The sequence below is a fragment of the Acetobacter ghanensis genome (genome assembly GCF_001499675.1).
GTDB classification, from domain to species: Bacteria; Pseudomonadota; Alphaproteobacteria; order Acetobacterales; family Acetobacteraceae; genus Acetobacter; species Acetobacter ghanensis.
Genome location: NZ_LN609302.1, coordinates 967,896 through 1,083,238 on the forward strand (window position 1 = coordinate 967,896; position 115,343 = coordinate 1,083,238).

The 115,343-nt window shown below is 55.2% G+C and carries 96 protein-coding genes, 2 tRNA genes, 2 rRNA genes and 5 pseudogenes (2 of these 105 cut by a window edge); 65 read left to right on the forward strand and 40 right to left on the reverse strand.

The window, feature by feature from the left end; translation table 11 throughout:
* From AGA_RS04740 to AGA_RS13420, 4 genes are all read left to right on the forward strand, one after another.
* Positions 1 to 452, forward strand: a 23S ribosomal RNA gene (locus AGA_RS04740); it begins 2,289 nt to the left of the window's first position.
* Positions 453 to 564: 112 nt separating this feature from the next.
* Positions 565 to 680 (forward strand): 5S ribosomal RNA (rrf, locus tag AGA_RS04745).
* A gap of 53 nt (positions 681 to 733) precedes the next feature.
* Positions 734 to 811 (forward strand) — tRNA-Met (locus AGA_RS04750).
* Between the two features lie 557 nt (positions 812 to 1,368).
* A complete protein-coding gene (locus AGA_RS13420; RefSeq protein WP_157065305.1) occupies positions 1,369 to 1,566 on the forward strand; it encodes a hypothetical protein in 198 nt (65 codons plus the stop codon).
* 42 nt (positions 1,567 to 1,608) lie between these two features.
* On the opposite strand, the gene AGA_RS04760 is transcribed toward AGA_RS13420, so the two are convergent.
* From AGA_RS04760 to AGA_RS04785, 6 genes are all read right to left on the reverse strand, one after another.
* Positions 1,609 to 2,877 (reverse strand): c-type cytochrome, encoded by a 1,269-nt coding sequence (locus AGA_RS04760; RefSeq protein ID WP_194299305.1) that lies wholly within the window; start codon positions 2,875 to 2,877, stop codon positions 1,609 to 1,611.
* 2 nt (positions 2,878 to 2,879) lie between these two features.
* Positions 2,880 to 4,283 carry a GMC family oxidoreductase gene (locus AGA_RS04765; protein WP_231946015.1) on the reverse strand — a complete coding sequence of 468 codons (1,404 nt, stop codon included), beginning with the start codon at positions 4,281 to 4,283 and terminating at the stop codon, positions 2,880 to 2,882.
* Positions 4,284 to 4,732: 449 nt separating this feature from the next.
* Positions 4,733 to 5,458: a gluconate 2-dehydrogenase subunit 3 family protein gene (locus tag AGA_RS04770; RefSeq protein WP_059023250.1), complete on the reverse strand. Its 726-nt coding sequence runs from the start codon at positions 5,456 to 5,458 to the stop codon at positions 4,733 to 4,735.
* Positions 5,459 to 5,532: 74 nt separating this feature from the next.
* Entirely contained in the window at positions 5,533 to 6,732 is a 1,200-nt protein-coding gene (locus tag AGA_RS04775; RefSeq protein WP_059023251.1) for an SMP-30/gluconolactonase/LRE family protein, read from the reverse strand.
* 52 nt (positions 6,733 to 6,784) lie between these two features.
* On the reverse strand, positions 6,785 to 8,158 hold the full coding sequence (locus AGA_RS04780) for an MFS transporter (protein ID WP_083503548.1): 1,374 nt from the start codon (positions 8,156 to 8,158) through the stop codon (positions 6,785 to 6,787).
* Between the two features lie 158 nt (positions 8,159 to 8,316).
* A complete protein-coding gene (locus tag AGA_RS04785; RefSeq protein ID WP_059023253.1) occupies positions 8,317 to 9,234 on the reverse strand; it encodes a LysR family transcriptional regulator in 918 nt (305 codons plus the stop codon).
* Positions 9,235 to 9,360: 126 nt separating this feature from the next.
* Between AGA_RS04785 and araD the strand changes: the two are divergent.
* From araD to AGA_RS04820, 7 genes and pseudogenes are all read left to right on the forward strand, one after another.
* Positions 9,361 to 11,138, forward strand: a pseudogene (araD, locus tag AGA_RS04790) (L-arabinonate dehydratase).
* A 32-nt stretch (positions 11,139 to 11,170) separates the two neighbouring features.
* Entirely contained in the window at positions 11,171 to 12,010 is an 840-nt protein-coding gene (locus AGA_RS04795) for an HpcH/HpaI aldolase family protein (RefSeq protein ID WP_083503549.1), read from the forward strand.
* A gap of 43 nt (positions 12,011 to 12,053) precedes the next feature.
* Positions 12,054 to 13,547: a CoA-acylating methylmalonate-semialdehyde dehydrogenase gene (locus AGA_RS04800; RefSeq protein ID WP_059023254.1), complete on the forward strand. Its 1,494-nt coding sequence runs from the start codon at positions 12,054 to 12,056 to the stop codon at positions 13,545 to 13,547.
* Positions 13,548 to 13,778: 231 nt separating this feature from the next.
* Positions 13,779 to 15,071 (forward strand): carbohydrate porin, encoded by a 1,293-nt coding sequence (locus tag AGA_RS04805; protein WP_231946017.1) that lies wholly within the window; start codon positions 13,779 to 13,781, stop codon positions 15,069 to 15,071.
* A 97-nt stretch (positions 15,072 to 15,168) separates the two neighbouring features.
* Positions 15,169 to 16,026 (forward strand): DoxX family protein, encoded by an 858-nt coding sequence (locus AGA_RS04810; RefSeq protein WP_231946018.1) that lies wholly within the window; start codon positions 15,169 to 15,171, stop codon positions 16,024 to 16,026.
* A 116-nt stretch (positions 16,027 to 16,142) separates the two neighbouring features.
* A complete protein-coding gene (locus tag AGA_RS04815; protein WP_231946019.1) occupies positions 16,143 to 16,790 on the forward strand; it encodes a GlcG/HbpS family heme-binding protein in 648 nt (215 codons plus the stop codon).
* Positions 16,791 to 16,861: 71 nt separating this feature from the next.
* The gene (locus AGA_RS04820) at positions 16,862 to 17,347 is read left to right on the forward strand and encodes a GlcG/HbpS family heme-binding protein (protein ID WP_059023257.1); all 486 of its coding nucleotides are present in this window, start codon (positions 16,862 to 16,864) and stop codon (positions 17,345 to 17,347) included.
* Between the two features lie 160 nt (positions 17,348 to 17,507).
* On the opposite strand, the pseudogene AGA_RS14040 reads toward AGA_RS04820, so the two are convergent.
* Positions 17,508 to 17,678 (reverse strand): annotated as a pseudogene (locus AGA_RS14040) (IS5/IS1182 family transposase); the annotation flags it as partial.
* 518 nt (positions 17,679 to 18,196) lie between these two features.
* On the opposite strand from AGA_RS14040, the gene AGA_RS13925 reads away from it, so the two are divergent.
* The 10 genes from AGA_RS13925 (at position 18,197) to AGA_RS04875 (ending at position 30,661) form a co-directional block, all read left to right on the forward strand.
* The gene (locus AGA_RS13925; RefSeq protein ID WP_059023259.1) at positions 18,197 to 18,433 is read left to right on the forward strand and encodes a hypothetical protein; all 237 of its coding nucleotides are present in this window, start codon (positions 18,197 to 18,199) and stop codon (positions 18,431 to 18,433) included.
* A 407-nt stretch (positions 18,434 to 18,840) separates the two neighbouring features.
* Positions 18,841 to 19,824: an ABC transporter substrate-binding protein gene (locus AGA_RS04835; RefSeq protein ID WP_059023260.1), complete on the forward strand. Its 984-nt coding sequence runs from the start codon at positions 18,841 to 18,843 to the stop codon at positions 19,822 to 19,824.
* A 20-nt stretch (positions 19,825 to 19,844) separates the two neighbouring features.
* Entirely contained in the window at positions 19,845 to 20,807 is a 963-nt protein-coding gene (locus AGA_RS04840) for an ABC transporter permease (protein ID WP_059023261.1), read from the forward strand.
* A complete protein-coding gene (locus tag AGA_RS04845) occupies positions 20,786 to 21,727 on the forward strand; it encodes an ABC transporter ATP-binding protein (protein ID WP_172793719.1) in 942 nt (313 codons plus the stop codon). Before AGA_RS04840 ends, AGA_RS04845 begins: the two co-directional genes overlap by 22 nt.
* A gap of 12 nt (positions 21,728 to 21,739) precedes the next feature.
* Entirely contained in the window at positions 21,740 to 22,210 is a 471-nt protein-coding gene (gene nikR / locus AGA_RS04850; RefSeq protein ID WP_059023262.1) for a nickel-responsive transcriptional regulator NikR, read from the forward strand.
* A 40-nt stretch (positions 22,211 to 22,250) separates the two neighbouring features.
* Positions 22,251 to 23,054, forward strand: coding sequence for an urea amidolyase associated protein UAAP1 (locus AGA_RS04855; protein WP_059023263.1), 804 nt, complete (start codon positions 22,251 to 22,253; stop codon positions 23,052 to 23,054).
* A 16-nt stretch (positions 23,055 to 23,070) separates the two neighbouring features.
* Positions 23,071 to 23,715 carry an urea amidolyase associated protein UAAP2 gene (locus AGA_RS04860; protein ID WP_059023264.1) on the forward strand — a complete coding sequence of 215 codons (645 nt, stop codon included), beginning with the start codon at positions 23,071 to 23,073 and terminating at the stop codon, positions 23,713 to 23,715.
* An 18-nt stretch (positions 23,716 to 23,733) separates the two neighbouring features.
* Positions 23,734 to 27,273, forward strand: coding sequence for a 5-oxoprolinase/urea amidolyase family protein (locus AGA_RS04865; RefSeq protein WP_059023265.1), 3,540 nt, complete (start codon positions 23,734 to 23,736; stop codon positions 27,271 to 27,273).
* Positions 27,274 to 27,320: 47 nt separating this feature from the next.
* The gene (gene atzF, locus AGA_RS04870) at positions 27,321 to 29,123 is read left to right on the forward strand and encodes an allophanate hydrolase (protein WP_456303785.1); all 1,803 of its coding nucleotides are present in this window, start codon (positions 27,321 to 27,323) and stop codon (positions 29,121 to 29,123) included.
* Positions 29,124 to 29,305: 182 nt separating this feature from the next.
* Positions 29,306 to 30,661, forward strand: a complete 1,356-nt coding sequence (locus AGA_RS04875) for an outer membrane beta-barrel protein (RefSeq protein WP_231946098.1) — start codon at positions 29,306 to 29,308, stop codon at positions 30,659 to 30,661.
* A 55-nt stretch (positions 30,662 to 30,716) separates the two neighbouring features.
* Here AGA_RS04875 and AGA_RS04880 read toward each other — a convergent pair whose 3' ends face one another.
* On the reverse strand, positions 30,717 to 31,667 hold the full coding sequence (locus tag AGA_RS04880; RefSeq protein ID WP_059023266.1) for a LysR substrate-binding domain-containing protein: 951 nt from the start codon (positions 31,665 to 31,667) through the stop codon (positions 30,717 to 30,719).
* Between the two features lie 355 nt (positions 31,668 to 32,022).
* On the opposite strand from AGA_RS04880, the gene AGA_RS04885 reads away from it, so the two are divergent.
* Positions 32,023 to 33,225 carry a pyridoxal phosphate-dependent aminotransferase gene (locus AGA_RS04885; protein ID WP_059023267.1) on the forward strand — a complete coding sequence of 401 codons (1,203 nt, stop codon included), beginning with the start codon at positions 32,023 to 32,025 and terminating at the stop codon, positions 33,223 to 33,225.
* 81 nt (positions 33,226 to 33,306) lie between these two features.
* On the opposite strand, the gene AGA_RS04890 is transcribed toward AGA_RS04885, so the two are convergent.
* From AGA_RS04890 to AGA_RS04905, 4 genes are all read right to left on the reverse strand, one after another.
* Positions 33,307 to 33,756 carry an acetyl-CoA carboxylase biotin carboxyl carrier protein gene (locus AGA_RS04890; RefSeq protein WP_059023268.1) on the reverse strand — a complete coding sequence of 150 codons (450 nt, stop codon included), beginning with the start codon at positions 33,754 to 33,756 and terminating at the stop codon, positions 33,307 to 33,309.
* Positions 33,756 to 35,123, reverse strand: a complete 1,368-nt coding sequence (gene accC, locus AGA_RS04895) for an acetyl-CoA carboxylase biotin carboxylase subunit (protein ID WP_059023269.1) — start codon at positions 35,121 to 35,123, stop codon at positions 33,756 to 33,758. Before accC ends, AGA_RS04890 begins: the two co-directional genes overlap by 1 nt.
* On the reverse strand, positions 35,120 to 35,509 hold the full coding sequence (locus AGA_RS04900) for an acetyl-CoA carboxylase biotin carboxyl carrier protein (RefSeq protein WP_231946021.1): 390 nt from the start codon (positions 35,507 to 35,509) through the stop codon (positions 35,120 to 35,122). The genes accC and AGA_RS04900 overlap by 4 nt, the downstream gene beginning before the upstream one ends.
* Positions 35,510 to 35,587: 78 nt before the next feature.
* Positions 35,588 to 36,343 carry an SDR family oxidoreductase gene (locus AGA_RS04905; RefSeq protein WP_059023270.1) on the reverse strand — a complete coding sequence of 252 codons (756 nt, stop codon included), beginning with the start codon at positions 36,341 to 36,343 and terminating at the stop codon, positions 35,588 to 35,590.
* 346 nt (positions 36,344 to 36,689) lie between these two features.
* Here AGA_RS04905 and pxpB point away from each other — a divergent pair, with 346 nt between their 5' ends.
* The 8 genes and pseudogenes from pxpB to AGA_RS04945 all read left to right on the forward strand — a co-directional run bounded on the left by pxpB (position 36,690) and on the right by AGA_RS04945 (position 46,306).
* Positions 36,690 to 37,388 (forward strand): 5-oxoprolinase subunit PxpB, encoded by a 699-nt coding sequence (gene pxpB / locus AGA_RS04910; RefSeq protein ID WP_059024655.1) that lies wholly within the window; start codon positions 36,690 to 36,692, stop codon positions 37,386 to 37,388.
* Positions 37,385 to 38,392, forward strand: a complete 1,008-nt coding sequence (locus AGA_RS04915; RefSeq protein WP_059023271.1) for a 5-oxoprolinase subunit C family protein — start codon at positions 37,385 to 37,387, stop codon at positions 38,390 to 38,392. Before pxpB ends, AGA_RS04915 begins: the two co-directional genes overlap by 4 nt.
* Entirely contained in the window at positions 38,389 to 39,144 is a 756-nt protein-coding gene (locus AGA_RS04920) for a LamB/YcsF family protein (RefSeq protein ID WP_059023272.1), read from the forward strand. Before AGA_RS04915 ends, AGA_RS04920 begins: the two co-directional genes overlap by 4 nt.
* Before the next feature lie 138 nt (positions 39,145 to 39,282).
* Positions 39,283 to 40,179, forward strand: coding sequence for a DMT family transporter (locus AGA_RS04925; protein ID WP_059023273.1), 897 nt, complete (start codon positions 39,283 to 39,285; stop codon positions 40,177 to 40,179).
* Positions 40,180 to 40,300: 121 nt separating this feature from the next.
* Positions 40,301 to 41,543, forward strand: a pseudogene (locus AGA_RS04930) (MFS transporter).
* A gap of 235 nt (positions 41,544 to 41,778) precedes the next feature.
* Positions 41,779 to 44,235 (forward strand): TonB-dependent receptor plug domain-containing protein, encoded by a 2,457-nt coding sequence (locus AGA_RS04935; RefSeq protein WP_059023274.1) that lies wholly within the window; start codon positions 41,779 to 41,781, stop codon positions 44,233 to 44,235.
* A gap of 99 nt (positions 44,236 to 44,334) precedes the next feature.
* Entirely contained in the window at positions 44,335 to 45,780 is a 1,446-nt protein-coding gene (locus AGA_RS04940; protein ID WP_059023275.1) for an aspartate ammonia-lyase, read from the forward strand.
* Positions 45,781 to 45,916: 136 nt separating this feature from the next.
* On the forward strand, positions 45,917 to 46,306 hold the full coding sequence (locus AGA_RS04945; protein ID WP_059023276.1) for a tautomerase family protein: 390 nt from the start codon (positions 45,917 to 45,919) through the stop codon (positions 46,304 to 46,306).
* Positions 46,307 to 46,377: 71 nt separating this feature from the next.
* Here AGA_RS04945 and AGA_RS04950 read toward each other — a convergent pair whose 3' ends face one another.
* On the reverse strand, positions 46,378 to 46,905 hold the full coding sequence (locus tag AGA_RS04950; RefSeq protein WP_157065306.1) for a hypothetical protein: 528 nt from the start codon (positions 46,903 to 46,905) through the stop codon (positions 46,378 to 46,380).
* Positions 46,906 to 47,061: 156 nt separating this feature from the next.
* Positions 47,062 to 48,078, reverse strand: coding sequence for an oxygen-dependent tRNA uridine(34) hydroxylase TrhO (gene trhO / locus AGA_RS04955; RefSeq protein ID WP_083503668.1), 1,017 nt, complete (start codon positions 48,076 to 48,078; stop codon positions 47,062 to 47,064).
* 536 nt (positions 48,079 to 48,614) lie between these two features.
* Here trhO and AGA_RS14050 point away from each other — a divergent pair.
* From AGA_RS14050 to pnuC, 10 genes and pseudogenes are all read left to right on the forward strand, one after another.
* On the forward strand, positions 48,615 to 48,800 hold the full coding sequence (locus AGA_RS14050) for a hypothetical protein (RefSeq protein WP_059023278.1): 186 nt from the start codon (positions 48,615 to 48,617) through the stop codon (positions 48,798 to 48,800).
* Between the two features lie 51 nt (positions 48,801 to 48,851).
* Positions 48,852 to 49,552, forward strand: a pseudogene (locus AGA_RS04965) (energy transducer TonB).
* Positions 49,553 to 49,671: 119 nt separating this feature from the next.
* On the forward strand, positions 49,672 to 50,679 hold the full coding sequence (locus AGA_RS04970) for a MotA/TolQ/ExbB proton channel family protein (protein ID WP_059023279.1): 1,008 nt from the start codon (positions 49,672 to 49,674) through the stop codon (positions 50,677 to 50,679).
* Positions 50,680 to 50,682: 3 nt separating this feature from the next.
* Positions 50,683 to 51,108 (forward strand): ExbD/TolR family protein, encoded by a 426-nt coding sequence (locus AGA_RS04975; RefSeq protein WP_059022868.1) that lies wholly within the window; start codon positions 50,683 to 50,685, stop codon positions 51,106 to 51,108.
* Positions 51,109 to 51,180: 72 nt separating this feature from the next.
* Positions 51,181 to 51,612: an ExbD/TolR family protein gene (locus AGA_RS04980; RefSeq protein ID WP_059022869.1), complete on the forward strand. Its 432-nt coding sequence runs from the start codon at positions 51,181 to 51,183 to the stop codon at positions 51,610 to 51,612.
* A 218-nt stretch (positions 51,613 to 51,830) separates the two neighbouring features.
* The gene (locus AGA_RS04985; RefSeq protein ID WP_059023280.1) at positions 51,831 to 52,241 is read left to right on the forward strand and encodes a hypothetical protein; all 411 of its coding nucleotides are present in this window, start codon (positions 51,831 to 51,833) and stop codon (positions 52,239 to 52,241) included.
* Between the two features lie 178 nt (positions 52,242 to 52,419).
* Positions 52,420 to 52,857: a hypothetical protein gene (locus tag AGA_RS04990; RefSeq protein WP_059023281.1), complete on the forward strand. Its 438-nt coding sequence runs from the start codon at positions 52,420 to 52,422 to the stop codon at positions 52,855 to 52,857.
* A 39-nt stretch (positions 52,858 to 52,896) separates the two neighbouring features.
* Positions 52,897 to 55,269: a TonB-dependent receptor gene (locus AGA_RS04995; protein ID WP_059023282.1), complete on the forward strand. Its 2,373-nt coding sequence runs from the start codon at positions 52,897 to 52,899 to the stop codon at positions 55,267 to 55,269.
* 3 nt (positions 55,270 to 55,272) lie between these two features.
* Complete coding sequence (locus AGA_RS05000; RefSeq protein WP_059023283.1) at positions 55,273 to 56,445, forward strand: phosphotransferase enzyme family protein; 1,173 nt, start codon at positions 55,273 to 55,275, stop codon at positions 56,443 to 56,445.
* Positions 56,432 to 57,004, forward strand: coding sequence for a nicotinamide riboside transporter PnuC (gene pnuC / locus AGA_RS05005; RefSeq protein WP_059023284.1), 573 nt, complete (start codon positions 56,432 to 56,434; stop codon positions 57,002 to 57,004). Before AGA_RS05000 ends, pnuC begins: the two co-directional genes overlap by 14 nt.
* 13 nt (positions 57,005 to 57,017) lie before the next feature.
* Here pnuC and purU read toward each other — a convergent pair whose 3' ends face one another.
* Positions 57,018 to 57,863, reverse strand: coding sequence for a formyltetrahydrofolate deformylase (gene purU, locus AGA_RS05010; RefSeq protein ID WP_059023285.1), 846 nt, complete (start codon positions 57,861 to 57,863; stop codon positions 57,018 to 57,020).
* A 521-nt stretch (positions 57,864 to 58,384) separates the two neighbouring features.
* Between purU and AGA_RS05015 the strand changes: the two genes are divergently transcribed.
* Together AGA_RS05015 and AGA_RS05020 are read left to right on the forward strand one after the other, a co-directional pair.
* Positions 58,385 to 58,843: an RrF2 family transcriptional regulator gene (locus AGA_RS05015; protein WP_059023286.1), complete on the forward strand. Its 459-nt coding sequence runs from the start codon at positions 58,385 to 58,387 to the stop codon at positions 58,841 to 58,843.
* A 25-nt stretch (positions 58,844 to 58,868) separates the two neighbouring features.
* Positions 58,869 to 59,639 carry an SDR family NAD(P)-dependent oxidoreductase gene (locus AGA_RS05020; protein WP_059023287.1) on the forward strand — a complete coding sequence of 257 codons (771 nt, stop codon included), beginning with the start codon at positions 58,869 to 58,871 and terminating at the stop codon, positions 59,637 to 59,639.
* A 68-nt stretch (positions 59,640 to 59,707) separates the two neighbouring features.
* On the opposite strand, the gene AGA_RS05025 is transcribed toward AGA_RS05020, so the two are convergent.
* The 5 genes from AGA_RS05025 to AGA_RS05045 form a co-directional block, all read right to left on the reverse strand.
* Positions 59,708 to 60,091: a VOC family protein gene (locus AGA_RS05025; protein WP_059023288.1), complete on the reverse strand. Its 384-nt coding sequence runs from the start codon at positions 60,089 to 60,091 to the stop codon at positions 59,708 to 59,710.
* Positions 60,092 to 60,161: 70 nt separating this feature from the next.
* Positions 60,162 to 60,986 carry a ferritin-like domain-containing protein gene (locus tag AGA_RS05030; protein WP_059023289.1) on the reverse strand — a complete coding sequence of 275 codons (825 nt, stop codon included), beginning with the start codon at positions 60,984 to 60,986 and terminating at the stop codon, positions 60,162 to 60,164.
* A 284-nt stretch (positions 60,987 to 61,270) separates the two neighbouring features.
* The gene (locus tag AGA_RS05035) at positions 61,271 to 61,702 is read right to left on the reverse strand and encodes an acyl-CoA thioesterase (protein ID WP_059023290.1); all 432 of its coding nucleotides are present in this window, start codon (positions 61,700 to 61,702) and stop codon (positions 61,271 to 61,273) included.
* A 166-nt stretch (positions 61,703 to 61,868) separates the two neighbouring features.
* Positions 61,869 to 63,092 (reverse strand): energy transducer TonB, encoded by a 1,224-nt coding sequence (locus tag AGA_RS05040; RefSeq protein WP_231946029.1) that lies wholly within the window; start codon positions 63,090 to 63,092, stop codon positions 61,869 to 61,871.
* A gap of 112 nt (positions 63,093 to 63,204) precedes the next feature.
* On the reverse strand, positions 63,205 to 65,250 hold the full coding sequence (locus tag AGA_RS05045; protein WP_083503669.1) for a M13 family metallopeptidase: 2,046 nt from the start codon (positions 65,248 to 65,250) through the stop codon (positions 63,205 to 63,207).
* A gap of 333 nt (positions 65,251 to 65,583) precedes the next feature.
* Here AGA_RS05045 and AGA_RS05050 point away from each other — a divergent pair, with 333 nt between their 5' ends.
* Both AGA_RS05050 and AGA_RS05055 read left to right on the forward strand, forming a co-directional pair.
* On the forward strand, positions 65,584 to 68,010 hold the full coding sequence (locus AGA_RS05050; RefSeq protein ID WP_231946031.1) for a TonB-dependent receptor: 2,427 nt from the start codon (positions 65,584 to 65,586) through the stop codon (positions 68,008 to 68,010).
* Positions 68,011 to 68,063: 53 nt separating this feature from the next.
* Entirely contained in the window at positions 68,064 to 68,885 is an 822-nt protein-coding gene (locus AGA_RS05055; RefSeq protein ID WP_059023291.1) for an alpha/beta fold hydrolase, read from the forward strand.
* 55 nt (positions 68,886 to 68,940) lie between these two features.
* Here the strand turns inward: AGA_RS05055 and AGA_RS05060 are convergent, their stop codons facing one another.
* The 6 genes from AGA_RS05060 to AGA_RS05085 all read right to left on the reverse strand — a co-directional run bounded on the left by AGA_RS05060 (position 68,941) and on the right by AGA_RS05085 (position 76,074).
* The gene (locus tag AGA_RS05060) at positions 68,941 to 70,224 is read right to left on the reverse strand and encodes an NAD(P)/FAD-dependent oxidoreductase (RefSeq protein ID WP_059023292.1); all 1,284 of its coding nucleotides are present in this window, start codon (positions 70,222 to 70,224) and stop codon (positions 68,941 to 68,943) included.
* A 136-nt stretch (positions 70,225 to 70,360) separates the two neighbouring features.
* The gene (locus tag AGA_RS05065) at positions 70,361 to 71,422 is read right to left on the reverse strand and encodes a WD40 repeat domain-containing protein (RefSeq protein ID WP_059023293.1); all 1,062 of its coding nucleotides are present in this window, start codon (positions 71,420 to 71,422) and stop codon (positions 70,361 to 70,363) included.
* Positions 71,419 to 72,426, reverse strand: a complete 1,008-nt coding sequence (locus AGA_RS05070; RefSeq protein ID WP_059024659.1) for a CobW family GTP-binding protein — start codon at positions 72,424 to 72,426, stop codon at positions 71,419 to 71,421. Before AGA_RS05070 ends, AGA_RS05065 begins: the two co-directional genes overlap by 4 nt.
* A gap of 115 nt (positions 72,427 to 72,541) precedes the next feature.
* Positions 72,542 to 73,915 (reverse strand): chloride channel protein, encoded by a 1,374-nt coding sequence (locus AGA_RS05075; protein WP_059023294.1) that lies wholly within the window; start codon positions 73,913 to 73,915, stop codon positions 72,542 to 72,544.
* A 96-nt stretch (positions 73,916 to 74,011) separates the two neighbouring features.
* Positions 74,012 to 74,968 carry a cation diffusion facilitator family transporter gene (locus tag AGA_RS05080; RefSeq protein ID WP_059023295.1) on the reverse strand — a complete coding sequence of 319 codons (957 nt, stop codon included), beginning with the start codon at positions 74,966 to 74,968 and terminating at the stop codon, positions 74,012 to 74,014.
* A 20-nt stretch (positions 74,969 to 74,988) separates the two neighbouring features.
* Complete coding sequence (locus AGA_RS05085) at positions 74,989 to 76,074, reverse strand: cation diffusion facilitator family transporter (protein WP_083503670.1); 1,086 nt, start codon at positions 76,072 to 76,074, stop codon at positions 74,989 to 74,991.
* A gap of 199 nt (positions 76,075 to 76,273) precedes the next feature.
* Here AGA_RS05085 and AGA_RS05090 point away from each other — a divergent pair, with 199 nt between their 5' ends.
* A complete protein-coding gene (locus AGA_RS05090) occupies positions 76,274 to 77,926 on the forward strand; it encodes an NAD(P)/FAD-dependent oxidoreductase (RefSeq protein WP_059023296.1) in 1,653 nt (550 codons plus the stop codon).
* A 49-nt stretch (positions 77,927 to 77,975) separates the two neighbouring features.
* On the opposite strand, the gene AGA_RS05095 is transcribed toward AGA_RS05090, so the two are convergent.
* Entirely contained in the window at positions 77,976 to 78,764 is a 789-nt protein-coding gene (locus AGA_RS05095; RefSeq protein ID WP_059023297.1) for an alpha/beta fold hydrolase, read from the reverse strand.
* A 169-nt stretch (positions 78,765 to 78,933) separates the two neighbouring features.
* Here AGA_RS05095 and AGA_RS05100 point away from each other — a divergent pair, with 169 nt between their 5' ends.
* Positions 78,934 to 79,743: a universal stress protein gene (locus tag AGA_RS05100; protein ID WP_059023298.1), complete on the forward strand. Its 810-nt coding sequence runs from the start codon at positions 78,934 to 78,936 to the stop codon at positions 79,741 to 79,743.
* Between the two features lie 22 nt (positions 79,744 to 79,765).
* On the opposite strand, the gene AGA_RS05105 is transcribed toward AGA_RS05100, so the two are convergent.
* The 3 genes from AGA_RS05105 to AGA_RS05115 form a co-directional block, all read right to left on the reverse strand.
* Positions 79,766 to 81,730 carry an OPT family oligopeptide transporter gene (locus AGA_RS05105; RefSeq protein ID WP_059023299.1) on the reverse strand — a complete coding sequence of 655 codons (1,965 nt, stop codon included), beginning with the start codon at positions 81,728 to 81,730 and terminating at the stop codon, positions 79,766 to 79,768.
* A gap of 167 nt (positions 81,731 to 81,897) precedes the next feature.
* On the reverse strand, positions 81,898 to 83,736 hold the full coding sequence (locus tag AGA_RS05110) for an alginate export family protein (protein ID WP_083503552.1): 1,839 nt from the start codon (positions 83,734 to 83,736) through the stop codon (positions 81,898 to 81,900).
* A 215-nt stretch (positions 83,737 to 83,951) separates the two neighbouring features.
* On the reverse strand, positions 83,952 to 84,407 hold the full coding sequence (locus AGA_RS05115; protein ID WP_231946033.1) for a hypothetical protein: 456 nt from the start codon (positions 84,405 to 84,407) through the stop codon (positions 83,952 to 83,954).
* A 306-nt stretch (positions 84,408 to 84,713) separates the two neighbouring features.
* Here AGA_RS05115 and AGA_RS05120 point away from each other — a divergent pair, with 306 nt between their 5' ends.
* The gene (locus AGA_RS05120) at positions 84,714 to 84,941 is read left to right on the forward strand and encodes a DUF3126 family protein (protein ID WP_083503671.1); all 228 of its coding nucleotides are present in this window, start codon (positions 84,714 to 84,716) and stop codon (positions 84,939 to 84,941) included.
* Positions 84,942 to 85,016: 75 nt separating this feature from the next.
* Here AGA_RS05120 and AGA_RS05125 read toward each other — a convergent pair whose 3' ends face one another.
* The gene (locus tag AGA_RS05125) at positions 85,017 to 85,634 is read right to left on the reverse strand and encodes a DUF2939 domain-containing protein (protein WP_059024663.1); all 618 of its coding nucleotides are present in this window, start codon (positions 85,632 to 85,634) and stop codon (positions 85,017 to 85,019) included.
* Between the two features lie 192 nt (positions 85,635 to 85,826).
* Here AGA_RS05125 and AGA_RS05130 point away from each other — a divergent pair, with 192 nt between their 5' ends.
* The 5 genes from AGA_RS05130 to AGA_RS05150 all read left to right on the forward strand — a co-directional run bounded on the left by AGA_RS05130 (position 85,827) and on the right by AGA_RS05150 (position 90,946).
* Positions 85,827 to 86,600: a HesA/MoeB/ThiF family protein gene (locus AGA_RS05130; RefSeq protein ID WP_059023301.1), complete on the forward strand. Its 774-nt coding sequence runs from the start codon at positions 85,827 to 85,829 to the stop codon at positions 86,598 to 86,600.
* The gene (locus AGA_RS05135; RefSeq protein WP_059023302.1) at positions 86,593 to 86,988 is read left to right on the forward strand and encodes a DsrE family protein; all 396 of its coding nucleotides are present in this window, start codon (positions 86,593 to 86,595) and stop codon (positions 86,986 to 86,988) included. Before AGA_RS05130 ends, AGA_RS05135 begins: the two co-directional genes overlap by 8 nt.
* Before the next feature lie 191 nt (positions 86,989 to 87,179).
* Positions 87,180 to 88,121 carry an SH3 domain-containing protein gene (locus tag AGA_RS05140; protein WP_231946035.1) on the forward strand — a complete coding sequence of 314 codons (942 nt, stop codon included), beginning with the start codon at positions 87,180 to 87,182 and terminating at the stop codon, positions 88,119 to 88,121.
* Between the two features lie 34 nt (positions 88,122 to 88,155).
* Complete coding sequence (pyk, locus tag AGA_RS05145; RefSeq protein WP_059023304.1) at positions 88,156 to 89,616, forward strand: pyruvate kinase; 1,461 nt, start codon at positions 88,156 to 88,158, stop codon at positions 89,614 to 89,616.
* Between the two features lie 97 nt (positions 89,617 to 89,713).
* Entirely contained in the window at positions 89,714 to 90,946 is a 1,233-nt protein-coding gene (locus AGA_RS05150) for an SMP-30/gluconolactonase/LRE family protein (protein WP_059023305.1), read from the forward strand.
* Positions 90,947 to 90,988: 42 nt separating this feature from the next.
* Here AGA_RS05150 and AGA_RS05155 read toward each other — a convergent pair whose 3' ends face one another.
* Complete coding sequence (locus AGA_RS05155) at positions 90,989 to 92,146, reverse strand: MFS transporter (RefSeq protein ID WP_059023306.1); 1,158 nt, start codon at positions 92,144 to 92,146, stop codon at positions 90,989 to 90,991.
* 166 nt (positions 92,147 to 92,312) lie between these two features.
* The gene (locus AGA_RS13810) at positions 92,313 to 92,534 is read right to left on the reverse strand and encodes a hypothetical protein (RefSeq protein WP_172793703.1); all 222 of its coding nucleotides are present in this window, start codon (positions 92,532 to 92,534) and stop codon (positions 92,313 to 92,315) included.
* On the opposite strand from AGA_RS13810, the gene typA reads away from it, so the two are divergent.
* Both typA and AGA_RS05165 read left to right on the forward strand, forming a co-directional pair.
* Positions 92,436 to 94,256, forward strand: coding sequence for a translational GTPase TypA (gene typA / locus AGA_RS05160; RefSeq protein ID WP_059023307.1), 1,821 nt, complete (start codon positions 92,436 to 92,438; stop codon positions 94,254 to 94,256). The genes AGA_RS13810 and typA overlap by 99 nt on opposite strands.
* A gap of 363 nt (positions 94,257 to 94,619) precedes the next feature.
* Entirely contained in the window at positions 94,620 to 94,892 is a 273-nt protein-coding gene (locus AGA_RS05165; protein ID WP_059023308.1) for a hypothetical protein, read from the forward strand.
* A 114-nt stretch (positions 94,893 to 95,006) separates the two neighbouring features.
* Here AGA_RS05165 and AGA_RS05170 read toward each other — a convergent pair whose 3' ends face one another.
* The 6 genes from AGA_RS05170 to AGA_RS05195 form a co-directional block, all read right to left on the reverse strand.
* Complete coding sequence (locus AGA_RS05170; RefSeq protein ID WP_059023309.1) at positions 95,007 to 96,263, reverse strand: D-amino acid dehydrogenase; 1,257 nt, start codon at positions 96,261 to 96,263, stop codon at positions 95,007 to 95,009.
* Between the two features lie 141 nt (positions 96,264 to 96,404).
* Complete coding sequence (locus tag AGA_RS05175) at positions 96,405 to 97,424, reverse strand: NAD(P)/FAD-dependent oxidoreductase (RefSeq protein WP_059023310.1); 1,020 nt, start codon at positions 97,422 to 97,424, stop codon at positions 96,405 to 96,407.
* Positions 97,425 to 97,597: 173 nt separating this feature from the next.
* Entirely contained in the window at positions 97,598 to 98,818 is a 1,221-nt protein-coding gene (locus AGA_RS05180) for an NADP-dependent isocitrate dehydrogenase (RefSeq protein ID WP_059023311.1), read from the reverse strand.
* 275 nt (positions 98,819 to 99,093) lie between these two features.
* A complete protein-coding gene (locus AGA_RS05185) occupies positions 99,094 to 99,531 on the reverse strand; it encodes a hypothetical protein (RefSeq protein ID WP_059023312.1) in 438 nt (145 codons plus the stop codon).
* Between the two features lie 181 nt (positions 99,532 to 99,712).
* A tRNA-His gene (locus AGA_RS05190) sits at positions 99,713 to 99,788 on the reverse strand.
* 78 nt (positions 99,789 to 99,866) lie between these two features.
* Positions 99,867 to 101,027, reverse strand: a complete 1,161-nt coding sequence (locus AGA_RS05195) for an aminotransferase (RefSeq protein ID WP_059023313.1) — start codon at positions 101,025 to 101,027, stop codon at positions 99,867 to 99,869.
* 240 nt (positions 101,028 to 101,267) lie between these two features.
* Between AGA_RS05195 and AGA_RS05200 the strand changes: the two genes are divergently transcribed.
* From AGA_RS05200 to AGA_RS05250, 11 genes and pseudogenes are all read left to right on the forward strand, one after another.
* Complete coding sequence (locus tag AGA_RS05200; RefSeq protein ID WP_025826259.1) at positions 101,268 to 101,606, forward strand: P-II family nitrogen regulator; 339 nt, start codon at positions 101,268 to 101,270, stop codon at positions 101,604 to 101,606.
* 102 nt (positions 101,607 to 101,708) lie between these two features.
* Positions 101,709 to 103,154: a type I glutamate--ammonia ligase gene (gene glnA / locus AGA_RS05205; RefSeq protein ID WP_059023314.1), complete on the forward strand. Its 1,446-nt coding sequence runs from the start codon at positions 101,709 to 101,711 to the stop codon at positions 103,152 to 103,154.
* A gap of 213 nt (positions 103,155 to 103,367) precedes the next feature.
* A complete protein-coding gene (locus tag AGA_RS05210; RefSeq protein ID WP_059023315.1) occupies positions 103,368 to 105,782 on the forward strand; it encodes a glucose/quinate/shikimate family membrane-bound PQQ-dependent dehydrogenase in 2,415 nt (804 codons plus the stop codon).
* Positions 105,783 to 105,838: 56 nt separating this feature from the next.
* The gene (locus tag AGA_RS05215) at positions 105,839 to 106,087 is read left to right on the forward strand and encodes a hypothetical protein (protein WP_059023316.1); all 249 of its coding nucleotides are present in this window, start codon (positions 105,839 to 105,841) and stop codon (positions 106,085 to 106,087) included.
* Positions 106,084 to 106,737 carry a helix-turn-helix transcriptional regulator gene (locus AGA_RS05220; RefSeq protein WP_059023317.1) on the forward strand — a complete coding sequence of 218 codons (654 nt, stop codon included), beginning with the start codon at positions 106,084 to 106,086 and terminating at the stop codon, positions 106,735 to 106,737. Before AGA_RS05215 ends, AGA_RS05220 begins: the two co-directional genes overlap by 4 nt.
* A gap of 176 nt (positions 106,738 to 106,913) precedes the next feature.
* Positions 106,914 to 107,921 carry an MHYT domain-containing protein gene (locus AGA_RS14055; protein ID WP_059023318.1) on the forward strand — a complete coding sequence of 336 codons (1,008 nt, stop codon included), beginning with the start codon at positions 106,914 to 106,916 and terminating at the stop codon, positions 107,919 to 107,921.
* Positions 107,884 to 108,954 (forward strand): putative bifunctional diguanylate cyclase/phosphodiesterase, encoded by a 1,071-nt coding sequence (locus AGA_RS14060; protein WP_242008474.1) that lies wholly within the window; start codon positions 107,884 to 107,886, stop codon positions 108,952 to 108,954. The genes AGA_RS14055 and AGA_RS14060 overlap by 38 nt, the downstream gene beginning before the upstream one ends.
* Before the next feature lie 134 nt (positions 108,955 to 109,088).
* On the forward strand, positions 109,089 to 110,894 hold the full coding sequence (gene lepA / locus AGA_RS05235; RefSeq protein WP_059023320.1) for a translation elongation factor 4: 1,806 nt from the start codon (positions 109,089 to 109,091) through the stop codon (positions 110,892 to 110,894).
* 126 nt (positions 110,895 to 111,020) lie between these two features.
* Positions 111,021 to 112,196 (forward strand): homoserine O-acetyltransferase MetX, encoded by a 1,176-nt coding sequence (metX, locus tag AGA_RS05240; protein WP_059023321.1) that lies wholly within the window; start codon positions 111,021 to 111,023, stop codon positions 112,194 to 112,196.
* The gene (gene metW, locus AGA_RS05245) at positions 112,196 to 112,795 is read left to right on the forward strand and encodes a methionine biosynthesis protein MetW (RefSeq protein ID WP_059023322.1); all 600 of its coding nucleotides are present in this window, start codon (positions 112,196 to 112,198) and stop codon (positions 112,793 to 112,795) included. Before metX ends, metW begins: the two co-directional genes overlap by 1 nt.
* Before the next feature lie 493 nt (positions 112,796 to 113,288).
* Positions 113,289 to 114,583, forward strand: a pseudogene (locus AGA_RS05250) (DEAD/DEAH box helicase).
* A gap of 50 nt (positions 114,584 to 114,633) precedes the next feature.
* Here AGA_RS05250 and AGA_RS05255 read toward each other — a convergent pair.
* Positions 114,634 to 115,343, reverse strand: partial view of an endonuclease/exonuclease/phosphatase family protein gene (locus AGA_RS05255; RefSeq protein ID WP_231946040.1) — the 3' portion only. 181 nt of this gene lie beyond the right edge of the window; 710 of the gene's 891 nt are visible here — the last part of the coding sequence; its start codon lies beyond the right edge, outside the window — the gene reads right to left on this strand; the stop codon is at positions 114,634 to 114,636.

Here is a 115,343-nt window from a genome sequence, read left to right on the forward strand (position 1 = left end):
AGGTACTCTAGGGATAACAGGCTGATCTCCCCCAAGAGTCCACATCGACGGGGAGGTTTGGCACCTCGATGTCGGCTCATCACATCCTGGGGCTGGAGCAGGTCCCAAGGGTTCGGCTGTTCGCCGATTAAAGTGGTACGTGAGCTGGGTTTAGAACGTCGTGAGACAGTTCGGTCCCTATCTGCCGTGGATGTTGGAGATTTGAGAGGATTTGTCCCTAGTACGAGAGGACCGGGATGAACATACCTCTGGTGCACCGGTTGTCGCGCCAGCGGCACAGCCGGGTAGCTAAGTATGGACGGGATAACCGCTGAAAGCATCTAAGCGGGAAACCCACCTCAAAACTAGATCTCCCTGAGGGTCGTGGTAGACCACCACGTTAATAGGCCAGATGTGGAAGCGTGGTAACACGTGCAGCTAACTGGTCCTAATCACCCAATAGGCTCACTCTCACACCATCTGAAAAGATGGCCCGTGCACAGAAATCATCCATAACCGCGTCACACGCTAAAACACCAAAACGCACCAACCGCATCCACACACCCTAAAGGGTGGTCTGGATGACCTGGTGGCCATGGCGGGGAGAGTTCCACCCGATCCCATCCCGAACTCGGCCGTGAAAACCCCCAGCGCCTATGATACTGCGGCTTAAGCCGCGGGAAAGTCGGTCGCCGCCAGGTCTTCCAGTCTACCCTCACAAATCTTCTCATAACAAAATCAACACAATCACCATCGCGGGGTGGAGCAGCCCGGTAGCTCGTCAGGCTCATAACCTGAAGGTCACAGGTTCAAATCCTGTCCCCCGCAACCATGAATTCCAAATGAAAAGACACGATGAACCCGCCCTTACTCGGCGGGTTTTTGTGATCGGAATCCCGTGTAGGAGGAAATCGGGCTGACGGAAAGGTCGTCCTATCGATCTGGAGGCCTTTGTCGGATGGCGTGAGAATAATCGCCTCGATCAGTGAACGGATCACCTCGGCCGCCTCCTGGCGCTTCTCGTCTAGGGTGTGTCGTCAGTTAATTCCGATGATGGCGGGAACGAGTTATGCTGCTGCGAGGAACGTTGACTTCAGCTTGTTGTAGCGTGTTGCTATGCCCCTGAACTGCTTCAGCCTGGCAAGAAGCGTCCAATGATGTTTCTGTTTTGTAGAGATGGAAGCTGATTTTCCGTGGATCGCGTCGGTTTTTCCCTGAAGGGATAATCGGTGCGATCTGCCGTTCTTCTATCTTTTTGATAAGCGGATCAGCATGTCGGCCATAAAGGTTGCAGGGTCGACTTCATCCAGCAGGGGATATGCTTCTTTGATGTCCGCTCTCTGCCCGGGCGTCAGGGATAGGGCGACCGTCTTTCCTGCAGCATCGACAATGGCGTGGATTTTCGAAGTCAATCCGCCGCTGTCCCGCCGACATGACCTTCACGACCCGGGAAAATATCCTTTATCTGCTCCCACTGACCATCGCTCAGACCATACCAACGCATTCACACTCTCCCTCTCCCTCTCCCTCTCCCTCTCCCTCTCCCTCTCCCTAAAAAACAGGGAGAAAACATCACTGGTCGGATAGAAGTACAATCGCGCTAATTGACGACACGCCCTGGTGTGTTTGTCAGCGCGGGACGGCTGGTTGGGCACTGATAGCAATACGCGCTTTGCTGACATCCGCAGCGGAAAGAGCCGGAGCGGCATTCCCCCAGCTATTGCGGATGTAGGTCAGAATGTTCGCAATTTGCTCATCTTGCAACTTCCAGCCAAAGCCGGGCATTGCAGCACCAGTGGGGTTTGTGTGTGTCGCAGGGCCTTCCGTGCCTTTGAGCACGATATTCAGCAGGCTATCGGGGTTTGACGCATTGACAGCTGGGTTATTCCGGAGGTCCGGGATCATGTTAGAGATACCCGCACCACTACTCCGATGGCAGGCACTACATTCCACCATAAAGTCCCGATGGCCCGCAGTGATCTGCGCATTCGAGGTAGCCAGAGGCTGGGGAGGGGAGACAGTGCGGGGTGGTAAGGCTTTGAAATAGGCTGCAATGGCCTTCAGGTCTGCATCCGTCAGATGCTGGGTTGAGTTTACGATGGCTTCCGTCATCGGGCCAGATGCTGCCGTATAGCGATTGGTGCCGCTGCGCAGATACGTTACGATATCGTCCGCAGTCCATTGGCCAAGGCCGGTGTGGGTATTGTTGGTCAGGTCAGGCGCAAACCATCCCTGAAGAGATGCACCCTGAAAAGAGTCTTTTGTATCGCCGCCAAGGGCATTCTTGGGGGTGTGACAGGTGCCACAATGTTCGAGGCTCTGGACCAGATAGGCACCACGGTTGATTTCGTCATTCTTTGACCTATCAGGAACAAAAGCGGCATCCTCAAAGAACAGGATGTTCCAGAACACGAGCAGAGTGCGGATATTGTAAGGAAAGGGAAGTTTATTGCTCTCTACCTTATGGCTTACAGGGGGAAGGGCGCGAATATACTCCCAGAGATCAGCAATGTCGGCATCGGTGATCTGGCTGTAAGCCGTGTAGGGCATGGCGGGGTAAAGATGTCCGTTCGATCCTTTACCATGACGCACGGCGTTATCAAACTGCTCGAATGTCCAGTTACCGATACCGGTTTCTTTATCAGAAGTAATATTGCTGGTGGTGATGATTCCAAAAGGTGTTTTCAAATCAAGGCCACCGGCAAAAGGCTTGCCATCTGTTGCGGTGTGGCAGGCAAGGCAGTCCCCCGCAATGGCGAGGTAGCGGCCATGTTCCATGCGCGCATTCACAGGCGTATTTTGAGCATGGACTGTGCAGAGTGGAAGCGCTGCGAGAGACAAAACAACGCCACTGCGAAGACTGATGTGCAGAGCACGCTGAAGAAGATTTCGTGTCATGATTATAATCTCACCAGTGGGCCAGGTTTTTTGAGATACAGTTCTTTTATAGCCTTAGCCGTCCATAGGGTCGTTGCGCCCACGGCAACCGTAGGATTGTAGCCGGCATTGTTGGGGAAAGATGATGCGCCGATCACAAACAGATTGGGTACGTCCCAATTCTGCTGATAGCGGTTTTGCACGCTGGTTCTCGGGTCTTCTCCCATGACGACACCACCCTGCACGTGAGAGGAATCCCACGGCGTGTAGCCTGAATAGGGATCGTCCGCCAACGAGACGCCTTTGACTTCCCGCGCCCCCATTTCTTTAGCAATCTGCACACATTTATCACGAATGAATCGGCCTGAACGGCGATCATTTTCATTATAATCGTAGGTAATGCGCAGAAGCGGTTGTCCAAACCGGTCCTTGTATGTTGGGTCCAGATCCATGAACTGTTCACGGTGCGCAAAATTGGTGCCCTGGCCCTGAATTTGTGCATAGTTTTGGTAGCTTTTCTGGAAAGCTTTTTTCCAGCCTTTGCCCCAGCGTGGACTGCCTTCCGGTACAAGACCGGACATGCCAATGGGGAGGCCCTGGTTGCACAGGGATTGAATGCCGGCGCCGCCAATAAATCCTAGCCCGGTATGGTCAAAATTATCGCCGTTGAAATCGTCAATCTGGGTTGCGAGAGCTCCTGTATTCATGAAGGGGTTGAGATATTCATTTTCAAAAAACATGAAGGCCCAGGACAAGGTCTGGAACGTGAAGGCGCGTCCTACGACACCTTGTCCGGTGTTGACATCATAAGGTGTACTGATCCCCGACAGGAGGAGAAGCCGCGTATTATCGAGCGTGAATGTGGCGGTGATAACAATATCGGCTGGCTGCTCCCCAATATTGCCGTCTGAGTCAACAAAAGTGACACCTGTAGCCATTTTTTTATCAGGCGTTGTATTAATACGGACAACTTCTGATTCTGTGACAACAGTGAAATTCGGACGCTGCATGAGAACTGGCAGAATGCAGATGTTCGGGCTGGATTTTGACCAGTTGCCACACCCGTAAAGCTGGCAGTAGCCACAGTATGTGCAGGGGGCCAGATTAATGCCGAGTGCGTTGGTATAGGGGCCGCCGATCATGGCGGACGGAACCGGGAAGGGGGAGTAGCCCATCCGTGTTGTGGCTTCTGAAAACAGAATGTTGGCGCGTGTGCGTTCCAGGGCTGGGGTGGGGTAAGGACTTGTTCGGGAATCTTCAAACGGGTTGCCGCCAGGCTGCTTTACACCATTGATGACGCCTGCTGTGCCGGATGTGCCGGCAATTTTCTCAAACCGGTCATAGAACGGTTCAAGATCATTGTATGTCACACCCCAATCCTGCAGAATCAGGCCATCCACCAGCTGTTTGGCGCCATAACGCTCCATAACGCGGCTATAGGGCTGGTGGTCAAAAGACTGCCAGCGCCAGCTCGCACCCGCCCAATGGGTTCCGGCCCCGCCCACGTTATTGCCCAGTGTAAGATTATGGTATTTGCGAAGAGGGAGTGCTGTCTCGCCCGGTCGGTTGCGCACTGTATAGGTTTCGGTGACTGGTGCCTGAAGGATGTCCTTGCGGATGGAGCCGCTTAATTCGTCCGGATTACGCGTTGTCGGAAAGCTTGTTGAGGTATCGCGCCATGCCCCGCGCTCAATGGCCACAACATTCAGGCCTGCGCGCGTCAGTTCTTCGGCCATCGTGGAGCCAGCCCATCCCAGCCCGACAATAACAACATCGGCTTTTGGTCTTTTATAATGCATTAATTTGCACCTTATTTTTATACTGTGGCATAGAGCGCCACATCATCTTTTCTAGAGATCAGAGGGCGCCGCCTCTGTCAGGTCGTCCTCAGAAGGCTGACGGGTTGCACATCAATTTTTTGCCCGCGTTTGGAAACAATCCAGTCACGGTAATCATAAACTGCGCCCGGGAACCCAACCAGTTTCCAGCCCACCATATCGCGGTTGCCCCCATACATTGGGTCCGCGAGATATCCTTCACGCACGTTCTGGAGAAGGAGGGTAAAAAAGTCCTTGGCTTTCACGGTTTCGAACTGGATCGTTCCGGCTTCCATGCCTTCAAGGAAGGCGACTTTCTGGTCTTCGGTAAGATCCGGAAAGGCTTTGTCAAATTTTTTCCGGGTGACCGTGTTCAGTTCAGCCAGGCCTTTGCGGTAAATTTCCGCAGGGGTCGCAATGCTTTGCGGTCCCTGTTGGGGCGTTCCTTCTACGACCGGCCCTAGCTTGTAATCTTTAGCAGCGGAGCCAAAGGGGCCGGCAAGCTGATGATCAAGGAAGGTCACGCATCCGGCTTCGGTCGCACCCATACCAAGTTCATCGGGGGGGATGAGAACGTCAAACACTGTCCCAACCAGCTTTGCTTCATCCTGCGTCAAATACACCAGCCGGCTGGAATCAACGACTGACAACGGCGGCGGAGGTTGCGCTTTCCACGCGCTACTCCCACCAACAAGCGTTTTTGAATAAGCGGGCTTATAAATGGAGGCCAGTGTGCTTGTTGCTAACAGCACCAGCCCTCCTTTTAAGGCGTCACGGCGTCTCATAACTGTCGTCCTCTCGGGTTTCTGTGGAAAATAGACAGAAAAACCAAGTGTTTTGATGATTTTGAAAAGTGTCTTCAGAGACTGCTGGCTGCATTGCCCAAACGGTGGCCATGCAGACTTTCCGGCAGCGGGAAGGAAAGACTGATGAAAGGCGGCTTTAAGGCATTGACCCCTGCGTTATTGGGCGGCAGGCGTTCTGTCTGCGGAATTGGCACCAACATGCGACGATCAGCGGTAATAAACAGCGCGTCACCATCAACCAACCGCGGATCTTCAAACAGAACGAGTTTCTTTTCCTCGGGCGTCAGGACCATGATCCGGCCGCGTTCGGCGTCGGCAAAATAGAAATTATCCAGTGTATCAATAGCCGTTCCCATCATGGTGGGCATCTCAGTTACTGTTTCAATTTTCTCTGCGCGTTGTGCATCCGTCAGGTTGTTGTCCAGCAAAGCCGAGACGGGCAGGCGACGCAGCGGGCCGATAGGGGTGGAGAAGTAAAGCCATTTTCGGTCCGTCGTAATTTCCAGCATGTCCGAGTGGACAAGGGGGCGTTTGCCATCCTTATCCCGGAAGATGTGTCCGTCTCGTCCGATCATGGGTTTGGCGTATGTCGCCCGGAGCAGAGGGTGCTCAGAGAGCCGTCGCACCGTGTTTCCGGTGCGCATATTATGAACGATAATACCGCCTAGTCCGGAATCTGTGACGAACATGAGATCACCGGCAATGCGCAGATCATTCATCGTCGCGCCCGGAGGCAGGATATCTTTTCCCCAGCGCAGACTCTGCAGCACTTTGCCGCTTTGCGGATCAAGCTGAACCAGCTTCTGGCCGCCGGGCACGGTGGCGTTTGCCTTCGGGTCTATGCCCTGATCCACAACCCACAAGGTATCATCACTAAAAATATGTAGGCCGTTGACCATCAGAAATGCCGTGGCTGGGTCCGCGCTGGGCGTCCACTGGTTCCACATGCCACCAGGGAACGGCTGAAGCGTTCCGTCTGCAGAAGCGCGGAAAACACCGGGTGTATCATCCATCGTTTCCCAGCGGGGCGCGCCAAGGAAGAGCGTGCCATTCCGTGTCGCGGCAATGGCGTTACACAGGAAACGGGGAGACGATGCGATAACCGTTGCGGGGAGACGCGGTGGTTGGTCCGCAGCCAGCGCGCGTGAAGCACCGGTTGCGCCAAGGGCTCCTAGCGCAACACCGCTGGCAAGGCCCTTGAGGGCAGAACGCCGTGACAGGGCGTGACTGAGCAGAGGGAAGTTATTGGACATGGTCGTCTCTTCTTTTTTTATTCTTTTTCGAATTTTATGAGAGAGCAGGACTTTAGGTGGGAAGGGAAAGCCTCCGGATTTTACCAACAACAAAGAGATAGAGGATAATTGCCACAATGCAGTGTGCTGCGACGAAAACAAGCGCGCCATCATAGGATTTTGTCAATGCGACAATGTATCCAATGACGATTGGTGTGACGATGCCGGCAATGTTACCAACCCCGTTAAAGATACCCGCCGCAAGGCCGGGTGTTTCTTTTGGGGCAATATCGGAAATGACAGCCCAGCCAATGGCTGCAATCCCTTTTCCGAAGAAGGCAAAGGACATGACAGCAACAATGAGCCACCCGGACTGGATGAAGTTGCATAGACAAATGGAGGACGCTGCTGCCATGCCAAGTACGTAGGGCGTTTTACGGGCGATGTTTTCAGAACGACCGGTACGCAGAAGCTTGTCTGACAATGCACCGCCGAAGATTGCCCCGGCAAGGCCGCACAGGGCCGGAACGCTGGCGGCAAACCCAGTTGCCGTGAGTGAGAAGCCGCGTGACTGGTGCAGATAAAGGGGGAACCACGTTAGGAAGAAATACAGCAGCGCCGTAATACAATACTGCCCGCCATACACGCCAAGCAGCGTTCTGTTGGTCAGCATGAAGCGGATCTGTTTGCGGGTGAGAGTTTGTTTGACCTGCAAGGCGGGGTCATCAATGTCCACCAGCGCCCCGCCATCACGCATATAGGCCAGTTCTGCCGCGTTCACGCCGGGATGTCGGGCAGGCGGATACATTCTGGCCAGCCAGATAATGGCCAGTACCATGCCAAGTGCGCCCATCAGGCTGAAAATGTATTTCCAGCCGAAGGTCTGAGTGACCCAGCCCATCAATGGGGCAAAGAAGGCGACCGCTACATACTGCGCAGAATTGAAAATGGACGTGGCCAGACCGCGTTCTGATGTGGGGAACCAGCTTGACACGATACGGCTGTTAGCCGGGAAGGTAGGAGCTTCCACAAGTCCGAGAGCAGCCCACAGCAGGAACAGGGTCGGGAACATCAGGGCATGCGGAACATGAGAAACGCCTGCAATGGCCAGTGTGCAGACAGACCAGGCAAAGAGGCTGACCCCATAGACGCGAATAGAGCCGTACCGGTCCAGAAGCCAGCCACCGGGCACCTGATTCAGCACATAGGCCCACCCAAAGGCGGAGAAGATGTAACCCATCGAAATAGGGGTGAGCCCAAGATCCTGCGAGATGCTGGTGCCTGCAATCCCCAGTGTGGCGCGGTCCCCGTAGTTAATGGCGGTGATTGTGAACAGGAACGCAAGAACACTATAGCGTACGGCGGTCCGCTGCCCCACGCGTGCTGTTTCGGGTGTTCCTGTAGCATGTGTGACGGTGGAGCTTGTCGGCCCTCTTGTTCTGGTCACCCTGTTTTCTCCTTTGTGCGTGTTGTGCCAAGACTTCACGCGACCTTTCAGAAAACAGGGAACGCATTCGATTTGATTAGGTCAAAATTAAACTTCGTATGGATCGATGCAGGATCAGCATTGCTGACGGGGGAACGCGGGAGCAGACGTCAGGGATGTTATAACGTGAGCGTAAGAACCGGCGTGGTTTCTTTTGTAATTTGGCTGACAACAGCCATCACGCTGCGCAGCAGGGGGCTCGTGTCCTGCGCGCGATGGGCCATGTAAAGCTCGGCCAGAATGTCATCCCCAAACGCCAACGGACGGCAGATAACATTTCCGATATCAAGCCGTGATGCGGATTCGGGAATTAGCGCCATTCCTACGCCGCTTCTGACGAGGGAGAGAAGAGCGTGGATCTGTGTGAGGTGATGGATCAGGCGTGGCTGGATGTTTGCGCTGACGAGGAGCCGCTGCACGAGATCGTGAAAATAGCCGCCGCCCAGCACCGAATACATAATGAGATCCTGCCCATCCAGATCCATGGGGGTTAGGGTCTCATGGCTTGCCAGAGGATGATGGGCCGGTAAGGCTGCCACGATCGGCTCGGACCGGACGGGCAGAAAAGTAACGTTCGTTGCGCCAAAGGGCGGCCGCACAAAGGCCAGATCCAGCCTGTTTGACGTTAGTGCGGTGATCTGATCCCGCGTGATCATCTCTTCCAGAATAAGCTCAATATCCGGATACTTAGCCTGAAGGGCTGAAATCAGCCGCGGCAGGAAGTCATAACTGCTTGAAGGGGTGAACCCGATGGCAATTTGCCCCAGCGCCCCGCGCCCGGCGCGGCGTGCCGCCAGTACAGCATCCTCAGCGCCCCGGAGTAGGCGTCTTGCTTCCGGCAGGAAGACAATCCCGGCCTGTGTAAGGCGCACATGGCGGCTAGTGCGCTCCAGCAGTGCGACACCAAGCGCATGCTCGAGCAACTGGATCTGCCGGCTGAGGGGCGGTTGCGTCATGTTCAGTCGGGCTGCAGCACGCCCAAAATGAAGTTCTTCTGCAACGGCGACAAAACAACGCACCTGAGTGAGCTGAAGCATCGATATCAATCCTATCTCGATCAATGCTGTATCTAAGTTGGACACTCTTCCTCTGTCACGTCCTAACTTGCCGCACAAACACCCGCCCCTTGTTTTGGAGAAGGCGGGGGCAAGGAGAGTGAGAGCATGACGAAAGATGCCGGAGTTCAGCCAGACGCGGCTGCGAATGCTCCCGAAAAGCGCAAGCTTCGGAGTGAGAGATGGTTTGGCCCGGCCGATTTACGTAGTTTCGGACATCGTTCCCGTGCAATGCAGATGGGGTATGACCCGGAAGATTGGACGGGAAAACCCGTTATTGCCATCCTTAATACCTGGTCCGACATTAATCCCTGCCATATGCATTTTCGGCAGCGGGCAGAAGACGTCAAACGTGGAATTCTGGAGGCGGGCGGCTTTCCGCTGGAACTTCCCGCCATTTCTCTTTCCGAAAACTTTATGAAACCCACAACCATGTTGTATCGCAACATGCTGGCGATGGAAGCCGAGGAGCTGCTGCGGGCTTATCCGGTAGATGGGGCGGTGCTGATGGGCGGGTGTGATAAAACCACACCCGGCCTTCTGCTTGGTGCAACCAGCATGGATATCCCGGCAATCTACGTGCCAGCCGGACCGATGCTGCGGGGCAACTGGCATGGGAAAACCCTTGGTTCTGGCGCCGATTCCTGGAAATACTGGGACGAGCTGCGGGCAGGAAAAATCACACAGGAAGACTGGCAGGGCGTGGAAGCCGGGATTGCCCGGAGTGCTGGCACCTGCATGACAATGGGGACGGCCAGTACCATGACGGCGATTGCGGAAGCGATTGGCCTCTCGTTACCCGGCGCAAGCTCAATCCCTGCGGTTGATTCCAATCACATCCGGATGGCCAAAAGCTCTGGCCGGCGCATTGTTGAGATGGTGTGGGAAGACCTGAAGCCATCAAAAATTCAGACAAAACCGGCATTTTTCAACGCTATTGCCGTGGCGATGGCCATGGGGTGTTCAACAAACGCCATTATCCATGTCATTGCCATGGCACGACGTGCAGGTGTGGATATCGGTCTTGATGATTTCGATCGCGCCAGCCGCAGTGTGCCGGTTATCGCAAATGTGCGGCCGACTGGTCAGACCTATCTGATGGAGGATTTCTATTACGCCGGTGGTATTGCGGCCTTGATGAACCGTATTTCCGAGTTCTTGACACTGACCTGCCTGACGGTAACGGGCAAAACAGTTGGCGAAAATATCGGGAACGCTGAGGTTTATAACGATGATGTGATCCGCCCGCTCGATAAACCGATGTTCACCGGGAAAGACGGAGGAGCGCTGACGGTTCTGCGCGGGAATCTTGCCCCCGATGGCTGTGTGATGAAGCCGGCATGTTGTGATCCGAAGTTTCATAAACACAGCGGACCAGCTTTGGTCTTTGATGACTATCCCAGCCTGAAGAAAGCGGTTGAGGACGAAACGCTGGATGTGACACCTGATCACGTTCTCGTGCTGCGTAATGCGGGGCCTTGGGTGGGCCTGGCATGCCGGAGTGGGGCATGCTGCCAATCCCCAAAAAGCTTATCAAGCAGGGGGTGCGCGACATGCTGCGCCTTTCAGACACCCGCATGAGCGGGACCAGCTATGGGGCCTGTGTGCTGCATGTGGCACCGGAGAGTTATATCGGCGGCCCATTAGCGCTTTTGAAAACAGGAGACATCATTTCCATTGATGTCGAACAGCGTTCAATTTCCATGGATGTTCCAGAGGACGAACTGGAGCGGCGTCGTGCAGCATGGGTGCCTCCCAAATCCCGTTATGAGCGCGGCTATGGCTGGATGGCGGCCCATCACATGCGACAGGCTAATGAGGGGTGTGATTTCGATTTTCTCCAGACTGATTTTGGCACGCCTGTGCCGGAACCGGTCATTTATTAAACCTCTCCGGTCGAACAGGCAGGCACAGGGTGATGAAGATGCAGAGAAATCCGATACGCAAAATCTGGGCCGAGGGAAGAGGCGCCATTAACGGTTGGCTTTCTATCGCAAGCTCTTTTTCCGCTGAGATTATGGCCTCTTGCGGCTATGATTCCGTGACGATTGATACACAGCATGGTGCTGTTGGTTATGACACCATGGTCGCTATGCTTCAGGCTATGCGGGCATCGGGTGTGGCGCCAATGGTTCGCACGCCCTGGCTTGAGCCGGGTGCCATCATGAAAGCGCTTGATGCCGGGGCATGGGGCGTCATCTGCCCGATGGTCAATACGCGCGCGGATGCAGAGCGGCTTGTTTCCTATGTTCGGTATCCGCCGCATGGTTGCCGAAGTTTTGGTCCGACACGGGCAAATTTTGCACTTGGAAGCGATTATGCGGCTGTTGCCGATGACGAGGTGCTCTGTTTTGCGATGATCGAAACAGCTGAGGCGATGAGCAATCTGGAAGAGATTGTCCGCACACCCGGTCTGGATGGCGTTTATGTCGGTCCGGCAGATCTCACGCTGGGGCTGACAGGCAGGCGTTACCGCACCGGGTTTGATCGTGAAGAGCCGGAGATGCTTGAGGCCATCCATCATATCAGGACGATGGCTCACGCGGCTGGGCTCCGCATGGGGTTGCACAACGGCTCGGCTGCCTATGCCGCCAAAGCACTCTCATGGGGGTGTGATCTGGTCACAGTTTCCAACGATGTGCGCCTGCTTGCGCAAGCCGCACAGGACAGTGTTGCAGAGGTGCGGCGCCTGATCGCTTCACCGTCTGCACCGGAAAAAGAGGGGCCTGCCCAGCACGAAGTTCCGGCCTCTTATTAACCGTTCTTTTTTCTTCAATATCCCTGAACAGCAGGAGTAAAAAATGGCGATAATTCCTCACGTTATTGGTGTGCAGCATACGGAGGGGCATGGCACGCGTCGGTCTGATGTCTTCAACCCGGCAACGGGTGACGTCGCGCATCAGGTGGCATTGGGTGATGCGGATGACCTGGAAGCGGCGATTGCGGCTGCACAAAAGGCTTTTCCAGGCTGGGCCGAAACGCCGCCGCTGACGCGTGCACGTATCCTGTTTAAAGCCCGTGATTTGATCGAGGCGCATCGTGACGAGCTGGCTGCTATTATTACCGCTGAACACGGGAAAGTGCTCTCAGACGCAAAAGGTGAAGTGACACGCGGGCTGGAAGTGGTGGAGTTCGCCACGGGGGCACCTGAGCTTCTCAAGGGCGAATATACCGAACAGGTCAGCCGCGGCATTGATGCGTGGACCATACGCCAGCCTCTGGGCATTGCCGCAGGTATCACACCGTTTAACTTCCCGGTCATGGTGCCTTTATGGATGGCACCCATGGCCATCGCGACGGGGAACTGCTTCATCCTGAAGCCCTCTGAGCGGGACCCATCAGCATCTGTTCTTCTGGCGGATCTCTTCAGGGAAGCCGGGCTGCCGGACGGTGTGTTCCAGGTGGTGCATGGTGATAAGGATATGGTTAACGCCATTCTTGAGCATCCTGCCATCTCAGCGGTCAGCTTTGTTGGCTCCACTCCCATTGCAAAACATGTGTACGCAACCGGCACGGCAGCCGGCAAGCGGGTTCAGGCCCTAGGTGGGGCGAAGAACCATGCCATCGTCATGCCCGATTGCGATCTTGAAAAGACCGTTGATGCCTTGATTGGCGCAGCCTATGGATCAGCCGGAGAGCGCTGTATGGCCATTTCCGTTGCTGTGGCGGTTGGTCCGATAGCGGACCCGCTTGTCGAAATGATTGCAGACCGCGCTAAGGCGCTGCGTATTGGTGTTGGCACGGATGAACGCAGTGAAATGGGGCCGGTTGTCACCGCACAGCATCGGGCAAAAATTCGGCAGCTGATTGATACAGGTGTTGAACAAGGCGCGACTTTGGTTGTCGACGGGCGTGAGCTTGTGGTGGAAGGGCATGAAAACGGATTTTTTCTCGGCGGTACGCTTTTCGATAACGTGACCACGGAGATGGAGATCTACCGCGAGGAAATTTTTGGCCCGGTCCTGTGCGTAATGCGTGCGCCAGATTTTGAAACGGCTCTCGCGCTGGTTAATGGCAGCCCGTATGGGAACGGTACTGCCATCTTTACGCGGGATGGGGATAGCGCACGCACCTTCTCGCATCGGGTCACGGCAGGGATGGTCGGGATTAACGTGCCGATCCCGGTGCCGATGGCGTTTCATTCCTTTGGGGGGTGGAAGGATTCCCTGTTTGGCGACCACCATATGCATGGTCCGGAAGGGATACGGTTCTTCACACGTATGAAGGCTGTCACACAGCGCTGGCCGACAGGTATTCGGATCGGGGCAGAGTTTTCTATGCCAACACATGGCTAAACCGACCGCAGACTAAAAAGGAGCGCGTCAGCTGTCAGCAAGATAGCAGCGTTCCAACTTTACAAAAACAACAACAAAGAAATCGATAATAAGAACAATAAAAGAGGTTTCAGAATGTTTTACTTTTATTCAACTCTGTAGTGGCCGCGTGTCATGCGGTACTTTCCTCTCATCGTGGCTTTGGTGGTTGCGATGTTGGTTCCTGCGGCCGAAACCTGGGCACAGTCTACAGTGACTGGCCCGGGCGCTCGACCTGTAATTCTTAACGCGATACCGCCTGATTCGGACTATCCTCCCGCTCCGCCCGTCACGCATCTTCTGGAGGGCGACGTGGGACGCTGGCGGTCATCGCTTTCAAAAAAAGGCGTTGATATTCTTCTGGATGACTGGTCTGAATTTGCAGGCAATCTTACGGGAGGCACACGAAAAGCACAGGATTTTGCAGGGCAGGTGGCCTTAGAGGTTGATCTGGATTGGGGGAAAATTTTCAATATTCCGGATTTCACGACCACAATCACTGTCGTTCAACGTCATGGCAGAAGGCTTTCAACAGATGCTCTGCAGGATGGGGTGGTTAACCCACAACAGATTTATGGTGGGGGCGGGAACGTGCTCATACATCTGGTATATTTCTACGCACAAAAGAAATGGCTGCATGGCAGGATTATTTTGACGGCAGGACGCTATGCGCCGGGCCCGGATTTTGATTCCAGCCCGCTGCAATGTCTGGTCATGGGGCAGGCGACCTGTAGCCAGCCACGTGCAACGACATTGACGGATGGGTATTCTTCCTGGCCCGGAACAGCATGGTCCGCAGTCCTGCGCGTGCGCCCAACCAAGCCAACGTATGTCACGTTTGGAGCGTATGAGACCAGCCCCCTCAAAGGTGGCACGGCTGGCACGGATTGGGGTGGTGACCACATAACCGGCGTAACACTGGCCCTTGGTGGAGGGTATGAGCCGGCGTTTGGACCTCACAGGCTTAATGGTCATTATAAAGCAGGTATGCTGTGGGATTCTTCCCCGCATGCATACAATAATGCAACAACAGACGCTCCCACACGGTGGCGGCACGGCCAGATGATCAGCTACATCGCATTTGATCAGATGCTGGTGCGTAACGGGAAATATTCGGATAGCGGCATCATCATTCTGGGTGGTTATACGCATGTGACGTCCGGGATCTCCGTTATCTCGGATCAGGCGTATGTGGGGATCGAAGATGTCGGGCAGTTTGCAGGCCGCCCGCGTGATGCGCTGGGTCTGACATGGTCTGCTCTGCGTTATGGTCCAAATGTCAAATCGGTTTGGCAGCCGGGGCAGGGGGCTGTTCTGCTGGATCCTCTCTCACCCAACAAACCTCTTCTGGCCAGCCGGGAGTCCATATTCGATGCGACCTATAACGTCCATGTTTGCAATGGCATCGATATTGCACCGGATTTTCAGTATTTCTGGCGGCCGGGAGGCTCCGGACGTGTCAGGAATGCCGCAGTGCTGGGGGTGAATGCCCATGCCACGTTATGACGATGCTGAAGGAAGAGTTTCGGATAGGGTCATGCGTTTGTGTGGCTAAAAATTGGCATCTTTTACAAGAAGAAAAACCATGTTCATGAAGCCAAATATGTTGGTTCCGTCTTTTACAGCGTTAAGCCCGCGTTATGTGCCTTCCTGGCTCTTATGGGGGGCTCTGGCTGTTTCTGCCGGTACAATGGTCTATTCGTCCTTTATCGTGCCAGTTATTCCAGATTTTGCACGTTGGTCCACAATAGGGCTGGATATCCTTTCGCTGAGCATTGCAGTTTTTGTGATGCCAGCAAGCTTTGTGATTGGTTTCCTGGGGTCTCTCCTACCTTTTGTCATCAGTTGGCGGGTTGCGGCTATTCATGGTTCGTTTCCTGGTATGGCGAGCTCCAGTATTACGTTCCTGATTTATCTAGCACTTTATGCGGATTGCATGATCCATGACTGGACGCATTTTCGGGCCTCTGGATGGAATGGGCACCTGCAATGGCAGCTGGCGGTAATTCGTATCTATTTTGGTTTTGATATGGTCGGGCATTTTTCTGAAAAACTCTTTGCCGGAGTGGATTCCTTCCACCATATGGCGCAGGTGTTTGTTGGGTTTGGCCTCTCCTCTGGTGGGAATGCGGTTATTGTGGCGGGTTTGTGTGAGCTTGCAATCGCGATTGGTGTCGGGATGGGTTTTTTAACGCGCCTGGCTGGGGTCGGAGCGGCACTTTATTATCTGATTGCCAACCAATATGGCCGCCATTTTGAGGATGGCTTTACGTGGAATAATGCTCCCGTCGGCGGCTGGGAATATCCGATGCTCATGATCGTATTTTTTGCCAGCTTTGCTATTGCGGGTGCGGGAAAATTCTCTCTTGATGGCTGGCTGATTGCGCATGGGCGGATGCCGCGCTTCCTGATGCCATTCTGTGTCTCAACGCGCCCAGATTATGTGATGACCAGGGACTGAAGGGTATGCTCTGGAGATAGGTTTCAGGTTAGGTAGATATCTTGAGTGATAATTATTGTGTATGTATTGAATAAAGATATAAAATTATGGAAGTATTTATCACATAGGCGTGATAAATGAAAGATTTATTTGATTTATACTTAATTAATTGTAGGTTGTTTTTCGATCCGATGGTTTCGGCATCAAATTTTCTACTGCGTGACGTTTATGATTTTGCAATCTTGGCGGAGGGAAAGAGTAAACGTCACGACTGGGTCAATAATAACATCTTCAATAAGGTACCCTTTGCAATGAAAAAAATATTTGCAGCTTTTGCGTCCACTCTTTTGTGTGCCTCACCCGTGTTGGCGCAGGCAGCCTCGACGGCGCCGCAGCTCAACATTACGACAGATGCTGCGATGGATATGGCGCATTATGCGGTTGGTCTGGCTGAAAGCCGTCACCTTAAGCTGTGCATTGCTGTTGAAGACACGGATGGAAATCTCGTCGCGTTCATCCGGATGCAAGGCGCATATGCAGGATGTGTAGAAGCTTCAATTGCCAAGGCAAAATCTGCAGCACGATTTGCCCGCAATACAATTGAGTTTTTTGATGCCGCACGCGCGCAAAATCTTCCAATCGGTTTTGTTCCGGGCATCCTGCCTTCAGCGGGCGGTGCGGTTTTCAAGCAGGGTGAAACTGTGGTCGGGAGTATTGGCACCAGTGGTGATACGAACGAAGCCGAGCAGGCGCTTGTAGTTGATACGGCAAAGCATTTTCACTGAAGCGTCATGCGACAGGAAATGCTTTTTACAAAAATAAAAGTTGGTAAAACTTCTTTAGGTCAGGACGTCACATGAAACTTAAATTTCTCGGGCCTTTGGCCATTCTTGCAAGCTTTTCCACAATGGCTGTGGCGCTGGCTGATGACGGCAAGGTACTAACGCGCACTGTGCTCAGCAGTGCTGGCGCAAAAAGCTTGCTGAATGCAGCAGAAGCAGCAGCAAAGCAGCGGAGCATGAAAGTGAGCATTGCGATTGTGGATGCCTCAGGCAGATTGCTGGCTTTTACAAGGATGGATGATTCTCAGACTGGGACTGATGAAACAGCCATCAAGAAGGCCCGAACGGCGGCTCTTTACAGTTCCCGTGGGAAAGTGCTGGCGGAACGTGTCAGTCAGAATCAGGCATTCCTCACAACGCTGCCGGGCATTACGGCCGTGCCGGGTTCTGCCCCTGTCATGAACGGCCAGTATCTTATTGGTGCCGTGGGTGTGAGTGGTGCCACGGATGATCTGGATGATGCGGTAGCGACGGATACCGCTGGTAGTTTTCATCCATAAAAATAAAAGAAAGAGATAGAATTTGAGGCAATAAAATTCTATCTCTTTCTTTGTTGGCGGACGTTGAAGGAATGGTGGTTAGTTAGAGAATCCCGATCTTGATAGTTGAATATTCCAGATGATGTTCGTAACTTAATGTCATTGCTAGGTTGGGACTTATTTTTTTGAGATGGAAGATGAAGCTTGCTGCGATGTGGATTGCAGATATGAATGTATGAGCGCAGCGGTCCTATCTGGTCGCTAAACGTCGCCAGTCTTTCAGCTTTGCGAACATATTTTCGATCAGATGGCGCTTTTTATATAGATGCCAGTTGTAAGGCGGCTTTGATTTCCACGTCGCTTCGAGGTGTCTTCGAGAACGCCTTGCCGACGGCACCGAAAGTCGTCCTGATGAGCGCACCTGCCAGGGTGCGCTCGACGTTCGTGGCATATGCCTTACACTGTTGCAAACACAGGGGGCGATGCTGAAGTGGGTGGACTGACATAGGCGATATCAAGCGCACAAACGGCACACCAGATAGCCTGGGACCTTTGGTGCGATTGCTCTGGTAACCTTCCATCCCATGACCTTTTCCAGCCTGCCGTAGGATTTAAGACGCGCTACGCAGGATACGTGAAATCGCCGAAGCATTTGGCAGGAAAAAGCAGCAAGAATATCGGAATGCCCGATAGAGCGTCCCATTCATTTTTGGCCAATACCCGAATTGTGCGTGTTTCTTCAGCAGTTCATTACCGGCCTGCGTAACGATAAAGCTTACATCCGCATTTGACGCCTCATTCTGATGTTGCAACTACGGACCATTAAGACGAACATTCTGTACCTTCTCCGATATCGCGGGTGTGACGTAGATGCAGGCCATCTCCACGTGGGGGCTACATCAACCAAGACCGGATATCGGCGCGATAGGGATTTGCGCGGGCGCGGGTTATACCGTCAACGCGGTTAATATTGGGTCCATGTTCCGTAACGGCTGGGACAATTTCATCCGTTCCATTGACGCACTTCCGCTGATTGAAGCCAGGTCCAATGCCCGCACAACGGATGCAGAAGGAAGGGGGGATGCCACCATGCCTCTGGCCCGTTGACGGAAAAAGGGTACCGCATGAGGATCTGCGTCAGGCATGGGAATATTATTATACGCCCGCGCTGAATGTTCGACTGCTCCCGACTTCGCAGCGCTGTGCAGTCTGAAACAGATCGTCACGTATGTTCGCTCAGCATCACGCGTCGGTTGGTATCCAACTTATCCTTGGAGAATATGGACCTCATTTGCCGCTCTGAGCAAAGGTTGCCACGAGTTATAAACGGACCGGCAACATCCGTGCTGTTCAAATTCTGCCTCAAAAATCCTTCTGAAACAGCATCTTCGCGTAAATGCGTTTCATGCTGGGAAAATAGTTCCGAATAGAGAACGTTTTTTCATTGCAACGAGCGTGTGTTTGTGATGAGACTTGTTAATACGTTTTATGAAATTCGTATTACTGGAGTCCTCATGAGCCTCTCATCATTCCTCCGCAAGGGCCTGCTTGCCAGTGTTTGCGCTGCAGTGTCTGTTACAACTGCATCTGCAGCATCGTTGAAGATTGGTTATAGTGACTGGCCAGGTTGGGTCGCGTGGCAGGTCGCCATTGATAAAGGGTGGTTGAAAGAGGCAAAGGTTGATGCCGATTTCCAGTGGTTTGACTACAGTGCATCGCTAGATGCGTTTGCCGCCCATAAGCTAGATGCAGTCATGGCGACAAATGGTGACGCTCTTATGACCGGGGCGAATGGCCATAAAGGCGTGATGATTCTTGCTACAGATTATTCTGATGGCAATGATATGGTCGTCGCGCAGCCGGGCATTACCAATATGCAGGAGCTCAAAGGTAAATCGATCGCGGTAGAAGAAGGGTTAGTAGACCATTTGCTTCTGCTTAAAGGGCTGGAAAAATCTGGCTTGAGCGAAAAAGATGTTAATCTTGTTAACACAAAAACAAATGAGACGCCGCAGGTTCTGGCCTCCGGGCAGGTTGCAGCTATTGTTGCATGGCAGCCGAATTCTGGTCAGGCGCTTCATGCTGTTCCCGGTTCTAAGCCTGTGTTTACCTCGCACGAAGTGCCAGGGCTGATTTACGATACTATTGTTGTTGATCCGCAATCCCTGCACGATAATCGTGACCAGTGGCAGCGTTTGGTTGGGGTGTGGGATCATATTGTAACGTATATCAATGACCCTAAAACACAGCCTGATGCCTTGCGGATTATGGCCGCGCGCACTGGCGTAACTCCAGCTGCATACAAACGTTTCCTCAAAGGCACACACCTACTTACGATTTCTGACGATAAAGCCGTTTTTGTAAAACAGAGTGGTTTGGGTTCTTTGTATGGTTCAACAGAAATTTCCGATAAATTTAACGTACAGCAGGGTGTTTACAAAGAGCATCAGGATATCGATAGTTATATCGATCCATCACTAACCACATCTGTTAAATAAAGGTGGGGCAGGAGAACGTCATGCAAGGCTTCTTTGCTTCATGGAGGCTATTTGGCCGAACAGACCGGATGTTGCGGAATATATTCGGTATTCTGGCGGTAATCCTGCCTTTACTTGCATGGAGTGGGGTGAGTTACCTTCCATTTATTTGGCATCCTCAGGTCCTGATTACCGATCCAGGGGGGGAAGAGTATCTGGAAGAAGGGATGCGGATGAACCGGGCTGATTTTGCGCGTGCTGTTAAAGAAATGCAGATGCAGCACCAGCCGGTTCCGCAAGGCATTCCGAGTAATCCCGTTTATCTGCCATCTCCGGGTGAGGTTCTGAAAGCGTTTGTAAACGCTTTTACATCTTCAGCACCAGTTGGAGCAGAACACTCTATTACGCAGGCTTTTGCGCACAGTATTCAAATCATTTTCTGGGGCTTTGTGATTTCTTCCTTGATGGGAGTGCCACTGGGCATTCTATGTGGTGCTATTCCGGCCTTTTCCCGGCTTATTGAGCCGTCTGTGGACTTTTTTCGTTACCTGCCTGCTCCGGCCTTTGGCGCGCTTGCCGTCGCTATTCTTGGGATTTATGACGCGCCTAAAATTGCTATTATTGTTATTGGCACTTTGTTTCAGCAAATTCTGGTTATTGCCAATACAACGCGTAAGCTCGATTTTGCGCTGGTTGAAGCATCCCGCACGTTGGGGGCCAAAGGCCTTCGGCTTCTCTTTCGCGTGATTCTTCCAGGTATTTTACCAGACCTGTATAGAGACCAACGTATTCTTTTGGGGTGGGCCTGGACTTATCTGATTGTTGCGGAGCTGATCGGCACATCATCTGGGATCACATGGTTTATTACGCAGCAGGCACGCTACCAGCATTTTGATAATGTATATGCCGCCATGGCTCTGATCGGCATTGTTGGTCTTGGGACGGATATGTTTCTTGGATTTGTGGGCCGGAAAGTGTTCACATGGAAAAGGGAGAATGGCTGATGTCTGATCATACAGGGCAAGCTCTCCCGGACTATCGTATCCTTCCGGCAGACGTGGCGGCGCGTATGGCGCAGATCAAACAGCGCGACTACGTGTTGGAAGTGGACCATGTCAGCAAGGTATTTACGCAAAAGCGTAACCGCACTGTAGCGCTGGATGACATTGAGTTTGGTGTGCATAGGCGTGAACTGGTCTGTGTGGTCGGCCCGTCCGGCTGTGGCAAGTCCACGCTCATTCGCATTCTTGCCGGTTTGGAAGATGCCTCAAGCGGACGTATTCTTATGGACGGAAAGCCCGTAAGTGGGCCGGGTTCCGACCGAGGAATGGTTTTTCAGAAATATACGCTGTTTCCATGGCTGGATGTGTGTCGCAACGTTATGTTCGGCATAGAAATGGGAGGCGTTGACCGCCTTGAGGCGCAACGTCAGGCTATGCAGTGGCTTCAGATGATCGGTCTGGAGCAGTTTGCCACGGCTTATCCTCATCAGCTATCCGGTGGAATGCAGCAGCGTGTGGCCATTGCACGTGCTCTCGCCGCATCTCCCCGCGTTTTGTTGATGGATGAATCCTTTAGTGCGCTGGATGCTCAGACGCGCACTAAAATGCAGAATTACCTGATGGAGATCTGGCGGAAAATCGACATTACGATTGTGTTTATTACGCATGATCTGGATGAGGCTATCTATCTTGCTGACCGTATTCTTGTGCTTAAGCCGCATCCGGGCCGGATAGAGGAGGTTATTGAAGTGCCTCTTTCCCGCCCCCGCCGGGCAGAGCAGATGACGTCGGCTGAGTTTCTGGCGACCAAGGCACATCTTGAAGGACTTATTCGCTCGTTTGGTACACAAGATCATGTGGACGATGAGGATGTGGAAATCGATCTACCGCTCCTCACTCTTGTTACAGACAAGGTCGAGTAAGGAGATAACGTTATGAGCGGAAAAGAACAGATCAGTCGTGTCAGTATCTCATTGTCACCCAGTATTCTGCATGAACTGGATGCCATGGTGGCGGCAAAAGGATATGCCAGCCGCTCTCAGGCTATTCAGAATATTCTGCATCAGGAGTTGATGGCTTGCCGTCAGGAAAGTGGGGATGAACTCATGGCGGGCGTTATTGTGCTTTTTTACAATAATGCTGCAACAAACCTGCAACAGAAACTTGCCGAGCTACAATATGAAAACCTTGCAGAGGTCATTAGCTCCCTGCATGTCAATCTTGTGCGTAGGCAGACACTTGAAGTGCTTCTGGTTCAGGGGAAAGTTAAAAAACTTCAGGAAATTGCAGACCAGTTTGTAACTCTTTCTGGTGTTATTTCTGGTCGTCTGCATCTGATCGCATCCCTCATTCCTCCTGTTCATGAAAAAGGACGGGAACTGACACTTGATATGGAAGCGTCCTGAAACGCTTTTGACTATCCCTGACCAAATACAGGAGATTTTTATGCAAATAGACCAGCAAACGCCAGACTGGTATCGTGCCCGTTACAACCAGTTGCGGGATCAGGCTCTCCAGTCAGAACATAGTGCCCGCACATCTGGGGCGCCTATTGAAATGACAGATGACAGTGTTCTGCACCGGGAGACCATACCGGGTGGATGGTATTGGAGCACGTTTGTGCCGCGTGGTCAGGCGCTGCGGCTCATTAATACTGCGGGTAATAATGGTGTCTCAGTCATGTTGTGGAATGCCGACGACATGAGCGAACGTTATAATGCAGGGGATACCATCAAGCTGCAATGGACGACATGCCTGACAACGGGGCGTGTTTTGTTTTCGGATATGGGGCGTGTTCTGGCCTCCATTATTGGCGATACCTGTGGTTTTAGCGATACGCTGGTCGGCGGTAGCACCCCACAGAGTAATTTGCGTAACTTTGGTTCCGAAGGTTTGCGGAATACCCGCAATAACTTGCGTCTGACAGCCGGTAAATACGGTTTGGCGCAGCATGATGTTGCATCCTGCATTACGTTTTTCTCCCATATCAGCACGCAGGGGGATGGCAGCTTTCAATGGGTGAAAGGTGATGTGCAGCCGGGTGACCATGTTGATTTGCGCGCAGAGATGAACCTGCTCGTGGCTGTATCGAACTGCCCGCATCCGCTTGCACCAGATACGGAATTTTCTCCTCAACCGATTGAGGCAGTGCGTTGGCAGGCTCCTGAACCTGCTGCGGATGATTTGTGCCGGACTTTTTGTGAAGAAGCGCGGCGCGGATTTGACAACACAGACATCCTTTTTGCCTGATTCAGGAGCCAGATTTATGTCAGAACATGATGTCAGCAAGGTCTTTTCAAAAATAACGCTCGATCAGGTTGTCGCTGCACGCACACCATGGTCCGGGGTGGTGCGTAAAGGGCAGGTGCTCCGTATTATTGATCTGGAAAGCCAGCAGGCAGTGGATGCCTTGTTTTACAACGCACATGCGTACCATGAACGTTACAGTGCACAGGATACTCTGGTTAATCAGGGTTCTGCCTATATTGGAAAAGGGACCTGCCTGTATTCCAACCAGGGCAATGTACTGATGACAGTGGTGGACGACACCTGTGGGCGGCATGACACACTGGCAGGTGCCTGTAGTTGTGAGTCCAATACTGTGCGTTTTGGCCACGAGACAAAATACATGCACGCTTGCCGTGAAAACTTCCTTCTGGAAGTTGGAAAATACGGAATGGGAAAGCGTGACATTGTGAATAATGTTAACTTTTTCATGAATGTTCCCATCTTGCAGAATGGGGAACTGGTTATTGATGATGGGTTGTCTGACCCCGGTGGTTATGTGGACCTGCGGGCAGAGATGGATACTCTGGTCGTTATTTCCAATTGCCCGCAGGTCAATAACCCCTGCAACGGTTTTGTGCCGACCCCCATTCGCGTCGTTATCGGCGATCCCGCTTCGATCTGATAGTACGGACAGCCTGTCATGTTCACAAAGGTTCTTATTGCCAATCGTGGCGAAATCGTTCGTCGTGTAAGCCGGACACTCAAACGGATGGGTATTGCCTCCGTTGCTGTGTGCTCTGAAGCAGATCGGTTTACGCCACCGGTTCTGGAGGCGGATGAAGCTATTCTGGTTGGCCCGGCCGCCGTGAGCGATAGTTACCTGAACATGGATGCCATCCTGCAGGCCTGTGTCAGCACAGGGGCGCAGGCTGTTCACCCCGGTTATGGTTTTTTAAGTGAGCGGGCCGAGTTTGCCGAAAAACTTGCAGAACACGGCATACGCTTTATGGGGCCACGTCCGGAGCATATGCGGGCATTTGGTCTTAAGCATACTGCGCGAGCACTGGCCCAGCAGAACAATGTGCCATTGCTGCCCGGTACGGATATTTTGAACAGCGTGGAGGAAGCGCTGGAGGCTGCCGCCCGGATTGGGTATCCGGTCATGCTGAAAAGCACGGCAGGTGGCGGTGGCATTGGTATGCAGATCTGCCACGATGATGCCGAACTGCGTGACTGCTTTGCCGCAGTCTCACGCATGGGGGGCAACAACTTTGGCGATGCCCGTGTGTTTCTGGAAAAATTCATTTCCTGTGCCCGCCATGTTGAAGTGCAGGTCTTTGGTGATGGGCGCGGGAACGTGCTGACATTGGGGGAGCGGGACTGCTCCCTCCAGCGCCGTAACCAGAAGGTCATTGAGGAAACACCCGCTCCGGGGCTGTCTGACGCAACGCGGGCAGGCCTGCGGGAGGCTGCCCGTGCCCTGTGCGCCGCAGTTGCCTACGAATCTGCCGGGACTGTGGAGTTTATTTACGATACGGAAAGCGGCGCATTCTATTTTCTTGAGGTCAATACAAGGCTTCAGGTCGAGCATTGCGTAACGGAAGAAATCTTCGGAATTGATCTGGTCGAATGGATGGCCCGGCAGGCTGATGGCAGTCTGGTTCTTCCCCCACAGGATAGCCTTGTCCCCAGAGGGGCTGCGGTTGAAGCGCGTATTTATGCGGAGAATGCGGCAGAAAACTTTCGTCCCTCTACTGGGCGGCTGACTGAAGTTGAATTTGCCCAAGGTGTGCGCGTAGATGGCTGGATTGAAACCGGGACCGAGGTCACCCCGTATTACGATCCGATGCTGGCAAAAGTTATTGCCCGTGGTGCAACAAGGGATGAAGCATTTGCCAACCTCCATGCAGCATTGACGGTAACCCGTATCAGCGGTCTGGAAAGCAATCTGGATTATCTCCGTGCTGTCACAGCTAATAAAGCTGTGCGGGATGGAGACGTTTTTACCGGTCTTCTCAATGGATTTGCCTACACACCGGCAACTATCGAGGTTATTGCCCCCGGTCTTCAGTCCACTGTGCAGGATTGGCCCGGTCGGGTTGGGTATTGGGATGTTGGCGTGCCCCCCAGTGGTCCGATGGATGACCGGAGTTTCCGTCTGGCTAACAAAATTGTGGGAAATGCAGAAGGTGCGCCCGCATTGGAATTTACGGCATCTGGCCCGGTGCTGCGTTTTAATGCGTCTGCGACCATCGGTCTGGCCGGTGCGTTTATGCCCGCAACGCTGGATGGGAAGGACGTACCTTACTGGGAACCCATAGCGGTTAACGCAGGGCAGGTGCTGGCACTTGGCCAGATCAAAGGGGCAGGGCACCGTACGTATCTGGCAATCTGCGGGGGTATTGATGCTCCGCTGTATCTTGGGTCCAGTGCAACATTCATGCTTGGCCAGTTTGGTGGCCATGCCACGGGGCAATTGCGCACAGGTGATGTGCTCCGTATGGTCAGCCCTGCGGCCGAGGCTGCGGCTCCGAGGCAGATTGCACCCGAGGAGCGCCCCGAGCTGACGCGTATATGGACGCTAGGGGTCATGTATGGCCCACATGGTGCGCCGGACTTCTTTCAGGACGACGATATCGCGGACCTGTTCTCCAGTGATTATGAAGTGCACTTCAACAGTGCTCGCACGGGTGTAAGGCTGATTGGTCCAAAGCCCCGCTGGGCAAGAACAGATGGCGGGGAGGCTGGTCTGCACCCTTCCAACATTCATGATAATGCTTACGCCATTGGTGCAATAGACTTTACGGGCGATATGCCCATTCTATTAGGGCCAGATGGGCCAAGTCTTGGCGGTTTTGTCTGCCCGGCAGTGCTGACCCACGACGAACTTTGGAAAATGGGGCAACTCCACCCGGGCGACAAAGTGCGCTTCCAGCGTGTGCAGCCAGAACCCCTGAATGTTGTATTTCTGCCAGAACCCATAACTGGGGACAGCCCCATTCTGTTCCGCTCGGAAGGGGATATTCCAGTTGTTTACCGTCGGGCAGGGGACCGTTACCTACTGCTTGAATTTGGCCCACCGGAGCTGGATATTGCGTTGCGGCTACGTGTACAGCTTGTGCTGGAACAGCTCAAAACGGCTGCTGTGGGTGGTATTCTGGACCTGACTCCCGGTATTCGTTCGCTACAGGTCCATTACAACCCGGATGTGCTGCCGCTACCGGCATTGCTGGAACTCCTGCATGGAATTGAGCAGGCTCTGCCTTCAGGCGATGATGATATTGTTGTGCCGAGCCGCATAGTTTACCTGCCCGTTTCGTGGAATGATGAGCAGGCACAACTGGCCATGCAGCGGTATCAGGAGCTGGTCCGCCCGAATGCACCTTGGTGCCCTTCCAACATTGAATTTATTCGGCGCATCAATGGTCTGCCATCCGTTGAGGCGGTGAAGGATATCATTTTCAACGCTTCTTACCTCGTTATGGGGTTGGGGGATGTGTACCTCGGCGCCCCCGTCGCCACACCTATTGATCCGCGGCATAGGCTGGTCACAACCAAGTATAACCCGGCCCGCACATGGACCCCAGATAACGTGGTGGGCATTGGCGGCAGCTATATGTGCATTTATGGCATGGAAGGTCCGGGGGGATACCAGCTTTTTGGACGCACAACACAGGTTTGGAATACATGGCGTACAACGGATGTATTTCATGAAGGTACCCCGTGGCTGCTGCGCTTTTTCGACCAGATCCGTTTCTATCCTGTTTCACATGATGAGTTGATGGAGGCTAGGGCGGCTTTCCCCTACGGGCGTTTTTCGGTCAAAATTGAGGAAACGCAGTTTAGCCTATCGGAATACCGCGCTTTTCTTGAGGCCAATAAAGAGGAAATTGCGCAGGCGAGCGCCCGCCAACAGGCCGCATTTGAGGCAGAACGTCAGGACTGGATTGCAAAAGGTCTCGATACTTTCGAGGAGGAAGCCAACACAACGCAGGCAGATGAATCCATTCTTCCAGAAGGCTATATGGGGGTGGACAGTCCGGTGCCCGGTAGTGTGTGGCAGCTTAAAGTTGCAGTAGGCGACCACGTTAAGGCGGGAGACGCCGTAGCGATTATTGAATCCATGAAGACAGAAATGAAGATTACGTCCCCAGCGACAGGTGTGGTGAAGGACATTCTCTGTCGGAAAGGCCGCGAAGTGCGCGGAGGGGAACGCATTATGGTGGTTTGCACGGTATGAGCCTTACAAACGCCTTTGCTGCATGTGCCTGTAACTAAGGACGCATAATGATGATTTTTCCAGATATGTTGCAGATTGATCCCCTTGTTGCGTCCTGCCGCAAGGGAACATTGACGCCGACTGATATTGTCAAGGAGGTTCTGGCGCGGGTTGAGGCCTACAACCGCGTTGACCCCGCTGTATGGATCACCCTTGTTCCTGCTGATCGTCTGCTGGCCAGGGCTGCCGAACTGGAAAGCCTGTCAGCTAGTGATCTGCCGTTTTATGGTGTTCCATTTGCGGTTAAAGACAATATTGATGTGGTCGGTCTGCCGACAACCGCAGCCTGCCCGGCCTTTGCTTATACAGCTCGGGAAAGTGCGGAGGTCGTGCGTTGTCTGGAGGCTGCAGGCGCTATTGTTATCGGCAAGACAAATCTGGACCAGTTTGCAACCGGGTTGGTGGGGATGCGCTCGCCCTATGGTCAACCTCATTCCGTTTTTGGGAGCGAATATGTATCTGGCGGCTCAAGTTCAGGGTCAGCCGTAGCGGTTGCCGCCGGTCTGGTCTCTTTTGCACTGGGTACAGATACGGCTGGTTCGGGGCGCGTACCAGCGGCATTCAATAATATTGTGGGGCTTAAACCGACGCGGGGAGTGCTGAGCACGCATGGGCTTGTACCTGCGTGTGAATCTCTGGACTGTATTTCCATCTTTGCGTCTTCAACGGCGGACGCATTGCAGGTGGAGCAGGTCGCCAGAGCGCCTGATATTCGGGTTCCTTACTCGCGTGCTATGGATCCGCGCAAATTACCATATGGAACTTTCCGTTTTGGTATCCTGCATAAGGAAGACCGTTTTTTTGATGGTTGCCCGGCAAGTGCCGTGTTGTATGAGCGTGCGATTCAGCAACTGGAAGAGTTGGGCGGCACGGCCGTGGAACTGGATTTTGCTCCCCTGAAGGAAACCGCGGAGTTGCTCTATAGCGGTCCATTTGTTGTGGAGCGTTTGACGGCGCTTGAGGATTTTTACCACGAACACCGTGGGGATATGGACCCCACGGTGGGCCAAATTTTTGATGGCGCCAACAAATACTCTGCAACGGACGTCTTCAAAGGTATTTACCACCAGAACCTGCTCAAGCAGGAAGTGGATAGAATGTGGAATGCGTTTGATGTCATGGTGCTGCCAACCGCACCGCGTATAGTGACAAAGCAGGAAGTAGCCGCACAACCCATTGCTGTAAACTCCATGCTTGGGACGTATACCAACTTCGTTAATCTGCTTGATATGGCTGCTTGTGCTGTGCCCGCAGGCTTTACGCCGGACGGTTTGCCATTTGGTGTTACGCTTATAGGCCCTTCTTTTACGGATGATGATCTGGCTCTACTCGCCGGTCGTTTTCATGCCGTGTCGGGGAATACCAGCGGCATGAATAATGTTGCTGTGACATCCAGCACATGTACAGCCAGCACCGAGGCCGCTCCGGGCAATGTGCTTTTGGCCGTTGTTGGCGCTCACCTGAAGGGTTTTCCTTTGCACTGGCAGTTGGAGAAAGAACACGCAGTTCTAAGGGCGACGACGCGCACAGCACCGGACTACCGTCTTTTTGCCCTGCCAGACGCAGTTCCCCCCAAACCGGGCCTTGTGCGGGAAAAAGGTTTTGTGGGCCCCGGCCTTGAAGTGGAAGTTTACGAGCTGGATGCCGCAGGGTTTGGCCGCTTTGTTTCAGCACTGCCTCAACCTATGGCCATCGGAAAAATTACGTTGGCCGATGGGTGTGAAGTGAGCGGCTTTTTGTGCAGCGAAGCCATCGCGCGGAGCGGTAAGGACATTACCGCTAGTGGTGGATGGCGCTATGCAACGCTCTAGCACGGAGCCATTACGTGCCAGGTTAGGTTTTTCTTGGACTGTTCAGGCTTTCTGATGTGGAGAGGAAAAACCTCTCATCAATATTCTCATTTTTTGCAATGCGATGGAAAAAGAGAGTTACAATCATGCATGTTTCAGTCAAAAAGTATCATTCTCTCAAAATGGCTCTTGTATTTGGTGGAATGTTTTCTGTTCTTCCTGATACAGGTTTTGCGCAGATCCCCGACCAGCCAGTTGGGGACGAGGAGCGTCCCCTAACGGCTGTTTCCACGCAGGAGGAAGCCGATACCGGCAACATCTTCCATCGCAAACCGGGTCAGCCCCATTCCTATTGGGATAATCTTGTTGGGCATCTCTCGGTTGAGGCCAGTGTGACCGGTAACCCATGGACCAAGTCAGGGCGCAATTTCGGACAATTTTATGCTGATCGTTCCAACACCGTAACAATGAACCAGATTTTGGGGTCTCTGTCGCATCCCGTTGAGGACGTGGGGCATGGTTATGGCATCGGTTTTGTATTCGAAAGTCTTTATGGGTCCGATGCCCGCTTTGACCCCACGGCCGGTATGGCCTCAGGCGCTCTGAACAGTCTTTATCAATGGATACCAACTCAGGCGCATGTTGACTTCAAGCTGCCATGGATTTTTAAAAATGGTATTGATTTACAGATTGGTCAGCAATACGGCCTTCTTGGATCGGAGGGCACTCCGGCCCTTGCCCGTCCGTTTTATACCTTTAATTATGCGTCTGATTACATTGTCCCCTTTGAAGTGGTGGGGATTACGGCAACTATGCATGTTACCGATAAGATGGACTGGATTGTTGGCATAGATGCTGGCAACTCAACCACATTTGGGAAATATGGAAATAATAGCCGACCAAAGGGAACATTCGGATTTGCGTGGAATAATTTGCTGGATGGCAAACTCAACATGCACATTCTGGGGCATTTTGGACCGCAGGGCAATAATGGGCGAGCACTAACCTCTCCAGACGGTTATTGGACCAGCGCAGGTATGGGAAAAATTGCCAACCAGAAAATGCAATATAATGCAGACTTTCTGGCAACATATCATCTGAACAAAGCCATGAGTGTTACGGTTGATGGTACATATCTGCACGATGACCTGACGCGGGACGACGTGTATGGCGTTTCAACATACTTTGCTTACGATATTAATCCGTCGTTGACATTCAATGCGCGTGGAGAAATATTCCGTGACAATACAGGCGCAGTAATAACAGAATACTCAAGCTTTACATCGTTTACCAAAGCAATAACCAACCAGCCATATCCATATTATATTGCAGAGCCGACGACCTATGGTGAACTCACGGTGGGTGCCACGTATCGCCCGGACTTCATTAACCGGCATGTCAGCTTTGGCTCGTTCTCATTCCGGCCGGAAATCCGGCTTGATAAATCTCTCAATGGCACGCATCCGTTTAACCGTGCGCCAGCAGCAGGAGAGTATGTTGTAACCAACGGCACCAACAATATGCTTTGGTTCAACTGTGATGCCATCTGGGCTTTCTAAGGTAGCATAACCTGTTTAAACGGCTGTCCTTGTGGTTTTGGGCAGCCGTTTTGTATTAGTCGGGTGTGGTGTCCATCATATACGTTCCCGGCCAGTTTTGTGATGTAACCATATGCTTTGCCAGAAGAACCAGTAGTTCACGCACCGCAACACCGGCTTCTGTTTCGGGAATACTTTCGGGAATACAGAGCGAAACATCTTCCTGAATGGTCGGGCTACTGAGCGGGTAAATGAGTGATTGCCCCGGAACAACAATTTTGCTGGCGACTGCCCACGGCAGAATTGTGCAACCAACCCCAGCCGCCACGGCATCCCGCAATGTCAGTAGGGCTTCAACCTCGGCAACAATGTTGGGGACAATCTGCTTACGGGCGAAGGCGACGTTAATTCTCTTACGTACAAAATTGTAGTCTGGTGGTGCCAGTAAGGGAATGTTTGCCAGATCGGATAATTTGATGGGGGTGGTTGTGTCCGGCCCAAAGGCAAAGTCCTTATGCGCGACCAGAAAGAAATTTTCTTTCATTAAAGGCATAAAACTGACGCCTTTGATTGGTCCAGCACCATGAATAATGGCCATATCGACCCTGCCGGTCATGACCATTTCACTGTAAATATCATCAAAACTTTCGGAAAGGTGGAGGGTGATTCCGGGCAGCTTTTGCCGGACCTCCTGCAAGAGCCCCAATGCTAAAGAGGACCCGGAGCAATAGGGGGAGAGACCAACCGAAACTTTGCCGACCAGCGGCCCCGTGCCATTGCTGACTTCTACCATGGCGCGGTCAAGCTGCTTGCTTAGCGTTTGGGCATGGCGGTATAGTTCCAGCCCGGCGGCGGTAGGGGTAACCCCCATTTTGCTCCGAATAAGCAATTTTTGTTTAAATGCTGTCTCAAGCGATGCAAGTTGCTGGCTGAGTGCTGGCTGCGCAATATTCAGAATGTCTGCTGCACGGGAAATGCTGCCAACATCAATAATTTTTACAAATGCCTGTAAACGTCTAATGTCCAATGCGCTGCACTCCATGCGACGTAACAAGTAGCAAGGGTAATGATCGGCGGCTAATGTGTCAATAAAAGATCGAAATAAAAATTATTACGCAATTGTATTCTTTGTTGGTATTTAAGGTTTTTGTTGTGGTTGTTTGAATAACATAATTTATTAAAATTATTTATATAAATACAAATAATTGTTCTCGTGAGTAAGAAAATTTATTTTTCAAATCTTTCCATAGAATTCTTCTATGGGGTTAGATGCTTTTCCCTGCTATCGGATTTATCTGACATGAGCGTAAATTTAAGCGGAATCACATATTTTCAGGGCTGTCTTCCCGCATGGGTGGGGAGCCTTGCGGGAGTATCTAGCCATGCCGGGTTTTGCTGATCGACTGAATGGAATTGCCATTTCTGCCTCTGCAGCAATGACAGATAAAGCCTCTGCCCTAAAGGCCGAGGGGAAGAAAATTGTCAGCCTGTCTTCAGGAGAACCGGATTTTCCGACACCAGACCATGCGTTGGATGCGGCAATAGCGGCTGGCCGCGCGGGAGACACCAAATACCCGCCTCAGGCCGGTAAGCCCGCCCTTAAGCGTGCAGTGCAAGCCAAGTTCCTGCGGGATAATGGTCTGGATTATGCGTTGGACGAAATTCTTGTGGCTAACGGCGGTAAGCAGATCATTTTTGATGCCATTATGGCAACCTGTAACCCCGGTGATAATGTTGTTCTGCCGACCCCTTACTGGATCAGCTATGCCGATCAGGCTCGCCTTGCTGGAGCCAGTATTGTGCAGGTGCCTTGCCTTGAGCAGAATGGTTTCCGCCTTATGGCAGCGGACCTGGATGCCGCCATCACACCGCAGACGAAATGGGTTGTATTGAATTTCCCCAACAACCCAACGGGTGCCTGCTGTCCCAAGGAGGATATGCAGGCTATCGCAAAGGTCCTGCTTAAGCATAAGCATGTCTGGATCCTGACTGACGATATTTATGAGCATCTCGTGTATGATAATTTTGAATTCTGCACGATTGCGCAGGTTGAGCCGGCCCTTAAGTCGCGCACATTAACGGTTAATGGCGTGTCCAAGGCATATGCCATGACCGGTTGGCGGGTCGGCTTCTGCGGTGGTCCCAAAGAGCTGATTGCGGCCATGAACAACATGCAGGGGCAGTCCACAAGTGGGATCAATACTCTGGCGCAGGCTGCCGCTGTGGCTGCGTTGGAAGGGCCGCAGGATTTTCTGCGTGAGCGGGCGTTGGAATATCAGGCGCGGCGGAATCTGGTTGTTGGCCTGCTGAACGCTATTCCCGGTATTCGCTGCCATAAGCCGCAGGGGGCCTTTTATGTTTATGCCGATATCAGTGCCTGCATGAACAAGGTTTCCGCTGGTGGCAGGCAGATCGCAACAGATACGGATTTTGTTATGGGTCTTCTGGAAGAGCAGCAAGTGGCAACCGTGCAGGGGACTGCTTATGGCATGAGCCCGTTTTTCCGTCTTTCCTACGCAACAGACACCGCAACGCTGGAGGAGGGTTGCAGCCGTATTGCTGCTTTTGTGGCAGGGCTTAAGTAATTATACACGCCTTCAAAACGCAAACACCCTGCCTTTAACAGGCAGGGTGCCGTATTGGGGTTGGATGTGAACAGCTAAGAGTTATGCTGGCTTAATGGACATTATGGTCCGTCCATACCCAACCAGTTCCCCTTCCTGTGCGGTAATATTGCTAACAACACCAGCGCACGGAGCGTGCACGGCAACAGTGATGCTGCCGAGGCCAAGAAGCGCCACACTTTCTCCTTCCCGTACCGTATGACCTACTGGAGCAAATGCTTTTTTGGTCGCAGGGTCCTGCAAAAGCAGATGCCCGAAATAAGGCGTCGTCACAGGTGTTGTTGCTGGCTCTGCCGGTTCTGTCGTCTGCACATTGGGGGGCGGGCTGACGGGCTGGGAGCCTCCTCCAGCCACAAGGCGCAGATGCAGCCCCTGACTGTTTTTAAGTTCCAGTTCATGCAGGCCAGCCTGTTGCAGCCAATGCGTAATCTGCACAATCTCCTGCGGGCTTGGCAGAGTATCAAAGTGAGGGAACGTGACGGGCTTTTCCATCAGGGATGAGACCTTTTTTCCAGCCAGTGTTCCAGATGATGAATGTCTACACCACCGTCCAAAACGCCTTTGTCTTCCAGCAGTGCCTGATGAAGCGGAATATTCGTTTCAATGCCCTCGACCTGCATTTCGGCAAGGGCAACCTTCAGGCGTCTTATGGCTTCGGTTCGTGTTGCGCCGTGCGCAATAACCTTGGCAATGAGGGAGTCATAGTAAGGTTGGACCGTGCTGCCCTGCGTTATATGGGTATCCAGTCTTATTCCCGCCCCGCCCGGTAAATCCCACTTGGTAACGGGACCGGGGGAGGGTGAAAAAGAGAACGGATTTTCTGCATTAATGCGGCATTCAATGGCGTGGCCAATGGTTTGCACGTCTTCCTGCTTGATGGTCAATGGTTTGCCCTGAGCAATTTCAATCTGGGCACAGACTATATCCAGCCCGGTTGTTTCCTCCGTTACGGGGTGTTCAACCTGTAGGCGTGTGTTCATTTCGATAAAGGCAAAAACGCCATCTTCGTAAAGGAATTCGAAGGTGCCTGCTCCTCGGTAGCCGATATGGTTGCAGGCCTGCGCGCAGCGTTGGCCAATATCGGCAATCAGTTCCGGGGGAATGCCGGGTGGAGGTGCTTCTTCCAGCACTTTCTGGTGGCGTCTTTGCAGGGAACAGTCTCTGGCACCAAGCCATAGGGCGTTACCGTGTGTATCGCACAGAACCTGAATCTCTATGTGTCTGGGCTTCTGCATGAAGCATTCCAGATAGAGGGTGGGGTTTCCAAATGCCTGTTGTGCTTCCTTGCGTGTTAGCGCAACGGCTTTGAGCAGGTCTTCTTCTTTCCAGACAACGCGCATACCCCGGCCGCCACCGCCGCCCGATGCTTTGACAATGACCGGAAAACCGACTTTTCGGGCTAAAGCAAGAACTTCCTGCTCATCGGTCGGGAGTGGGCCATCAGACCCGGCAACGCATGGCACACCAGTGGCCTGCATGGTCTGTTTGGCTGTAATTTTGTCCCCCATCAGGCGGATGGAGGCTGGGGTGGGGCCAATAAAATGTATGCCTGCGGCTTCCACCGCTTCGGCAAAGTCTGCATTTTCAGACAAAAAGCCATAACCGGGGTGTATGGCATCGGCTCCTGTTAGCCGGGCTGCCAGAATAATGGCTTCCGCATCCAGATAGCTGCGTGCAGCAGAGGCCGGGCCAATACAAAGGGCTATATCTGCTTCAAGCACATGGCGGCTCTGGGCGTCAGCTTCGGAATGAACGGCAACCGTTTCCAGGCCAAGTTGCCGACAGGCACGCTGGATGCGCAATGCAATCTCGCCACGGTTGGCAATAAGAACGCGCTGGAAATGCTTAGGTTCTGTCATGAAAGCCTCATCAGGGGCTGGTCGGCTTCTACTTCCTGACCATCTTCTGCCAGTATGGCTTCCAACCGGCCGTTTGCAGTTGCTTTTACGGGTGTAAAAACCTTCATGGCCTCAATCAGCGCAACCTGCTGCCCCACTGCCAGCGTATCTCCGATGGAGACAAAAGGTGGTGCATCGGGGGAGGGGGCAAGGTGCAGCGTGCCATACATAGGCGCGCAAATGTCCTGGGCCTGCACCGGTGCGTTGGTGGGGGTGTTGTTAGGGGGGGAGGCATCTGGTACCTGCTCCCCCCCGGTGAGGGGAGTGGAGATGCCGAGGGGGGCATGTCTCGCTCTGAGCGAGAGCATACCGTGCCGCCCGTGTGATTTTAACTGTCTGTGCACCATCCGAAACGTCAAGTTCCTGTAATGGCGCTTGAGAAAACAGGTCAATCAGGGGCTTGAGTGCTTGGATGTCCATGACGGTCAGGGGGTGTTGGTGGTTTTTTTGGCGAAGTTCAGACCGCCAACGACCTGCATGGTGGGCAGGACTTCCATAAAGCTGACATTCATACGCTGGGGGGAGCTCACAGCAAATGCAATAGAGTTGGCAAGGTCCTCTGGCAGCAGGGAATCATATTCAGCAAAAAAGCGGCGTTGGGCTTCTTCCATATTACCAATCAGGCGGCCAAAGACTTCGGTTTCCACACGGGCGGGGGAAATTTCGGTTACACGGATTTTCTTGCCAAACAGGTCACATCGCAGTTGCTGGGAGAGCGAGTGCACGCCTGCTTTTGTGGCATGGTAAACCGTGTTGCCGCCCGCAAAGGCATAATGCCCGGCAATGGAACTGATATTGATGATATGCCCACGGTCCCGTGCAATCATGCCCGGCAGAGCCAGACGGGTGAGCTGGAGCACAGCGCGCAGGTTGATGTCGACCAGCGCATCCACATCTTCTTCCGTGGTGTTGGCAATATTGCCCGTGCGGGACTGACCAGCATTGTTGACCAGAATATCAATGTCCGTGTTGTCAAAAATGCTCTGCATGGCAGCGCAGTCCGCAACGCTTGCCGCGTGCACAATACAGCCGGTTTCTGCTGCCAGTGCGTCAAGGCGTTCCTTGTTCCGTGCGACGGCGTGCACTTCCAGTCCAAGTTCACGCAGTTTGCGTACGGTGGCCGCACCAATGCCTGAGGATGCGCCGGTAACCAGTGCTGTGCGGTAAGTCTGTGTCGTCATGCTGAGTAATATCCTGAAAAACGTGAGTTTTGCCCTCTATAATGACGGGCGACAGTCCTTAAGTCGTTTCAGATTAGAGACGAAATGGCGGGTTGACCAAGATGAGTTTGGTCTTGCGTCATAAGAATATTCAATGTGTGTAGCTCAGAGGTAGGGTCATAAGATTATTGTATGCCCTTACACTCATATAATGTTGGCGGAGTTTGGCTTTGTAGTCATATCGTTGCGGAGACGATATAGATGACAGGTGCGGGAAAGCTGCTGGTGACAACCTCTATCCATCCTCATGCCCATAAATCCGGCCTGCCATTTTGGGGTGCTGGCTGCCCGGTTCTGGTCTGCCATCATGGTTGAATGTGGTGTTCAGCCTTCTGTGCTGGCAGATGGTGATGGCGATCAGCCCGTCGTCAGCATGATCGGGACCGGCGCCATGCTGTTTGAGGCGCCGGGGGACTTTACGCTGGCATGTCAGCGCCGGATATGGGCGCTCATGGATGCGGCTGCTGCCCGGGCAGATGTGGCCGAAGTCATGCCAGGTGTTACCAACCTTATGCTTGTCTTTGCGACGCCTCCCGAATGTCCGGCAGAGGTGGCGGCATGGTTGTGCCGTGCATGGGACACTCTACCAGAAAAGCACATCAAGGGCCGCCAGTTTGATATTGGTGTGCGTTACGGAGGGGAGTTGGGGCACGATCTGGCGCGTGTTGCAGAGCATACGGGCTTCTCACCTCAGGATGTCATTTCCTTACATCAGGAGCCAGTTTATACGGTCTGCGCGTTGGGGAGTGTGCCGGGGTTTGGGTACCTGCACGGCTTGGACCCGCGACTGGCAACACCCAGAAAATCGGTTCCATCGTTAAAAATGCTTGCAGGAACAGTCACGATCGGTGGCCCGCAGGCTGGTATTTCGGCTTTGACTGGCCCTAATGGTTGGAATTCCATCGGTTTTACAGATCTGGAAGTGTTCGACCCCATGCGGCAACCGCCTGCGTTGTTTGCGGTGGGCGATACAATCCGGTTTTATGCTGAAAGTGTCGAGCTGTGATTACGGTTCTGGAAACAGGCGTGCTGAACAGCGTGCAGGATGCAGGGCGGCTGGGCTTTCGTCATCTCGGTGTCAGCACATCGGGTGTTATGGACAGACTTGCACTGCAATGTGGTAATATGCTGCTTGGTAATGTTGCTGATGCCGCCTGCATAGAAGTGCAGACATTCCCGTTTGTTGTGGAATTTGGCGCGGAATCTGGTTTTTGTGTCACAGGTGGCGATGCCCCCATGATGCTGAACCAGAAGCCAGTTTTGCCCTGGTTTGCACTCAATGCCCGTAAAGGTGATGTGCTGCGGATAGAGCGGCCAGTGGCAGGCGCGCGGATGTATGTCTGTGTGGCTGGTGGTTTGGATGTGCCTGTTGTGCTGGCATCGCGAAGCACGCAGCTGCGTGGGGGCTTTGGCGGTTGGCAGGGGCGGCCGTTGCAGGCGAACGACCAGATTCCACTTTGTAACTCATATTGTGTGGACGAGGTGGGGCTGACGCCACCAGCACAAGCTCTGCCATTAAACATGGATGGGGTTGCGGAAAAAACCGTTATTTTGCGGGCAATTCCGGCAACAGATTATGCCTTGTTTACAAAGCAGTCTCAGGCGGATTTTGGTTCCACGTCATGGCAGATTACTGCGCAGAGTGACCGCGTCGGTTATCGCCTTAAAGGGGGCACCTTGCAGTTGGTGCAGCCTGTGGAATTGCGTTCGTATGGTGTTGTGCCAGGTATTATTCAGGTTCCTCCTTCAGGGGAGCCGATTGTCCAGATGGCAGATGCCAATACCGCAGGTGGGTATCCGCGGATTGCAACCGTGATTGAGGCCGACCTATGGCGTCTGGCGCAAGCACGTATTGGTAGCTCCGTTCGCCTACAATTATGTGACCATGCTGCGGGGCTGGCAGCGGAGCAGGATATCCGCGCTTACATTGCCAATGCGCAGAACAGCATGGCTCTTTACAAAAAATCTCTTAGCCGTAGAGGGGCCGGGTACACCGGCAAAAAATCATGAAAATTGATTTGAATGCCGATATCGGTGAAGGCTTCGGGCGCTGGAAGATTGCAGATGATGATGCCCTGATGGCGCTCATTTCTTCCGCCAATATTGCATGTGGTTTTCATGCAGGTGACCACCTGATTATGGACCGTATGGTGCGTGCCGCCAAAAAACATCAGGTTTCCATCGGTGCGCATCCCGGTCTGCCAGACCTTATGGGGTTTGGTCGCCGGACTATGGTTGTTAGTGCGGAAGAAATGGAGGCTATGCTGGCCTACCAGATTGGCGCTCTGCGTGGGATTGCCGCACGGCACGGCGTGCGTGTTCGGCATGTAAGTTATCATGCTGCTTTTGGCACTATGGCCAATAGTGATCAGGAACTGGCAGATCGACTTGCTCAGGTCATTGCGCATATTGATCCTGAACTGGTTATGCTGTCCATGCCCGGGCACCCCATAGAAAAAGCTGCGCAAAAAGCAGGTCTGGGGGTACGCCACCTTTTTCTGGCAGACAGGGCCTATCAGGCCAACGGGAATCTTGTACCGCGAGGGCAGCCGGGTGCGGTTATTCATGAGCCACAGCTTATACGTGAACGGATTGCATATTTTCTTAAACATGGCGGTGTTGTCACGCAGGATGGAACACCGCTGAAAATAGAATCACGCTCGATCCTTCTGCATAGTGATACGCCGGGGTCAGACGTTCTGGCTCAAAACATCTTTGCGCAGATTACAGAGATGGGTGGAAAGATCACGCCGCCAGAATGACCTGATTGGTAATGGCAGCTCAATACCTCCAACGCAGAGGTTTTCGATATAATATTTTGGTATCGAAACAACATATGCGGTAAGGTCATAAGGCAGGGTGGCACGATTGTTGGGAACACAGTGAAAGCGACACAGAAAATGAAGCACAACCTTGTTCGTGGCGCTTATCTGCTGTCTCTGGCAACGCTGTTTACAGCTTTGCTGAACGCACTGCAAAAGCTGACTGGCTCATCTTTGTCTGTTCTGGAAATTGTTTTTTTCAGAAACTTGTTTTCCTTGCCTTTTGTTGTGCTTATTGCATCCCGCAAGGGAATTGTGCTGAAGACCCAGCATTTTTCTGGCCATGTCATTCGCTCTGTCGTGGGGCTTATTAGCATGGTCATGACGGTTGTGGCCGTAACTCACCTGCCTTTGGCGGAACAGCAGGTTCTGTCTTACACGCAGCCCCTGTTTTTGATCCTACTTTCCATTCCGTTCATGCACGAACGTCCATCTGCCCAGAGATGGATTGCCGTGGCCATTGGTTTTGTTGGTGTGGTTGTGGTCGGCGCTGGCAAAGGGCTGCTGCACGGCAGCCAGATGCACGTTCCGCTCTGGGCTTATGGGGTTGCACTGGCCCAAGGCGGCGTGGGGGCGTTGACCACCATGCAGATACGCCAGCTTTCCGCGACAGAAAAAAGCACAACAATCGCCATGTGGCAGGCCATTCTTATGACCACAGCTACAGCTGCAGCTTTACCCTTTGTGTGGCAGTTGCCCACAACATCCGAGCTGATGGCGTTGATCGCTATTGGGGCTTTTGCCGGTATTGCCCAGGTTTTGCAGACGGAGGCGTTTGCATCGGCTCAGGTGTCTGCCATCGGCCCATTTACCTACAGTGGCCTCATATGGGCGGCTCTTATTGGGTGGCTCGGGTTTAATGAAATACCCGGTGTGGCCATGTTCGCCGGTGGTTTTCTTATTATTGGTTCGGGCATCTGGATGCTGCGCCATGAAAAATTACCGAAAAAAGAACAGCCTATACAAAATGGTTAGCCATCGCACCGTTAAAACATTCTTTTCTGTCCTACAGGTCAGATAGCGCACAGGTGTTTGTACAATGTCAGGATGCAAAAATAATCAGGGTGATCCGTCTTCCTCCCTGTCGTCTTTTGTCATGAAAGACAGTGCTGTAGATGTGCGCGCCAATGGCGGGCAGACATCGCGCTACGTATTCTTTTTTATGATCTTTCTGATGTATGTCATCAGTTATGGAGATCGTGCTGCGCTGTCTATTTCCTTGCCAGATCTGGGGAGGGAGTTTTCACTGTCTTCGGTGCAGATGGGGTGGGTGTCGTCCAGTTTTTTATGGTCGTATTTTCTGCTTAATCTGCCGTCCACCATCATGCTGGATATTGTGGGGGCCAGACTGGTGGGCACTCTGGCAGTATCCATCTGGTCTGGTGCGATGATGCTGGGCGGTATGGCGCAGAATATTACGCAGTTTATTGCCACGCGTATGCTGCTGGGGGTTGGAGAAGCGCCCACATTTGGTGTGGGGGCGACCATTGTGCGTGGATGGGCGCATAGCCGGGAGCGTGGAACGGTCATGACCGTGCTTCTGACCGGAATGCAGCTAGGTCTTGCTGGCGGCACGCTGGCTGGAGCCTATCTAATTACAAAAATGGGCTGGCGGTACGAATTTATATTTCTCGGTGTTATTGGTTTTATCTGGTCTATTGCCTGGTGGCTTATTTACCGTGACAAAATACATGCGGAAAAAACTGCGCCACGCCCAATTTCTATTCCACAGGTGCTATCGCTTTTTCGTTCCCGTACCTTTTGTGGGATACTGACTGTGCAATGCACGCAAAACTTTCTCAATTTTTTGCTTATGTCATGGGTGCCTGTCTATCTTATTCATGAATTGCATATAGATGTACTGCATTCTGGCAGTGGCACGGCAGGATGTTATGTATTGGGCGCCGTCGGCGCTATTGTACTCGGGCGTGTTCTGGAAGCATTTGTATTTAGGGGCCATACTGAACCGAGCCACAGACGGTACATTGTTGCTTTTTGCATTCTGGGAAGCTCCATTATTGGCATTCTTCCCTTTTTTCATAGTGAACTGCCTATTCTCGTTGTTCTATCCTCTTCACTTTGCTTCCTTATTGCAGCAAACGGAGCCAACACGGCTATGCTGGCAGATATGTTGGAGGATGGTCGTAAAATAGGGTCTGTTACAGGGGTGACTTTAACATGCAGTAATGCCATTGGTGCTGACAGCACCAATTGTAACAGGATATATCGTTTCGTATACAGGAAGTTTTAACGCTGCATGGTATGCCTGTGCGACATCACTGGTTGTGGCGGCATGTGTTTCCTTCCTGACGGTGCGGCAACCGATTGCCATGAAGTGACGGGAAGAGCGATTCTGTTCTTATTTAAACTGTCATAATTACCATCAGAAAAGTTCAGGTTTGCGAAAAGCCTGAACTTTTCTGTTTTTACATCATTGTTTTTCAAAGACATAAAAAAAATAAATTCTGCGTATGGGCGATATATCAATATTCAGTATGACGCCAAAACATAACGAAGTCGTATCATAACGGTAGAGAAACATTACTAGCCTGACCGGCTTTTGAGGGTGATGCGATGGCCAAAATTTCCAGATTCCAACTATCTCTTGTTGCGGGTGTTGCTTTTGGCGCATTAGTCCCAGCCAAACAGATTTTTGCTGCCGATACGGCATCCTTGTCTTCAAGTACGAGTAAAAGCACAGCGAAGACTGTTTCCGTCTCCAAAGTAAAAACAGCAACGCGTAAGAAAAACGCTGCATTGCAGGCTGCGGCAGAATCCATTGATGTGGGTGGTCATTCAAGCAATTCGGTTTTTTCCCCCTCTACACAGCGGCACAGCACAACTCAGGTTACAATTGTAACCGGTGCGGAACTGCTTAAAACCGGTCAGACAAACGTTCTCTCTGCTCTTGCGCAGGCTAACCCAGCCATTACAACGGCAGCCCTTCCCGGTGGGGGCGCTAGCTCCTTTGTGCAGACCATGCAGTTGCGTGGGCAGTCACCGGATGACACGCTTATTCTGGTCAATGGGCACAGGCGGCATATTGGTGCCAACTTTAACTCCAACTCAGGCACAAACTGGGGGAGCGAACCTAGCGATATTTCGCTTATTCCCGTTTCTGCCATTGATCATATTGAAGTGGTGACCGAAGGGGCCTCGGCTCTTTACGGGCAGGACGCCATTGCTGGTGCCGTTAATATTGTGCTCAAGCATAACACGCATGGCGGCAGCATTAACTTCAAGAACAGTGGTTATTACGCGGGCGATGGTCAGGCGCTGGATGGTTCGGCTGACTATGGCATGGCCCTTGGTCACAATGGCGGTTATCTGGATCTTGCCGCGCAGGTCACGCATCAACTGCCGACGACCCGTGGGGGGGATTTTTACGGAAGCCTCTTTAATGATGGGCGGAATGAGACGGCGGACCGAGACATACAGCGCGGTCTGGGGACACCAAAATCCACGCTGGAAACAATCAGCGAGAACATGTCCATACCGCTGGTCAACGATTTCAATTTTTACAGCACCTCGACATTCTCACATCGCCGGGCCAACGTGGCGGAAACTTACCGTTCAGCCACGAGTTCGTGGACGAATGTGAATCTGTATCCTAACGGCGATCAGCCTTACATTGCCATGGATCAGTATGACTTTGAGACCGATAATGGCATCAAGGCGCGTAAGTTCGGTTTTGCATGGGACGCCTACATTACTTATGCGCGTGACAAGCAGAACTATCGCACCACCAATTCGGAAAACATTTCGTTCCCAGATAGTGGACAGACCTCGTTTGATGACGGTGCTTCCATTTCCACAGAGCTAACGGCCGGTCTGCGTGGTTCTCGCTCTTTCCGTCCCAGTTGGGCGCCACGTCCCATCAATCTGCGGTTTGGGGCTGAGTATCGGCATGACACCTTCCAGATGACTCAGGGTGAAATGGCCTCATGGTATGGCCTGGGTGCAACCGACCACCCCGGTAACGTCCCAATGTCCGCCACGTATCAGAACCGTGATGTTTACGAAGGTAACGTGAATCTGGACTTCTATGTTACCAAGAAATGGGAATGGACACTGGGCGGTCGCGTAGGGAGTTATAATAATATTGCTACGGTTGAGACCGGTTCTGTTGGCACGCGCTATAACTTTAACAAGCGTTGGGCTATTCGAGCCAATATCAACACGGGTTATCGTCCGCCTACGCTTGGCGCATTGTCTTACTTCTATTCGGCTCCGTACCCCGGTTATACGGTAGACCAGGTGCCCGCCAATAGCGCTATTGCCAAATACCTTAGCTCCAGCAAAATGTCTGGTGAATATTCACGCAGCTATTCCATTGGTCTGGATGCAACACCTGTGGACGATTTCCATATTACTGGGAATCTGTACTATATTGCCATTAATGGCAGAATGGGGAGCACCAAGTCCTTCAGTGTGGCAGACTATCCCGGTTTGCAGTCACTGTTGAATTCTGCCAACCTTTCCAGTGCCACATCTATTTCTTACTATGCCAACCTTTATAATACTCAGACATTTGGTGGGGATCTGAGCGCAGACTATACGCTGCACACCAAAAATATGGGTAAATTCCGGTTTGCCATGGGTATCAATTTTTCTGATAACGAAATTCGTTCGGCAAAAGACAATCTCGTGAATGAATATACCAAAATGATGGTTCTTCATTCCGCGCCCAAAAATCGCGAGCAGATCAGCGTTAACTGGGAAATGGGTAAGTGGTCTGTCTTTGTGCAGGAAATGCGCTACGGGTCCATTGTCTATATGGCTGCGCCAACGGGGGCCGGTGCCGTACCGTTTACGCAAAACCCAGGGTTTATTACCAACATGGAAGTTAACTACAAGATTATGCCGCACTGGAGTGTTGGGGTCGGGGCGAACAATCTGGGTAACAAATACCCCACTCGTGTTCCTAGCTCCATTTCCAATACACAGCAGGGTCTTTCCAAATATGCGTCTTACTCGCCTTATGGGTTCAACGGTGGGATGTATTATGTCAAAACATCTTTGGACTTTTAATAGGCTGTTTTTTACCTAAGTATGCAGAAGCGCCGGGGCGATCCTGTATTGTCTTGGCGTTGCATCTTTTTCAATAAATATTTGTAAAAGAAAATAATCATGCAAGATGGCACTCATCATGTTCAAAGTCAGGACTCTTTTCTGAGGTCTGAAAAAGATAGCCTTGGTGCATGTTATTTGCCCATAGATGCGAATTGGGGTGTACATACACAGCGGGCCGCAGAAAACTTTCCTGTTACAGGGATTGGAATTGGAAGTTTCCCGGCATTTATCCGTGCATTTTTACTAATTAAAATGAGTGCAGCCAAGGCCAATGCAGAACTTGGTTTCTTGTCTTCTCAAAAAGCAGGATGGATTGAAAATGCCTGCGAAGAAATTCTGAAGAATTTTTCTCAGTATCAGAATGATTTTAAAGTTGATGTTTTGCAGGGTGGCGCTGGTACGTCATCCAACATGAATGTTAACGAAGTGATCGCCAATGTTGCGCTCACGCGTGCGGGGCATAAAAAGGGAGAGTATATTTATCTTCATCCGAATGATGATGTGAATATGTCCCAGTCAACCAATGACATTTATCCATCTTCCATAAAAATTTCTCTTTGTTTTCTTCTGCACGATTTAAAAAAGAGAATAAAGACTCTGGTGCAAAGTCTTTTGGTGAAGTCTGAGGAATTTAAATCTGTTCTCAAAATAGGGCGAACCCAGTTGCAGGATGCCGTGCCTATGACGTTGGGGCAGGAATTTACGGCTTATGCACGGGGAATGGACCCTTTTCTCGACAAAATAGACACTCAAATCACAGAACTTTCCAGTCTTAATGTGGGTGGAACAGCCATTGGCACCGGGATCAACTGTGACCCACGCTACGGCCAGATGGTGTGCGACAATCTTACGGAATTATGTGGTTTTCCGGTTGTGCAGGCTGAGGATCTGGTGGCTGCAACATCGGATGTCGGATCGTTCGTTTCCTGTTCGGGGCTACTGAAGAATATAGCCCTAAAGCTCTCCAAAATATGTAACGATATCAGATTACTATCGAGTGGACCGCGTGCGGGTCTGAGTGAGATATGGCTGCCTTCCGTCCAGGCGGGGTCTTCCATAATGCCGGGTAAGGTGAACCCGGTTATTCCTGAAATGGTTAATCAGGTTGCTTACATGGTCGTTGGGTATGATGCGACCGTGAGCATGTGTGCAGATGGAGGCCAGTTGCAGCTTAACGCGTTTGAACCTGCTATCTGTTATGCTTTGTTTAACGGAATACATGATTTGAACAATGCAATAGCGCTATTGGACCAGAAATGTATTGTCGGCATCAAAGCCAATCAGGAGCGTTGTTTAGAGAACGTGCAGAATAGCACAGGGATACTAACCGGGTTTTTGCCAACATTGGGGTACGAAACCTGCTCACAGATTGCCAAACAGGCTTTGGCACAAGGTAAAACCGTCATGCAGGTTCTCTCCGAAGCGGGCATCATGACAGAGGAAGACATTCAAAAAGGGATAGAGGCCGCATTTCTGGCGTCGCCTTGCCGCATACAGGCATAACAGGGGCGACCCGGTCCCAGTTTGTTGATTGGGCCTAAAAGAGCAGGGCATGCTTTTGTTCATGCAGGGTAAAGTTTGAAACCCTTGGTTGGAATAGTCGTTTTAAGACCACATTCAGTCAACGCAGGAATAAAAAATGCCTCTCCTTCATTTTCATGTCATCAAAGGGCGTAAGCCTGAAGAAATTCGTGCACTTTTAGATACAACGCATGAAGCAATGCTTGAGGCGTTCAAAGTGCCTACGCGTGATCGGTATCAGATTGTTTCCGAGCATGATCCGGCCCATATGGTTATTGAAGACACGGGCTTGGGTATTCCTCGGACCAATCAGGTTGTGCTGCTTCAAATAACCTCTCGCCCGCGCACAAAAGAGCAGATTACAGCGTTTTACAAATTGTTGGCGGAGCGCCTGGAGCAGCGTTGTGGTCTGGCTCCATCCGATCTTGTGGTCTCAATCGTGCAGAATTCGGACGAGCATTGGAGCTTTGGTCTGGGGCGTGCCCAGTTTGTAACGGGCGAACTGTAAATAGGTCAGTGAAGTGGGGCAGAAGGAATCATAGGCTTCCCATGCCTCATTTTTCTGGCATCCGAGCGGATTTATGGATTGTCCCAACCAGAGCGGAATGCAGGATTAACGGACATTTGCTGTTCTATGCCGCTCGTGTGGCGGTGGGCGTCAAAGCAGCCTAGAGCAAATTCCACCGTACCATCGCAATGCTTGTCATGTTGGTTTTCCAAGGCATTCAGCCAGTATATGGCACCTTTACGCCGGTCCCCATGTTGGCCGCCAAGCCAGCGATTCCATTGCCTGCGGGCGGCTTGTCCCGCTTTAAAGGGTTCCGTGTTCTGCCCTGTAATTGGGGCTGTGCCGTAATGCGGCATCAGAATATCATCTGGAGGTGGAGGCGGTCCGGCCAGAATCCGCAGACTGACTGTAACGGCAATAACGGCAACAAGGCTAACAAGAGTGCCACGAATAATTCGGGTTTCTCGTTGGTGTGCTGACTGCGGTGCGTTAATGGCAGCGAGGGCCTTATTGGCTTTTTTTTCACAACGTGCGCAACAATAGGGAGCATGGGCGTTGTCCTGCATGTCCCGCTCGCACCATGCGCAGTGTATGTTCATCCATGTCCCCGGCAATGCGTGCCGTTAATGTGCTGGAGTTGGCTCCGTGCGGCCGATATATAATCAGGGAGTAGCCAATTGGCTACCCCCTGCCGGGTCGTTCGGTTCTGATGAAGGCGGAGTAGGGCGTTAACCCCTGTAACGTAAGGGAAAAAGTCAGTCGCGCAGACGGTCGAGAACTTTCTGGCGCAAGGATTGCTGACGTTTGATTTCTTCTTCCCGCAGCTTGCGTTTGCGGGCACGTTCCTCAGCCATGTTCATGCCAAGGTGTGCTTCGCCACGTTCGGCTGCCAGTCGGGCCTGCCGCTCACGCTCGGCATGGCGCGCACGGTGACGTTCGTCTTGTTTGTCATGGCAGTGGGGGCAACTGACGCCCCCTTCGTACAAGGGGGAGGCCTTGTCTTCGGGAGAAAGCGGTGCTCGGCAGGCATGGCACAATTCCAGATTGCCCGGTCGCAGGCCATGCCCAACGGTTACGCGTTGGTCGAACACAAAGCATTCGCCACGCCACATGCTTTCTTCCTGCGGGATAGTTTCCAGATATTTCAGAATGCCACCTTCAAGGTGGTAAACGTCTTCCAGCCCTTCAGCTTTTGCAAATGCCGTGGATTTTTCGCAACGGATGCCGCCGGTGCAGAACATGGCAACACGGGGTTTGCGCCCTTCCGCCAGCAGACGGTCCCGATTCTGCCGAAACCATTCAGGAAATTCACGGAATGTTTTAATTTTTGGATCAATGGCCCCTTCAAACGTGCCAACAGCTACTTCGTAGTCATTGCGGGTGTCGATCAGAATGGTATCGGGGTGCTGGAGTAGGGCGTTCCAGTCTTTGGGGGCAATATATGTGCCCACAATGTGGTTAGGGTCTGTGCCTTCGACCCCCATTGTAACAATTTCTTTTTTTAGGCGAACTTTCATGCGCAGGAATGGGATGGATGGCGCACGGGAGAATTTGACTTCAATGTTCTCACAGCCAGGCAGTTGCCGAATATGGTCCAATACAGCCTTTATGCCTGCGTCACTGCCTGCAATTGTGCCGTTAATCCCTTCTTTTGCCAGCAGAAGAATGCCCTTAATGCCATGTTCCTCGCAGGTCGCCAGAAGAGAGGGGCGGATTTCGGCCGGATTTGCAAAGTTTGTAAAACGATAAAGGGCTGCCACGCAGATAGGCATATCGGCGGGGTTTTCAGCGGCAGACGGGGCAGAACGGGCAGTCACGGTATGTTCCTTGCTGGTATGAAGGCGGTCCGGGCCCTGCCAGTACACGTTGCCACCAGAATGCAGCAAATAGCCTGACAGGCAGGCTCCTGCTTTAGCTGCCCACTTCCCCCCCCGACAAGTGTTTTTAACAGGCTGATTTTGCCCTTCAGGGCGGGGTGAAATGGGAGGGCAAACCTATCTTTTTTGTAGTACAGAGCAAAGAAGGGCCAAAAACAGGCATATGGTCCAATTCACTCCATAACGAACACGGAATGATGTTGACACGGTCCGAACCCTGTCCTTATTCTGCAAATGTAAAGAGTAGTTCAATCCATTTAGCACTAACCGTTTTTCATGACGGATATAGGCAAGCTTGCAAGGAAAGGCAGGATCGTAGCGTAGTTTGCATTTTCCAGTTTGTTCCGATTTCGGAATTAGCTAAAGCAGACTTTGGTATTTGGTAAACTTTGTATGCTTGGGTGTGTATGCCCCTGAAAGGAGATGTGCTTATGAAAAATGCTTTTAAAAACGATGCTTTTCTATTTTCTGGCACGTTCTCCCGTTCGGTGGGAGGCTTGCTTTCACGGCCTGCCGCCAAGCCGGTTGATCACCTTGTTATGCCATATGCCGCACAGGATGCCTCGCCACGGAATGGATGTGAGAACACACCCTGCTTCCTGCTAGTCCATCAGTAAACAAGAGAGGCAGATCATGCTTGTGGCTGGTTATGATAAAGAAGAACTGACATGACAAATGAGCTTGAACAGCAAAAGAAGAAAGCTCAGCGGTATGATCTGGAGGTCGGCACTGCTGTTGTAGTTGGCGCTTTTGTTGCTGTTCTTTTACTGCACATTCTTGGCGTGTGGGGGCTGATCAGTGGAATGGGGAAGGGGGAGAGTGCTCCACCACCACCCAAGCCGCCCATTCAGACGCGCGTTCTGCCGCCACCCCCGCCACCGCCGCCACCTCCGCCGCCACCACCACCGCCGCCGGTCATGACGGTGCCGCCGCCGCCGTTTATTCCGCCGCCAAAGATTGAGGTGCCACCGCCACCCAAGCCACCCATGAAGCACGTGGCCCGCACGCCGCCCAAGCAGCCATCGGCCCCGCCGACCCAGACTGCCAAGGCGCCCCCTGCGGATACGCCGCCCAATGACTCGCCGGATACAACAGCAGGCACCTCGCCGCTGAACAATGTCCGCCCCGTCTATCCGCCAGAAATGGAGGAAGACAACATTGAAGGTCGCGTAACAGTTGTGTGTGATGTGGAAACAACCGGCATGACCAGCAACTGCCGTGTGCAGTCCGTAACCGGTGGCCAGGCATTTGCCCAATCCGCGCTGGATTACGTGCAGCAAGGCCCGTTACCAGGCCCGCAACCCGCAACGGGGTGCCTGTGCGGGAGCTGAACAAGACGTATGTCATCAGGTTCCGGCTGGATGACTGACGCAGAATAGACGGGCCGGCTTGATGCCGGACCACCATGGGATAACGCACTAACGGACCGCCCGGTCCACCCCCGTTAGAGGTTGAGACCGGGCCATTTTGATGAGGATCTTGAGTAAAATGACCAGACTGTCCCGTTCTTTTGTGTCAGGTCTTGCCGCCCCGGCTCTGGCGTTGCTGATGAGCACGGCCGCCCCGGTTGCCGCTTTTGCGCAGGATGCAGCAGCTCCGGTCGCCACGGCTCCGGCTGATGGTGCGGTTGCCCCGGCCCCCGGCCCGGCTACCCCCGCCGCCCCGGACACCGCCACCACCCCGGTGCCGACCGATGGCACAACCGCGCCAGCCCCAGCGGCTGAAGCCCCGGCTCCCGCTTCGGCACCGGAAGCCAAGGATGAAGCCAACCCGTATGGCCTGTCGGCCCTGTGGTCCAATGGTGACATCATCGCCCGCGGCGTGCTGCTGATTATGCTCGTCATGTCCCTTGGCACATGGTTCATCATGATCACCAAGTTCATCGAGCAGGGCCGTCTGTTTGCCGCCAGCAAAGACGCTACCAAAAACTTCTGGACCAAACACAGCATTCAGGAAGGGGCGTCCGCTCTCGCCTCCACCTCTCCGTTCCGCTACATCGCCGATACGGGTATTACCGCTGCTGAACATCATGAAGGCACGATGCAGGAAGCCATTGACCTGCATAGCTGGACCTCTATGTCCATCCAGCGTGCGGTCAACAACATCCAGAACAGCCTGCAGAAGGGTCTGGCCTTCCTTGGCACCGTGGGCTCCACCTCCCCGTTCATCGGGCTGTTTGGCACGGTGTGGGGCATCTACCACGCGCTGACCGCCATCGGCATTGCCGGTCAGGCTTCCATCGACAAGGTTGCCGGTCCTGTGGGTGAATCCCTGATCATGACCGCCATTGGTCTGGCTACGGCTGTGCCTGCGGTGCTGGGTTACAACCTGCTGGTCCGTCGCAACAAGGGTGCCATGGATCAGGTGCGTGACTTTGCCGATGACCTGCAGTCCATCCTCATCGGTGGCGTGCGCCACGGTGCAGTAGCAGAAGCGGTGCGGGTGAACAGCGATAACTCCCCGACCACAGTCACAACTTCCAACCGGGTGGGCTGAACCATGGGTATGCAGGTTGGCAACGAGGGGGGGGACGACGAAGTCGTCTCCGCCATCAACACGACCCCTCTGGTGGATGTGATGCTGGTTCTGCTGATCATCTTCCTGATCACCATTCCGGTCGCTACCCACACGGTCAAGGTCAACCTGCCGCGTGATATGAACCAGCCCACGCAGACCAGCATGAGCAACGTGGTGCTGGCGGTAACGGCGGACGGGACGGCCTTTTGGGATGAAACACAGCTAAAGGACCAGGCGGACCTGCTGGAGCATCTGGAAAAAGTGGCTGTGCTAAAACCGCAGCCGCAGATCCAGATCCGTGGGGACATGAAGGCCCGGTATGAGACTGTGGGCAAAATGGTGGCCGCGTGCCAGCAGGCCGGCATCTATCATATCGACTTCATTACTGAGAAGCCGAAGACGAACTGATAACGGCGGGCTGCGGCCCCCGTCCCCCGCGCTACAGAGCGCGGGCGGCAGGAGTGAAGAGAGTAACTGATCATGGGCATGAATGTCGGGTCGGATAGCACAACGGAAGACGAAGGCATTGTAGACATCAACACCACGCCATTGATTGACGTGATGCTGGTTCTGCTGATCATGCTGATCATCACCATTCCGTTGCAGACACAATCCGTTGCCATTGACCTGCCGCAGGGCAATCCACCTCCCTCGACGGAGGAGGTTCCGGTGGTTACCCTTGTGGTGGACTTTGATAATTCGATTACGTGGAACGGGCAGCCGGTCAACGGTGAGGACGAGCTTCAGGCGCACCTGCGTGAGATTGCAGCCGCACAGCCCAAGCCGGAATTCCACATCCAGCCCAACAGGCTGGCTGACTACAAGACTGTCATCCATGTCATGGCCGATGCACAGCGCCTCGGTGTGACACAGATGGGCATCGTCGGGCAGGAACAGTTCGTCGATCAGTAAAAGGGGATAGACCCCGAGTGTAAAAAAGCGGGCGGCCGAAAGGCTGGCCCGTTTTTTTATGCGCGGACCAGAACCGAGGGAACTGGCTGCCAGAAATCATAAAAACAACATCATGGGTGGAAAATACGCGGTGTATGGTGCTTCCCGAGGAACCCCAAAGCAGGTCTGGCGTATGGCAGGGCTGGAGAATGGGAGCGTACAAAAGGAGGCTGAAGATTATGCGTTGGTTGTGCGGGGTGCTTATGGCGGCCGTGTTGCTGGCGGAGCACACAAGCTACGCGCATGCTTACCAGCGTACGGTCCATTTTCGGACCAATAGGGGCGAGGCAACCGTTGCTGGCACGGTCGAGGGGGAAGAGGTCGTGCAGTACAAGGTGCCCGCCAGAGCGGGGCAGTTCCTGCTTGTCGGTTGTAACGCCAAAAGTGCGCGCGTTAGCTTCTGGGTCCGGGACCCTGCGGGGGCGGAAGTGTATAACAGCATGGTGCAGAATGCGGCGGCATATGTTGGCAGGCCGGAGCAGGATGGCACCTACGTGGTGGGTGTATTCCTGCGCAAGACCGATGCCGCGCGGGGCCACGCGGCGTTTTTTCGTTTACGGTTCCTGCGTAAATTTCTGCCCGAAGGGTAAAGGGGCGCCGACTGGCTAGGCTATTCTGCGTGTTGTGGAGGGGAAGCACGTATTTGCTCCATGCAGAACAACCGTGCTGCCCGTTGTGGTTGGCGGACAAGGTGATTGCAGTATGTTACAGCGCAGGCAGCATTGCCGGCGGCTTATGCGTGCGCGGCGTAACATAAGAAGAGACACCATGCGGAAACCTGAAACGATTGCTAAGTCCCTTATCGCGCGGATTAACGTGGCCGTTGCGGTAAAAATGACCATGCTGTTTGGCAGCATCTGGTGTGTTTATGCTTTTTTTGTGTTCTCGCTGGTGCCCGTTCTGCTTCCCCAGTGGCAGGATACACTGTTGTACATCAGTAACTGCATTCAGCTAGTGGCGCTGCCCGCTCTGATGGTTGGTAACGCGGTCCTAAGCCAAGGCGCGGACCAGCGTGCATCGGAAGACCATGCCGCTTTGCTGGAAATTCTGTCGGATGTGCGCGAAGAACTGGCCGACCTTAAGGATAAAACAGCCGGTATTGCGCGCGATACCTCTGAGGCGCTGCAACGCCCTGCGGTTACGGATGTTTCCATTTCTGACCAGACGATTGTGCTGGGGGATAAATCCAACGAAGAAGGAAACTAAATCCATTTCATGCGCTAGAGTCCTGCTAGGACAAGGAGCATGAAGGGAAGGTGTGCGCTGGATAAGGGTTGCAAAAAGTATCAGACCATATGGGGCGTATGGGCCTGTTATGGGGTGTCTGCCGTCTTTACTGCCGCATTGGTCACACCCGCGCGGGCGGCGGAGCCTGTGCAGGCAGATAAAACACAGGTTGTAACAGTCCATGCCAACCCGGCGCATTTACCTGCTGGTGGAGGGCTGATCCGCCCTGCCACTGAACCGCAGGCAGAAAGTGTGATCAATGCGGAATATATTGCCCATCAGGCTCCTTCCGCCACAGCGTTTGACCTTGTTGCCCAATTACCGGGTGCAGTCGTAAGCGGGTCAGACCCATTTGGATTTTCGCCCCAGACCAATATTACCGTGCGTGGCATGAATGGGGATGCCATAGGCTATGTGCTTGAAGGGATGCCCCTGAACGACATTGCTTATTACACAGGTTACCCCAGCCAGTTTGCAGATAGTGAAAATTACGAAACCATTGGCCTACAACAGGGGGCTCCCGATCTGGATAGCCCGGTTCTGAATGCTGCGGGCGGGTTGATGAAGCTCCGCTTTAAAACGCCTGCGGACAAGGCCGGCGGCATGTTTGATACGTCTTACGGTTCATACAACACCAACCGCCAGTTCCTGAGGTTGGAAAGTGGTGATGTGGCGCAAACTGGTCTGCGCGGGTTTGTATCCTACTCCCATGCGGCCACGGATAACTGGCGTGGTCCGGGGCGGGATGAGCGGCAGCATGTGGACTTCAAGCTGCTTAAAACATGGGGGCAATATAGCAATGCCGCGCTGCTGGGCTCATGGAATCAGGCGATAGACAGCTATTATCCGCAGGTTACAAAAGACGCTTGGCAAGCCGATGGTGTGCATGGGGCCAACAACCTTGCTGCCCGTTACAATGCGGGGAACGATGTGGGGGGAACGGATTACTGGCGGCTGGCCCGCCAGCCAGAACGTACATTGTATATGGCAGCCCCCGTTAACCTCAACCTGACCCGTGGGTTGGACCTTAAAATTACCCCTTATGCGCAGGGAGCCTATGGCAATGCCCCCGGTGGTATGCAGTTGCCAACAACCGGGTTGTTCAATGGTGTGGAGCCTGTGCAGCTTACGCCAGATATGGCTAATAATCCGAGCGGTATTATGTCAGTACGGACGGATTATACGCAGCGGAGTTATCGGTCGGGGTTTACCGCGGCGCTGGACTGGAAGCGCGGTCCCAATGATCTGGTGCTGGGCTACTGGTACGATTATGGAGATGACACGGAAAAACAGACGTTTTCCACGCTGGATTTATCAGGTTCAGCCGGCTCCATATGGGGCGGGAGCCCGCTACGCAGTGCTGATGGGCAGGAACTGTGGGGAGCCAATAACCACACAATTTCCCAGACCAATGCGCTGTTTGTAGGGGATCGCCTATCCTTGTTGCACGATAGGCTGCTGCTAAGTGCGGGCTTTAAGGAAGTCATGTTTTCCCGCGTGGGGACAAACGCCATGCCCGGCAGCACATACCGTGTTAGCACAAACACGGCAGTTCCCTTGCCGCGTGTGGGCGCCAGATTGCAGATAACGCCGCACCATCAGGTCTTTTTCAACGCAACAACCAATTTCCGCACTCCGGCGGAAACAGCCCTGTATGATGTGTACGATCCGACAAGTGGAGCCGTGGAACAGAAAGGTACCAACAGCCTGAAGAACGAGTATTCCATAGCCGAAGAACTGGGATACCGTTATGCGGATGATATGGTGGTTGGGACATTAACACTGTTCAACTACAATTTTACAAATAGGCAGGTTGCAACGCTTGTTATGCTTAACGGCGCTCCGGTGCAGTCCACCATCAATGCAGGCGGACAGACCACGCGGGGCGTGGATGTGGAGGTGGGGTTAAGGCCGTGGCACCATATCAGCCCCTATGTTTCTGGCGAGTATTTGCATTCCACCATAGATAACGACCTGTATTCCGGCACAGAGGTGTTACCGACCCGTGGTAAAAGGTCCGTGCGGACTCCTACCCTTCAGGCGGCGGCGGGATTGACGTATGATGATGGGCGGTTTTTTGGTGTAATGACTGTCAAATATACCGGACACCAGTACGCGACCTTTATGAATGATGAGCGTATGCCATCCCACGTAACAGGGAACCTCGCTCTTGGTTACCGGATGAAGGACGTATCCGTGCTTCATGCGCCTGAGTTCAGGATGAATTTTATTAATATTACCAATCAGCATTACCTGTCTGGCGTGGCGGACCCAACGCTGAATGCGCATGATACCGTGGGGCGGCATGGGAGTGTGGTTTCGGGTCAGTCTCCTGATTATTATATTGGTGGTGGGTTTGCGGCCCTGTTTACCGCATCCACTGGTTTTTAAGGCGTGAGCACAGGGCCTGTGGCGCAGTTCGGGGTGCTTGGTGTGCAGGGGAAAAGGGATTGGCCCTGCCTGACCTTGGAAGAGTCCACAGAAGTTCTTGAGTTTTTCCAAGGCATTGCGCGACCATGTCATGTGGCGTGGCATAGTATGCGCCCGTTTTCTGCTGTGGCACGCGTTCAGCTTGAAGGGCAGGGGGAATGCCTGCTCAAGCGACATCATGTTACGTTACGTTCAGTCAAATCTCTTGAAAATGAACATAATTTTGTAAAATATCTCTATCATAGAGACCTTGCGGTAAGCCCGCCATTGCGAACGCACGATGGTCATACGGCATTACAAATGGGGGATTGGACCTACGAGGTCTTTTTGCCTGCAAAGGGTGCTGATTTTTACCGGGATGTTATGTCCTGGCGGCCTTATTTTTCGTCTCAACAGGCGTATGGCGCAGGTAAGGCTCTAGGTGCCCTGCATCTGGCTGCGGCAGACTATGCAGGGCCTGCCCGTTGTGAGGAGGAACCGGCTCCTCTGGTTTCTGGTATGCAGGCCATTGGTCAGCCTGAGTTGATACCCGCTTTACGGCAGTGGGTCGCGCGGCAACCGTATATGCTGCCAGCTCTAGTAAATCGGGCATGGGAGCGGGACGTGCAGGACGTGCTGGTGCCGTTCCATCAAGCCTTGCAGCCGCTTTTGCCCCATATTGTGCCAGCATGGGGGCATGGAGACTGGCACGGTTCCAACCTGCTTTGGAATATGGATAGTGTATGCAGCATTCTGGATTTTGGCATGGCAGATCGGACGTGCGCGCCATTTGATCTGGCCGTAGCACTTGAGCGGGCTGTGGTGGATTGGCTGGCTCTGCCGGTCGTTGGTGGCATTGCATGGGAGCAGGCGGAGGCTTTTCTGGCTGGGTATCAGTCCGTCCGGCAGTTGAGTGATGTGGAGTGCAGGCAGGTCGTGGCTTTTCTGCCTCTTGTGCATGTTGAATTCGCCCTTTCCGAAGTTGGGTATTACGCTACTTTGGTGAAGGACCCGGCCTCGGCCGAAGTCGCATATACAGATTACTTGCTAGGGCATGGGCGATGGTTTGCCTATGGCGAGGGCAAAATGCTGTTGGACAAGTTACCCGCCATGCTTCGCCGTACCAGAAGAGGTTGGAGCCAGCATGACGACACTTGAGTGGATGGCGGCTTTAGCGAGTGCTCTGGGTGTCTGGTTAACGGGGCAAAGGCTGGTAGTGTGCTGGCCTGTTCTTATTCTGGCCTCGCTTCTGTATGGCATGGTGTTTATGCAGGCTGCGCTGTATGCGGATGCCGCCTTGCAGGGCGTGTTTGTTGTTTTGTCCGCTTATGGCTGGTGGCAATGGTTCTCCGGCGTACAGGTCTGGGGCAGTGTTCAGGTTGTGGCATACCCTAAGGTCGCTTTGATGTGGCGGGATATGGGTCTTACGGCTATTGCCGGTCTGGCACTGGCTCTAGCGCTGCATGACTGGACGGATGACCCCACGCCCACGGCAGATGCCATGTTGAGTGCATATAGTATTCTGGCACAGTTCTGGAGCGCGCGCCGGTATCGGCAGAACTGGCTGTTATGGATGGCCGTGGATGTTCTTTACACGGTTCTGTTTCTGGAGCGCGCCTTGTGGGTTACGGCGGCCCTTTATGCGGCTTTTGTGGTTCTGGCTGTTAGAGGCTGGCAGAAATGGGGGCAGACTCCACTTCCACCAGTCTCGGGATAAAATTTTGCCGGGGTCAGGAAAAAATAATGGTACGGTGGCCGTTCAGCATGACCCGGTGTTCGGTATGGAGTTTGACCGCGCGGGCCAGAACCTGAGATTCAATACCTCGCCCTGTCGCAATATAATCATCGGGTGAGAGGTTGTGGCTGACACGGGCTGTTTCCTGCTCAATAATCGGCCCTTCATCCAGATCCGCCGTGACGTAGTGAGCGGTTGCGCCAATCAGTTTGACGCCACGGGCATAAGCCTGATGGTAGGGGCGCGCGCCTTTGAAGGACGGCAGAAAAGAGTGATGGATATTGATGATCCGCCCGCTGAACTCAGCACTCAGGCTGTCCGAGAGAACCTGCATATAGCGGGCAAGAACAATCAGGTCTGTTTGTGTGGTGTGCACAAGTGCGCGTAGCTTGTCTTCCTGCTCCGTTTTGTTCTGGGCGTTTACAGGCCAGTAGTAATAGGGAATCCCAGCCTGCCGTGCTGTGGCTTCGCTATCCTGATGGTTGGAAACAATAGCAACAATCTCGGCCCGCAACCAACCAACACGAACCTGATACAGCAGGTTGAGCAAAGCATGGTCAAACCGGGAGACCATAATAATCATACGTGGCAGCACGGCGGCATCATGCAGGCGCATGTTCATGCCAAACTGCTCCGCTACGGGGGCAAGGCAGGTTTTTATGTCCGCCATGCTGGTGTTCTCTGGCGTGGAAAAAGCCAGCCGCATGAAGAGTTGGCCCGTACTGCGGTCGCTGAACTGGTGGGTTTCGGTAATGTCAGCCCCCTGCTGCGCCAGCACAGTGGTTACGCCAGCAACAATGCCTGCTTTGTCCGGGCAGGAAAAAGTAAGAATGAACTGCATGAGGCTCTGTTTGCTCCTCGGGTCTTTAAAAAGTGGTTGCGCGCAGAGTGTGCCAGTCGTGGCCGTATATGCGCAATTGGCAGGCAGCGCATGGGCGAACTCATCTGTCACTTCATGGTAGGCCTGTCGGGCTGTGGATGAATTGCCTCAGACCGACTCGTTGTTGCAATGCGACGTCAAGGGGGGAGGGCGTCATAAAAGCTTAAAAAAGCTACAACCCGCAGGAAACAGACATTTTTTGTACTGTTTTGGGGGGAGGGGCAGCAAGCTTATCCACAAGGAAAGGGGACGGATTGCGGGAAAACCCTGTGGATAGTTTTGTGGAAGGCAGGCAGATGCACATGTTTCATCATCTTTCTGCATTTGTTCCTTCTTCCACGTTGTCAGGGTATGTGAGGGAGGGAGTGGGTTCGCATTTTATAAAAACCATGCCAGTTAGGCTGCGTTAGAGATAGATTCTGTTTATCTCGGCCTTGTGTATCAACCTGCCATTCATAGCCCGCTGGAGCAGATTTTTTTCTATGCGTCTGACTTTGTACACCGACTACGCGTTACGCACTCTTTTGTATCTGGCCGTACATACGGACAGGCGTGTTTCTATACGTGAGGTGGCTCAGACGTATGGGATTTCCGAAAATCATCTGGTCAAGATCATTCATCACCTTGGACGTGGAGGTTTTGTGCATACACAAAGAGGCCGCGGTGGCGGGCTGACACTGGGGCGCGCGGCTGAGGACATATGTGTGGGGGATGTGGTACGCCATACGGAAGAGGACATGGCGCTGGTAAGCTGCATGGCGCGCCCTGTGCAGGAGAATGCGGTGACCTGCCTGCTGTCGGGCGGCTGCCACCTACGCAGTGTGCTGGGTACCGCGCTAGAGGCATTCATGGGGGTGTTGGACAAGGTCACACTCGCAGACCTGTTGCAGCCGTATGAACGTCGGACATTAATGCAGCCGGAAAATCCAATACTTCCATAATTCTGGCAAGGATGGGGATAGATCAATGGCACAAAAAGGCAAAATTGCGCTGGTTACAGGGGCCACGGCCGGGTTTGGGCACGCCATAGCTCTGCGCCTTGTGCGTGAAGGCTACCGTGTGGTGGCGACCGGGCGCAGGCAGGAACGGCTTGAGGCATTGGCTGGGCAGGTGGATACCGGGCGTATTATGCCATTCCGGCTGGATATGACCGACCTGAGCGCCGTAAGAGCGTTGCCAGAGAGTTTGCCCGAAGGGTGGCGGGAGATTGACGTGCTCGTCAATAACGCCGGTCTGGCGCTTGGGCTGGAAAAAGCATGGCAGACCAACCCGCTGGACTGGGAAAAAATGATTTCCACCAACGTTACAGGGCTGGTGGAAATAACACGTGCTTTGCTGCCGGGAATGGTCGCCCGTAACAGCGGGCATGTTCTCTCCCTCGGCAGTACGGCTGGCACATACCCTTACCCTGGGGCCAATGTTTATGGCGCCACAAAAGCATTTGTAGACCAGTTTATGCGGAATTTGCGTAGCGATCTGCTGGGTAAGCAGGTCAGGGCCACCACCATTGCGCCGGGCCTGTGTGGGGGGAGCGAGTTTAGTCAGGTGCGGCTGGGGGATAAAAGCAAAGCGGATGCTGTTTACCAAGGCACTGCACCGTTGTTGCCAGAGGATATAGCCGAAACAGTGGCATGGGTACTTGGCCTGCCCGCGCATGTTAACATCAACCATGTGGAAATGATGCCGACCTGTCAGGCTTCTGCCGGTCTGGCTGTGGACCGGACTATGCTGGGTTAGGCTTCAGATACTGCCCCGAAAAAACACCAGTGTGCTTTTCGGGGCAGCATAAAACCGAATAAAACGGATTATTCGGGCACTTTACAGGCAATGCACAGCTTGTTGCCGTCCGGGTCACGCAGGTAGGCAAGGTACAGCGGCCCAACGGGGGATTGGCGAACACCGGGTGGGTTTTCTATGGCTTTGCCGCCGTTTTCCACGCCAGCTTTGTGCCACGCATCCGCCATGGCGGGTGTTTCGGCTTCAAAACCGATTGTGCCACCATTGGCATGGGTGGCGGGTTTGCCATCCAGTGGAGGTGTCACAATAAAACGCATCCCATGCTTGGCATAGGTAATGCGGCCCTTGGCATTAATTTCTGCCGGAGGGATGTTCATGGCAGCAAAAATTGCATCGTAGAATTTTTTGGAGCGGGCAATATCGTTACTACCCACCATGATGTGCGTGAACATGGTTTATCTGTTCTCCAGCGGTTGGAACGCCCAGAGGATGGCGCGCCAGACCGCGTGCGGCAAGCCCCGCTCAGCTTATGCCCGCAATGCGCGCAAACCGTTGCTGGCGTTTGAAAAACAGTTTTTCCGAAATTTTGAATGCAACCGACTGTAACCAGCTATGAGGGGGCAGGCCGGTAATCTTGAACACCATGGTTGTTACGCGGCGCAGGTGCTGGGGCCGGTAGTTCCGCATGGCCCGCGCCATGTAGGCTGCAATGCAGTGCGTGTGGTCGTAAGGCTGGTCCGCTGGTTCGTTGGTTGTGTAGTAGGCGGAGGCCAGTTCATCATCCTCGGTTTCCGTCACGCGGCCCAGAGCAATGCGGACCCGTTGGAAAAGGCCAATGTTCTCGCGCTTCAGGTAACGGCGCATATGGTCATAGAAGAGTTTGAAGTGCCGGAATTCATCCGCCGCAATCTGTTTGCACAGGGCTTTTAGCACGGGTTCATCCGTGGCATCTGCCAGAGCGGAATAAAAGGAAGAGGTGCCGGTTTCCACCATACAGCGGGCAATCAGTTCTCCTGTGCGGGAGCCGCGAACAGACTGGTCCACGTTTAGCGGAATTTTGTAAAAGTCGCGGTAGCGGAGGAAGGCGGCTTTGTAATCCCATGTGGGGTCAGCCAGCATGGCCCAACGGCCCAGCGCATCCCCGTGCTGGATTTCCTCTTCCGCCCAATGGTCGGCAGCAGTGCAGAAGTCCGGGTCGCTCCGAAAAACGTTATTAAGGTATAGCGCATAATCCACGCTGTTGCGCTCCACAACAGCGGCCGCCTTAATGGCGGGAATCAGTTCCGGGTCAACTTTGGAGGGATCAAACCTGTCCCATGGCAGTTGATCAATCTGCCAGTGCTTCATGTGCCGGACCTCCTGCTATGCCAAATCTGTTGCGTCCCTGCATGGGGTGTTCTGGGCGGATATGCACAGAACACCCCATGCAGGACATGCTGGCGGATTTTTTAAACCATATGACGTGTTGGCAAAATGGTGCGCGACAAAAAACCACACCTGTTTTGAGCGCGCCACATGTCTTGCATCGGTTGGTTCCAATGCAAGCTCAGGCGGCGCTGCTGTGTATATGGCATGGGTGGCGGTCTGCTGGAACAGGGAATTTTATGGTGGGGGCACGTCTGCGCTGTGTGTCAGGCGTTTTCGCAGTTGGTGGCGGGGAGTGTGTCTTCCTCGGGAGGAAGAGGCCGGGGGCGGCGTTTCTCATCCAGCGCAACAAAAATGAACTCACCTTCCGTCACCTTGGAGGTGATGTGGGTGTGCCTTGCCCTGCGCCATGTCTCCACATGAATAGTCAGGGAGGTGCGCCCGGCCCGAATGATTTTTGTGTAGATGCTGACCTCATCCCCCACGACCACGGGTTCAAGAAAGACAAGGCTGTTGATCGCAACGGTAACGCAACGGCCATTGGCCCGGAAGGCTGCGGTTGTACCCGCTGCAAGATCCATCTGTGAGACAATCCAACCGCCAAAAACATCTCCGGCCGGGTTGGTATCGGTCGGCATGGCCACAACACGGATGGTCGGCACACCTGGCGGTAGATCGGAGCTGGATGAACGTGGCATCGCAAGTATGTCCTTAAAATCTCTCTGGGCCGCCTGGAGCGGCATAAGCTGGTTTACCAGATAAGCAGACTTGGCCCGGAGATGCCTCCTCAGTTTTATGTGATCTGCATGTCGCCCCCGCACATCTGCTGTCAGAAACAGGCCAGAGCGCGGGCAAAGTGGCAGCTTAATTGCGGATCAGGATATAGTTCACCGTGACATCGAAGTTGATATACTTGTCTTTCATATCCGGTGGTACGGGCGGTAGCTGCGCCCCTTGGAACATGCCAATGGTTGACGCGTCCAATGCCTCTGTTGATGAACCGGTTTCGAACACTTTGAACACATGGCCCGACCGGTCCAGAATGACGTGCACAGACGTGCTGCCTTCCTCACCGCGTGCGGCGGCATCTGGTGGGTAGTAAAGGTGCCGCTGGATCCACGCATCAATTTCCGCACCATAATCACTGCTAACACCGTGCACGCTTGTGCGTGACGCGTAGTGTGCGTTCAACTGCCCGTTTTCCACCATGGGGCCAATGGAGAGGTCAAGCGGGGCGGAAGAACCGCCCGGACGCCCACGGAGGGTACGGCGCGGGGCAGGTGCTTCGTTAAACGAGTAATCCATTGGGTGCTGGAGCAGGGATTGCAGGTTTTTGGGGAGTTGCTGGGTTGCACGCGGGTGCTGCACAGCATGGTTGGATTGCTTTGCCGTAGGCTTGTGCTCAGTTGGCCGTGTTTTCTGGGGCGTGGGGCGGGGCTTTGGCAGGCCATCATCCGACTGGGGCAGGGGCGGCACATCTGGTGCGGCTTCGCTGGGTTCGGGGGGAGCTGTCTGGGTATCAGGCTGCTGTTCCGCCGGTGGGGGCGGAGCGGCCTGTGGCGCAGCGTTGCCACCGCCTGCATCGGGCGAATGAGGACCAACCATCCCTGTGGAAGGGATTGGTTGAGAGAAAACCATTTCCACAGAGGAGGACTGGCTGGCCTGAGGGGACCCGGTCTGCCCATGATGGGTGGCCTGATACAGAAGAGCCGCTAGCAGAATAAAATGCGCCAGCGCCGAGGCGGTAAAGACCGGCCCTAGCGTGGGGTCTGCATAAACATCCTTGCGGATGAGCGGTGTGGACGTGCCGCGTACCGCACCCCCCGGTGGTTTGGGCACAGGGCTGAATGGGAACAGCCGTAGCCGTTGCTGGCCTGCGGCGTCCTCGCTCCCAGCAGAGGGGGCGGCGTTGGGAGTTGGCCGTGTGGGCCTGAGGCGAGGCTCCTGCCTGTTGGGCAGGGGGGCATTCTGGCCTGTGGAAGAACTGCGCTTATCGACCATGAACCGCCCGAGTTCTCCCTTGCCCTGCATGAGTAATGGTGTGTGTGGGTGTATAGCCCATTTGTAGGCTATTTTGCCATCGCTCATGCCCCGGTGCCAGAGAGAACTTTACAGGGGCAGAACGTATGCGTGTTATAAAAAATCACTCATGGCTTAGTCCTGTATGGCAGGATGGCCTGCCATACGGGGCTGGACAGTTTTACCAGATTTTAACGCGCTGTTGCGGGGAGAGGTAAAGCTTGTCCCCCGGCTGCACGGTCCACGCATCGTACCATGCGTCAATATTATGCATGGGCAGGTTTACGCGGGCTTCTGGGGGGGAGTGGGGGTCCGTTACCACAAGCCGACGGATGGTTTCCTCCCGCAGCTTTTCGCGCCAGACCTGCGCCCAGCCCAAAAAGACCCGCTGATCCCCACTTAGACCATCAACCACTGGAGCGGGTTTACCATCGAGCGAGGCATGATAGGCGTCCAGTGCGAGTGTTAGCCCACCCAGATCGGCAATGTTCTCGCCCATGGTCAGTTTGCCGTTTACGTGGATGCCGGGCAGCACTTCAAACGCGTCATACTGTGCGCCAAGACGATCGGCCAGTTTCTGGAACCTTTCGGCGTCGTCCTTTGTCCACCAGTCGCGCAGGCGGCCATGCTCATCAAACTGGCGGCCTTCATCATCGAATGAATGGGTCATTTCGTGGCCGATGACACCACCAATGGCGCCATAGTTAACCGCTGGGTCCGCCTTGATATTGAAAAACGGTGGTTGAAGAATGGCGGCGGGGAACACAACCTGATCAAAAAGCGGGTTGTTGTAGGCGTTGACCGTCTGGGGAGTCATGTCCCACTCGTTCCGGTCCACAGGTTTGTCCAGCCGCTCCAGCCAGTAGTGCCATTCAAACGCAACCCCATTGCGGGCGTTGCCATACACATCGCCTTTTTTAACAGCAAGGGTTGAATAATCGCGCCACCTGTTGGGGTAGCCAACCTGAATTTCAAAGTTTTCCAGTTTGCGGAGGGCGGCTTCCTTGGTGGCGGCGCTCATCCAGCTATTGTTCTGTAGGCGGACTCTAAAGGCGTTTTTCAGGTCGGTGGTCAGTTTCTGCATAACCACGCGGTTCTCCGCGGGGAAGTAGCGCTGCACATACACCTTGCCCAGCGCCATGCCCATGGCGGCGCTGGTGGCCTGCACACCACGCTTCCACCGTGCGGTCAGTGTTGGCTGCCCGGTCAGGGCTTTTGTGAACACAAAGCGAGCCTGTTCAAAGCTGTCAGGCAAGTAGGTTGTGGCGTTTTCCACCAGATGGAAGGCCAGCCATGCACGTAATGTGTCCATATCCGTTGCGGCCAGCACCCGGGCTTCTCCCGTAATGGCGGAAGGTTCGCCAACAATCAGGAGGCGCTTATCCAAGTCCTGTGTGGGGAGTTCGGACGCACCCAACCATGCGGCCCAGTCAAACCCCGGGGCTTTGGTGTTCAGCTCTGCCAGAGTCATGGGGTTGTAGGTTTTTTGCGGGTCACGCAGGTCCGCACGCGCCCAGTGCACTTCGGCCAGTTTGCTCTCAAAAATAACAATGGCGGCAGCGGCTTTGGTCGGTTCGGGCCAGCCTGCCAGCGTGAGTGCCTTTTCAATATAGGACTGGTAGGCGGCTTTTTTTGCGGCGAATGTGGGCTTCAGGTAGTAGTCCCGGTCCGGCAGCCCCAGCCCGGCCTGATCCAGCGTAAGCGCGTAACGCGTGGGGTCTTTGGCATCTGGGTTGATCCCAAGGGAGAAGGGGCCAAACTGGAATGACCCGACGGCCGTACCAGTTAGGGCCGCAAACCCGGCCATGTCCTTTATGGCCTTGATGGCGTCCATATCCTGCTGGAGTGGCTGCGTGCCAAGGCGCTCCACTTCTGCCGCATCCATGTAGGACGCATAGAAGGTTCCAAGCTTTTCTTCCGTGCTACGGGGGTTGGTGACCGGGTGGGCGGAAAGGTCATTCAGAATACTCTGCACCCGCGTGCGGGAGAGTTCGGCCAGCGCGTTAAACGGCCCGTAGCTGGTCATGTCCGCAGGAATAGTCAGATGGTCCAGATAGGTGCCATTGGCGTAGCGGAAAAAATTGTTCCCCGGAGATACGCTCAGGTCGCGCCCAGCAAGGTCAACGCCCCATGCACCAAAGCTACTTTCCGCCGTTTGGGGGGCGGTCTGGGAGGCTGCATGGGACTGCCCCGCCAGGCTGCCAGCGCCAATAACGGCAGAAAGCATGAGGGCATGGCGGAAAATGGCACGCAAGGACAGATCTGGCACAGGTAAGCTCCGGTTCTTTATTATATGTGTTGGCGACACTACGGATTGCTGGCCGTGTTTTGCTCACAAAACACAAGGTGAACTCACCTTAACCAGCTTGTTCCTGACTGCCTACCCTCTGGCGGGAAGAGGTTTTCTTAAAAAAAACCTTACAGTTGGTGACGGCATTATTACACAGTAATCTGCATGAATAGCGCTCTCATTTCCTAAAAAATAAGAGGGATAGGGCGGAACAGCCTTGCGTAGGGGGGGCTGTTTCCGTCATGAGAGAGCCAGCCCTGTTGAGGGAGCATGGCTTGCCTGCCAGACGAGGCAGCGCATTGGTGGCGGAGGATACAGACTATTTTGGGGCAGCAGGAATACGGCTTTCCTCCGGTTGCGCGGACCCGGGTTCGGGGACAGAGGCGCTGGCAGCTTATGGTCTGCTGTGCGGGTCTGGCATCGTTGGGTCTGTTTGCAACTCCCGCCGTCAAGGCGGAGACTGGCGAGGCAGGGGAGGGCACGCTCAGCCGCCAGCCCAAAAGCTCCGTGGCGGCAAAGGCGGCCGTTCCGGCAAAACATGGCCCGGTCGCGGCCCACGCAGTAACGCATGTGGATGTGGGCGGCCACCGGTATGACTTTGCCTTTCCGGCCGCTCAGCACGAGCCGGATGCCACAACCCGCCTGAGTGCCGAATTGCTGCGGGACAGGGATGTGACAACCCTGCGTGGGCTGGAGCGTGTTGCCCCTAACCTGACCATGCAAAGCATCAACGGTACGGCATCGACCAATTTTTACCTGCGTGGCGCAGGGTTTAACGATTTTACGCAGAATAACATGCCTCCCGTTCTGACGTATATGGATGACGTGGCGTATCCTTATGCCGCCATGAGCAACGGTTTGCTGTTCGATCTGGCGGATGCCGCGGTGGACCCGGGGCCTGTGGGCACAAAACATGGCCAGTCCACAACAGGGGGAGAGGTGCGCCTGCGCACAAACGACCCCACCTCAACATGGCATTACGGTGCTATGGAAGATATTGCCTCCTATGCCCGCAGCCGGAGTGAGGCTTATGTTTCCGGCCCTTTGGCAAAGGGATGGAGCTTTCGGCTTGCAGGGCAGACGCGGCAGGGCGGTGGGTGGCAGTATAACCCGACCAACGGCGCACATCTGGGGGACGCCGATCTGTGGGCGCTGCGTGGCAAGCTGCGCTGGCAGCCCAATGACCGTACGACCATTCAGTTAGGTGGCCATTTTGTGCAGGATAACAGTCAGGTGGTTACGGCTGTTCCTGTTTACAGGCTGATCGGCTCACAGGCTTTGCCGGGTTTTGGCATGGGGCGGCAGGCCGAGTGGTCCTCGCGCCCGGAATTTGCCAACCTTGTTGGGCGGGGTTCAAGCCTTAAACCCAGCGAACATAACCAGTATTGGGGAGCGGACCTACGGATCATTCATGATTTTGGCCCTGCTACCTTTACCGCCATTAGTGCTTTTGAGACCGAACGGCAGGGCGAATATACGGATCAGGACGGGACGGCCCTTGCGCAGGCAGATACGTACCGCACCATAGATGCCAACGTGTTTACGCAGGAAGCGCGGCTGAATGGTGCCGCCCTGCATGGTCGGCTGAACTGGGTTGTGGGGGCGTACTACCAGCGTAGCCGCATGAACCAGCGGTTTTTCTTTGATTATACGGACTACACCGCCCGTGGTTACATGATGGCCACAAGCTTTGGCATGAATCAGGAAAGTGTTTCCGAATTCGGGAATGTCAGCTACCGCCTGCCGCATAATGTTACAATCTGGGCAGGACTGCTGCATGAGTTGGATGACCGGGGCATAACAGGGCTGACCTCCCAGATCTTTGGCGGCACAACCAGAACCTTTACGCCAGAGAGCACGGCAGCCAACCAGTTTGCTGGGCAGGTTGGGGTTTCGTGGCAGTTTCTGCCTCAGGCTTTGCTGTATTATAAGATGAGCAAAGGTTTTAAACCCGGTGGGTTTACAGCCAACAATACTCAGGTGCAGGCCCAGCTTGACCCGTTTAAGCCAGAAACGGTGCTGACCTATGAGCTGGGGCTTAAATCCGACCCCATTCCCGGTCGGTTACGCCTGAATGGCGCTGCATTTTACAACGATTTTCATAACCAGCAGGTTGTTGGAACTGTTCTGATCCCCAACTATGGGCCGTTAAGCGAAATTACCAATGCGCCCAAATCCCAGAGCTGGGGGTTTGAGGCTACACTGGAGGCCCATCCGTTTGGGCATTTGTATCTGTTACAGAACATTGGTTGGCAGCGTGGAGATTTTCAGAATTTTCCCAACGTGGACCGTGCCGCGACCAATGCCTATTACAAGGCACATAATGAGTGGAAAGCCATAGAGCGGAATTTTGATGGGGTGGATAATGGCTCTCCCAAACTAACCCTGAATGGGGAGGCCACATGGCGGCAGCCTTTGCCTACAGGTTACAGGCTGGATTTTGGACCGGACTGGCAATACCGGGGTAGTCAGGCCATTGCTGTGGGGGGAACGGGTTTTTACCGTCTGCCGCCTTATTTTCTGCTGGGCGCGCACGCAACCCTACATTCTCCGTCCCAACTGTGGGATGTTACGGTTTATGCCCGTAATATTCTGGACCGGCACTACGCGGAAAGTGGCGGTATGGCCACAACCACGTACTTTTATATTCCCGGTGAACCGCGTTTTATTGGCGGGCGGATTGCCTGCCATTTCTAGCAGGTTAAAGCCGTAGTCTGGCCCCTTAGGTGCAAAAGGGGCATGATGGCAGCATGATAAAACAGGATGTACAGACAGAAACCTTCCTGCTCCGGCTGGGAGGGCAGGCGGTGCATGTCCGTCAGATGGGTGCTGGGGCAGGTTTGCCACTTGTGCTGGTGCATGGTTTTGGCGGCAGCCTGACCAACTGGCAGCTCACCCAGCATGTATTGGCCACCAGCCGACGGGTTATCGCATTTGACCTGCCAGGGCATGGCAAGTCTTCCGCCTTAGCTACGACGCCAACACTGGCGCATTTTGCAGATGTTGCCAGCCGTGTTTTGGCAGGTCTGGGAGTGGGTAAAGCCCATATTCTGGGGCACTCTCTGGGCGGTGGCATTGCCATGTCCATGCTCAAGACATACCCGCAGCAGGTGGCAAGCCTGTCTCTGCTGGCCCCGGCCGGGTTGGGTCGGGATGTGAATATGGCGTTTATTACCGGCTTTATAGAGGCTAACACCGTAGCAGACATGAGTGCTGCCATGGCTATGGCTGTGTATAATCCAAAGTTGATAGGGCGGAAGGTTGCCGAGTTTCTGGTAGAAGCCCGCGCTGTGCCCGGTGCGCGTGAGGCCCTGCGCACCGTTGCCCAGACCTGTTTCCCACATGGGGAGCAGGCCAATAATTTACGTCCGGTTCTACAAAGCCCATCATGCCCCGTTCATATTATATGGGGGCAGGAAGATCGGGTTCTGCCAGTTACGCAGGCGCAGGGGGTGCCAGCGCATGTGCCCTGCCGTTTTTTGCAGGGCACTGGCCACCTTCCCCATATCGAGCAGGCGGATGTGGTCCACGCTGCGGTAAAAGATTTTTTGCGAGTGTGTGAAAAAACCTGATCGTGTCAGTTATTTTTATTATGCCTCCCCCGTTTTTATTCGGGGGAGGAGGGGGTCAGTCCATTCTGACTGGTGGGCGCACAAAGCCATCCAGCCAGTCTGTAAAGCAGGCAATGGCGCCACGGACAGGTCCGTAAAGTTCAAACTGGTGCTGGCGGTACAGGGCCATGTGCCCAAGGCGGGCGCTTAGGCCGTGCAAAAAGCCGCCGCCAAAGGTTTTGCCATCGGCAAATGCACCCCAGCCATTATAGTCCCCAAGGGCAACAATGGCGCCTTTGTTACGAAAGCGGAAGTCTGGAACAGGTTTTTTGTTAAAGATGTAACCCGGAAGGTAGCGTGCCAGATGGTGCGCCTGCTGGCGGGCAACCTGCGCCGTGGGGGCCAGTGGTGCATCTTTGATAAAGGAGCAGTCACCCACAGCAAAAATATGCTCATCCACCGTGCTTTGCAGGTTGGGCTGAACGGTGAGCTGCCCCCCACGCTGGCATTCCAGCCCATCCATATTGCGTGTGACATCAGGCGCCTTCACACCAGCCGCCCAGACCCGGAACTGGGCATTAACACGCGTACCATCCTTGAGGATAAAGCCCTGCTCATCCGCGCCGCTGACCATGGTGCTGGTACGGACCTGAATGTTCAGTTCTTCAAGCTGCTTCTGCGCTGCCTGCGATACATTTTCGGGGAATGCGGGCAGAATACGGGGACCGGCTTCCAGCAGGGTTACGCGCATTTCTGGCGTAACGGGGGTAAAATTGTACAAGGACCCGATATCAAGCGCTTTGTGCAGCTCGGCTGCCAACTGCACACCGGTTGCTCCCCCGCCAACAATGGCAATATCCAGTGGAGTGCCACGCCCGTAAGCCTGAATAATGGCATGGCGGAAGCGTTCGTTAAAATTGTTGGCCTCAACCACGTTGTCCAGGAACATGCAGTGTTCCACCACGCCAGGGGTGCCAAAGTCATTGGCGCGGCTGCCAATGGCAAAGACCACAGCATCATAATCCAGATGCCGTTCCTCCAGCAGAAGTTGGTTGTTTTCCTCCGTCAGTGGCGCCAGCGTTATGCGTCGGTTGGCACGGTCAAGTTGCGCAATTTCGCCGTAGCAAAAGCGGAAGCCGTGGGCCGCTGCGTGGGAGACAAACGTAATCCGGTCGTTTTCGTTCCGGGCAGTTCCAGCGGCAAAGCAGTGGAGCATGGGCTTCCATACATGGCTGAAACCCTTGTCCACGAGCGTGATTTCCAGTTTGCCAGAGCGGCCGAGCGTGTTGCCCAGACGGGTTGCCAGGGCCAGACCGGCAACACCTCCACCAATAATCACGAGCCGGAACCTGTTCGTCATATCATTCCTGTCCTTTACCTTCCGCTTCTTGGCCTGAAGGGGGAGGTTCTGTTTTGCACTATGCAATGATCCCCCGCCACGACCAGCATACAGGCCATGACGGGGGAGGAAAGTGGGGCAGCTAATGCCTGTATGGTTAGGCTGTTGCCGCCAGATCAAGCAGTCCGATAACCCCATCTTCCGTGCCAAAGCCCAGCGTGCAGCCATCCGGACTATAGGCCAGAGCCGTAATGGCCCCTGCATGTCCTAATGATACAGGAAGAACACGCTGGGTCGCGGGTTCCATCATCACAACCGTGCCATTGGCAAAGCCCGCCGCCACAACTTCCTGCGAGGGGTGAAAAGCAACACGGGTGCACAGTGCGCCCCCGGCACCGGGTAGTTCCGCTGGGGGTTTGCCCATGGGGCCACCACCAAAAAACGGCCACATGACCACAACATCCGCCCCACTGGTGGCAAGCCATTTGCCATTGCTGGAAAAAGACATGGAGCGCACTTTGGTCGGGTAGCCGCTCATGCGGATATTGTGGCCGTCCGCCAGCCGCCAGCCGTGCAGGTCATTTTCCTGCATGGCGGTAATAACGGCTTCGCCTCCCGGGTGCATGGCCACACCAAGGTGGCTGCCTTTCCATTCCAGCACGCGTGCGCTGCCATCTTTGGACTGGGTAAACCAGAGCGACACGCCATTGTAATGCGATGCAGCAAGGCGTTTACCTTTGGGGTCAAACGCAATGCCGCCTACGGTTGTGGGGTGCTCAAAAGTGCGGATAACAGTGCGGCCCGTGGCGTCGCGCAGTTCCACATTTTTGCCCGAAGCCGCAGCAATCAGAGCAGATTTGTCACTAACAAAAGTGGAAATATGTTCCACCCAGCGTCGGGTTTTGCCCAGTTCCTCAATTTCTCCCGTAGGGTCAAGGCGGCACAGGCGGCCATCGTCCCCACCGGTCAGAAAGCTGTCTGCCAGTGTATCGGGCGAGAGAGAGAGGACCGGACCATCATGCACAGCGTAGGTTGCCCATGCCTGTGGCGCCATAAGGTCCTGCCGGTGGGCGACAACTACATCGCCTTCGCCAGTGGTAAAGGCAAAGCGGCTGGAATCGCGCGAGGCGGTGCAGCCTGTAATTTCGCCTTCCACCTGCCGGTGGGATCCACGCTTTTCAATCAGCCCGCGCAGAAGGGTTTCTTTGGTCTCGCTCATGCCGCAATGCAGCTTTCAAGCCCACGGCGGAGCTGTGGTCTGTTCAGGTTACGGCCAATAAAGACCAGACGGCTCTCACGCGGTTCATTTTCTTTCCACGGGCCAATGGCATTGCCATCCGCCATCATATGCACTGCCTGAAAGGCAAAACGGTCAGGCTGGCCTGCAAAGTCCAGAATACCCTTGGTGCGCAGCATGTCCCCGCCTTTTTCTTGCAACAGAGCGCTGATCCATGCCTGAAAGCGCCCGGCATCCAGTGGCTGTTTGACTGTGAGGGAGACGCTGGAAATGTCTTCCTCATGGTGGTGTTCAGCATGTTCAAGAAATTCGGGTGTGGTTTCCAGCACGCGGGCCAGATCAAACCCGCCACGGTCCAGCACGTCGGTCAGTTGCACATTGCCCTTTTTGGCATGGTGAATAGGGGCCACGGCGTTGATCTTGCGAATGGCAGCCTCAATCTGGCTAATCTGTGCTGCGTCCACCAGATCGGTTTTGTTCAGGATAATCACATCGGCAAAGGCCACCTGCTCGCGCGCTTCGGGGCTTTCTGCCAGTGTGGTCAGGAAGTTAAAGGCGTCCACAACCGTAACCACAGCGTCCAGCTTGGCTTTTTCGCGCACATCTTCATCGGCAAAAAAGGTCTGGGCAACGGGGGCGGGGTCGGCAAGGCCTGTGGTTTCCACAATGACACCGTCAAATTTGCCGCGCCGCTTCATCAGCCCGTTCAGAATACGGATCAGATCACCACGGACGGTGCAGCAGATGCAGCCATTGTTCATTTCGAACACTTCTTCATCCGCATCCACGACCAGATCGTTATCCACGCCCAGCTCGCCAAATTCGTTAATGACCACGGCGTATTTGCGTCCGTGTTCGGCGGTCAGGATATGGTTGAGCAGCGTGGTTTTGCCCGCGCCCAGAAAGCCGGTCAGCACCGTAACGGGCACACGGGCATCTGGTGCGCTTGTGGCAGCATTTTCCGGCGCGAGGGATGCGTCAGACATAAGGTAAGCCTCCAAATCAACAATCGTGTTTCTCATATAGGACGCCAGATTATGAGAAACCAGAGAGGCGCGGTCCTATTACGCCAGAACCACTGGTCTGCGGGAGCGGAAAAGCTCAGGTTCTGAGCGTGTCCGTGGCGGTCATGAGCTTCTGGGGTTTTTGTTTGGGTGCGGCAGAGCGCAGGAAGCGCACCGCCAGTGCGCCATACAGCGCGTGGCTGCACAAGGCGCGGGACACGCCAAAGGCAAGGAATGCGCTGGCCAGCAGTGCCAGAGTGATCTGCTGGTTGTCACACATTTCCATCACAATAACAGTTGCCGTCAGGGGGGACTGGGTCACGGCGGAAAAGTAGGCCACCGTGCCAAGCAGCACGACGGCCCCCGGCGTGGTGTGGGGCAGGAAATGCGCAATCCACCCCCCCATGCCAGCCCCAACCGAGAGCGAGGGCGCAAACAGCCCACCGGGAATGCCCGAACAGTAGGAAATGAGTGTTGCGAGCAGTTTGAACAGAAAAAACGAAACCGGATACTGGTCAGAGCCCATAATGATGTCGCGGGCCTGCGTGTAGCCCGTGCCATATGTCATGCCGCCAGAAAGCAGGCCGATTATGGCGAGTGCGACCCCGCACAGTGCTGCAAACAGAATGGGACGCTGGCTGACAAACCGGCCGAACTTGCCCGGAATCCCGCGGGAAATACGCACCAGCAGGGCAGAAAATGTGCCCCCACTTATTCCTCCCAGCACCCCGCACACCACCACGGCCAGCCAGCTTGCGCCAACAGGAACGGCAGAATATGTGTGGCCGAAATAGGTGTAGTTGCCGACCAGAGCAATAGCGGTTACGCCGGAAATAACAACACAGGTCAGCATGGTGCCGCTGGTGCGCTGCTCAAAGGAGTGGGCCAGCTCCTCAATGCCAAACACAATGCCGGCAAGGGGGGTGTTAAAGGCCGCCGCGACCCCGGCAGCTCCACCGGCTTTGATAAGGGCGCGCTGTTTGGTCACATCAGTCAGGCCAGCGAGGCGGCCAACAGTATGCATGATGGAAGCACCCACCTGCACGGTTGGCCCTTCACGCCCGATGGAAGCACCAGATAACAGGCCAAGGCAGGTCAGGCAGATTTTGGCCAAAGCAATGCGTAAAGCCAGAACTTTGTCCACAATGGTCATGTCATGCAGGTGCATACACGCAATGGCCTGCGGAATCCCGCTGCCCTGTGCACCACGGAACCATGTGCGTGTCAGCCAGGTAGAGAGCGCCAGCCCGAGCGGAGTGACCAGAAGCATGAGCCAAGGGTTAATGTGGACAAGAGCCGTGCGCACATGGGCTGCTGCATCTGCCAGTTCGGCAAAAGCCACGGCAACCATGCCAACCAGAGCTGCACCCGACCAGTACATAAGTTTACGGCGCCAGCTTACTGTACCAGCCTTGGCGTGTTCACGCAGATGGCGCAGGGACTCTGCTGTGGGGATCACGCTCGCAGGCATGAGGCATCTCTTGATCAAAAAAAGAAGGATGCGGCACAGTTTAACATTTCATGCAGCAGAAGAAAGACATTCTAGGCTTTTATTATGATTTTCTGTCTATTTTTCTGCTGAAGAACCAGAATTGGCGGTGGATGCCACTGTCGGTGGGATGGGCAGGACCGAGCCATCACGCTTGGCAAATGTTTCTGGCTCCACATGAATATGGACAAGTGTGCTGCCCATATGCACGCGCAGGGCGTGTTCTATCCGGTCGCAGATGTCATGCGCGTCATGCACGCTCATGGTGCCGGGCACAACCAGATGAAATTCAAGGAATGTCATGGCGCCCACAATGCGGGTGCGTATGTCGTGCGCCTGAATGGCTCCGTGCCCATTGGCGGTAATAATCTGGCGGATTTCGCCCAGAGTTTCCGTATCCGGGGCTTCATCCATCAGGCCTGCAATGGAGTCCCGCATGACTTCCCAGCCCACGCGTAGTACGTTTATGGCCACCAGTCCGGCCAGTATGGCATCCAACTGCGGCCAGCCCAGAAGAGGAATTAACGCCACCCCAGCGACAAGTGCCACCCCGGTCCATACATCGGACAAAACATGCTGCCCTCCAGCTATGAGCGCTGGAGAATGGCGGGCCTGCCCCGTTCTGAGCATGACCAGCCCCCAGCCGAGGTTAACGCAGGTTGCCGCCGCGTTTAGCAGCAGCCCATTCCACGGAGCCAGAGCCGGGTGAGGGTGTAACCAGCCTTCCACAGCCTCGCGGCCGATAATGAAGGCGGTAATAACAACCAGCGTCCCTTCGGCCACGGCGGAAAGGTACTCTGCCTTGTAATGCCCGTAGGTGTGGTTGTGGTCGGCCGGGCGTTCCGCAACGCTTAACGCCCATAGCCCGCCAGCAGCCGCCACAACATTAATAATAGTTTCTATGGCGTCGGCATGGAGGGCAACGCTGCCGCTTACGGCAAAGGCGGCATATTTCAGTCCCAGCGCCACAAGGCTGACAAACAGACTGACAATGGCAATGCCCTTGTTACTTTTGGGGAGGGGGAGATCGGGCATAGGCTCTTGTTATCTGGGGGTTAGACGGTGTGCGGGTCGGACAGGTGGCAGGTGGGGCCGTATTCCTGTGTTTCCATCTGCAACGTGGGGTGGGCAATGCCAAACTGTTTGCGCAGGGTGGTTACAAGAGTGTCCAGCAGTCTGGCGTCATTCTCACCATCCATCTGGCCGGCACTGCGGACCAGATGAACGGTCAGGGCGGTTTCGGTCGTGCTGATGGGCCAAATGTGCAGGTCATGCAGGTCGGCCACGCCCGGTGTGCCGCGCAAGAAGCGTTCCACGGCTCCGGGGTCCACCTCACGCGGAACGGCATCCAGCGCCATATCCAGCGAGTCCCGCAGTAGGGACCACGTGCTCAGCACGACAATAACGGAAATGGCAAGGCTAATGGCGGGGTCTATCCATTCGATATGGGTCAGCAGGACCAGTCCCCCCGCCACAACCACGGCAAGGGAGGTCAGGGCATCAGCCATAAGGTGCAAAAACGCGCCGCGGATGTTGAGATCCCCTTTCTGCCCTGCGGCAAACAGCATGGCAGACGCGCCGTTGACCAGAATACCAATTCCGGCAACCACCATCATAGTTGTTCCGGCAACTGGGGTCGGGGCTATAAGGCGATGGATGGCCTCCCACGCAACACCTCCGGTTACCAGCATAAGGATAATGGCATTGGCCAGCGCCGCCAGAATGGAAGAACGGCGCAACCCATAGGTGAACCGCGCTGTGGGGCTCCTGCGGGAAAGGTGCTCCGCCAGCCATGCCGCCGCCAGTGCCAGCACGTCGGAGAGGTTGTGCCCTGCATCGGCAATGAGCGAGAGTGAATGGGCATAAACACCCCAGACAGCCTCCGCCGCCAGATAGAGGGTGTTAACTGCAATGCCTATGGCAAAGGCTGTGTCAAAGGAGGCGGGCGTATGCACATGGTGGTGCCCGAACCCATGTTTGTGCCCGCAGGAAGCACCATTACCGTCATGCTCATGCTCATGCTCATGCTCATGCTCATGGGTGCAGGGCGAGGCATGTGCGTGGCCGTTGTCACAACCAGAATGGCCTGCGTGGTCATGCATATGCTCGTCCGGGTTTGGCATGGTGCTGGCTGCTTTCATGAACAGGAGGGCCGTAGGGCGCTGCATCTCAGATTCTGAGGTTCTGCCCTTATGTAAGGTGGCGGGTGGCGGAATTGAAGTGAATATTCATGTATGGATTACGCAGCAGACATTGCACGTTCAAGGGGTTCCAGAATAGGGAAGGAGCCAGATTGACCGTTTTGCTGTTTTTGTAACGAATACTGGATGAACACGCCCCATGCTCCGTCTGACTGAACTGCGGCTGCCGCTGGACCACCCGCCCGAAGCTCTCCGGCAGGCAGTCTGTGACCGGCTCGGTATAAGTATGGATGCGCTCGACCATGTGACCGTGTTCAAACGCGGGCATGATGCACGCCGTCGCTCCGCCATCTGGCTTGTGTACACGGTAGATTGCGCTGTGCGGGATGAAGACGCAGTGCTGGCCCGGTATCAGGCCGCGCATCCGGGTAACACGCGTGTGCTGCCTGCGCCGGATATGGCATGGCACGCGCCCATAACCAATGGCGCGGCACTTGCGGCGGCTCCGGGGTATAAGCGGCCTGTGGTTATTGGGGCTGGTCCATGTGGGTTTATGGCAGCCCTTATGCTGGCCCGCATGGGGCTGCGTCCGCTTTTGCTGGAACGCGGTAAAATTGTGCGTGAGCGTACGGTGGATACCTTTGCCCTGTGGCGGCGCTCAATTTTGACGCCTGAGAGCAATGTGCAGTTTGGCGAGGGTGGCGCAGGCACTTTTTCCGATGGCAAATTGTATAGTCAGGTGCGGGACCCGCGCTTTTTGGGGCGCAAGGTGTTGGAGGAGTTTGTCAAAGCTGGCGCTCCAGAGGATATTCTGTATCTGGCCCACCCGCATATTGGCACGTTCCGGCTTGTCTCTATGGTGGAGCATATCCGTCAGGAAGTGGAGCAGGCGGGAGGGGAATACCGCTTTGAATCACGGGTGGAGGAACTGCTGCTGGACCCCGCAACCCGGAGGGTGCAGGGCGTTCGCCTTGCCACGGGTGAGGTTATTGAGGCGGACCACGTGGTGCTGGCCGTAGGGCACAGCGCGCGGGACACCTTTGCCATGCTGCACGAGCAGGGTGTGCAGATGCAGGCCAAACCTTTTTCCATGGGTGTGCGGATCGAGCATCCACAGTCGGTTATTGATATTGCCCAGTTCGGCCCCAGCGCAGGCAACGAGCAGTTGGGCGCAGCCGAATATCGTCTGGTGCACCATGCCTCTAATGGCCGGGGTGTTTATTCCTTCTGCATGTGTCCTGGCGGCACGGTGGTGGCGGCAACCTCAGAAGAAGGGCGTGTGGTGACCAATGGCATGAGCCAGTATTCCCGCGCGGAGCGTAACGCCAATGCGGGTATGGTGGTGGAACTGCGCCCCGGTGAGGATTACCCGGACGACCCTCTGGCGGGTATGGCGTTCCAGCGCCACTGGGAGCGGCAGGCTTTTCTGGCCGGAGGAGGAGATTACAAGGCCCCTGCCCAGCGGGTGGGTGATTTTCTGGCTGGTCGTCCCTCTACTGCGTTAGGGGACGTTGTGCCCTCCTACAAACCGGGGGTGACACCAACAGACCTGTCCACCTGTCTGCCGGGGTTTGTTGTGGAGGCTCTGCGGGAAGCGTTGCCTCGCTTTGAACGTAAGATCAAAGGGTTTGCCATGGATGATGCGGTCATGACCGGGGTGGAAACCCGCACATCCTCCCCCCTCCGTATTCCACGGGGGGAAGATGGCCAGTCGGTCAATACCCCCGGTCTTTACCCGGCGGGGGAAGGTGCAGGGTATGCAGGGGGTATTCTGTCCGCCGCCATGGATGGTATTCGCATGGCCGAGGCCGTAGCACAGGATATGGCTGGTTTGCCGGTAACACTGTCCTGACCGTCCGATATTCCCACGGGGTGTGGTTTTTTTTAGGAACCGCCACCCTTTAGGGGATGTCGGCCAGAAATTCCTCTACCAGTTCGGTAAAGCGGCGGGGTGCATCGGCATGGACCCAGTGGCCCGCGCCATGAATGCTTTCCAGCCTGTGGTTGGGAAAAAGTGCCTGCATGACCGGGTAGTTTTTCGGGCTGATATAGGGTGAGTTTTCCCCCCGGATAAACAGGGTTGGACCATCATACCGCAAGCCCGGAGCCAGTTGTGGCCAGCCCATAATATCGGGCATGGCGGCCAGAATTTCTGGCAGGCCAATGGCCCAGCCGGGGTTATCCCCCTGCCTGATGTTCTGCGCCATAAGTTGGCGCACCGCATCGTTGGCAATAAATGGACGGAGCAGGTCGTTGGTGCCGTGCAGGTCCAGATGGGCAGGGAACTGTATTTTGTCCAGATTTTCGGGTAGGTCCAGCCGGTCAAACCCGCCCTGTGCTGGGGCTATGTCCACCACAATCAGGGCGCGCACGGCGCTGGGGTGAGTGAGGGCGAGCATCATAGCTGTTTTGCCCCCCATGGAGTGGCCCAGCACAATAGCAGGGCAGGCGTGGTTATGCGCCATTGTATCCAGCACATCCTGCGCCATGGCCGGGTAGCTCATGGGGCCGTGGGGGCTGTTGCCATGGTTGCGCAGGTCCATGGCAAGTGTGCGCCGGGTTGTTGCCAGTTTACGCTGCACAAAACCCAGATTACGCGCCCGCCCGAACAGACCGTGCAGCAGCACAACAGGCAGCGCATCTGCCGGGGTTGGATGGTCGGGGCCGCGCTCGCTCACGTTTAGCAACACTGTTCTGCTCTTTCCTCTGCTGTGGCGCGCAAGGGGCGCGCATGGCGGAGTTTTGCCCAGCTTTGCCTACGAATGCGAGAGGAGGAGAGCTGTTTTTTCTTCACCTTCCAGAGAGAGGGCATGTGTGCAACAGTCTGCTGCGTATGTATGGTATAAGGAGAGTTGGTGGATGCAACGGTGCCTTGTTATTCTCAACCAGTTGGACCAGACCGAGGTTCTGCTTGGCATGGCGGCGCAGACCCTCTCCCGTATCCGGGGGATGCGACGGATTGATGTTCTGGCCGCGCGGGAGCCGCCGGATCAAGGACTGGGGCGTATTAGCTTTTCCGATGCACAGGCTCAGACCCTGCGCACCAACCAGTTGGAATGGGCGGATGCCCTCCATGCACGTTTTCAGCACTGGTTGGCGCAGGAATATGGCTCCCCGGCCGACCGGCTGGGCAAGGTGGAAGTCAACTGGCTGGACCCCGAAATTACGGTGGACCGCATTATTGCAGGCTATGGCAAGGATGCGGACCTGCTGATTCTGGGGTTTCCTGACAGCCGGGATAGTCCGCAGAAACATCTGGCAACCCGCTCCGCTATTTTTGAATCCGGACGCCCTGTTCTGTTTGTGCCCCCCTTTTGGGACCAGACCAGTGGAGACAGGGTTTTTATGGCGTGGAAAGATACGCCAGCCTGCCGCCGGGCGTTTTTTGCCGCACGCTCTTTAATCGGGTCTGCAAAGGCGGTGGAAGTTGCCGTGTCGGCCAATGATCCGCTGCCAATGGATATTTTGCCCGGTATTACGGCAACCCAGAAGCCACTGGCAGATACGCGTAACGCCGGACAGGCATTGCTGGATATGGCTAACACGTTTCATGCCGATATGCTGGTCATGGGTGGGTACCAGCATAATATGCTTTACAGCCGCCTTGTGGGTAGTGTGACCGATTATATTTTGGCCAACCCCCGCGTGCCCGTGCTGTTGCAGCATTAGCCCCGACGGCAGACAGAACGAGTCAGGACGGCTGGAGCGTTCTACGCGCGAACGTCCAGCACAAGGCCGCAAAGGCCACAGCACCCAGAATATTGGGGAGGCCCACAGGTAGCCACGAGGCGACGGAAAAAGCGTTGTCCTGCCCCGTCGCGCCAGAAAGAACGGCCAGCAGCACCCCGGTCAGGCTTTCCCCCACAATAAAGCCGGATGCCAGCATGGTGCCAATGGGGCCGTCCTCTTGGGCTGTGTGTTCCGCCGTGTTGGCTGCTTTCTTGTTCCGTGTGTGTCGGACCCGTTTGAGGGCCCAGCCCAGCATGGCGCCCCCCGCCAGCGTAAGGCTGACAGATGCGGGTAAGTACAGCCCCACGGCCACTCCCAGAGGGGGCAGCGCAAGACTGCGGCAGCGCAAAAACAGGTCCAGCGCCACCAATCCCACTCCCAGCGCCATGCCGGCCGAGAGCATGTTCCAGTCAAGCGAGTGGGTAAAAATGCCTTTGGCAATTAGTGTAATCAGCGCGGGCTGCGGGGCAGAAAGAGCATGGCTGGGGTCCATGCCGGGGCGAGGCATGGCGCCAGAAAAACCATATGCCTGATAAAGCAGGTTCAGAACCGGAGGGATAACCGCAGCCCCCACAAGGCACCCGGCAATAAGGGCGACTTCCTGCTTCCACGGGGTGGCGCCTACAAGCTGGCCAGTTTTGAGGTCTTGCAGATTATCGTTGGAAATGGCGACGGTGGCCGTAATGGCGGACAGCAGCAGAATGGTAAAAGCTGTTGCTAGTTTTTGCCCATCCGCCATCATGGCGTCCGGGGTCAGGCCCAGTGCCTCCAGCGCCAGAATCATCAGTGCGCACAGAACCGCGCCAATAATGATGATGCCCGATATGGGGGAGGACGAGGAACCCACAATACCGGCCATGTAGCCGCACGCCGCAGCCATAATAAACCCGAATACAATGCAAAACAGCACTGCCGCCATTACGACCGGCCCTACCCCGTGGGCCACGGGGGACAGAAATGCCGTAAAAAATACAGCCAGCAGCAGGGTGGAAAACAAAAGCAGCACGCCCATGGCGCGGGCCGAAAGGTCTTTGTCTGTTGTGGCGGTCAGGCCTGTGGAGCGTTGCAGCATGGTGCGTATGCCGCGCAGAACCGGCGGCATGAGTTCGATCAATGTCCACAAAGAGGCCACAGCAATAGCCCCGGCTCCAACAAAGCGGACTTTATGCAGCCATACGTCCTGCGCGAACTGTGCGGCAGGTAAATGCTGGGGGTTGGGGAGTATGCCAGTCAGCCACGGCACACCAATGCCCCATGCCAGAATACAGCCTGCCAGCATGGCCAGCCCACCCGTTAGCCCAACCAGATAGCCAGCGCCGATCAGGGCGGGGGAAAAAGCAGCAGTCAGTTGGAAAACGGCACTTCCGGCTGTGGTCGTAAGGCTTAACCCATCGCTCAGCAAACGCAGGCCGCTGCTGCAAAAGGAAAAGAGGGAGGCCAAAATGCTACCGCTTATCAGCGCCTTCAGTCCACGCTGGTTCCCTTTATCTGCCCCCGCACGCAGAATTTCCGCCGCAGCTACGCCCTCGGGGTAGGGGAGGCTGCTTTGGGTAACCAGTGCCCGCCGGAGCGGAATGGTAAACAGTACCCCCAGCACACCACCGGCAAAAGACAGCGCAGCCGTCTGCCAGAAAGGGAAGTGTGTCCAGAACCCGGCTATAATCAGCCCCGGAAATGTGGCGAATACGCAGGACAGGGTGCCTGCGGCAGAAGCCTGACTTTGCACCATGTTGTTTTCCAGCAGTGTTCCGCCGCCCATAAGGCGCAGTACGGCCATGGAAATAACAGCAGCCGGAATGGAGGAGGCAAAGGTCAGCCCTATCCGCAGGCCAAGGTAAACGTTGGATGCGGTAAAGACGATGGTAATAAGCGCACCAAGTATAAGGCCGCGGAATGTCAGTTCCCGGGGGGGATTCGGGCTGGCCATGCGTCCTTTTTCTCCCAGACGGTCATGGAGGGTGCGCCATCAATGAGGGGAGTGGTCAGGCGCTACCTCTCAGGCAATAAAGGGCAGAGGCCGGGCCGGTGTGCCGCGACCGTCTGCTCTTTTGTGCACATACGATGCCCAAAGGTATTTGTCTGCACCAAAGCGGCCTAGAAAGTCAGTTCAATGTTGCTTTGCACAAAAGCACCGGAGGACGCACCAGCATGAATCATGCTCCGGGAGGCAAAAATATATTCCCCATCAATGCCCAGTGTAATGTGGCGGGTGGCGCGCCACGTAAAGCTGGCCTGCGGAATGGTGGCAGTATAGGTGCCATGTGGACGGTAGGCGTAAAAGGCGGTGCCGTTGGCGTAAACAGCATCCTCGCGGTTGTTCCGCCATACGGCTGGCACCTTGAGCAGCAGGGTGGTGTTGGAGGTAGGGGTAATGGTTGCAATGGGGCCTACGTCAATCAGGTTTGACTGTCCAAGGTAGGTGCTCATGTCCAGGTAATAGGCGCTGGGCACGAAGGGGGAGAGAAAGCTGCCCCACGTGCTGGTCTGGCTTTTGTTCATGTTCCCGCCGGATACGTCATCCACCTGTATGCCAATAGCCGGGTGGCCGGGCCATTTGGCAAAGCGCCAAGAGAGTGTGGCATCAATGGCGTAGGCGGAAACCGGGCGTGTTGGCCCGTCTTTGGCGGCACGGAATTCCCCACCCTGCCACATGCCGCCAATGGAAAATTCAAGCGGCCCGGCATTGCCCCATATGCGCATCCCCGGTGTATCTCGGTGCGTGGACCCGGCAATGGAGCCGCCCGCCATGGTGGGGAGGGAACTGCTGGAGAGCAGAATGCCCAGATAGAACGTATCCACAAAAATCTGACTGTTCCGCCCCATGAACTTGAAGCTGGGAACCGCGTAGGATGTGTAGGCTCCAAAAAGGCGGGAATTCCAGCCAACCTGGTCGTGGAATGGCGTTACAGGGGCATTGTTGGTCAGGGTCAGGTAAAACCCGTCTATACGAAAATTCTTCCAGAACGCGTATCCGCGCAGGCCATTCCATGAGTAGGGGAGGGAGGGGTAAACGCTGCCAGCAGTCACGTAAGGGGGCGCATCCAGAAACGTCATGCGGCCAGCCATGCCGCCAACGGTTGCGCCCAGCACTTTGCCGCGCACTTCCACAAAGGCCTGCTGGGCATCCAGCTTGCTGCGCCAGCGCCCTCCGGCATAGCCATAATAATTGACCCCGGCAGCCTGCCCGCTCATCAGCTCTCCATAAAAACGGACATGCTCGCCCAGATGCAGGTCTCCCCCCAGATTCCAACGAAAGTTGTTGCGGTAGGCGGGGTCTTTTTTGGTCGCACCAAAGCCGGCCCGCTGGTCATAAAAATTATGCTGCCGGAAGTTGCCGCTCAGTGTGAGGTAAATGTCTCCCTTGGTGTTGAAAGGAATGTATTTAAGGGCGTCCATGGCATCCAGCCGGTTGCGTTTGTCACGCAGGCTGGACCAGTCCTCCGCCCAGCGAGACACGGCATAATACCCCACGGTGCCAAACCCGGCTGCTGCTCCGGTATTGGCGTTGAAGACGCCCCACGGCCCCTGATGCATGAGTGCTGTAGGCAGTGGTTTGAGTTCCAGCGCCTGCGGCTGGCCGTAGGCTTCGGGGCGGCTGGTCAAGGGAGGGAGCAGGCGGTTGCCATCCCAGAATCCGGGGTGCGGTGTTCTGGATGTGGCTGGCGCAGGCGTGGGGGTTATGATGCGTGACCCCGTAACCTCTTCTGGGGTGGTGGAAGTTTGTGGTGCGTTGGGTTGTGTGTGTGGCAAATGCAGGTACGCAGCATTGGGGGCGGTTTCCGCCAAAGCAGGCATTGCCCATAGACAGAACAGAATGGTGCTTCCGGCCAGCACGCCTGCTGTCAGGCGGACGGCATAATACTGTGGAGCAGGTAAGGTGCGCAGGGGGGCAATTGCCAACCCTGCGCGGAAGTCTGTGGTGATTACGGTCATTGGCCGAGGTCACTTCTTGTTATTTTTTGATTCCAGTCATTCATTCGTTAAGTGAATGACTTATATTAATGTTATTACAGCAAATGTTTGTATGTCATATCGCATTTGCGTGTGCTGCATTCCTTATAAAGGAAGTAACGCCCCGCTTCGATAAAAAAATGAGAAATAATGTTTTGAGTAAATGTATTTTTTAAAGACGTTAGTAAAAATATAACTCAGGCACCATGCACTCGGTTCTGAAGTGTATGCAGGCAGATCTGTGTGCGTGTAGCTAGGTGGATGTCATGCACTGTGGTTACGGCCTGTTCTGCTTGCTTGCGCCATGTGGCGGACATGCCAACAGGGGAGCACACGTTTTTGGTGCTGCCTGCTACCTGCGCTTTTGGCTCTGTTGCGCTCAGCACAGTGGCTGGCTGGCGGGGGAGCAGGGTTTGCATGGTGTGCTCAAGCGTTCTGGCCGTGCGGGTATCAGTCTCGGGGAGTAGTGTTGCCACAATACGGGCCGCTTCCGGCCTGCCTTGCGCCAGTGCGTGCATGACCCCATCCCATCCATGATGGTGGGAGAGTGCGGCGGCCGTCTGCGCGATACCATCATGCGTAGCCATATACAGCACGTGGCTTGTTTTGTCGGTCTGTGCATCTGGTGGCAACGGTTTGTTCTGTGCCGCCATTACGCACAGTCCGGCAGACAGGCACACAAGTAAAGCCGACAGAAGAGGGCGCAGTGGTCGCACGGTATGGTGGTCTCCCTTGGTGAGAAAGACAGTTGCAGGGGAGAAAATGGCGCGGACATGGCAAGGGCGTGGCACGGGTGGGAAAGGTTGCGGCGGCGGAGCGGGATGGCCTATAGGGTGCGGAACAGATCGGAAGGCGCGCGCGCCGGGTTCTTGGTCGCCTGCTGCTTACGGGGTGATCTGGTGGTCCCCGTGTACCGTTTTTCCTGATGCGTGATTTGGCTCGACTAAGGAATGAATGACATGAGCGCTTCTCTTTCTGCTCCAGAGATTACCCGCCTCCAGACTGCGTTGCGCCGCCTGCTTGGCTCGCCTGATCTGACGGTCAACCCCGCTCCGCGTGCAGGCATGTCGGTTGAACTGGCTGTAAAAGGCGAGGTGATTGGCACCGTCCATCGTGATGATGAAGATGGGGACGTCAGCTACGCCGTAAACATGGTCGTGCTGGAAGAAGACCTGCCTCCGGCCTGAGCGCAGGACTAAAATGGAAAAGCCAGTCTTCCTTGCCGGAGGACTGGCTTTTTTATTATGGACCGTTGCGTTGTCTCAGGCGTTGGACGGTGTGGCCGCTGCCTGCATAATTGGCTCGCGCCGCATGGGCAGTTCCACATTATTAATTTTCCAGTGCCAGCCCTGAATCCGCAGTTCAACCCGCAAGGGTGTTTCACGCTCATGGCCGGGGAGTGGCAGCTCCATAACAAACTGGTCCAGCCGGTTGAAGTGGACAGACGCCCGCGTTGCCAGCGATGCAAAAGAGGGCGCCGCCTGTGCCGCAGTGGGCGTTGCAGGCATGGCTTCATCTATCAGCGTGCCAAGGTTGGCCTGTGTCACTGTTGTATCCACAGCATTGGATACAGCGGTGGAAGCAAAAGAGGACCCGAATTCGGGCAGTTCGTCCGCTGCGGGCTGCATGTTCAGGTGCAGACCGGCAAGTGTCTGCCGTTTAAGGGAGGCATCCAGTGCGGCCCAGTTGATCATCCGCCCCAGTGCCGTGGCATCGTGGTGTTGCAGGTCTATGGCCGCAGACCACAGCGTAACAAAAGGGGATGCCAGATAAAGGCCGAATGACGCGGCTGCCGTGGCAACACACACCCGGCGCGCGGTCTGGCGCCGGGGCAGACTGGCTGGCCGGATTGTCGGTCCGGGCTGGGTGGAGGTTGTCATGGTACACATTCCTCGTATGCGCTTGTTGCAATTCTTATATAACAGATACCATCTTCTAACCACATAATAATGTGCATGGTTCCATGCGTTATTACAAAAATATGACCTTTGTTACACGGTGTTAGGTTGCTCATAACGTATGTTGCAGCCCCGTCGGCTCACCGAATGTTCAGGAGCGGGTAAAAGAGACCAATGAAGCTTGACCTCAGCGAAAATGAAATCCAGCGCTATTCTCGCCACATTTTGTTGCCCGAGGTCGGCGGCATCGGTCAGGCCGCGTTAAAGAACGCATCCGTGCTTGTGGTGGGGGCCGGTGGGCTGGGTGCGCCAGCGGCTTTGTATCTGGCTGCCGCAGGCGTAGGCCGAATCGGTCTGGTGGATGACGATGTGGTGGAACTGTCCAACCTCCAGCGGCAGGTGCTGCACACCACGCCCTCCGTAGGGCAGAAAAAGGTGGAGTCCGCACATGAACGGCTGACAGCCCTGAACCCGGAAATTGTGGTCGAGACATGGGATGCCCGGCTGGATGGGCAGAGTGCGCAGGACCTCGTATCCCGGTATGATCTGGTGTGCGATGGATGCGACAACTTTGCCACGCGCTACGCGGTTAACGCAGCGTGCGTGCGGGCGGGCAAGGTGTTGGTCTCTGCTGCGGTGCAACGGTTTGAAGGGCAACTGGCAACATTCAGCCCAGAACGCGGCGGTGGGTGTTACAACTGCCTCTACCCTGCAACCGATGGAGAGGCATCGGGCCTGAGCTGTGGCGAGGCCGGCGTGCTGGGCGCGGTTACAGGGGTTATGGGCACCTTGCAGGCCACGCAGGCCCTGAAGGAAATTCTGGGGATAGGCGAGTCCGATGTGGGGCAGTTGCTCATGTGGGATGCGTTACGCATGAAGTTTACAACCATGGCCCTCAGTGCGGACCCGGCCTGCCCGGTCTGTGGCGGAGGGCGGCAACATGGTTGATGCTCTGGCCAAACCGTTTGATCTGGCATTGGTGATTGTGGAAGCCCGGTACGAGCGCCTGCACGCGGCTTATATGTTGGCTGCCACGGCTGCGGCGATGGGGCAGAATGTTCTGCTTTTTGGCATGGGTGCAGGCGTATGCGCCTTTAGCCGGGACTGGCATGGTCTGGAAGATGGAGCCGCCGCGCAAAAGCGGGAGCAGGCCGGTGTGGCCGGGCTGGACGTGCTGCGTGAGGCGATGGTGGATATGGGAGCCACCTTTATGGTTTGCGACTCCGGTGTAAAAACGATGGGTCTTGTTGCGCAGGATCTGCTGCCAGAGGTTGAAACCGTGGGCTTGCCCAGTTTTTTTGATCGGGCCGGTGCAGCCAGACAACTGGTATTTTAAATGGTGCATAGCAGGGTGCAGGCAGGTTTGAACCGGGTTGTGGCGTCTGCCTGTTCTGCTGTGCGACGTAAAGCGGTGAGCGAAGTTTGCGGAGCCTCTTGCTCCCGCGCCGCTCTCTTGGCAGGGATGCAGGCATGATGTGCATTTGCTCTTCTTTCCGGTTTCGTCTGCTTGCCTGTGTGGCGGGCTGTATGGCAGCTTTTTCTGGCATTACGGCGTCTGTCGGTGCGGCGACCACGACAACAACAACGCCTCCTGCCGACAAGCATCATAAACATGCGACTGCGGCCACACATGCCACAACGGCACACAAGGCTGGCAGCAGCAAGGCGGCAGCCAAGAGTGGTGTGGCTGCGGCCAGTAGCGGCAAGAAAACAAAGCATCACAAAAAACATGCGCAGGGTCATACAGCGGCACAGGCTGGCGCCCATGCTCCCGCACGGCCTCATACGGCAGCGGTTGCCGCAGGGGCCGCGGCAACAGGCGCTGCGGTGGGAGCCGCCAGTGCCGCGGCATCGCCCGATATGGCAGCACCAGATGCTGGCGTGCAGACTGACCCGGCAAAAGGGAGCGTAACGGGCCTGCCGTTGCCGCGTTATGCCGCCCTGCGTTCGGATGAGGTGAATATGCGGGCCGGGCCGGGGCAGCGCTTCCCTATTCTCTGGGTCTATCATCGCCGGGGAATGCCAGTACGGATTGAACGGGAATTTGATGTCTGGCGGCTGGTGGAAGACCAGACCGGGCAGAAAGGCTGGATGCAGCAGGCCACATTGGCAGGCGGGCGCGATTTTCTGGTGCCGGGGGAACCTCCGGGGGACGAGACGCCTATTCCGTCCCAGACGGGGAAGGATGGAGAGAAAGTCTTGCCTTCCGGCCATATGGATGCTCGGGTGCTGGCAAGTGTTGGCACGGCTGAGGAAGCCAGAAAAATGCCGGGTGTGGTGCTAATGCGCGCCAGCGCCAGTGAGGATGCCAGCATTGTTGCCGTGTTGCGGCCGGGTACGGTTGGTTCCATCAAGGAATGTGCGGCAGGCGTTGCCTGGTGCAAGGTCTCGGTCAAGCAATATAACGGATGGGTGCCTCGCCGGGCCATCTGGGGTGTTGATGCAGAGGACGCCATCAACCCGTCATAATTTTTCCGGCGAATGGGTAAGGAGAAGCAGAGCCATGTCTCTAGTCACAACGCCGGATTCCAAAAAAACAGAGGCCGCCATCTGTCGTACCAAAATTGTTGCGACACTGGGGCCCGCCTCCTCCGATTACGCAACCATCCGCGACCTTGCGCTGGCAGGGGCCGATGTGTTCCGCTTCAACTTCTCTCACGGAACACATGCCGACCACGCCAGTCGTCATGCTCTTGTCAGGCAGATTGAGCAGGAACTGGGGCGGCCTATTGGTATTCTGGCCGATATGCAGGGGCCAAAGCTCCGGGTTGGTCGCTTCAAGGATGGCAAAGTTACGCTGGCACCCGGAGCCACCTTTCGCTTTGACCTGTCGGATCAACTAGGGGATGGCACGCGTGTGCAGTTGCCCCATCCCGAAATCATTAAGGTGGCACATCCGGGCAGTCGGTTGCTGATGGATGATGGCAAGCTGGCGGTTGTGGTCGAAAAGGCCGGGCCGGACTGGCTGGAAACGCGGGTGGAAACGGGTGGCCCGCTCTCCGACCATAAAGGTGTGAATGTTCCTGATGTCGCTCTGCCTATTCCGGCTCTGACGGAAAAGGACAAAAGTGATCTGGCCTACGCACTGGAGCTGGGGGTGGATTATATTGCCCTTTCCTTTGTGCAGCGCCCGGAGGACCTTATTCAGGCGCGGGCCCTTGTAGGCGAACGGGCTGCGCTGCTGGCCAAGCTGGAAAAACCGCAGGCGGTGGATAATCTGGCCGCAATTCTGGAACTGAGCGATGCGGTTATGGTCGCGCGCGGTGATCTGGGGGTGGAACTCCCGCCAGAAAGTGTACCGCTTGTTCAGAAGCGGATTATCCGTGAGGCCCGGCGGCTGGGTAAGCCGGTTGTGGTGGCAACCCAGATGCTGGAAAGCATGATTGCCGCCCCAACGCCCACGCGGGCCGAGGCATCGGATGTGGCGGCGGCGGTGTTTGATGGTGCCGATGCGGTCATGCTCTCGGCGGAATCGGCAGCCGGGCAATACCCGCGTGAGGCTGTGCAGATTATGAACCGCATCTTATGGCGGGTGGAGCAGGATGCAGGGTGGCAGGCCCATATGGCCGCAGCCCGTCTGGCGCCGGAAGATTACGTTGCAGATGCCATAGCCAGCGCCGCCCAGCAGGTTGCAGCAACGCTCCATTCGCCCGCCATTGTGGCTTACACACATCGCGGAGCAACGGCCCTGCGTATTGCGCGTGAACGGCCGACTTGCCCGGTGCTGGGGGTTACGCCAACAGCGCAGGCCGCGCGCCGTTTGGCGCTTGTCTGGGGGGTGCACGCATTTGTCAGCCCACCGCATACAATGTCTACCACCGTGGAGCAGATGGTAGCGGACGCGCTGGATGTTGTCGGGCGTGCGCAGGTTGGTTCTACAGGGGACTCGGTGGTTATCGCTGCGGGTGTTCCATTTGGGGTTAGTGGCTCCACCAACCTGCTCAGGGTTGCCAAAATTCCCTGAGGTGACAGCTCCCCTGCGGCACGGTATGTGCGGGGGTCGGAACCGGGCGATGGCCGCATTGTCGGCGCATCGGTACGTTAAGGCACAAGGGGCGCAAATGGTAACCTCAGTAAGCAACAGGTTGGTCAGACGGAAGGTGCTCAAGGGGTTGTCCGGCCTGTCTGCCGGGCTGGTGCTTCCACAGGCAGGGCTGTTTAAAACAGCATCAGCTGCGGACGCGGACACGGCCAGCAAGGCCTTTTTGCCAGATGTGACCACCCATCCCCCACGGCAGTGGGGGCCAGATGCCCCGCCATCCTACGCACCGGACCCGGACGTGGTGGTGATCGACCGTTCCTTCCGGGACCTGGTGAGCGGTAACGCGACTATCCACCGTGTGTGGGATAAGGGCGTGTGGATAGAAGGCCCGGCCTGGTCGGCTGAAGGACGCTACCTTCTGTTCAGTGATACGGTAACAAGCCGACAGTACCGCTACCTGTGGGAAACAGGGGACGTAACGGTTTTTCGTCCAGAGGCGTACCATTGCAACGGAACAACGTTTGACTACGTGGGCCGCCAGATTTCATGCGAGCATTTTTTGCGCCGCGTTGTGCGGTGGGAGCACGATGGGGCCGTGCATGTGGTGGCCGACCATTTTGAGGGCAAACCTCTGAACTCCCCCAATGATGTGATTGCCCACCCCGATGGCAGCATATGGTTCACCGATCCGGGGTACGGAGATAGCATTGCCGAAGGGCACGCCGATGCAGCGGGAGGGGAGGCTAACCCCGATGGTCGCATCCGCTGGCGGATTGGCGAGGAGCTGATAGGGGCTGTGGGAGGGATGCACAAACAGCCCGACCACACATTCCGGGTTGACCCTTCGGGTCGGATAGATGTGGTACTGACGCAGGAGCAGTTACCCAACCCCAATGGCCTTTGCTTTTCTCCCGATTTTTCGCGCCTGTATGTTATTTCCACAGGGCGGCAGAGCGGACCGGGTGGGCATGATGGGGATATGTCCGTGCATGTGTTTGACCTGCACAAACAGGAACTCCCCTTATCTAACCCACGCCTTTTGACCAACATGCGCTTTGAAGGCGTGCAGATGATCCCCGACGGTCTGAAGGCCGATATTTACGGGAACCTCTGGTGTGGGGTGAGTGGGCCGCTAGGGTTGTGCGGCGTGTTTGTGTTTAACCCGGATGGGCATCTTATAGGCCGCATCCGTCTGCCGCATGGTGTTTCCAACCTGACATTTGGCGGTCCCAAGCGGGATTGGCTGTTTATGTGTGCGGGGGAATCGCTCTATCGGTTGCAGGTCAACACGCAGGGTGCCGGTCCGGCCTAAGGCTGCCTTGCACGGTTTGTGAGCAGCCCGGTCGGGCGGGGGTTAGACGCTTTTTTTCAAAAGCAGGGGAAGCAGCGCAAACAGGCCACAGAGCGTTGCGGCAAAAAGGGCCAGTCCATGTGGGCTGGCCTGCATGGCGGCCGCACTTATGGCAGGGCCGGTAAAGCTGCCTATGCCCCATGCCAGAGAGCACAGTGCGTAAATGGCAATCAGGTCTCCATCCCGGTAACGGTTGCCTGCTGCGGCCATGGCAACGGAATACAGGCTGGCAAATGCGCCATCCCAGACAAATAGTAACGGATAGGCGAGGGCTGGCTGGCGAATGGCCATTGGCCAGAGCAGCGCGCCACCACAGGCCATAAGGGCCAGAATAATCAGCAGGTAACGGCGGTTTGTGCGGTCTCCTACCCAGCCAATAGGCACCTGCATAACAGTTGCGCCAAGCAGCATGACACTCAGCAACAGGGTCGCAGCCCGCTCACTCCAGCCAGACTGAATGGCATAAAGTGCCAGAAAAGATGTGGCTGCCCCATCCAGCATGGCAATGAGCAACGTGGCGGTAATGGCGATGGGGGCCAGCCACAGGTAGCGCAGCAGTTTGTGCTGTGTAGGGGCTGCGGGAGGGGGCGTGACCATCCACGGGGGGAGAGTTGCCGCCGCTGCCACAAGCAGAATGGCCGCAGTGCCCCAAAAAGGCAGATTACCCTGCCGGCCGGTTACGCTGAGTAGCGCAGGCCCAATGGCAATGCCAACGGAGAGCAGGGTGCTGTACAACCCCATGACGCGGCCTCGGGCGTGGTTATCTGTTATCTGGTTCAGCCAGCTTTCGGACAGGACCAGAATAATCTCGCAAAACGCGCCCAGCAGGATGCGCAGTGGGAACCAGGGCCATATTGAGCTGCTCAGTGGAAACAGCAGAAGTGTTACGCTGCCCCCCACCAATGCCAGAAAAATGGCCCGCCTTGGCCCCAGCCGTGTTGCCAGCAGGGGCATGAAAGGGGCCATGGCCAGTGCGCCCAAGGCGTGCATCATGCTGTTGGCGGCCACCATGCCCGCGCCGTAGCCCCGGTCTGTCAGGTCCAGCGTAAAAAGTGGCGCGCCCAACCCCATGACCAGCCCAAAAACAAGCCCCATGAGTATAAGAGTTGCAGTGGGCAAAAATTGGATGCGCGTATTCGGCTGTGTCACGTAGCCCGACATGCGGTCCTTTCGGGGAGGTGGACAAAGGAGGCGTAAAACAAAAAAGAACAGGTAGAGTCGGCAGCGGTTCTGCTTTGCCCGCAGGTACGGACCCTCTGTTATGTTGCTCTGGTTCTGACGCGCGAATGGCTGAGGTCAACCCCCATGTGGCAGGGACATAAGAATTTTACGTGCATTCTGGTGCCGGGAAGGCTATTTGTGCGGCCACGCAAACACCACAGCGATCGCTGACCGCCCTTTCAAGCACGAAGGAGGCGGTAAGGCGCGCAGGAGCAATCAGGCCGACTTCATGGATATCCGCAATATCGCCATCATTGCACACGTCGATCATGGCAAGACCACTCTCGTTGATGAACTGCTGAAACAGTCTGGCTCTTTCCATGAGCATCAGCACGTTGCTGAACGTGCCATGGACAGCAATGATCTGGAACGTGAGCGTGGTATTACCATTCTGGCGAAATGCACCTCTGTTGTGTGGAAAAATACCCGCATCAACATTATCGACACCCCCGGACACGCCGACTTTGGCGGGGAAGTGGAACGTATTCTGAGCATGGTGGACGGCGCGGTTGTGCTGGTCGACTCTGCAGAAGGCGCTCTGCCCCAGACCAAGTTCGTTGTGGGCAAGGCTCTGGCCCGTGGGCTGAAGCCGATCGTGGTTGTGAACAAGATCGACCGTGGCGATGCCCGCCCGGACGAAGTTCATAACGAAGTGTTCGACCTGTTCGCAGCTCTGGGTGCGAATGACGAACAGCTCGACTTCCCCATGCTGTATGCTTCTGGCCGTCAAGGCTGGGCCGACACGGAGCTGGAAGGGCCGCGCAAGGACCTGAGCCCCATGTTTGACCTGATCCTCAAGCATGTTCCCGCGCCTTCGCTGGACAAGGAAAAGCCGTTCGCCATGACGGCTACAATCCTTGAGAATGACAACTTCCTTGGTCGCGTGCTGACCGGGCGTGTGGAGCAGGGCCGTGCCCGTGTGAACATGCCGGTTAAGGTGCTGCGTGCCGATGGTTCCGTGGTGGAAACGGGTCGTCTGACCAAGCTGCTCTCCTTCCGTGGTCTTGACCGCGTTGCGGTTGAAGAAGTGGAAGCAGGGGACATTGTGGCCGTGGCCGGTCTGTCCGAAGCTACCATCCCGGACACGATTGCTGCACCTGAAGTTGCAGAGCCGCTGGAAGCCATTCCGGTTGATCCGCCGACCCTGTCCATGACCTTCCGCCTGAACGATGGCCCTCTGGGTGGCCGTGAAGGCAAAAAGGTTACGTCCCGCCAGATTCGTGACCGTCTGTTCAAGGAAACCGAAAGCAACATTGCTATTCGTGTGACCGACAGCCCGGAAAGCGAAGCGTTTGAAGTGGCCGGTCGCGGCGAACTTCAGCTCGGCGTACTGATCGAAACCATGCGTCGTGAAGGGTTCGAACTGACCATCGGTCGTCCGCGCGTGCTGTTCCGCACGAACGAAGAAACCGGTGAACGTGAAGAACCGTACGAAGAAGTCACCATTGACGTGGACGAACCCTATTCCGGCGTGGTCGTGGAGAAGATGTCTCTGCGTAAAGGCCAGATGCAGGACATGCGTCCCTCCGGTGGCGACAAGGTTCGTCTGACCTTCATCATCCCCTCACGCGGGCTGATCGGTTACCACGGCGAATTCCTGACCGACACGCGCGGCACGGGGATCATGAACCGTCTGTTCCATGGTTATCAGCCGTATGCTGGCAGCATTGAAGGACGCCGCAATGGCTCCCTGATCTCTGCTGAAGATGGCAACACCACAACGTACTCCCTGTTCTCCCTGCAGGAACGTGGGACGCTGTTTGTGGATGCTGGCGAAAAAGTTTACGTCGGCATGATCATTGGTGAGCATTCCCGTGAAAACGATCTGGAAGTGAACCCGGTTCGTGAAAAGAAGCTGACCAACATGCGTGCATCCGGCAAGGACGAAGCTCTGATGCTGACCCCGCCGCGCCGTATGTCTTTGGAACAGGCTATTGCTTACATTGAAGATGATGAACTGGTTGAGGTAACGCCCTCCGCCATTCGTCTGCGTAAGCGCTACCTTGATCCGAACGAGCGTAAGAAGCGTTCCAAGAGCCGCGAAGGTTGATTGGGCAGGGGCCACACAGTTAGTGTGGCCCCTACTTTTTTGCCTCTAGATCAGTCAGCACTATGTGGCGCAGGTGAGTTTTTTTGTGGCGCAATTCTGGCCAGAAAACACGGTAATCCTGACCACATATGAGGAAAACTGCCCTTGATGGGCAGTTTTTTGTTTGTGCTTTACTTGAATGTGGCAAAACTATGGCGCTAGTGCGTTACGCACATAATATGTGCAAATATTGCACAAATTTTAAACGCAGACGACCTGTTTATGCCGTGATATGCATGTAATCAGAAACCGGTTGGGTTCTACGCACGGTTAGCCGCCGTAGAATCTGAGGCGTTTTGGCCGGTTGTATTGGAGATTTAAGACATGATTTCTCGTCGTCTGCTCGCAGCTCTTTCCACTGTTGCCCTGATGGGCGCTGCTGTTCCTTCTTTCGCTCAGGAAGCTGCTGCTCCTGCTGCACCGGTAGCTGCTCCGGCCGCTTCTGAACCTGCTGCTCCTGCCGCTGCTGAAGAAGGCAAGAAAGCCGAAAAGCACGCTGGCAAGCACGGCAAGCATGGTGGCAAGCACCACGGTAAGCACGGTGCCAAGAAAGCTGCTGAAGGTGAAGCTGCTCCGGCTGCTGAATCCGCTCAGTAATTCTTCCACTCTGGTCGGGTGGGCGGTGTAAGCCGGCCCACCTACAGAATGGAGGCGTGAGTGCCTTTAAACAAAAGGGCCAGAGAGGGTTACTCTCTGGCCCTTTTGTTATGGTCAGCCGTAACGGTTCAAAGCCAGATCAAGCGCTGGAATGTCGGTTTTCCGGCCATCAATCATATCGGCTATCAGGCGGCCGGACCCACAGGCCATTGTCCAGCCCAATGTGCCGTGACCGGTGTTGAGCCACAGATTACGAAACGGGGCGGCCGGGCCAATAACTGGTGTGCCATCTGGCGTGCAGGGGCGTAGGCCGGTCCAATAAGTGGCGGCGCTCAGATCCCCGCCGCCGTAAAGCTCGGAAAAAGACAGTTCCAGTGTTTCCCGCCGGTCGGGGCTGAGCTTGAGGTTATAGCCTGTTAACTCGGCTGTACCGCCCACCCGTATTCTGTTGCCCAGCCTTGTGATGGAAACCTTGTAGGCTGCATCATTTACCGTAGCGGCCGGGGCGTGGCTCTCATCCGTCAGGGGGAGGGTAAGGGAATAGCCTTTAACGGGGTACACAGGCAGCCGCAGGCCAAGCGGGCGCAGCAGGCGGGGGCTGTAACTCCCTAGCGCCATAATATAGGCATCCGCGTGCAGATGTCCCGCACTGGTGCGGATAGATACCACCTTGTCTGCCGTAGCATCCAACCCCTGTATGGTGGTTTGATAAAGAAAGCGCACACCCTTTGCTTCTGCCATGCGGGCCAGACGTTGGGTAAAGGTATGCGCATCCCCGGACTGGTCATTGGGGAGGAACAGCCCCCCTTTGAGCAGATGAGCGGAATGGAGAAGTCCCGGTTCGTGCTCCAGAATTTCGTCCACAGCCAGTAACTGGTGCGGAATCCCGCTTTCGGTCAGCAGGCGCATGTCGCGCTGGGCTTTGCTGATCTGTTTATCTGTCCGAAAAAGCTGGATCAGCCCTTGTTGCCGGTCATCATAGGTAATGCCGGTTTCCTCACGCAGGGCGTCAAGGCAGTCGCGGCTATATTCTGCCACACGTAACATGCGGCTTTTGTTAAGCGCATAGGACTGGGCATTACAGTTTTTGAGCAGTTGCTGGATCCAGCGCAGCATGGCCATATCCAGCCGTTTGCGAATAACCAGTGGGCTATGGCGTGGGTGCAGCATCCATTTCATGGCCTGCCAGGGCAGACCTGGGGCAGCCCACGGGGAAGAATAACCGGGGGACACCTGCCCCGCATTGGCAAAGGATGTTTCCTGAGCAGGGGCTGACTGGCGGTCAATAACAGTTACGTCATGCCCCAGAGCGTTCAGGTACCAGGCAGACGTAACGCCTACAACACCTGCACCAAGAATAATGACTTGCACGGCTTCATCCTTATGAGAGGATGGGAGGGACTCTCCTCCCGCCTGTATGGAACTGGGGCCTGCTGGCTCCTTGCCCGTTATGACTTACCCCGCAAAGGGGGTGGTATTATGGCAAATTGCCAGACAGGCTGAGGTGGAGGTTTACGCCGCAGGCACGCCCTTGCTGGTCGAATATTCGAAGTGCAAGGCCTGCTCGGGGTAAATTATGGGATGAATGGCGTGGGCCGCCATGGCTGCCTCGCTAAAGCCTTGCAGGATCAGCTTGAGTTTGCCCGGATAGGTCGCCACGTCCCCAATGGCAAAAACGCCCGGCAGACTGGTCTCGCAATTGGACGGGGTGACGGGGATGGTGGAACGCTGGGTGTCCATACCCCACCGTGCAACGGGGCCAAGGTCTGTTGCCAGACCAAAGAATGGGAGCAGTATATCTGCATCCAGCGTGCGGGTTGCGCCATCCATATCAATCACATCCACGCCGCTGAGCGCACCGTTGTCTCCCCGCAGGGCATGAAGTTGGTAGGGCACGACTTTTTCAATCTGCCCGGCCGCGACGGCCTCTTCCAGTTGGCGCAGGCTTTCCGGCGCACCACGGAAGCGGTCACGACGGTGCACCAGATACAGTTTTGCGGCTAGGTCCTTGAGGGAGAGCGCCCAGTCCAGCGCGGAATCTCCTCCACCTGCAATGACAATGCGTTTGTTCTGAAAGTCAGCCTTGCGCCGTACATAATATTGGACTGCACCGCTTTCTTCAAAATCGGTCAGGCCATCCAGTGGTGGGCGGTTGGGACCAAAAGCGCCAGCTCCTGCCGCAATGATAACCGCCTTGGCGCGCAGGTTGGTCCCCTTATCGGTGGTGAGGGAGAAGTCCCCGCGCTGGCCACTCAGGCTTTCCACCCGCTGCTTGAGCATACGGGGCACATTAAAAGGTGCAATCTGGCGTTCCAGATTGGCAATCAGTTCCGCACCTTCCACGGCTGGGCAGGCGGGAATGTCGTAAATCGGTTTTTCGGGGTACAGGGCTGCGCACTGGCCACCCACTTCGGGGAGGACATCAATCAGCACGCAACGCAGGCGCAGCATGGCGCATTGGAAAGCGGCAAACAGCCCGGCCGGGCCAGCGCCGATAATGGCAACGTCTGTTTCTGCGGGTATGTCTGACATACGCAGGTTCCTGCTCTTAAGGTTATGCTAAGATTCAATGCCCTGTTTTGCGTCAGCACTGGTCTGGACGCAATGGCAAATGGCGTGTTTCCAAGCATATTTGGCAGGCAGAATGAGCTGTTGCGGATAAGATTGCAGGTCCGCAACAAACGGACCTGCAACAATACGGGGTATCAGGCTTTTGCCAGTTCTTTTTTAAGCCGTTCGTCAAGCACATCCAGAAACGGCTGGGTATCAAGCCACTGGGTGTTTTTGCCGACGAGCTGCGCCAGATCCTTGGTCATCTGACCACCTTCCACCGTCTCGATGCACACTTTTTCCAGCGTGTTGGCAAAGTGCACAACATCGGGCGTGTTATCGAACCGGCCGCGGTAAGCTAACCCGCGAGTCCATGCAAAAATAGATGCAATAGGGTTGGTGCTGGTGGGGTTGCCCTTCTGATGTTCGCGGTAGTGGCGGGTGACCGTGCCGTGGGCGGCCTCGGCCTCCACTACATCTCCCGATGGGCTGAGCAGAACAGAGGTCATCAGGCCAAGGCTGCCAAAACCCTGCGCAACAATATCGCTTTCCACATCCCCATCGTAGTTTTTGCAGGCCCACACATAGCCACCCGGCCATTTGAGAGCACAGGCTACCATGTCATCAATCAGGCGGTGTTCGTAGGTTAGGCCCAGTTTTTCGAACTCGGCTTTGAACTCCTGTTCGTACACCTGTGCGAACACATCCTTGAACATGCCGTCATAGGCTTTGAGAATGGTGTTCTTGGTGGACAGGTAAACAGGCAGTTTGCGGTCCCGACCGTAGGAGAGGGAGGCCCGTGCAAAACCTTCTATGGAGGCGCGGGTATTATGCATACCCAACGTTACGCCGGGGCCTTTGAAGTCATGCACATCCAGCATAATGGGTTCGCCCCCATCATCGGGCACGTAGTTCAGCGTTACCTTGCCGGGGCCGGGTATTCTGGTTTCCGCTGCCCGGTAAATATCACCGTAGGCATGGCGGCCAATAACAATCGGCTTGGTCCAGTGGGGCACCAGACGGGGCACGTTGGAGCAGATAATGGGCTCGCGGAAAATGGTGCCATCCAGAATGTTGCGAATGGTGCCATTGGGGGAGCGGTACATTTTTTTTAGACCGAACTCGGCCACGCGAGCTTCATCCGGGGTGATCGTGGCGCATTTGACCGCAACCCCGTAGCGTTTAGTGGCTTCGGCCGCATCAACCGTTACCTGATCTTGCGTGGCGTCACGGTGTTCAATACCCAGATCGTAGTATTTGAGGTCAATATCCAGATAGGGCAGGATCAACCGCTCGCGGATGAAGTGCCAGATAATGCGGGTCATTTCATCCCCGTCCATTTCCACAACCGGGTTTTTGACCTTGATTTTAGCCATGATTACCAATCCATTTCCGACATGGTTTTCTTGTTGTTCTCATTGAGCGCTGCGCAATGTGTATGAGCGTCATGCATCTTATGGATTGAACAGCTTATCGTAGCCGTAAACCGCCGGGGCCATCACGTTCCGGACAGAAATGGTCGGATTTTGGAGGGTATCGGGCAGAAAAGCCCGGTTTTATGGCGCTATGGCCGCTGTTATCACATTCTGGTCATGGGGCAGGGGCCGGTCCCGCATTGTTGTGGTGTGGGCGAGCGGGGCGTCTGCTCGTATTAAGGATTGGCGGGTACGGGCTGCAAAATCGGGTCAAGCGGTGCGTTCATCTGGGCTTTTTTTTGCAGGATTGCGGAGTTTTCCTGCTCCTGAATAAGTCCGATTTCGCTCCCAAACTGGTCAGGGGTGTAAAGCCCCTCATGCAGATACTGGGCTGCCTCCACCCCTTTGGATGCCCCTTCCATATAAATGGGAGCGTAAGGGCCATAAGCCTGTCGTCCGTATTTTTGTGTGGCTTTGGCAAGGCACTTCATCAGTTTGCCCATATTGCTTTCCGCCACTTGTCCCGGCTGTGTCTGGTAGGTGTTCAGGCAGACGCGTTTGGCCTGATACAACGAGGATTCAGCCGGTGGCGTATTGGGCGGGGGGACAGGCGTTGCGCAGGCCGGAAGCATGAACAGCGCGAACAGACTGATGCGGGGAAACATGCTTTGCATGACGTCTTCTTATGCCATTGCCGGAGTGTTGGAAAACACATCATAGCGGGATTCTGGCCTGAGCAAGGCAGTTATCAGCCTTAAGGCACAGCAGGGCAGTGCTGTGTTCAATAGGCACATGCAGGAAGGCCCAGACGTATCTGGTTCAATTCAAGCACAAATTTTAAGGGAATATAAAAGCTGGGGCGAACGACGGGGCTTGAACCCGCGACCACCGGTACCACAAACCGGCGCTCTACCAGCTGAGCTACGTCCGCCGCACAGCAAGCGGACGTTTAGAGAAAAGAGCGTGGTTCGTCAATTAGATAATTGCACAATACACGGAAAAAACCATTTTACCGGTTTTTCCATGCTTTCAGACGGTTCAGGGCTTCTATCAACACCTCCGGGCGTTTGCAAAAAGCAAAGCGGATGAGGTTGCGCGGTGGGTTGTCATCATAAAAAGCAGAAGCGGGGATGGCCGTAACACGGGCCTGTTCCGTAAGCAGGCGCGTAAAGGCCACATCATCCAGCCCATGAGCCAGCGGTGTAATATCCGCCATAACAAAGTAGCTGCCCTGATAAGGGAGCACCTCAAACCCCAGACGTTGCAGGCCGGATGCAAGGATGGTCCCCTGTGTGGCCATGTTTTGTGCCAGGGCGGTAAAATAGTCTGCCTCCTTGCGGAGGCCAAAGGCTACCGCGCGTTGCAGGTTGGGGGGCGTGGCAAACACAAGGTTCTGATGGGCTTTGGCAACCACAGCCGCCAGTGGTGCAGGGGCCGTGACGTAGCCCACCTTCCAGCCGGTTAGGGAAAAGCTTTTGCCCGCACTGCCTATGCGCAGGCAACGCTCGCGCATACCGGGCAAGGACATGAGCGAGATATGCTGCGTGTTGAAGACGAGGTGCTCATACACCTCATCGCAAATGGCAAAGCAGTCGTGCTGCTGAACGAGCGAGGCAATAAAGGCCAGTTCGTCAGCCGTGAACACCTTCCCGGTCGGGTTCATGGGCGAGTTGAGAATAATGGCCTTAGTCCGGGTGGAAAACGCATTGGCCAACGCCTGCCTTGGCAGTGCCCAGTCTGGCGCTTCCAGCCGGACAATGTGGGGGATGCCGCCCAACTGGCGCACAACAGGCAGGTAAGTGTCGTACAATGGCTCCATCAGGACGATTTCATCCCCCGGCTCGATCAGCGCCATAAGGGATGCAGCCAGTGCCTCCGTAGCGCCGGATGTGACCACTATTTCCGAATCGGCATCGACCGTAATGCCCTGAAAACGCAGATTGGCCTCCGCTACGGCAGCGCGGAGGTCGGGCAGTCCTGTTAAGGGTGCATACTGGTTCTGCCCGTCAAGCAGGGCATCCGCGGCAAGGCGAATCATGTCCTGCGGGCCCTCCTGATCAGGAAAACCCTGCCCAAGATTGATGGCGTCGTGCTGGCGGGCCAGTGCGGACATGACCGTAAAGATTGTAACGGGAAGGTCAGAAAGTTGTCTGTTAAATGCTTTTGTCATTGCAAATTCCCTTGCCCGGAAGACGGAAAAGAAGAAAGAAGGAGGCGAAGCCGAAGCGGTCTGGCTGAAAGTTCTGTTTAATGCTTTATCGATACAAATCCGCATCTACCCGATTGCCCGACGGTTCAAGCCGTGCAAGTGTGTCCGGGTCTGATGCCTGAGGTTTGTAACGGGTCAGATCGTATAACAAGAGAGTACAGGCCCCTTGGGGGTCCAGCAATGGTGTGTTGACGACGCGAGATGAAAAAGATCGAGGCCATTATAAAGCCCTTCAAGCTTGATGAGGTGAAGGAAGCCCTTCACGAGCTCGGGCTACAGGGTATTACCGTGATCGAAGCCAAAGGCTTCGGACGCCAGAAAGGTCATACAGAGCTTTATCGCGGCGCGGAGTACATCGTTGACTTTCTTCCAAAGATGAAAATCGAGGTTGTCTGTCCCGCTTCCATGGTGGAGCGCGCAGTGGAAGCCATTTCCACGGCAGCGCGCACCGGACGGATTGGTGATGGCAAAATTTTCGTGATTCCTGTGGATGACGTAGTCCGAATCCGCACGGGTGAGCGAGGGGAAGACGCGATCTGATGTCTGCTGCACGCAGCAGATGCAGGCAGGGGCGCGCTCCATAATTCCACAGCATGTTTCCGCAGGGTGCGGAACATAACAGGCTTTTTAGGTGAAGAGAGCATGGTGAAGAAAACAGCTTCGGCGGGCGACAGCAAGGCTGCTGCAATTGCCAAGGTTTTTGACCTGATTCAGGAACATTCGGTCGAACTGGTTGACCTGCGTTTTACGGATACGCACGGCAAGTGGCAGCATACGTGCCAGCACGTCAGCACCATTGAGGAAGACAGCTTTACCGACGGCTTCATGTTCGACGGGTCTTCCATCGCAGGCTGGAAAGCCATTAACGAAAGCGACATGGTTCTGCTGCCCGACGCCACGTCCGCGGTTATGGACCCGTTTTCTGCCCGTCCGCAGCTCATCCTGTTCTGCGATATTATCGAGCCGTCCACCGGGCAGCCCTATAACCGCGACCCGCGCTCCACAGCTAAGCTGGCCGAACAGTACCTCAAGTCCTCCGGTCTGGGTGACACGGCCTTCTTTGGTCCCGAAGCCGAGTTCTTCATTTTCGATAACGTCCAGTTTGGCACCGGCCCGAACTACGGCAAGTACCAGCTCGACAGCATCGAAGGCCCCGATGCCTCCCTTAAGGACTACCCCGAAGGCAACATGGGCCATCGCCCAGGTGTAAAGGGTGGTTACTTCCCGGTTGCTCCGGTTGACAGCGAAAGCGACCTGCGCGCTGAAATGCTGGCAACAATGGGCGAAATGGGTCTGGCCATTGAAAAGCACCACCATGAAGTGGCGCAGTCCCAGCATGAACTTGGCACCAAGTTTGAAACGCTGGTCCGCTCTGCCGATTTCATGCAGATTTACAAATACTGTGTGCACAATGTCGCCCATTCCTACGGCAAGACGGCTACGTTCATGCCGAAGCCGATTTTCGGCGATAACGGCTCGGGCATGCACGTTCACCAGTCCATCTGGAAAGACGGCAAGTCTACCTTTGCTGGTAATGGTTACGCAGACCTGTCCGATACGGCCCTGTACTACATCGGCGGTATCATCAAGCATGCCAAGGCGCTGAACGCCTTCACCAACCCGTCCACCAACTCCTACAAGCGTCTGATTCCGGGCTTTGAAGCACCCGTGCTGCTGGCTTACTCCGCCCGCAACCGCTCCGCTTCCTGCCGTATTCCGTACGCAACCAGCCCCAAAGCCAAGCGCGTGGAAGTCCGCTTCCCCGATCCGACGGCAAACCCCTATCTGGCATTCTCCGCAATGCTGATGGCTGGTCTGGACGGCATTAAAAACAAGATCCATCCGGGCGATGCCATGGACAAGGATCTGTACGATCTGCCGCCCGAAGAACTGAAGCAGATCCCGACGGTTGCAGGCTCCCTGCGTGAAGCGCTGGAAGCTCTGACTGCTGATCACGAGTTCCTGCTGGCTGGTGGCGTGTTCACCAAAGACCAGATTGAAAGCTACATCGCTCTCAAGTGGAACGATGTGTACCGTTTTGAACACACACCGCACCCGGTTGAGTTCGAAATGTACTACTCCGTCTGATAATCCTTTATTAAAGGGTCTTATTTCAGACTATAAAAGCGCGGTTCCCGTAAGGGGGCCGCGTTTTTTTTTGTGCGTTACGCCGTAGAATGGAAATTTATTCATTTTTTGGCTGTAACATGTTATATTTCTTCGAAAATAATATTGATTAATCCAGAGCAACCGTTCTGCCCGATGCGGATGGTGGTCTGTAACGCTAGGAGAGTGTCGGTCATGCAAGGCGGCCGTTCCCATATTCTGTCAAAAATCACAGCATTAATATGCGTTGTACTTGGTGTTGTTCTGACGGGTGGCGGTGGCTGGCTGGCCATACTGGGTGGCTCAGGTTTTTATGTTGTGTGCGGTCTGGCGCTGGTGGTCACTGGCGCCCTGTTGTGGAAGGAGCGGCGCGAGGCGCTTTGGCTCTATGCCGCTATAGCCGCAGGCACGCTGTTCTGGTCCGTAGCGGAAGCGGGGTTTGACTTCTGGGCTCTGGCGCCAAGGGGGGACGTTGTGCTGCCTCTGGGGCTGTGGTTGCTGCTGCCTTTTGTTTCTGGCGCGTTGCGGCCGGCCTCAATCTGGAACCGTATTCCCCTTCTGGCTGTTATTCTGGTTGCGATTGGCGTATATGGCTACGCGCTTACGCAGGACCCGCAGGATACGGCTGGCGTGCTGCCACGCGCGCAGGTTGCCCATAACGATGCGCAGCTTCCCGGAGACGCGGCCGCAGTGCCTGCGCAGGACTGGCCCTCATATGGGCGTACACAGGCGGGGGACCGCTATTCCCCCCTTAGCCAGATCACGACAGAGAATGTGAATAAGCTTCAGGTTGCCTGGACTTTCAGAACCCATGACCTGCGCGGACCGGATGATCCGGGGGAAATGACGGACGAGGCAACCCCCATCAAAGTCGGGAATACGCTTTATCTTTGCTCGCCCCACCAGCTTGTGTTTGCGCTGGATGCAGCAACCGGCAAGCAAATCTGGCGCTTTGACCCCAAACTGGTCGTCAATCCGAGTTTCCAGCATCTGACCTGCCGTGGTGTGTCTTATGCGGCGACGCCAGCATTGACCCCGACGGATGGCGAGCAGGCTAGTGCGGATATAGCGGCCTCCTGTGCGGAACGTATATTCCTGCCAACCAACGATGGGCGGCTGATAGCACTGGATGCCCGCACCGGTCTGGTGTGCCCGGCATTTGGGAATAATGGCGTGGTGGACCTCACCGACGGTATGCCCATGCGGATCCTTGGGTTTTATGAACCAACTTCCCCGCCGATTGTGACGGATAAGGTGGTGATTATCTCCGGCGCGGTGACGGATAATTACTCCACGCATGAACCTTCTGGTGTTACGCGGGCGTATGATCTGTACAGCGGCAAGCTGGTCTGGGCGTTTGACCCGGGCAATCCGGACCCCAACCAGTTGCCCTCGGCCACGCATCTCTACACCCCCAATTCACCCAATTCGTGGATTGTGTCCGCGTATGATGCCAAGCTGAATCTCATCTACATCCCCACGGGTGTTGCAACTCCAGACATATGGGGTGGTAAACGCACGGATGTGCAGGAGCGTTACGCATCGGGTATTCTCGCGCTGGATGCGTCAACCGGTCATAAAGTCTGGTTTTATCAGACAGTGCATCATGACCTGTGGGATATGGACGTGCCAGCCCAGCCCAGCCTGATCGACTTCCGGCAGGCAGATGGTACGGTTGTGCCTGCGCTGTATGCGCCAGCCAAAACAGGCAATATCTTTGTGCTGGACCGGCGGAACGGGCAGCTTCTGGTGCCTGCGCCAGAGCAGGCAGTGCCTCAGGGTGCTGCGGAAGGGGACCATGTTTCCCCTACCCAGCCGTTCTCTCAGCTTACCTTCCGTCCCAAAAACAAACTGACGGATGGCGATATGTGGGGGGCCACCATGCTGGACCAGTTGGTGTGCCGGATCATGTTCAAGAAGCTGCGTTACGAGGGGCCATTTACGCCGCCTTCCGTGCAGGGCACGCTGGTTTTCCCCGGTAATCTGGGCATGTTCGAATGGGGGGGGCTGGCTGTGGACCCGGTGCGGCAGGTGGCGTTTGCCAACCCCATTGCCATTCCGTTTGTCTCCCGCCTTGTGCCGCGGCAGACGGATAATCAGGTGGTGCCGCCAACAGTGCATGACCCTGCTGCCGCAGGGGGAGAAAACGGGCTGCAACCACAGTACGGCACCCCGTTCGGTGTGGAGCTTAATCCGTTCCTTTCTCCGCTGGGTATCCCGTGCAAACAGCCGGGTTGGGGGTATGTGGCGGGTGTGGATCTGAAGACCAACACCATTACATGGCAGCACCGCAATGGCACCACGCGAGACAGTTCGCCTCTGCCTTTTGGCTTCAAGGTCGGGATTCCGTCCCTTGGTGGCCCGATCATTACGGCAGGAGGTGTTGCGTTCCTGACCTCCACGGCGGATTACTATATTCGCGCGTATGACGTAACGACCGGTAAGGTCATGTGGGAAGACCGTCTGCCCGCCGGTGGTCAATCCACGCCTATGACGTACGAGTCCAATGGACGGCAGTATGTTGTTACGGTGGATGGTGGGCATGGGTCCTTTGGCACCAAGGCGGGCGATTACATTGTAGCGTATGCCCTGCCTCAGACGACTCACTGACAACGGGTGATGTGTAAGTCTTGCAGTTCCGTGCGGGATCGGTGATCCTGCGCGGAATGTGGAACGAGCCTTATCTGGAGACGTGTTGCCGCTCCGCCCTGCACAGGGTTTACCTTGCAGGCCCCGGCGGCCGCCCCTGCGGCGTGAAGGACGATGCGTGCCTTGAGCGTCTTGAGCGCATGGGCTTTGTAAGCCGCAACGGGCAAGGGCGGTTTGTGGCTACGGATGCCGGTTTGGCCCGCCATACGCGTGAGGTGCTGCTGCATGAAGGCACGCTAGCGCCGCCACGTTCATCAGGATCATGATTCCACAATCCCAAACGGTTTGGCAGACTCTGGATATGTTGGCGCGGGAGCGGGGGTTTACGCCCTCGGCTCTGGCGCGGGCTGCGGGGCTGGATGCCACGGCTCTCAACCCATCCCGGCGGGTGTCGGCAGGTGGTGGTATGCGGTGGCCATCCATGCCGACCCTGCTGCGTGTGCTGGATGTTTTGCAGGTGCCGCTGGTTGTGTTCGCTCAGCAGATAACTGGTGCAGAGGTCAACCGGGCTGCACTGTGTGAGGGGGATGGGATGCTACGCGCCCTCCCTTTTTCCATGCTGGGGCAGGACGGAGTGTTTGACCAGAATGGCCTGCCGTATGGCCCGGTGTGGGAAAAAGAAGCCTCTCCCGGCCAATGGTGGACCGAGCCAGATGCCTACGTGGTGCGCGTGGATTGTGACGGGATGGAACCGGTGGTGCGTGATGGCGGGTCTGTCGTTGTGGTGCCATCCCTGCCGCTGCGTGAGGGGGACCGGGTTCTGATGCACGGGCCGGGTCGCTCCCCGGTTATGGGGGTGCTGCTGGAGATGGAGACCGGGCAGACCGTCTGCTCTTTTCGGGGGGCAGATATGCTCGATCTTTCCCGGCAGGAAGCGGCTTTCTGGCTGCACAGGATTGTCATGATGACAGTTTAAGAAAAACTAATTTTAAAGGATATTAGAGTGTTTGATTTTTTAAGTAGAATGTTTTGATGATGTTATCAAATGTCGCTCGATTTTGGCCGGAGTATGCGGTCGTCGTTGGTTTTCTGAAGTAGATTTTTTTAAATGTATTGTTTTTTCAAGCAGTTGAGACGTAGGAAGCGCTTCTAATGATGGTTGTAAGGTGCATTCTTGGCCAGCATAACCTTTGGCTGGTCTTTGTGGCTGCCTTGCTATGCTTTTCTGGTTCATGGGTTACCGCCTCTCTGTTCCGCCATGCGCTTCGTGCCAAAAATAGCCAGTGGTACGCATGGCTGTTTTTAACGGCGCTCTCCAGTGGGGTGGCAATCTGGTGTACCCATTTTGTCGCCATGCTGGGGTATGGGGGCGGGGCATCCGCACGGTTTGACCCTTTGCTAACCAGCATCTCGCTGCTGATTGCCGTGGTGGGCAGCACCATAGGGTTTACATTGGCAACGTGCCGGTTTGCCCGTTTTCTCCCCGAAATTGGGGGTGTTATTGTTGGGCTGTCCATTGTGGCTATGCACTACACGGGCATGTTGGCCTACCGGGTGCAGGGGCAGACCAGTTGGAATGTGCTGTATCTGGCGGTTTCGGTTCTGGCTGCCATTGTGCTGTGCGTTCTGGCCGTGCGGGCTGGTGTGCGGTCCGGACGGTGGGCTAGCACCTGTATGGCGGGCGTGCTGGCGTTGGCTGTGCTGTGTGTCCATTTTATTGGTATGGCGGCATACCATGTGCAGGTCACGCAGTTGCCGGTGGACATAACCGGCCGCCCGGATGACTCCATTGTGCTGGCTGCGGCCATTGCCATCATGTCTTTTCTGATCGTGGGGGGCGGGCTGGTTAGCGGCATGATTGATGACAGTTCGCGTGCGGACTCGGTAGAAAAACTGCGTCGCATGGCCCTGAACGATACGCTGACCGGCCTGCCCAACCGCCTGAATTTTCATCAACGGCTTGATCTTGAGTTGGAATGGGCGCGGGAACATGGTGGCAGGCTGGCGCTTATTGGGATTGACCTGAACCGCTTTAAGGAGATCAACGACCTGCGTGGCCATAAGGCCGGGGACGAGGTGCTGCGTATTCTGGGGCGGCGGTTGCGTGGGCTGTTGCAGGACGATGGCGGCGAGTTCATTGCCCGAACCGGGGGGGGATGAGTTTCAGGCTCTGTGCCGCGTTATCTCCGGGGAGCAGATCAAGAGTTTTCTGCACAGGCTGGAAGAGGTCCTGTTCAAGCCCATCCGTTTTGAGGATTCGGAAGTCCTGCCCGGAGCCAGTCTGGGGGTCGCCATATGGCCGGACCACGCATCGGACAAGGAAGCCCTGATCAACAATGCGGATCTGGCCATGTACCGCGCCAAGGCCGACCCGGGCAGGCACCCCTGTTTTTATGAACCGTCAATGGATGAAAAGGTGCGTACCCGGCGTAAACTGGCTGTGGATCTGCGGCAGGCAGTCAAAGCCGGTCAGCTTGCCGTGTGCTATCAGGTGCAGCGGGTGATCGCTACGGGGGAGATCCGGGGGTACGAGGCGCTTGTGCGGTGGAACCACCCCACGCGTGGCACCATTATGCCTGATGACTTTATTCCATTGGCAGAGGAGAGCGACCTTATCCTTCAAATAGGGGAATGGGTGCTTAGAACCGTATGTTCGGAGGCGGTTCTGTGGCGGCAACCCTACAAGGTGGCGGTCAATCTGTCCGGTATGCAGTTTGTCCATACGGATATTGCGCATGTTGTGTCCACAGTGCTGAAGGAGACAGGGCTGCCGCCAGAACGGCTTGAACTGGAACTGACGGAATCGACCATTATTGCCGATCAGGTTCGTGCTTTGCAGGTGCTTCGGCAGATCAAGGATATGGGCGTCAGTCTGGCGCTGGATGATTTTGGTACGGGTTACTCGTCGCTGGATACGCTCCGCCGCTTTCCCTTTGACCGCATAAAAATTGACCGTTCGTTTTTTGGCGCCAGTCGGGCCAGCCATCAGACTCAGGCCGTTGTCCATGCCGTGCTGGCGCTGGGGAAGGCGTTTGAAATTCCGGTTATGGCGGAAGGCATTGAGACCAAGGACCAACTGACCATGCTTAACGCAGCTGGATGTGACGAGGCGCAGGGCTTTTTGCTGGGGCGGCCTGCACCACTGGCGGACATTGTTAAAAACGGTCAGATCACCATGAATTGCGCGCACTAAAAGGTGTGATTTTGCCTCGGTTTGCAGGGGTGTTGGCAGGGCAATGCTCCTGTGCGCGAAAAAAGTGCGGGAAAGTGGTGCCGGGAGCATAGGAACAGGCTGACTTTTCTCTCCATTTCCCGTAAAGGGGCAGCATGACCGATGTACCCCTTTCGCTCATCCGCAATTTTTCCATCATCGCACATATCGATCATGGAAAGTCCACTCTGGCAGACCGTCTGATTCAGGCGTGTGGTGCCTTGACTGCCCGGGAGATGACCAACCAGGTTCTTGATAACATGGACCTGGAGCGGGAGCGTGGCATTACCATCAAGGCTCAGACCGTTCGGCTGACCTATCCTGCCAAGGATGGTAAAACCTACATCCTGAACCTGATGGACACGCCCGGACATGTTGACTTCGCTTACGAGGTCAGCCGTTCTCTGGCCGCGTGTGAAGGTTCGCTGCTGGTGGTGGATGCCTCGCAGGGGGTGGAAGCCCAGACCCTTGCCAACGTGTATCAGGCCATTGATGCCAACCACGAAATTGTGCCCGTGCTCAACAAGGTGGATCTGCCTGCAGCAGAGCCAGAGCGCGTTAAGGCGCAGATCGAGGAAGTCATTGGTATTCCAGCGGATGATGCTGTGGAAATTTCAGCCAAGACCGGGCTGAATATTGAAGGGGTGCTGGAAGCCGTGGTCACCCGCCTGCCGCCCCCAACAGGGGATGCAGAAAAACCTCTTCAGGCCATGCTGGTGGATAGCTGGTACGACCCGTATCTGGGCGTCATCGTGCTGGTGCGCATCAAGGAAGGGCGTCTGACCAAGGGCATGAAGGTCCGCATGATGTCTTCTGGTGCTGTGCATCAGGTGGATCAGGTGGGTGTGTTTGCTCCCCGGATGACCTCGGTAGACAGCCTTGGGCCGGGCGAGATGGGGTTCATTAACGCCGCTATCAAAACCGTGGCCGACTGTAACGTGGGGGACACGATTACAGATGACCGTCGCCCGGCGGCAACGCCGCTGCCCGGTTTTAAACCCTCCATTCCAGTGGTGTGGTGTGGTCTTTACCCCATTGTGGCTGATGATTTTGAAAAGCTGCGGGACAGTCTTGCCAAGCTGCGCCTGAATGATGCGTCATTCCATTATGAGGCGGAAACATCGGCAGCGCTTGGCTTTGGCTTCCGCTGTGGTTTTCTTGGCTTGCTGCATCTGGAAATTATTCAGGAACGTCTGTCCCGTGAGTTCGATCTGGACCTTATCGCAACGGCGCCTTCCGTTGTGTACAAGGTTTACCGGACCAATGGGGAGATGGAAGAACTTCATAACCCGGCCGATATGCCTGACGGGTCCCTGATTGAAAAAATCGAGGAACCGTGGATCAAGGCAAACATTATGGTCCCGGACGAATATCTGGGTGCGGTGCTGACGTTGTGCACAGAACGCCGTGGTGTGCAGGTGGACCTGACCTATGTTGGAAGCCGGGCCATGGCTGTCTATCGCCTGCCTCTGAACGAGGTGGTGTTTGACTTCTATGACCGCCTCAAGTCGCTCACACGGGGTTACGCCAGCTTTGACTACCAGATGGATGGGTATGAGGAGAGTGACCTCGTCCGTATCTCCATTCTGGTTAATCAGGAGCCGGTGGATGCGCTCTGCTTTATTGCACATCGTTCTGCGGCCGAAGCACGGGGGCGTTCCATTTGCGCCCGCCTCAAGGATCTGATTCCCCGGCAGTTGTTCAAAATTGCCATTCAGGCCGCTATTGGCAGCCGTGTTATTGCGCGAGAAACCATAGGGGCTCTGTCCAAGGATGTGACAGCCAAATGTTATGGTGGTGACATCTCGCGTAAACGCAAACTGCTGGAAAAGCAGAAAGAGGGCAAAAAGCGTATGCGCCAGTTCGGGAAGGTGGAAATTCCACAAAGCGCCTTCCTTGCCGCGCTCAAGATGGAACACTAGGTTATTGCAGCATCGGTTTCTGCCTGACTGTGGCCGGAGGCAGGCCCGGTTGGGTGGTGCCAGTGCCGCCGGGGCCGATACCGGTTTTTGCCCGGCTTGTCCGGGTTGGAGAATGCAACGGTTTTTATGAACAGCACAGCGCCTCTACAGGTTGGTGATCACCCGCATGTCAGCTTCCCCGAAGGGGTGGAACTGGACTGTGGGGTAACCCTTGCGCCTGTTGATATTGCGTATTGTACGTATGGGCGGCTTTCGCCCCAAAAAGACAACGCCATCCTTATCTGCCATGCTTTTACGGGCGACCAGTACGTGGCGGAAACGCATCCGCTTACAGGTAAGCCCGGTTGGTGGGGGCGTATGGTCGGGCCGGGCAAGCCGATTGATACCAACCGTTTTTTTGTTATCTGCTCCAATGTTCTGGGTGGCTGCATGGGCAGCACCGGCCCACGTTCGGTAAGGACGGATGGCCAAGGGGCGCCGGGAGAACTGTGGGGCACCGCGTTCCCGCCCATTACCATCCGCGATATGGTGCGGGCCCAGTACAAGCTGGTGCGTAGTTTGGGCATAGACCGCCTGTTTGCTGTTGTGGGTGGCTCCATGGGGGGGATGCAGGTCCTTGAATGGGCCGTAACCTACCCGCAGATGATGCTGGCTGTCATGCCCATTGCCACGGCACCTTTTCATTCCGCTCAGAACATTGCGTTTAATGAGGTCGGGCGTCAGGCCATTATTGCCGACCCCGATTGGCGCAGCGGGCGGTATTGGGAGGCAGGTGTGGTGCCAGCGCGCGGCTTGGCGGTGGCCCGCATGATGGCGCATATTACTTACCTGTCGGAAGAGGCGCTAACCCGCAAGTTCGGGCGGCGGATGCGCCGTGGGCCTGCCAGCGGGCAGGGGCCAGAGGGGTCGGTCTCCACATTCGGTGATATTTTTGAGGTGGAATCCTACCTGCGGTATCAGGGGTCCACTTTTGTCCGGCGGTTTGATGCCAATTCCTATCTCAGCATTACCCGCGCTATGGACTGGTTTGATATTGCCGCTGACCATGATGGGGAACTGACCAAGGCTTTTGCCGGTACGTCGGTCCGGTTTTGTGTCGTGTCGTTCTCCTCGGACTGGCTGTTCCCAACATCGTCGGCGCGTATTCTGGCACGCGCGCTGAACCGGGCCGCGGCCAACGTTTCGTTCGTCGAGATTGAAACTGACAAAGGGCACGATGCCTTCCTGTTGGATGAACCGGATTTTGACCGGACTGTGCGCGGGTTTCTGTGTGGCGTTGCCGAACATGCGGGATTGTCCTGATGCGTCTTGACCAACGCTTGATTGCGGACATGATCAAACCCCGCACACGTGTGCTGGATATTGGGAGCGGGGATGGCACGCTCATCGGCCATTTATACCGTGCGCGTGGGTGTGATGCCCGTGGCATTGAGCTGAACATGGAGCTGGTTACGCGTTCCGTGGCCCACGGTCTACCCGTGGTCCATGGGGATGCAGACCACGATCTGGCCTATTATCCAGACCATTCGTTTGACTATGTGGTGCTTCAGCGGACCTTGCAGGCAGTTGAGCGCCCAAGGGAAGTGTTGCGGCAGATGTTGCGTATCGGGCGATACGCCATCGTCTCTTTTCCCAATTTCGGTCATTGGCAGCTTCGGCTGCGCCTGCTGCTGGGGGGGCGTATGCCCATGACAGCCGTGTGGCACACACCGTGGTATGAAACGCCAAACATTCATCCGTGCACGATTCGGGATTTTCTCGAACTCTGTCGGCAGGATGGTTACATTGTAGAAAAATGGATGGCTGTGGATGAGGATGGGGAGCGCGCACCGTGGCGGCGTTCCATCCGGCTGGCCAATCTGTTTGGTGAGCAGGCTCTCTTTCTGCTGCGCCGCCGGTAACCTGTTACGGGTTGCCGGGGTTTGCAAACGTGCCGGATATATGAGCCATTATTAACAGGAACCTAAAAAATAAGTTAGAATTGCGTGTGCGTAAATGCGCGAAAAATGAGACCGAAAATTCTGGTATGTGTAAAAATATATTAAAAATACTAGTTATATGATAAGAAACCTGTATATATCGCGTGTCTGATGATTGTGATTCGCAGTTGTTGTAACAGCTGTGCGGCCTACTTATTTTCGGACCAATATGGTACGGAACCCTTGCGGGGCGCTCAGACTGCTTTTATATATTTGTTCCAAGACAGTATGCGCGGGATGCATGATTCCGAAAATTTCTTATTCTGTCTGTAATGTAATAAAATTCATGCTGACCTGTCCGTCCGGTCTAGCTTAGAGACGGTTCTGCTCTGTCATCAATTTTCCTTTGGTAGTGCGTGGCTGAAAATAAGGTGGATGTGACTCGTTTTCAGGTGCATGGAGAGGTTGCCCCTAAATGACTACTTTTTCGGATCTGAAACTAGCTGCACCCCTGTTGCAGGCGCTGACGGATCAAGGGTACGAAATACCTACTCCCATTCAGGCGGGTTCCATTCCGCATCTGTTGGAAGGGCGTGATCTGCTGGGTCTTGCGCAGACGGGAACAGGTAAAACCGCATCTTTTGCGCTGCCTATCCTGCAACATCTGCACAATAATCCCAAGGCAACGGCCCCCAAACAGCCGCGCGCTCTGGTGTTGGCTCCTACGCGTGAACTGGTTGCCCAGATCAGCGATAGCTTCAAAGCCTATGCCCGCTACATGAAGTTTTCTCAGGCCGTAGTGTTTGGCGGTGTGGGGCAGGGGCGTCAGGTTGAAGCCATGCGCCGCGGTGTGGATGTTCTGGTGGCCGCACCCGGTCGTCTGCTTGACCTGATTGGTCAGGGTTACATCGACCTCTCCGGGCTGGAAATTCTGGTGCTGGATGAAGCCGATCGTATGCTCGATATGGGCTTTGTGCGTGATATTCGCCGGATCATGAGCTATGTTCCCGCACAGCGTCAGACCCTTCTGTTCTCGGCAACCATGCCGAAAAGCATTGAAGATCTGGCAGCTTCTCTGCTGAGCAATCCAGCCCGCGTGGAAGTGGCTCCGCCCTCCAGCACGGTGGACCGTATCCAGCAGGCCATCATGTTTGTGAACGGCACAAGCGACAAGCGCGATGCACTGCTCACCATGGTTGAGTCCGACAAGGTTGCCCGTGCTGTTGTGTTCACGCTGATGAAGCATGAAGCCAACAAGGTTGCTGAGTTCCTGAACAAGAACAGCGTGACGGCGGAAGCCATCCACGGCAACAAGTCTCAGGGTGCGCGTGAGCGGGCCATGAAAGGCTTCCGTGCCGGGTCCGTTAAGGTGCTGGTGGCAACCGATATTGCAGCACGCGGTATTGATGTGGATGAAGTCAGCCACGTGTTCAATTACGACCTGCCGAATGTGCCCGAAAGCTACGTGCACCGCATCGGCCGTACCGCTCGTGCTGGGCGTGATGGCTGGGCCGTTTCGTTCTGTGATGCAGAACAGCGTGCATGGCTGAAGGATATTGAAAAACAATCGGGAAGTCCATTCCCGTGGTCCGCGACCATCCTTGGCATTCGGAAGAAGCCGAATTTTCCACGCAGCGTCCGCCTGTTCTGGGCGGTGGTGGCCGTGGTCGCGGTGGTCCGCCGCGCAATGGTGGCGGCGGCCGCGGTGGTCCGCCACGCCGTTCCGGTGGTGGGCGTTCCGGTTCCTACAGGGCCGGTGCTCAGGCCTAATTGGAATAACGTATGAGAAAAGGCCGCTACGGTTTTCGTAGCGGCCTTTTTTATGGCGTATGCTTTTGCGGTAGCCTCAATGTTATGGAAACCGGGCAGTGGTCGCTCAGGGTTTGTGCGCCATTCTGCGGGATAGTCATAATGCGCAGGGAACCGGGGTCTTTCCACTTTTCGGCAGCGCCCCCCAGTAGGATGTGGTCAATAAAGTAACTGCCATTCAGGCAGGGGCTTGCGTGTCCGGCAGTGACCAGATCCAGCGGTGTAATCTGGTTCAGGGACAGAAAAAGAGGGTCCGTGCGTGTCATGCGTCGGTTAAAGTCCCCAATAATAGCAAAGGCTTCCCCGGTTTTTGCTCTGTCGGCCAACCAGTTCTGCAAGGCGTGGAATTGCTGGACCAGAATGGGGCAGGCGTGGTGTTTTTCCGAAGGTGGATTATCCCAGCACCCGGTTTTAAGATGAATAACCAGCACCCGGAGTGTTGTGTCATCAACCCTGAGGGTCATATCCAAGCCGCTGCGTAAGGGGTGGTGTGGCCCAGTTGAACTGAGCGCCAACGCGGTTACATCGGGGTTGCGCTGCACCACCAGCCCTTGCCGTACTGCTATGGCTGTATGTTGTGGAATATTATCGTCAGACAGAAAAAGTTGGTAATCCTGCAAAGGAAACAGGTGCGCTAGTGTTGCTGTATCCCCCACTTCTTGCAGGCCGATCAGGTCAGAGTGCAGGCGTGTGGCATAGGTTGCCAGAGCGGCTAGGTCGT

Bases quoted from the DNA above. Each gene is read 5' to 3' on its own strand.
- AGA_RS13420 (WP_157065305.1), top strand. From the start codon at position 1,369: ATGGCGTGGATTTTCGAAGTCAATCCGCCGCTGTCCCGCCGACATGAC.
- AGA_RS04760 (WP_194299305.1), bottom strand. From the start codon at position 2,877: ATGACACGAAATCTTCTTCAGCGTGCTCTGCACATCAGTCTTCGCAGT.
- AGA_RS04765 (WP_231946015.1), bottom strand. From the start codon at position 4,283: ATGGAGCGTTATGGCGCCAAACAGCTGGTGGATGGCCTGATTCTGCAG.
- AGA_RS04770 (WP_059023250.1), bottom strand. From the start codon at position 5,458: ATGAGACGCCGTGACGCCTTAAAAGGAGGGCTGGTGCTGTTAGCAACA.
- AGA_RS04775 (WP_059023251.1), bottom strand. From the start codon at position 6,732: ATGTCCAATAACTTCCCTCTGCTCAGTCACGCCCTGTCACGGCGTTCT.
- AGA_RS04785 (WP_059023253.1), bottom strand. From the start codon at position 9,234: ATGCTTCAGCTCACTCAGGTGCGTTGTTTTGTCGCCGTTGCAGAAGAA.
- AGA_RS04795 (WP_083503549.1), top strand. From the start codon at position 11,171: ATGAAGATGCAGAGAAATCCGATACGCAAAATCTGGGCCGAGGGAAGA.
- AGA_RS04800 (WP_059023254.1), top strand. From the start codon at position 12,054: ATGGCGATAATTCCTCACGTTATTGGTGTGCAGCATACGGAGGGGCAT.
- AGA_RS04810 (WP_231946018.1), top strand. From the start codon at position 15,169: ATGTTGGTTCCGTCTTTTACAGCGTTAAGCCCGCGTTATGTGCCTTCC.
- AGA_RS04815 (WP_231946019.1), top strand. From the start codon at position 16,143: ATGAAAGATTTATTTGATTTATACTTAATTAATTGTAGGTTGTTTTTC.
- AGA_RS04820 (WP_059023257.1), top strand. From the start codon at position 16,862: ATGAAACTTAAATTTCTCGGGCCTTTGGCCATTCTTGCAAGCTTTTCC.
- AGA_RS13925 (WP_059023259.1), top strand. From the start codon at position 18,197: ATGCAGGCCATCTCCACGTGGGGGCTACATCAACCAAGACCGGATATC.
- AGA_RS04835 (WP_059023260.1), top strand. From the start codon at position 18,841: ATGAGCCTCTCATCATTCCTCCGCAAGGGCCTGCTTGCCAGTGTTTGC.
- AGA_RS04840 (WP_059023261.1), top strand. From the start codon at position 19,845: ATGCAAGGCTTCTTTGCTTCATGGAGGCTATTTGGCCGAACAGACCGG.
- AGA_RS04845 (WP_172793719.1), top strand. From the start codon at position 20,786: ATGGAAAAGGGAGAATGGCTGATGTCTGATCATACAGGGCAAGCTCTC.
- nikR (WP_059023262.1), top strand. From the start codon at position 21,740: ATGAGCGGAAAAGAACAGATCAGTCGTGTCAGTATCTCATTGTCACCC.
- AGA_RS04855 (WP_059023263.1), top strand. From the start codon at position 22,251: ATGCAAATAGACCAGCAAACGCCAGACTGGTATCGTGCCCGTTACAAC.
- AGA_RS04860 (WP_059023264.1), top strand. From the start codon at position 23,071: ATGTCAGAACATGATGTCAGCAAGGTCTTTTCAAAAATAACGCTCGAT.
- AGA_RS04865 (WP_059023265.1), top strand. From the start codon at position 23,734: ATGTTCACAAAGGTTCTTATTGCCAATCGTGGCGAAATCGTTCGTCGT.
- atzF (WP_456303785.1), top strand. From the start codon at position 27,321: ATGATGATTTTTCCAGATATGTTGCAGATTGATCCCCTTGTTGCGTCC.
- AGA_RS04875 (WP_231946098.1), top strand. From the start codon at position 29,306: ATGTTTTCTGTTCTTCCTGATACAGGTTTTGCGCAGATCCCCGACCAG.
- AGA_RS04885 (WP_059023267.1), top strand. From the start codon at position 32,023: ATGCCGGGTTTTGCTGATCGACTGAATGGAATTGCCATTTCTGCCTCT.
- AGA_RS04890 (WP_059023268.1), bottom strand. From the start codon at position 33,756: ATGGAAAAGCCCGTCACGTTCCCTCACTTTGATACTCTGCCAAGCCCG.
- accC (WP_059023269.1), bottom strand. From the start codon at position 35,123: ATGACAGAACCTAAGCATTTCCAGCGCGTTCTTATTGCCAACCGTGGC.
- AGA_RS04900 (WP_231946021.1), bottom strand. From the start codon at position 35,509: ATGGTGCACAGACAGTTAAAATCACACGGGCGGCACGGTATGCTCTCG.
- AGA_RS04905 (WP_059023270.1), bottom strand. From the start codon at position 36,343: ATGACGACACAGACTTACCGCACAGCACTGGTTACCGGCGCATCCTCA.
- pxpB (WP_059024655.1), top strand. From the start codon at position 36,690: ATGGTTGAATGTGGTGTTCAGCCTTCTGTGCTGGCAGATGGTGATGGC.
- AGA_RS04920 (WP_059023272.1), top strand. From the start codon at position 38,389: ATGAAAATTGATTTGAATGCCGATATCGGTGAAGGCTTCGGGCGCTGG.
- AGA_RS04925 (WP_059023273.1), top strand. From the start codon at position 39,283: ATGAAGCACAACCTTGTTCGTGGCGCTTATCTGCTGTCTCTGGCAACG.
- AGA_RS04935 (WP_059023274.1), top strand. From the start codon at position 41,779: ATGGCCAAAATTTCCAGATTCCAACTATCTCTTGTTGCGGGTGTTGCT.
- AGA_RS04940 (WP_059023275.1), top strand. From the start codon at position 44,335: ATGCAAGATGGCACTCATCATGTTCAAAGTCAGGACTCTTTTCTGAGG.
- AGA_RS04945 (WP_059023276.1), top strand. From the start codon at position 45,917: ATGCCTCTCCTTCATTTTCATGTCATCAAAGGGCGTAAGCCTGAAGAA.
- AGA_RS04950 (WP_157065306.1), bottom strand. From the start codon at position 46,905: ATGAACATACACTGCGCATGGTGCGAGCGGGACATGCAGGACAACGCC.
- trhO (WP_083503668.1), bottom strand. From the start codon at position 48,078: ATGCCTATCTGCGTGGCAGCCCTTTATCGTTTTACAAACTTTGCAAAT.
- AGA_RS14050 (WP_059023278.1), top strand. From the start codon at position 48,615: ATGAAAAATGCTTTTAAAAACGATGCTTTTCTATTTTCTGGCACGTTC.
- AGA_RS04970 (WP_059023279.1), top strand. From the start codon at position 49,672: ATGACCAGACTGTCCCGTTCTTTTGTGTCAGGTCTTGCCGCCCCGGCT.
- AGA_RS04975 (WP_059022868.1), top strand. From the start codon at position 50,683: ATGGGTATGCAGGTTGGCAACGAGGGGGGGGACGACGAAGTCGTCTCC.
- AGA_RS04980 (WP_059022869.1), top strand. From the start codon at position 51,181: ATGGGCATGAATGTCGGGTCGGATAGCACAACGGAAGACGAAGGCATT.
- AGA_RS04985 (WP_059023280.1), top strand. From the start codon at position 51,831: ATGCGTTGGTTGTGCGGGGTGCTTATGGCGGCCGTGTTGCTGGCGGAG.
- AGA_RS04990 (WP_059023281.1), top strand. From the start codon at position 52,420: ATGCGGAAACCTGAAACGATTGCTAAGTCCCTTATCGCGCGGATTAAC.
- AGA_RS04995 (WP_059023282.1), top strand. From the start codon at position 52,897: ATGAAGGGAAGGTGTGCGCTGGATAAGGGTTGCAAAAAGTATCAGACC.
- pnuC (WP_059023284.1), top strand. From the start codon at position 56,432: ATGACGACACTTGAGTGGATGGCGGCTTTAGCGAGTGCTCTGGGTGTC.
- purU (WP_059023285.1), bottom strand. From the start codon at position 57,863: ATGCAGTTCATTCTTACTTTTTCCTGCCCGGACAAAGCAGGCATTGTT.
- AGA_RS05015 (WP_059023286.1), top strand. From the start codon at position 58,385: ATGCGTCTGACTTTGTACACCGACTACGCGTTACGCACTCTTTTGTAT.
- AGA_RS05020 (WP_059023287.1), top strand. From the start codon at position 58,869: ATGGCACAAAAAGGCAAAATTGCGCTGGTTACAGGGGCCACGGCCGGG.
- AGA_RS05025 (WP_059023288.1), bottom strand. From the start codon at position 60,091: ATGTTCACGCACATCATGGTGGGTAGTAACGATATTGCCCGCTCCAAA.
- AGA_RS05030 (WP_059023289.1), bottom strand. From the start codon at position 60,986: ATGAAGCACTGGCAGATTGATCAACTGCCATGGGACAGGTTTGATCCC.
- AGA_RS05035 (WP_059023290.1), bottom strand. From the start codon at position 61,702: ATGCCACGTTCATCCAGCTCCGATCTACCGCCAGGTGTGCCGACCATC.
- AGA_RS05040 (WP_231946029.1), bottom strand. From the start codon at position 63,092: ATGAGCGATGGCAAAATAGCCTACAAATGGGCTATACACCCACACACA.
- AGA_RS05045 (WP_083503669.1), bottom strand. From the start codon at position 65,250: ATGCTTTCTGCCGTTATTGGCGCTGGCAGCCTGGCGGGGCAGTCCCAT.
- AGA_RS05050 (WP_231946031.1), top strand. From the start codon at position 65,584: ATGGCTTGCCTGCCAGACGAGGCAGCGCATTGGTGGCGGAGGATACAG.
- AGA_RS05055 (WP_059023291.1), top strand. From the start codon at position 68,064: ATGATAAAACAGGATGTACAGACAGAAACCTTCCTGCTCCGGCTGGGA.
- AGA_RS05060 (WP_059023292.1), bottom strand. From the start codon at position 70,224: ATGACGAACAGGTTCCGGCTCGTGATTATTGGTGGAGGTGTTGCCGGT.
- AGA_RS05065 (WP_059023293.1), bottom strand. From the start codon at position 71,422: ATGAGCGAGACCAAAGAAACCCTTCTGCGCGGGCTGATTGAAAAGCGT.
- AGA_RS05070 (WP_059024659.1), bottom strand. From the start codon at position 72,426: ATGTCTGACGCATCCCTCGCGCCGGAAAATGCTGCCACAAGCGCACCA.
- AGA_RS05075 (WP_059023294.1), bottom strand. From the start codon at position 73,915: ATGCCTGCGAGCGTGATCCCCACAGCAGAGTCCCTGCGCCATCTGCGT.
- AGA_RS05080 (WP_059023295.1), bottom strand. From the start codon at position 74,968: ATGCCCGATCTCCCCCTCCCCAAAAGTAACAAGGGCATTGCCATTGTC.
- AGA_RS05085 (WP_083503670.1), bottom strand. From the start codon at position 76,074: ATGAAAGCAGCCAGCACCATGCCAAACCCGGACGAGCATATGCATGAC.
- AGA_RS05090 (WP_059023296.1), top strand. From the start codon at position 76,274: ATGCTCCGTCTGACTGAACTGCGGCTGCCGCTGGACCACCCGCCCGAA.
- AGA_RS05100 (WP_059023298.1), top strand. From the start codon at position 78,934: ATGCAACGGTGCCTTGTTATTCTCAACCAGTTGGACCAGACCGAGGTT.
- AGA_RS05105 (WP_059023299.1), bottom strand. From the start codon at position 81,730: ATGGCCAGCCCGAATCCCCCCCGGGAACTGACATTCCGCGGCCTTATA.
- AGA_RS05110 (WP_083503552.1), bottom strand. From the start codon at position 83,736: ATGACCGTAATCACCACAGACTTCCGCGCAGGGTTGGCAATTGCCCCC.
- AGA_RS05115 (WP_231946033.1), bottom strand. From the start codon at position 84,407: ATGGCGGCACAGAACAAACCGTTGCCACCAGATGCACAGACCGACAAA.
- AGA_RS05120 (WP_083503671.1), top strand. From the start codon at position 84,714: ATGAGCGCTTCTCTTTCTGCTCCAGAGATTACCCGCCTCCAGACTGCG.
- AGA_RS05125 (WP_059024663.1), bottom strand. From the start codon at position 85,634: ATGACAACCTCCACCCAGCCCGGACCGACAATCCGGCCAGCCAGTCTG.
- AGA_RS05130 (WP_059023301.1), top strand. From the start codon at position 85,827: ATGAAGCTTGACCTCAGCGAAAATGAAATCCAGCGCTATTCTCGCCAC.
- AGA_RS05135 (WP_059023302.1), top strand. From the start codon at position 86,593: ATGGTTGATGCTCTGGCCAAACCGTTTGATCTGGCATTGGTGATTGTG.
- AGA_RS05140 (WP_231946035.1), top strand. From the start codon at position 87,180: ATGGCAGCTTTTTCTGGCATTACGGCGTCTGTCGGTGCGGCGACCACG.
- pyk (WP_059023304.1), top strand. From the start codon at position 88,156: ATGTCTCTAGTCACAACGCCGGATTCCAAAAAAACAGAGGCCGCCATC.
- AGA_RS05150 (WP_059023305.1), top strand. From the start codon at position 89,714: ATGGTAACCTCAGTAAGCAACAGGTTGGTCAGACGGAAGGTGCTCAAG.
- AGA_RS05155 (WP_059023306.1), bottom strand. From the start codon at position 92,146: ATGTCGGGCTACGTGACACAGCCGAATACGCGCATCCAATTTTTGCCC.
- typA (WP_059023307.1), top strand. From the start codon at position 92,436: ATGGATATCCGCAATATCGCCATCATTGCACACGTCGATCATGGCAAG.
- AGA_RS13810 (WP_172793703.1), bottom strand. From the start codon at position 92,534: ATGCTCATGGAAAGAGCCAGACTGTTTCAGCAGTTCATCAACGAGAGT.
- AGA_RS05165 (WP_059023308.1), top strand. From the start codon at position 94,620: ATGATTTCTCGTCGTCTGCTCGCAGCTCTTTCCACTGTTGCCCTGATG.
- AGA_RS05175 (WP_059023310.1), bottom strand. From the start codon at position 97,424: ATGTCAGACATACCCGCAGAAACAGACGTTGCCATTATCGGCGCTGGC.
- AGA_RS05180 (WP_059023311.1), bottom strand. From the start codon at position 98,818: ATGGCTAAAATCAAGGTCAAAAACCCGGTTGTGGAAATGGACGGGGAT.
- AGA_RS05185 (WP_059023312.1), bottom strand. From the start codon at position 99,531: ATGCAAAGCATGTTTCCCCGCATCAGTCTGTTCGCGCTGTTCATGCTT.
- AGA_RS05195 (WP_059023313.1), bottom strand. From the start codon at position 101,027: ATGACAAAAGCATTTAACAGACAACTTTCTGACCTTCCCGTTACAATC.
- AGA_RS05200 (WP_025826259.1), top strand. From the start codon at position 101,268: ATGAAAAAGATCGAGGCCATTATAAAGCCCTTCAAGCTTGATGAGGTG.
- glnA (WP_059023314.1), top strand. From the start codon at position 101,709: ATGGTGAAGAAAACAGCTTCGGCGGGCGACAGCAAGGCTGCTGCAATT.
- AGA_RS05210 (WP_059023315.1), top strand. From the start codon at position 103,368: ATGCAAGGCGGCCGTTCCCATATTCTGTCAAAAATCACAGCATTAATA.
- AGA_RS05215 (WP_059023316.1), top strand. From the start codon at position 105,839: ATGTGGAACGAGCCTTATCTGGAGACGTGTTGCCGCTCCGCCCTGCAC.
- AGA_RS05220 (WP_059023317.1), top strand. From the start codon at position 106,084: ATGATTCCACAATCCCAAACGGTTTGGCAGACTCTGGATATGTTGGCG.
- AGA_RS14055 (WP_059023318.1), top strand. From the start codon at position 106,914: ATGATGGTTGTAAGGTGCATTCTTGGCCAGCATAACCTTTGGCTGGTC.
- AGA_RS14060 (WP_242008474.1), top strand. From the start codon at position 107,884: ATGGCGGCGAGTTCATTGCCCGAACCGGGGGGGGATGAGTTTCAGGCT.
- lepA (WP_059023320.1), top strand. From the start codon at position 109,089: ATGACCGATGTACCCCTTTCGCTCATCCGCAATTTTTCCATCATCGCA.
- metX (WP_059023321.1), top strand. From the start codon at position 111,021: ATGAACAGCACAGCGCCTCTACAGGTTGGTGATCACCCGCATGTCAGC.
- metW (WP_059023322.1), top strand. From the start codon at position 112,196: ATGCGTCTTGACCAACGCTTGATTGCGGACATGATCAAACCCCGCACA.